Annotated in this window: 108 protein-coding genes, 1 tRNA gene and 1 pseudogene (2 of these 110 cut by a window edge); 51 read left to right on the top strand and 59 right to left on the bottom strand. The window is 63.3% G+C overall.

Annotated elements, in window-relative coordinates; translation table 11 throughout:
• The 6 genes from odhB to mdh form a co-directional block, all read right to left on the bottom strand.
• Positions 1-894, bottom strand: the 5' portion of a protein-coding gene (odhB, locus tag EJ075_RS10780) for a 2-oxoglutarate dehydrogenase complex dihydrolipoyllysine-residue succinyltransferase (protein WP_126104342.1). It extends 408 nt beyond the left edge of the window; the window shows 894 of its 1,302 coding nt (coding positions 1-894); the start codon lies at positions 892-894; the stop codon falls past the left edge of the window.
• A gap of 50 nt (positions 895-944) precedes the next feature.
• A complete protein-coding gene (locus EJ075_RS10775; RefSeq protein ID WP_126104341.1) occupies positions 945-3,932 on the bottom strand; it encodes a 2-oxoglutarate dehydrogenase E1 component in 2,988 nt (995 codons plus the stop codon).
• A gap of 123 nt (positions 3,933-4,055) precedes the next feature.
• On the bottom strand, positions 4,056-4,958 hold the full coding sequence (gene sucD / locus EJ075_RS10770; RefSeq protein ID WP_095484892.1) for a succinate--CoA ligase subunit alpha: 903 nt from the start codon (positions 4,956-4,958) through the stop codon (positions 4,056-4,058).
• 64 nt (positions 4,959-5,022) lie between these two features.
• The gene (locus tag EJ075_RS10765; RefSeq protein ID WP_095484891.1) at positions 5,023-5,394 is read right to left on the bottom strand and encodes a cupin domain-containing protein; all 372 of its coding nucleotides are present in this window, start codon (positions 5,392-5,394) and stop codon (positions 5,023-5,025) included.
• A 4-nt stretch (positions 5,395-5,398) separates the two neighbouring features.
• Positions 5,399-6,592, bottom strand: coding sequence for an ADP-forming succinate--CoA ligase subunit beta (gene sucC / locus EJ075_RS10760; RefSeq protein ID WP_126104340.1), 1,194 nt, complete (start codon positions 6,590-6,592; stop codon positions 5,399-5,401).
• Positions 6,593-6,623: 31 nt separating this feature from the next.
• Positions 6,624-7,592, bottom strand: a complete 969-nt coding sequence (gene mdh / locus EJ075_RS10755; protein ID WP_095484889.1) for a malate dehydrogenase — start codon at positions 7,590-7,592, stop codon at positions 6,624-6,626.
• 239 nt (positions 7,593-7,831) lie between these two features.
• Between mdh and EJ075_RS10750 the strand changes: the two genes are divergently transcribed.
• The gene (locus EJ075_RS10750) at positions 7,832-8,260 is read left to right on the top strand and encodes a GNAT family N-acetyltransferase (RefSeq protein WP_095484888.1); all 429 of its coding nucleotides are present in this window, start codon (positions 7,832-7,834) and stop codon (positions 8,258-8,260) included.
• Here the strand turns inward: EJ075_RS10750 and zapE are convergent.
• Positions 8,257-9,459 (bottom strand): cell division protein ZapE, encoded by a 1,203-nt coding sequence (zapE, locus tag EJ075_RS10745; RefSeq protein WP_126104339.1) that lies wholly within the window; start codon positions 9,457-9,459, stop codon positions 8,257-8,259. The two genes, EJ075_RS10750 and zapE, sit on opposite strands and share 4 nt — an antisense overlap.
• Before the next feature lie 183 nt (positions 9,460-9,642).
• Entirely contained in the window at positions 9,643-10,194 is a 552-nt protein-coding gene (locus tag EJ075_RS10740; protein ID WP_095484886.1) for an AprI/Inh family metalloprotease inhibitor, read from the bottom strand.
• Between the two features lie 295 nt (positions 10,195-10,489).
• Between EJ075_RS10740 and EJ075_RS10735 the strand changes: the two genes are divergently transcribed.
• From EJ075_RS10735 to EJ075_RS10705, 7 genes are all read left to right on the top strand, one after another.
• Positions 10,490-11,500 (top strand): MBL fold metallo-hydrolase, encoded by a 1,011-nt coding sequence (locus EJ075_RS10735; RefSeq protein WP_095484885.1) that lies wholly within the window; start codon positions 10,490-10,492, stop codon positions 11,498-11,500.
• Between the two features lie 120 nt (positions 11,501-11,620).
• Positions 11,621-11,782, top strand: a complete 162-nt coding sequence (locus EJ075_RS10730; RefSeq protein ID WP_095484884.1) for a DUF1328 family protein — start codon at positions 11,621-11,623, stop codon at positions 11,780-11,782.
• A 122-nt stretch (positions 11,783-11,904) separates the two neighbouring features.
• Positions 11,905-12,789, top strand: coding sequence for a diaminopimelate epimerase (dapF, locus tag EJ075_RS10725; RefSeq protein ID WP_095484883.1), 885 nt, complete (start codon positions 11,905-11,907; stop codon positions 12,787-12,789).
• A complete protein-coding gene (mtaB, locus tag EJ075_RS10720) occupies positions 12,789-14,090 on the top strand; it encodes a tRNA (N(6)-L-threonylcarbamoyladenosine(37)-C(2))-methylthiotransferase MtaB (RefSeq protein ID WP_126104338.1) in 1,302 nt (433 codons plus the stop codon). The genes dapF and mtaB overlap by 1 nt, the downstream gene beginning before the upstream one ends.
• An 11-nt stretch (positions 14,091-14,101) precedes the next feature.
• Positions 14,102-15,802, top strand: a complete 1,701-nt coding sequence (gene ftsY / locus EJ075_RS10715) for a signal recognition particle-docking protein FtsY (RefSeq protein ID WP_126104337.1) — start codon at positions 14,102-14,104, stop codon at positions 15,800-15,802.
• Positions 15,803-15,863: 61 nt separating this feature from the next.
• Positions 15,864-16,538: a septation protein A gene (locus EJ075_RS10710; protein ID WP_095484881.1), complete on the top strand. Its 675-nt coding sequence runs from the start codon at positions 15,864-15,866 to the stop codon at positions 16,536-16,538.
• Positions 16,539-16,554: 16 nt separating this feature from the next.
• Entirely contained in the window at positions 16,555-17,175 is a 621-nt protein-coding gene (locus tag EJ075_RS10705) for a pyridoxamine 5'-phosphate oxidase family protein (protein WP_095484880.1), read from the top strand.
• Between the two features lie 95 nt (positions 17,176-17,270).
• Here EJ075_RS10705 and EJ075_RS10700 read toward each other — a convergent pair whose 3' ends face one another.
• A complete protein-coding gene (locus EJ075_RS10700; RefSeq protein ID WP_126104336.1) occupies positions 17,271-17,480 on the bottom strand; it encodes a tautomerase family protein in 210 nt (69 codons plus the stop codon).
• Positions 17,481-17,514: 34 nt separating this feature from the next.
• Entirely contained in the window at positions 17,515-18,435 is a 921-nt protein-coding gene (locus EJ075_RS10695; RefSeq protein ID WP_126107303.1) for an SMP-30/gluconolactonase/LRE family protein, read from the bottom strand.
• Positions 18,436-18,725: 290 nt separating this feature from the next.
• On the opposite strand from EJ075_RS10695, the gene EJ075_RS10690 reads away from it, so the two are divergent.
• Entirely contained in the window at positions 18,726-18,893 is a 168-nt protein-coding gene (locus EJ075_RS10690; RefSeq protein ID WP_095485113.1) for a hypothetical protein, read from the top strand.
• Between the two features lie 94 nt (positions 18,894-18,987).
• Here EJ075_RS10690 and EJ075_RS10685 read toward each other — a convergent pair whose 3' ends face one another.
• The 5 genes from EJ075_RS10685 to ccmA all read right to left on the bottom strand — a co-directional run bounded on the left by EJ075_RS10685 (position 18,988) and on the right by ccmA (position 22,436).
• Positions 18,988-20,031, bottom strand: coding sequence for a DUF2332 family protein (locus EJ075_RS10685; protein WP_126104335.1), 1,044 nt, complete (start codon positions 20,029-20,031; stop codon positions 18,988-18,990).
• 15 nt (positions 20,032-20,046) lie between these two features.
• Positions 20,047-20,625: a DsbE family thiol:disulfide interchange protein gene (locus tag EJ075_RS10680; protein WP_095484878.1), complete on the bottom strand. Its 579-nt coding sequence runs from the start codon at positions 20,623-20,625 to the stop codon at positions 20,047-20,049.
• Entirely contained in the window at positions 20,622-20,795 is a 174-nt protein-coding gene (gene ccmD / locus EJ075_RS10675; RefSeq protein WP_095484877.1) for a heme exporter protein CcmD, read from the bottom strand. The genes EJ075_RS10680 and ccmD overlap by 4 nt, the downstream gene beginning before the upstream one ends.
• A gap of 137 nt (positions 20,796-20,932) precedes the next feature.
• Positions 20,933-21,598: a heme exporter protein CcmB gene (gene ccmB / locus EJ075_RS10670; protein WP_095484876.1), complete on the bottom strand. Its 666-nt coding sequence runs from the start codon at positions 21,596-21,598 to the stop codon at positions 20,933-20,935.
• A gap of 229 nt (positions 21,599-21,827) precedes the next feature.
• On the bottom strand, positions 21,828-22,436 hold the full coding sequence (gene ccmA / locus EJ075_RS10665; RefSeq protein WP_095484874.1) for a heme ABC exporter ATP-binding protein CcmA: 609 nt from the start codon (positions 22,434-22,436) through the stop codon (positions 21,828-21,830).
• A 284-nt stretch (positions 22,437-22,720) separates the two neighbouring features.
• Here ccmA and acnA point away from each other — a divergent pair, with 284 nt between their 5' ends.
• A complete protein-coding gene (gene acnA / locus EJ075_RS10660; RefSeq protein ID WP_126104334.1) occupies positions 22,721-25,411 on the top strand; it encodes an aconitate hydratase AcnA in 2,691 nt (896 codons plus the stop codon).
• Between the two features lie 81 nt (positions 25,412-25,492).
• On the opposite strand, the gene EJ075_RS10655 is transcribed toward acnA, so the two are convergent.
• A complete protein-coding gene (locus EJ075_RS10655) occupies positions 25,493-26,155 on the bottom strand; it encodes a ceramidase domain-containing protein (RefSeq protein ID WP_126104333.1) in 663 nt (220 codons plus the stop codon).
• A gap of 176 nt (positions 26,156-26,331) precedes the next feature.
• Between EJ075_RS10655 and EJ075_RS10650 the strand changes: the two genes are divergently transcribed.
• The 3 genes from EJ075_RS10650 to EJ075_RS10640 all read left to right on the top strand — a co-directional run bounded on the left by EJ075_RS10650 (position 26,332) and on the right by EJ075_RS10640 (position 29,316).
• The gene (locus EJ075_RS10650; RefSeq protein WP_126104332.1) at positions 26,332-27,126 is read left to right on the top strand and encodes a thioredoxin family protein; all 795 of its coding nucleotides are present in this window, start codon (positions 26,332-26,334) and stop codon (positions 27,124-27,126) included.
• Between the two features lie 251 nt (positions 27,127-27,377).
• Positions 27,378-28,364 (top strand): IS5 family transposase, encoded by a 987-nt coding sequence (locus tag EJ075_RS10645; RefSeq protein WP_126103272.1) that lies wholly within the window; start codon positions 27,378-27,380, stop codon positions 28,362-28,364.
• Positions 28,365-28,929: 565 nt separating this feature from the next.
• The gene (locus EJ075_RS10640) at positions 28,930-29,316 is read left to right on the top strand and encodes a DUF2794 domain-containing protein (RefSeq protein ID WP_095484870.1); all 387 of its coding nucleotides are present in this window, start codon (positions 28,930-28,932) and stop codon (positions 29,314-29,316) included.
• Here EJ075_RS10640 and EJ075_RS10635 read toward each other — a convergent pair whose 3' ends face one another.
• From EJ075_RS10635 to EJ075_RS10620, 4 genes are all read right to left on the bottom strand, one after another.
• Entirely contained in the window at positions 29,317-29,889 is a 573-nt protein-coding gene (locus tag EJ075_RS10635; protein ID WP_126104331.1) for a GNAT family N-acetyltransferase, read from the bottom strand.
• Positions 29,890-30,013: 124 nt separating this feature from the next.
• On the bottom strand, positions 30,014-30,793 hold the full coding sequence (locus EJ075_RS10630) for a Bax inhibitor-1/YccA family protein (protein ID WP_126104330.1): 780 nt from the start codon (positions 30,791-30,793) through the stop codon (positions 30,014-30,016).
• Between the two features lie 229 nt (positions 30,794-31,022).
• The gene (locus tag EJ075_RS10625) at positions 31,023-33,521 is read right to left on the bottom strand and encodes an ABC transporter permease (protein WP_126107302.1); all 2,499 of its coding nucleotides are present in this window, start codon (positions 33,519-33,521) and stop codon (positions 31,023-31,025) included.
• 142 nt (positions 33,522-33,663) lie between these two features.
• On the bottom strand, positions 33,664-34,359 hold the full coding sequence (locus EJ075_RS10620) for an ABC transporter ATP-binding protein (protein ID WP_126104329.1): 696 nt from the start codon (positions 34,357-34,359) through the stop codon (positions 33,664-33,666).
• An 85-nt stretch (positions 34,360-34,444) separates the two neighbouring features.
• Here EJ075_RS10620 and EJ075_RS10615 point away from each other — a divergent pair, with 85 nt between their 5' ends.
• The gene (locus tag EJ075_RS10615) at positions 34,445-35,089 is read left to right on the top strand and encodes an arylesterase (protein WP_126104328.1); all 645 of its coding nucleotides are present in this window, start codon (positions 34,445-34,447) and stop codon (positions 35,087-35,089) included.
• Between the two features lie 138 nt (positions 35,090-35,227).
• Positions 35,228-35,824, top strand: a complete 597-nt coding sequence (thpR, locus tag EJ075_RS10610; protein ID WP_126104327.1) for an RNA 2',3'-cyclic phosphodiesterase — start codon at positions 35,228-35,230, stop codon at positions 35,822-35,824.
• Here thpR and EJ075_RS10605 read toward each other — a convergent pair.
• Complete coding sequence (locus tag EJ075_RS10605; protein WP_126104326.1) at positions 35,728-36,246, bottom strand: low molecular weight protein-tyrosine-phosphatase; 519 nt, start codon at positions 36,244-36,246, stop codon at positions 35,728-35,730. The genes thpR and EJ075_RS10605 overlap by 97 nt on opposite strands.
• Positions 36,247-36,298: 52 nt before the next feature.
• On the opposite strand from EJ075_RS10605, the gene EJ075_RS10600 reads away from it, so the two are divergent.
• The 6 genes from EJ075_RS10600 (at position 36,299) to EJ075_RS10575 (ending at position 40,301) form a co-directional block, all read left to right on the top strand.
• A complete protein-coding gene (locus tag EJ075_RS10600) occupies positions 36,299-36,592 on the top strand; it encodes a 4a-hydroxytetrahydrobiopterin dehydratase (protein WP_095484863.1) in 294 nt (97 codons plus the stop codon).
• A 230-nt stretch (positions 36,593-36,822) separates the two neighbouring features.
• Positions 36,823-37,185 carry a YkvA family protein gene (locus EJ075_RS10595; protein ID WP_095484862.1) on the top strand — a complete coding sequence of 121 codons (363 nt, stop codon included), beginning with the start codon at positions 36,823-36,825 and terminating at the stop codon, positions 37,183-37,185.
• A 240-nt stretch (positions 37,186-37,425) separates the two neighbouring features.
• Positions 37,426-37,929, top strand: a complete 504-nt coding sequence (locus tag EJ075_RS10590) for an invasion associated locus B family protein (RefSeq protein WP_095484861.1) — start codon at positions 37,426-37,428, stop codon at positions 37,927-37,929.
• 193 nt (positions 37,930-38,122) lie between these two features.
• Positions 38,123-39,358 (top strand): 23S rRNA (adenine(2503)-C(2))-methyltransferase RlmN, encoded by a 1,236-nt coding sequence (gene rlmN, locus EJ075_RS10585; protein WP_126104325.1) that lies wholly within the window; start codon positions 38,123-38,125, stop codon positions 39,356-39,358.
• Entirely contained in the window at positions 39,355-39,819 is a 465-nt protein-coding gene (locus EJ075_RS10580) for a hypothetical protein (RefSeq protein WP_126104324.1), read from the top strand. The genes rlmN and EJ075_RS10580 overlap by 4 nt, the downstream gene beginning before the upstream one ends.
• Positions 39,816-40,301, top strand: a complete 486-nt coding sequence (locus tag EJ075_RS10575) for a hypothetical protein (RefSeq protein ID WP_126104323.1) — start codon at positions 39,816-39,818, stop codon at positions 40,299-40,301. Before EJ075_RS10580 ends, EJ075_RS10575 begins: the two co-directional genes overlap by 4 nt.
• On the opposite strand, the gene EJ075_RS10570 is transcribed toward EJ075_RS10575, so the two are convergent.
• A complete protein-coding gene (locus EJ075_RS10570; RefSeq protein ID WP_126104322.1) occupies positions 40,273-40,914 on the bottom strand; it encodes a LysE family translocator in 642 nt (213 codons plus the stop codon). The two genes, EJ075_RS10575 and EJ075_RS10570, sit on opposite strands and share 29 nt — an antisense overlap.
• 272 nt (positions 40,915-41,186) lie before the next feature.
• Here EJ075_RS10570 and EJ075_RS10565 point away from each other — a divergent pair, with 272 nt between their 5' ends.
• The 4 genes from EJ075_RS10565 (at position 41,187) to EJ075_RS33515 (ending at position 44,724) form a co-directional block, all read left to right on the top strand.
• Positions 41,187-42,410 (top strand): argininosuccinate synthase, encoded by a 1,224-nt coding sequence (locus EJ075_RS10565; RefSeq protein WP_126104321.1) that lies wholly within the window; start codon positions 41,187-41,189, stop codon positions 42,408-42,410.
• A 124-nt stretch (positions 42,411-42,534) separates the two neighbouring features.
• Positions 42,535-42,918: a RidA family protein gene (locus EJ075_RS10560; RefSeq protein WP_126107301.1), complete on the top strand. Its 384-nt coding sequence runs from the start codon at positions 42,535-42,537 to the stop codon at positions 42,916-42,918.
• Between the two features lie 214 nt (positions 42,919-43,132).
• Positions 43,133-44,236: a 3-isopropylmalate dehydrogenase gene (leuB, locus tag EJ075_RS10555; protein WP_126104320.1), complete on the top strand. Its 1,104-nt coding sequence runs from the start codon at positions 43,133-43,135 to the stop codon at positions 44,234-44,236.
• A gap of 266 nt (positions 44,237-44,502) precedes the next feature.
• Positions 44,503-44,724, top strand: a complete 222-nt coding sequence (locus tag EJ075_RS33515) for a GNAT family N-acetyltransferase (RefSeq protein WP_245458135.1) — start codon at positions 44,503-44,505, stop codon at positions 44,722-44,724.
• Here the strand turns inward: EJ075_RS33515 and EJ075_RS10545 are convergent.
• The 3 genes from EJ075_RS10545 to EJ075_RS10535 all read right to left on the bottom strand — a co-directional run bounded on the left by EJ075_RS10545 (position 44,714) and on the right by EJ075_RS10535 (position 48,262).
• The gene (locus EJ075_RS10545; protein ID WP_126104319.1) at positions 44,714-45,361 is read right to left on the bottom strand and encodes a DUF805 domain-containing protein; all 648 of its coding nucleotides are present in this window, start codon (positions 45,359-45,361) and stop codon (positions 44,714-44,716) included. The two genes, EJ075_RS33515 and EJ075_RS10545, sit on opposite strands and share 11 nt — an antisense overlap.
• A 72-nt stretch (positions 45,362-45,433) precedes the next feature.
• On the bottom strand, positions 45,434-46,123 hold the full coding sequence (locus EJ075_RS10540) for a DUF805 domain-containing protein (RefSeq protein WP_126104318.1): 690 nt from the start codon (positions 46,121-46,123) through the stop codon (positions 45,434-45,436).
• A gap of 297 nt (positions 46,124-46,420) precedes the next feature.
• Positions 46,421-48,262 (bottom strand): DEAD/DEAH box helicase, encoded by a 1,842-nt coding sequence (locus EJ075_RS10535; RefSeq protein ID WP_126104317.1) that lies wholly within the window; start codon positions 48,260-48,262, stop codon positions 46,421-46,423.
• Between the two features lie 627 nt (positions 48,263-48,889).
• Between EJ075_RS10535 and EJ075_RS10530 the strand changes: the two genes are divergently transcribed.
• On the top strand, positions 48,890-49,924 hold the full coding sequence (locus EJ075_RS10530; RefSeq protein ID WP_095484850.1) for an aspartate-semialdehyde dehydrogenase: 1,035 nt from the start codon (positions 48,890-48,892) through the stop codon (positions 49,922-49,924).
• A gap of 117 nt (positions 49,925-50,041) precedes the next feature.
• Here EJ075_RS10530 and EJ075_RS10525 read toward each other — a convergent pair whose 3' ends face one another.
• A complete protein-coding gene (locus tag EJ075_RS10525; RefSeq protein WP_095484849.1) occupies positions 50,042-50,467 on the bottom strand; it encodes an ACT domain-containing protein in 426 nt (141 codons plus the stop codon).
• A gap of 158 nt (positions 50,468-50,625) precedes the next feature.
• On the opposite strand from EJ075_RS10525, the gene EJ075_RS10520 reads away from it, so the two are divergent.
• The 3 genes from EJ075_RS10520 to EJ075_RS10510 all read left to right on the top strand — a co-directional run bounded on the left by EJ075_RS10520 (position 50,626) and on the right by EJ075_RS10510 (position 52,496).
• Complete coding sequence (locus tag EJ075_RS10520) at positions 50,626-51,531, top strand: bestrophin family ion channel (protein ID WP_095484848.1); 906 nt, start codon at positions 50,626-50,628, stop codon at positions 51,529-51,531.
• Positions 51,532-51,665: 134 nt separating this feature from the next.
• Positions 51,666-52,076, top strand: a complete 411-nt coding sequence (locus EJ075_RS10515) for a DoxX family protein (protein ID WP_095484847.1) — start codon at positions 51,666-51,668, stop codon at positions 52,074-52,076.
• 156 nt (positions 52,077-52,232) lie between these two features.
• A complete protein-coding gene (locus EJ075_RS10510) occupies positions 52,233-52,496 on the top strand; it encodes a glycine zipper domain-containing protein (RefSeq protein ID WP_095484846.1) in 264 nt (87 codons plus the stop codon).
• An 80-nt stretch (positions 52,497-52,576) separates the two neighbouring features.
• On the opposite strand, the gene rpsP is transcribed toward EJ075_RS10510, so the two are convergent.
• The 9 genes from rpsP to EJ075_RS10465 all read right to left on the bottom strand — a co-directional run bounded on the left by rpsP (position 52,577) and on the right by EJ075_RS10465 (position 61,879).
• Positions 52,577-52,978 (bottom strand): 30S ribosomal protein S16, encoded by a 402-nt coding sequence (rpsP, locus tag EJ075_RS10505; RefSeq protein WP_095484845.1) that lies wholly within the window; start codon positions 52,976-52,978, stop codon positions 52,577-52,579.
• A 51-nt stretch (positions 52,979-53,029) separates the two neighbouring features.
• On the bottom strand, positions 53,030-53,356 hold the full coding sequence (locus EJ075_RS10500; RefSeq protein WP_095484844.1) for a chorismate mutase: 327 nt from the start codon (positions 53,354-53,356) through the stop codon (positions 53,030-53,032).
• 7 nt (positions 53,357-53,363) lie between these two features.
• On the bottom strand, positions 53,364-54,971 hold the full coding sequence (gene ffh / locus EJ075_RS10495) for a signal recognition particle protein (protein ID WP_126104316.1): 1,608 nt from the start codon (positions 54,969-54,971) through the stop codon (positions 53,364-53,366).
• Positions 54,972-55,414: 443 nt separating this feature from the next.
• Entirely contained in the window at positions 55,415-56,401 is a 987-nt protein-coding gene (locus EJ075_RS10490; protein ID WP_164547077.1) for an IS5 family transposase, read from the bottom strand.
• Positions 56,402-56,615: 214 nt separating this feature from the next.
• Complete coding sequence (locus EJ075_RS10485; RefSeq protein ID WP_126104314.1) at positions 56,616-57,557, bottom strand: glycosyltransferase; 942 nt, start codon at positions 57,555-57,557, stop codon at positions 56,616-56,618.
• Positions 57,558-57,625: 68 nt separating this feature from the next.
• Positions 57,626-58,570, bottom strand: coding sequence for a CPBP family intramembrane glutamic endopeptidase (locus tag EJ075_RS10480; protein WP_126104313.1), 945 nt, complete (start codon positions 58,568-58,570; stop codon positions 57,626-57,628).
• 201 nt (positions 58,571-58,771) lie between these two features.
• Positions 58,772-59,371: a DUF1236 domain-containing protein gene (locus tag EJ075_RS10475; protein WP_126104312.1), complete on the bottom strand. Its 600-nt coding sequence runs from the start codon at positions 59,369-59,371 to the stop codon at positions 58,772-58,774.
• A 63-nt stretch (positions 59,372-59,434) separates the two neighbouring features.
• Entirely contained in the window at positions 59,435-60,532 is a 1,098-nt protein-coding gene (locus tag EJ075_RS10470) for a putative zinc-binding metallopeptidase (protein WP_126104311.1), read from the bottom strand.
• A 99-nt stretch (positions 60,533-60,631) separates the two neighbouring features.
• Complete coding sequence (locus tag EJ075_RS10465; protein WP_126104310.1) at positions 60,632-61,879, bottom strand: NAD(P)/FAD-dependent oxidoreductase; 1,248 nt, start codon at positions 61,877-61,879, stop codon at positions 60,632-60,634.
• 262 nt (positions 61,880-62,141) lie between these two features.
• Between EJ075_RS10465 and EJ075_RS10460 the strand changes: the two genes are divergently transcribed.
• Positions 62,142-62,936: a lytic transglycosylase domain-containing protein gene (locus tag EJ075_RS10460; RefSeq protein WP_095484836.1), complete on the top strand. Its 795-nt coding sequence runs from the start codon at positions 62,142-62,144 to the stop codon at positions 62,934-62,936.
• A 115-nt stretch (positions 62,937-63,051) separates the two neighbouring features.
• On the opposite strand, the gene EJ075_RS10455 is transcribed toward EJ075_RS10460, so the two are convergent.
• Positions 63,052-63,984, bottom strand: coding sequence for a hypothetical protein (locus tag EJ075_RS10455; protein WP_126104309.1), 933 nt, complete (start codon positions 63,982-63,984; stop codon positions 63,052-63,054).
• 61 nt (positions 63,985-64,045) lie between these two features.
• Positions 64,046-64,651, bottom strand: a complete 606-nt coding sequence (leuD, locus tag EJ075_RS10450; RefSeq protein ID WP_126104308.1) for a 3-isopropylmalate dehydratase small subunit — start codon at positions 64,649-64,651, stop codon at positions 64,046-64,048.
• A gap of 161 nt (positions 64,652-64,812) precedes the next feature.
• On the opposite strand from leuD, the gene EJ075_RS10445 reads away from it, so the two are divergent.
• Positions 64,813-65,238, top strand: coding sequence for a GNAT family N-acetyltransferase (locus tag EJ075_RS10445; protein ID WP_126104307.1), 426 nt, complete (start codon positions 64,813-64,815; stop codon positions 65,236-65,238).
• Between the two features lie 88 nt (positions 65,239-65,326).
• Here EJ075_RS10445 and EJ075_RS10440 read toward each other — a convergent pair whose 3' ends face one another.
• From EJ075_RS10440 to EJ075_RS10425, 4 genes are all read right to left on the bottom strand, one after another.
• Positions 65,327-66,493, bottom strand: a complete 1,167-nt coding sequence (locus EJ075_RS10440) for an FAD-binding oxidoreductase (protein ID WP_126104306.1) — start codon at positions 66,491-66,493, stop codon at positions 65,327-65,329.
• A 63-nt stretch (positions 66,494-66,556) separates the two neighbouring features.
• Positions 66,557-68,143: an ATP-binding protein gene (locus EJ075_RS10435; protein WP_126104305.1), complete on the bottom strand. Its 1,587-nt coding sequence runs from the start codon at positions 68,141-68,143 to the stop codon at positions 66,557-66,559.
• A complete protein-coding gene (locus tag EJ075_RS10430) occupies positions 68,131-68,826 on the bottom strand; it encodes a response regulator transcription factor (RefSeq protein ID WP_095484830.1) in 696 nt (231 codons plus the stop codon). The genes EJ075_RS10435 and EJ075_RS10430 overlap by 13 nt, the downstream gene beginning before the upstream one ends.
• A 3-nt stretch (positions 68,827-68,829) precedes the next feature.
• Positions 68,830-70,383, bottom strand: a complete 1,554-nt coding sequence (locus tag EJ075_RS10425; protein WP_126104304.1) for a DUF4173 domain-containing protein — start codon at positions 70,381-70,383, stop codon at positions 68,830-68,832.
• A 298-nt stretch (positions 70,384-70,681) separates the two neighbouring features.
• On the opposite strand from EJ075_RS10425, the gene EJ075_RS10415 reads away from it, so the two are divergent.
• The 3 genes from EJ075_RS10415 (at position 70,682) to EJ075_RS10405 (ending at position 73,518) form a co-directional block, all read left to right on the top strand.
• Positions 70,682-71,575 (top strand): CoA ester lyase, encoded by an 894-nt coding sequence (locus EJ075_RS10415; protein WP_126104302.1) that lies wholly within the window; start codon positions 70,682-70,684, stop codon positions 71,573-71,575.
• Positions 71,576-71,601: 26 nt separating this feature from the next.
• Positions 71,602-71,808 carry a DUF1737 domain-containing protein gene (locus EJ075_RS10410; protein WP_095484827.1) on the top strand — a complete coding sequence of 69 codons (207 nt, stop codon included), beginning with the start codon at positions 71,602-71,604 and terminating at the stop codon, positions 71,806-71,808.
• A 504-nt stretch (positions 71,809-72,312) separates the two neighbouring features.
• The gene (locus EJ075_RS10405) at positions 72,313-73,518 is read left to right on the top strand and encodes a pilus assembly protein TadG-related protein (protein WP_126104301.1); all 1,206 of its coding nucleotides are present in this window, start codon (positions 72,313-72,315) and stop codon (positions 73,516-73,518) included.
• 61 nt (positions 73,519-73,579) lie between these two features.
• Here the strand turns inward: EJ075_RS10405 and EJ075_RS10400 are convergent, their stop codons facing one another.
• Positions 73,580-74,002, bottom strand: coding sequence for a metallopeptidase family protein (locus tag EJ075_RS10400; RefSeq protein WP_126104300.1), 423 nt, complete (start codon positions 74,000-74,002; stop codon positions 73,580-73,582).
• A gap of 174 nt (positions 74,003-74,176) precedes the next feature.
• On the opposite strand from EJ075_RS10400, the gene EJ075_RS33510 reads away from it, so the two are divergent.
• The 3 genes from EJ075_RS33510 to EJ075_RS10385 are packed head-to-tail and all read left to right on the top strand — an operon-like array spanning position 74,177 to position 79,927.
• A complete protein-coding gene (locus tag EJ075_RS33510; protein WP_126104299.1) occupies positions 74,177-75,220 on the top strand; it encodes a hypothetical protein in 1,044 nt (347 codons plus the stop codon).
• On the top strand, positions 75,162-76,643 hold the full coding sequence (locus EJ075_RS10390) for a DUF6504 family protein (RefSeq protein WP_126104298.1): 1,482 nt from the start codon (positions 75,162-75,164) through the stop codon (positions 76,641-76,643). Before EJ075_RS33510 ends, EJ075_RS10390 begins: the two co-directional genes overlap by 59 nt.
• The gene (locus EJ075_RS10385; protein WP_126104297.1) at positions 76,640-79,927 is read left to right on the top strand and encodes an error-prone DNA polymerase; all 3,288 of its coding nucleotides are present in this window, start codon (positions 76,640-76,642) and stop codon (positions 79,925-79,927) included. The genes EJ075_RS10390 and EJ075_RS10385 overlap by 4 nt, the downstream gene beginning before the upstream one ends.
• Before the next feature lie 60 nt (positions 79,928-79,987).
• Here EJ075_RS10385 and EJ075_RS10380 read toward each other — a convergent pair whose 3' ends face one another.
• From EJ075_RS10380 to EJ075_RS10365, 4 genes are all read right to left on the bottom strand, one after another.
• Positions 79,988-80,227: a Trm112 family protein gene (locus tag EJ075_RS10380; protein ID WP_126104296.1), complete on the bottom strand. Its 240-nt coding sequence runs from the start codon at positions 80,225-80,227 to the stop codon at positions 79,988-79,990.
• 198 nt (positions 80,228-80,425) lie between these two features.
• Complete coding sequence (locus EJ075_RS10375; protein ID WP_095495673.1) at positions 80,426-81,097, bottom strand: LON peptidase substrate-binding domain-containing protein; 672 nt, start codon at positions 81,095-81,097, stop codon at positions 80,426-80,428.
• A gap of 165 nt (positions 81,098-81,262) precedes the next feature.
• Positions 81,263-82,261 carry a thioredoxin gene (trxA, locus tag EJ075_RS10370; protein WP_126104295.1) on the bottom strand — a complete coding sequence of 333 codons (999 nt, stop codon included), beginning with the start codon at positions 82,259-82,261 and terminating at the stop codon, positions 81,263-81,265.
• Between the two features lie 95 nt (positions 82,262-82,356).
• A complete protein-coding gene (locus tag EJ075_RS10365; RefSeq protein ID WP_126104294.1) occupies positions 82,357-82,854 on the bottom strand; it encodes a prolyl-tRNA synthetase associated domain-containing protein in 498 nt (165 codons plus the stop codon).
• Positions 82,855-83,084: 230 nt separating this feature from the next.
• Here EJ075_RS10365 and EJ075_RS10360 point away from each other — a divergent pair.
• From EJ075_RS10360 to EJ075_RS10345, 4 genes and pseudogenes are all read left to right on the top strand, one after another.
• Positions 83,085-83,159 (top strand) — tRNA-Gly (locus EJ075_RS10360).
• A 226-nt stretch (positions 83,160-83,385) separates the two neighbouring features.
• A pseudogene (locus EJ075_RS10355) lies at positions 83,386-83,499 on the top strand (type II toxin-antitoxin system RelE/ParE family toxin); the annotation flags it as partial.
• A gap of 39 nt (positions 83,500-83,538) precedes the next feature.
• Positions 83,539-83,847 carry a HigA family addiction module antitoxin gene (locus EJ075_RS10350; protein ID WP_126104293.1) on the top strand — a complete coding sequence of 103 codons (309 nt, stop codon included), beginning with the start codon at positions 83,539-83,541 and terminating at the stop codon, positions 83,845-83,847.
• A 129-nt stretch (positions 83,848-83,976) separates the two neighbouring features.
• The gene (locus tag EJ075_RS10345; protein WP_126104292.1) at positions 83,977-85,110 is read left to right on the top strand and encodes a PQQ-dependent sugar dehydrogenase; all 1,134 of its coding nucleotides are present in this window, start codon (positions 83,977-83,979) and stop codon (positions 85,108-85,110) included.
• A gap of 1,011 nt (positions 85,111-86,121) precedes the next feature.
• Here the strand turns inward: EJ075_RS10345 and EJ075_RS10335 are convergent.
• The 3 genes from EJ075_RS10335 to EJ075_RS10325 form a co-directional block, all read right to left on the bottom strand.
• Positions 86,122-88,077 carry an acyltransferase family protein gene (locus tag EJ075_RS10335; RefSeq protein WP_281033472.1) on the bottom strand — a complete coding sequence of 652 codons (1,956 nt, stop codon included), beginning with the start codon at positions 88,075-88,077 and terminating at the stop codon, positions 86,122-86,124.
• Between the two features lie 162 nt (positions 88,078-88,239).
• Positions 88,240-89,052: an FkbM family methyltransferase gene (locus tag EJ075_RS10330; protein ID WP_164547076.1), complete on the bottom strand. Its 813-nt coding sequence runs from the start codon at positions 89,050-89,052 to the stop codon at positions 88,240-88,242.
• Between the two features lie 43 nt (positions 89,053-89,095).
• Positions 89,096-89,965 (bottom strand): helix-turn-helix domain-containing protein, encoded by an 870-nt coding sequence (locus EJ075_RS10325; protein WP_095484815.1) that lies wholly within the window; start codon positions 89,963-89,965, stop codon positions 89,096-89,098.
• A 106-nt stretch (positions 89,966-90,071) separates the two neighbouring features.
• Between EJ075_RS10325 and EJ075_RS10320 the strand changes: the two genes are divergently transcribed.
• The gene (locus tag EJ075_RS10320) at positions 90,072-91,343 is read left to right on the top strand and encodes an ABC transporter substrate-binding protein (RefSeq protein WP_126104288.1); all 1,272 of its coding nucleotides are present in this window, start codon (positions 90,072-90,074) and stop codon (positions 91,341-91,343) included.
• A 286-nt stretch (positions 91,344-91,629) separates the two neighbouring features.
• On the opposite strand, the gene EJ075_RS10315 is transcribed toward EJ075_RS10320, so the two are convergent.
• A complete protein-coding gene (locus EJ075_RS10315) occupies positions 91,630-92,616 on the bottom strand; it encodes an IS5 family transposase (RefSeq protein ID WP_126103272.1) in 987 nt (328 codons plus the stop codon).
• A 146-nt stretch (positions 92,617-92,762) separates the two neighbouring features.
• On the opposite strand from EJ075_RS10315, the gene EJ075_RS10310 reads away from it, so the two are divergent.
• The 4 genes from EJ075_RS10310 to EJ075_RS10295 are packed head-to-tail and all read left to right on the top strand — an operon-like array spanning position 92,763 to position 97,608.
• Positions 92,763-93,623 carry a sugar ABC transporter permease gene (locus EJ075_RS10310; RefSeq protein ID WP_126104286.1) on the top strand — a complete coding sequence of 287 codons (861 nt, stop codon included), beginning with the start codon at positions 92,763-92,765 and terminating at the stop codon, positions 93,621-93,623.
• Positions 93,620-94,456, top strand: coding sequence for a carbohydrate ABC transporter permease (locus EJ075_RS10305; protein WP_126104285.1), 837 nt, complete (start codon positions 93,620-93,622; stop codon positions 94,454-94,456). The genes EJ075_RS10310 and EJ075_RS10305 overlap by 4 nt, the downstream gene beginning before the upstream one ends.
• Positions 94,457-94,463: 7 nt before the next feature.
• A complete protein-coding gene (gene ugpC, locus EJ075_RS10300) occupies positions 94,464-95,537 on the top strand; it encodes a sn-glycerol-3-phosphate ABC transporter ATP-binding protein UgpC (RefSeq protein ID WP_126104284.1) in 1,074 nt (357 codons plus the stop codon).
• Positions 95,538-95,571: 34 nt separating this feature from the next.
• Positions 95,572-97,608, top strand: coding sequence for an aldo/keto reductase (locus EJ075_RS10295; RefSeq protein ID WP_126104283.1), 2,037 nt, complete (start codon positions 95,572-95,574; stop codon positions 97,606-97,608).
• A gap of 214 nt (positions 97,609-97,822) precedes the next feature.
• Here EJ075_RS10295 and EJ075_RS10290 read toward each other — a convergent pair whose 3' ends face one another.
• The 5 genes from EJ075_RS10290 to EJ075_RS10265 form a co-directional block, all read right to left on the bottom strand.
• A complete protein-coding gene (locus EJ075_RS10290; RefSeq protein WP_095484809.1) occupies positions 97,823-99,265 on the bottom strand; it encodes an amidase in 1,443 nt (480 codons plus the stop codon).
• Between the two features lie 235 nt (positions 99,266-99,500).
• Positions 99,501-100,592 carry a Gfo/Idh/MocA family oxidoreductase gene (locus EJ075_RS10285; RefSeq protein ID WP_095485108.1) on the bottom strand — a complete coding sequence of 364 codons (1,092 nt, stop codon included), beginning with the start codon at positions 100,590-100,592 and terminating at the stop codon, positions 99,501-99,503.
• Positions 100,593-100,945: 353 nt separating this feature from the next.
• Positions 100,946-102,112 carry an ABC transporter substrate-binding protein gene (locus EJ075_RS10275; RefSeq protein ID WP_126104282.1) on the bottom strand — a complete coding sequence of 389 codons (1,167 nt, stop codon included), beginning with the start codon at positions 102,110-102,112 and terminating at the stop codon, positions 100,946-100,948.
• 71 nt (positions 102,113-102,183) lie between these two features.
• On the bottom strand, positions 102,184-103,032 hold the full coding sequence (locus tag EJ075_RS10270; protein ID WP_126104281.1) for an ABC transporter permease: 849 nt from the start codon (positions 103,030-103,032) through the stop codon (positions 102,184-102,186).
• Entirely contained in the window at positions 103,029-103,856 is an 828-nt protein-coding gene (locus EJ075_RS10265; RefSeq protein ID WP_126104280.1) for an ABC transporter ATP-binding protein, read from the bottom strand. The genes EJ075_RS10270 and EJ075_RS10265 overlap by 4 nt, the downstream gene beginning before the upstream one ends.
• A gap of 274 nt (positions 103,857-104,130) precedes the next feature.
• Here EJ075_RS10265 and EJ075_RS10260 point away from each other — a divergent pair, with 274 nt between their 5' ends.
• Positions 104,131-105,075, top strand: coding sequence for a MurR/RpiR family transcriptional regulator (locus EJ075_RS10260; RefSeq protein WP_126104279.1), 945 nt, complete (start codon positions 104,131-104,133; stop codon positions 105,073-105,075).
• Positions 105,076-105,303: 228 nt separating this feature from the next.
• The gene (locus EJ075_RS10255; protein WP_126104278.1) at positions 105,304-107,091 is read left to right on the top strand and encodes an NAD(P)/FAD-dependent oxidoreductase; all 1,788 of its coding nucleotides are present in this window, start codon (positions 105,304-105,306) and stop codon (positions 107,089-107,091) included.
• A 147-nt stretch (positions 107,092-107,238) separates the two neighbouring features.
• On the opposite strand, the gene EJ075_RS10250 is transcribed toward EJ075_RS10255, so the two are convergent.
• From EJ075_RS10250 to EJ075_RS10240, 3 genes are read right to left on the bottom strand one after another with little or no spacing between them, the layout of a single operon-like run.
• A complete protein-coding gene (locus EJ075_RS10250; RefSeq protein WP_126104277.1) occupies positions 107,239-108,468 on the bottom strand; it encodes an amidohydrolase/deacetylase family metallohydrolase in 1,230 nt (409 codons plus the stop codon).
• 21 nt (positions 108,469-108,489) lie between these two features.
• Positions 108,490-108,855: a RidA family protein gene (locus EJ075_RS10245; protein ID WP_126104276.1), complete on the bottom strand. Its 366-nt coding sequence runs from the start codon at positions 108,853-108,855 to the stop codon at positions 108,490-108,492.
• Positions 108,856-108,890: 35 nt separating this feature from the next.
• Positions 108,891-109,130 (bottom strand): hypothetical protein, encoded by a 240-nt coding sequence (locus tag EJ075_RS10240; RefSeq protein ID WP_126104275.1) that lies wholly within the window; start codon positions 109,128-109,130, stop codon positions 108,891-108,893.
• Here EJ075_RS10240 and EJ075_RS10235 point away from each other — a divergent pair.
• Positions 109,129-109,887: an SDR family oxidoreductase gene (locus EJ075_RS10235; protein ID WP_126104274.1), complete on the top strand. Its 759-nt coding sequence runs from the start codon at positions 109,129-109,131 to the stop codon at positions 109,885-109,887. The genes EJ075_RS10240 and EJ075_RS10235 overlap by 2 nt on opposite strands.
• 72 nt (positions 109,888-109,959) lie before the next feature.
• The gene (locus EJ075_RS10230) at positions 109,960-110,445 is read left to right on the top strand and encodes a hypothetical protein (RefSeq protein WP_126104273.1); all 486 of its coding nucleotides are present in this window, start codon (positions 109,960-109,962) and stop codon (positions 110,443-110,445) included.
• Positions 110,446-110,688: 243 nt separating this feature from the next.
• On the opposite strand, the gene EJ075_RS10220 is transcribed toward EJ075_RS10230, so the two are convergent.
• Positions 110,689-111,117: an Lrp/AsnC family transcriptional regulator gene (locus tag EJ075_RS10220; RefSeq protein WP_126104272.1), complete on the bottom strand. Its 429-nt coding sequence runs from the start codon at positions 111,115-111,117 to the stop codon at positions 110,689-110,691.
• Between the two features lie 124 nt (positions 111,118-111,241).
• Here EJ075_RS10220 and EJ075_RS10215 point away from each other — a divergent pair, with 124 nt between their 5' ends.
• A protein-coding gene (locus EJ075_RS10215) for a saccharopine dehydrogenase family protein (RefSeq protein WP_126104271.1) crosses the window boundary here: on the top strand, positions 111,242-112,170 show its 5' portion. It continues 175 nt past the right edge of the window; the window shows 929 of its 1,104 coding nt (coding positions 1-929); it begins with the start codon at positions 111,242-111,244; the stop codon falls past the right edge of the window.

The raw sequence follows: 112,170 nt of genomic DNA, 5'->3' as shown, positions 1-112,170 counted from the left end.
GCCGATATGGGCGTAGTTCTTGAAGATGATGTCGGTGCCGTCGATCTCGGCATTGACCGAAGGGATCTCCTTCAGCGCATGGGTGACGGCCTTGGTGAAGAAGCCCATGAAGCCCAGCTTCACGCCGTGCTTCCTCTCGAACACATCCTTGTATTTGGTCCTGAGCGCCATCACCGCGCTCATGTCCACCTCGTTGAAGGTGGTCAGCATGGCGGCGGTCGACTGCGCTTCCTTGAGGCGGCGCGCGATGGTTTGCCGCAGCTTGGTCATGCGCACACGCTCTTCGCGTGATGCGTCATCGGCCGAGGACGGCGCACGGGCAGCGACCGGTGCAGGCGCCTTCGGCGTCTCAGCCGGTTGCGACGGCGCGCCCCTGGCGATTGCGTCGAGCACGTCGCCCTTCAGCACCTGGCCGCGCTTGCCGGAACCCGAGACCTGGTCGACCGCGAGATTGCTCTCGGCCAGCAGCTTCGCCGCCGCTGGCGCCGGCGGCATCGTGCGCGCCTCGATTGGCCCGGCATCGCCGGCGATCTTGGCGGTTTCGGCCGCGGCTTGCTTGACGGTTGATGCGGCGGTCGGTGCCGAGGCTTGCGATACCGCGTCCTGCCTCGGTTCGGAAGTTGACGCCTTCGCGGGCGCTGCCGCTTTTGCCCCGTCGCCTGCCGAAATCATGCCGAGCAAAGCGCCGACCTCGACCGTCTCGCCTTCCTTGACCGCGATCTCGCTGAGCGTTCCTGCGGCCGCGGCCGGCACTTCCACCGTTACCTTGTCGGTTTCGAGCTCGACCAGCGGCTCGTCGGTGGCGATCGCGTCGCCCACCTTCTTGAACCATTTGCCGATGGTCGCCTCGGTGACGGATTCGCCAAGAGTGGGGACGCGGATTTCGGTAGCCATTGTGCCTGTCCGTTTTTCTGTCGGTTCTGTTCTATTCGCCGAGCTCTGTTCTATTCACCGAGCGCGTCTTCGAGCAAGGCGGCAAGCTGGGCGAGATGCTTCGACATCAATCCGGTCGCCGGCGACGCGGCGGCCGGCCGGCCGGTATAGCGCACCCGCTGATGCTTGGCGTCGATATGCGCCAGCACCCATTCCAGATAGGGATCGATGAACGACCAGGCGCCCATGTTCTTGGGCTCCTCCTGGCACCACACCATCTCGGCGTTGCGGAAGCGTGACAGTTCGGTGATCAGCGCCTTGGCCGGGAACGGATAGAGCTGTTCGACGCGCAGCAGATAAATGTCGTTGATGCCGCGCTTCTCGCGCTCCTCGTAGAGGTCGTAATAGACCTTGCCCGAGCAGAGCACGACGCGGCGGATCTTCGAATCCTTGGTGAGCTTGATCGCCTGGCCGGGGAGCTGCTGGGCATCGTCCCACAACAGCCGGTGGAACGCGCTTTCGCCCGACATCTCCGGCAGCGTCGACACCGCCCGCTTGTGGCGCAGCAGCGACTTCGGCGTCATCAGGATCAGCGGCTTGCGGAAATCCCGCTTCAACTGCCGGCGCAGGATGTGGAAGTAGTTGGCCGGCGTCGTGCAGTAGGCCACCTGCATGTTGTCTTCGGCGCAAAGCTGCAGAAAGCGCTCGAGCCTGGCCGACGAATGCTCCGGCCCTTGGCCTTCATAGCCATGCGGCAGCAGGCAGACGAGCCCCGACATTCTGAGCCACTTGCGCTCGCCCGACGATATGAACTGGTCGAACACCACCTGGGCGCCGTTGGCGAAATCGCCGAACTGTGCTTCCCAAAGCGTCAGCGCCTTCGGCTCGGCCAGGCTGTAGCCATATTCGAAACCGAGCACGGCCTCTTCCGACAGCATCGAGTTGATGACCTCGAAGCCGGCCTGCGCCGCCGACAGATTGTTGAGCGGAATGTAGCGTGTCTCGTCGCGCTGGTCGTAGAGCACGGAATGGCGTTGCGAGAACGTGCCACGCTCCGAATCCTGTCCCGACAGCCGGACCGGATTGCCGTCGAGCAGGATGGCGCCGAAGGCCAACGCCTCGGCCGTCGACCAGTCGATGCCTTCGCCCGACTCGATCGCCTGGCGGCGGTTCTCGAGAAACCGCATGATCGTCTTGTGGGCCGCGAAATCCTTCGGCACCTCGGTCAGCTTCTTGCCGATCTCCTTCAGGGTCTTGACCGGCACGGCGGTCTTGCCGCGCCGCTGTTCGTCCTGGTTGTCGGCCGTGCGCAGGCCAGACCAGGCGCCATCCAGCCAGTCGGCCTTGTTGGGCTTGTAATGCTGGCCGACCTCGAATTCCTGCTCGAGATGTGCCCGCCAGTCGGCCTTGAGCTTGTCGAATTCGGCCTGGGTAAGGTGGCCTTCGGCGATCAGCCGGTCGGCATAGATCTGCACCGTCGTCTTGTGACTGCGGATGCTGCTGTACATGATCGGCTGGGTGAAGGCCGGCTCGTCGCCTTCATTGTGGCCGAAGCGGCGATAGCAGAACATGTCGACCACGACAGGCTTGTGGAACTTCATGCGGAATTCGATCGCCACCTTGGTGGCATGGACCACGGCTTCCGGATCGTCGCCATTGACGTGGAAGATCGGCGCCTCGATCATCTTGGCCACATCCGACGGATAGGGCGACGAGCGCGAGAAGCGCGGATTGGTGGTGAAGCCGATCTGATTGTTGATGATGAAATGCAGCGTGCCGGCGACACGGTGCCCGCGCAGGCCCGACAGGCCGAGGATTTCGGCAATCACGCCCTGGCCGGCAAAGGCGGCGTCGCCATGCAGGAGCAGCGGCAGCACCTTGGCGCGCTCTTCCAGCGGCACGATCTCTTCGCGACTGCGGCCGAACAGAGAGTCCTGCTTGGCCCGCGCCTTGCCCATCACCACCGGATCGACGATTTCCAGGTGCGAGGGATTGGCGGTCAGCGACAGGTGCACCTTGTTGCCATCGAACTCGCGGTCCGACGAAGCGCCGAGATGGTACTTCACGTCGCCCGAGCCCTCGACCTCGTCGGGTGCGGCCGAGCCGCCCTTGAATTCGTGGAAGATGGCGCGGTGCGGCTTGGCCATCACCTGGGAGAGCACGTTCAGCCGGCCGCGATGCGCCATGCCGAGCACGATCTCCTTCATGCCGAGCTGACCGCCGCGCTTGACGATCTGCTCCAGTGCCGGGATCAGCGCCTCTGCGCCGTCGAGGCCAAAGCGCTTGGTGCCCTTGTACTTGACGTCGATGAACTGCTCGAAACCTTCGGCCTCGACCAGCTTCTGCAGGATCGCCTTCTTGCCGGTGGCGGTGAAGGAGATCTCCTTGTCGGTGCCCTCGATGCGCGCCTGGATCCAGGCCTTCTCCTCGGGATCGGAAATATGCATGAACTCGACGCCGAGCGTCGAGCAATAGGTGCGGGTCAGGATGTCGAGCATCTGCCGGATGGTGCCGAATTCGAGCCCGAGCACGTTGTCGAGGAAAATCGGGCGATCGTAATCGGCTGATGTGAAGCCGTAATTTTCCGGCGATAGCTCGTTATAGTCCTCGAGCGGCTTGGCGATGCCGAGCGGATCGAGATTGGCGTGCAAATGGCCCCGCATGCGGTAGGCGCGGATCATCATGATGGCGCGCACGGAATCGCGCGTCGCCTGGTGCACGTCGGCGTCGGAAAGGGCGACGCCGTTCATCACCGCCTTGTCCTGGACCTTCTTCTCGATGTGCTTCTCGACGATGCCCCAATTGCCGTCGAGCGCCGACACCAACTCGCCATTGGCCTGCAACGGCCACGAGGGCTTAGCCCATGAGGCGCCGTTGGCATTCTTGCGAACATCGCCGGCGTCGTCCTTCAGCGCCGCGAAGAAATCCTGCCATTCGGGGTCGACCGAAGAGGGATCGTCCTCATAGGCGGCGTAGAGCGCGTCGATATAATCGGCATTGCCGCCATAGAGGAAAGAGGTAAGCGAAAATTGGTCGTTGGCCTGATCTTGTCTTGCCATTTTTTCAGCGGAGCCTGGCTCCGTCTCCTGTTTTGGAGGGGAGTAGGGCAATAGGGCAGTATGGGAGTAGGGCAATGCCCTCGTCTTGTCCCTACCGCCCTACTGCCCTACTCCCTTACTGCCCTAACCTTTGATCGCCTCGACCAGCGTCGTGCCGAGCCGGGCCGGCGAGGGCGAAACTTTTATCCCGGCCGATTCCATCGCCGCGATCTTGTCCTCGGCGCCGCCCTTGCCGCCGGAGATGACGGCGCCCGCATGGCCCATGGTGCGCCCGGCCGGCGCCGTGCGCCCGGCGATGAAACCGGCCATCGGCTTCTTGCGGCCACGCTTGGCTTCGTCCTTGAGGAACTGCGCGGCGTCTTCCTCGGCCGAGCCGCCGATCTCGCCGATCATGATGATCGATCGGGTCTCGTCGTCGGCGAGGAACATCTCCAGCACGTCGATGAACTCCGTGCCTTTGACAGGGTCGCCACCGATGCCGACGGCGGTGGTCTGGCCGAGGCCGACATTGGTGGTCTGGAACACTGCCTCATAGGTAAGCGTTCCCGAGCGGGAAACAACGCCGACGGAGCCCTTGCGGAAGATGTTGCCGGGCATGATGCCGATCTTGCATTCGTTGGGGGTCAGCACGCCCGGACAGTTGGGACCGATCAGCCGCGATGTCGAGCGGTCGAGCCGCGCCTTGACCTTGATCATGTCGATCACCGGGATGCCCTCGGTGATGCAGATGATCAGCGGGATCTCGGCTTCGATCGCTTCCAGGATCGCCTCGGCGGCGCCCGCCGGCGGCACATAGACGACAGAAGCGTTTGCGCCGGTCTTCGCCTTGCCTTCAGCGACGGTGGAAAAGATCGGCAGGCTCTCGCCCTTGGCGCCGGTCCACGTCTCGCCGCCCTTCTTGGGGTGGATGCCGCCGACCATTTTCGTCCCGTGATAGGCCAGCGCCTGCTCCGTATGGAACGTGCCGGTCTTGCCGGTCAGGCCCTGCACGAGCACCTTGGTGTTCTTGTCGACGAGAATGGACATGGTGGTCCTTTTTACAAACCGTTGATCGAGGAAGGCTGCGTGGTCATCGTCAGAGATGCCATGGTCAGAGCCGCTTGAGATCGGCGACGGTGAGGTCGCTCTTGGCGTTGCCGGTGTTGAGTGTCGTCGCCGGCTCGAACATCAGCACCACCGGCTCCTCGCTCAGCGAGCGCGGGCGGTGCTCGACGGACCGCGGCACGACGATGAACTCGCCGCTGCCAAGCTCCACCGTGCCGTCGCGGAAATCGATGGCGATGCGGCCGCGCAGCACGAGGAACGCTTCGTCCTCGTTGTCATGCGCATGCCAGTCGAAGACATCGCCGAACTTGGCGATCTTGACTTGGGCATCGTTGACGTCGCCGGCGATATGCGGATCGAAGACCTTTTTGATCTTCGCATCCGCCGCCTCGACCAGGTTTATCTTGTGCGGAGGCACCAGATCAGCCCTTCACCGCCGCCACGATTTTCTTCGCGGCATCGTCGAGGTCGTCGGCCGAGACGACATTGAGGCCACTGTCATTGATGATCTTCTTGCCGAGTTCGGCATTGGTGCCTTCCAGCCGCACCACCAGCGGCACCTGCAGCCCAACTTCCTTGACTGCTGCGATGACACCTTCGGCGATGATATCGCACTTCATGATGCCGCCAAAAATGTTGATCAGGATGCCTTTGACCGCCGGATCCTTGGTGATGATCTTGAACGCCGCCGTCACCTTCTCCTTCGACGCGCCGCCGCCGACATCGAGGAAGTTGGCCGGCTCGGCGCCATAGAGCTTGATGATGTCCATCGTCGCCATGGCAAGGCCGGCACCATTGACCATGCAGCCGATATTGCCGTCGAGCGCGACATAGGCGAGGTCGTATTTCGACGCCTCGATCTCCTTTTCGTCCTCTTCGGTGATGTCGCGCAGCTCCATCACGTCGGGATGGCGGAACAGCGCGTTGTTGTCGAACGACACCTTGGCGTCGAGCACGCGCAGCCGGCCGTTCTTCATGACGATCAGCGGGTTGACCTCGAGCAGGCTCATGTCCTTCTCCAGGAAGGCCTTGTAGAGTATCGGGAACAGCGTCTCGCTGTCCTTGGCGGCGTCGCCGTCGAGCCTCAGCGCACCGTTGAGTTCTTTCAAATCATTCGCCGTCACGCCCTTTTCCGGGTCGATGGCGACGGTGATGATCTTTTCCGGCGTGTCGTGGGCGACTGCCTCGATGTCCATGCCGCCCTCGGTCGAAACGACGAAGGCGATGCGGCCGACCGAGCGATCGACCAGCAGCGACAGATAGAGCTCGCGGTCGATGTCGGCGCCGTCCTCGATATAGAGGCGGTTGACCTGCTTGCCCGCCGGGCCGGTCTGCTTGGTGACCAGCGTGTGGCCGAGCATCTCGTTGGCGTTGGCGACGACATCGGCGACCGACTTCGCCAGCCTGACGCCACCCTTGGCGTCGGGGCCGAGCTCCTTGAACTTGCCCTTGCCGCGGCCGCCGGCATGGATCTGGCTCTTCACCACATAGAGCGGGCCGGGCAGCGCCTTGGCGGCGGCTTCCGCCTCGCTTGCCTCGAACACCGGCACGCCCTCGGCCACCGGTGCGCCAAAGCCCTTCAGCAGCGCCTTGCCCTGATATTCATGGATGTTCATGCGCGTTGTCTCCGGGTCACTTGGCGGCGGGTCACTTGGCTGCGAGATGCGGAGCGATCTTGACGCAGGCCTCGCACAGGCCCTGCACCGCCGCCACCGAACTGTCGAACATCTTCTGCTCGGGCTTGCTGAGCTCGATCTCGATGATGCGCTCGACGCCGCCGGCGCCGATCACCACCGGCACGCCGACATAGGTGTTCTTGACACCATACTGGCCGGAGAGATGCGCAGCACACGGCAGCACGCGCTTCTTGTCCTTGAGATAGGCTTCGGCCATGGCGATCGCCGAGGCGGCCGGTGCGTAGAAGGCCGAGCCGGTCTTGAGCAGGCCGACGATCTCGGCGCCGCCGTCGCGGGTGCGCTGCACGATCTGGTCGAGCTTTTCCTTCGAGGTCCAGCCCATCTTGATGAGGTCGGGCAGCGGGATGCCGGCGACCGTCGAATAGCGGATCATCGGCACCATGGAATCGCCATGGCCGCCGAGCACGAAGGCGGTGACATCCTCGACCGACACCTTGAATTCCTCGGCCAGGAAATAGCGGAAGCGCGAGCTGTCCAGCACGCCAGCCATGCCGACGACATGGCTCTTCGGCAATCCTGAGAACTTCTGCAACGCCCAGACCATGGCGTCGAGCGGGTTGGTGATGCAGATGACGAAGGCTTTCGGCGCGTATTTCTTGAGACCCGCGCCAACCTGCTCCATGACCTTCAGGTTGATGCCGAGAAGGTCGTCGCGGCTCATGCCCGGCTTGCGCGGCACGCCGGCGGTGACGATGCAGACGTCGGCGCCCTCGATGCCGGCATAATCGTTGACGCCGGTCAGCCTGGAGTCGAACCCATCGACCGGCGATGACTGCGCGATATCCAGCCCCTTGCCTTGCGGGATGCCCTCGGCGATATCAAACAGCACAACGTCGCCGAGATCCTTGAGGCCGATCATATGGGCGAGCGTGCCGCCGATCATGCCCGAGCCGATGAGCGCTATCTTGTTGCGTGCCATGTCAGGATGTTTTCCCTTTAGACTGTGACGGCGCCCCAATCTTTAACGACTTGGGATGACGACGTCGAGGAAGGAGGCCGGAATGCTGCGGGGAAGCCGCGGGATTTCGCCGCACCCAATAGCCCCGGTGCAAAAAAAATTCAAACGATTATTTCGGAGTGAATAATTTCAATCGGTTAGAAACAACGGGAATTACGTAAGCGTCAAAAGAATTAAGCCGACTTTGGGATATTTACACAATGAAGATGGAAATAAGAAGGCTGCTTCCCGGCGATGACGCCCTTGTGATGCGGGTCGCCGAAGACGTGTTCGACGAGCCGGTGAGGCCTGATCGCCTTGCCGCCTACCTCGCCTCACCAGGACATTTCATGATTGTGGCGCTCGCCGACGGCGTGGTCGTCGGCCAGTGCGCTGCCGTCATCCACCGCCATCCGGACAAGGTGAGCGAACTCTACATCGACGAAGTCGGCGTGGCGCCGGCCTTCCAGCGCCAGGGCACAGCGACAAGAATGCTCGACGCCATGTTTGCGCTCGGCCGCGAGCATGGCTGCGAGGAGGCCTGGGTCGGCACCGAGCCGGACAATGTTGCCGCTCGCGCACTGTATGAGGCGCGAAGGGAGCCGCATGGCGAGGCGGAAGGCTTTGTCATGTATGTTTATCGACTCTAGGCCTGAGCCTGTTGCGCTTCCGGCGACGGCGGCGGCGCACTCTGCCGTTTCGCCCAGTCCTCCAGCCATTCGTGGCTCTGCATCTCGATCAGCCGTGACGCCGTGCGCTCGAACTCGAAGACCTCGGTGCCGCGCTTGGCCGTGTAAAGCTGCGGTGGCGGTGCAGCGGCGCTCACCACCAGCCGCACATGATGATCGTAGAGCGTGTCGATCAGCAGGATGAAGCGCTTGGCCTCGTTGCGGCTGCCTTCGCCGAGCACCGGCACATGATCGATGAAGATGGTCGAGAAGCGGCTGGTAATCGCCAGGAAATCGCGGGCGCCGTGCGGTTTCTCGCAGAGATCGGCAAAAGAAAACCGCGCCGCATCGCCGGCAGCACGCGGCACCACGATCTGCCTGCCCTTTACCGTCAGCGCCGCCGCCTCCGTCGGCCTGCCATGCGTCATCACCTCCCAGGCCTCGTCGAGGACAGCATCGGCGGCGGCATCGGCGGGGGTGACATAGACCGGCAGGCGGCTGAGCTTGTCCAGCCGATAATCCTTGTCGGCGTCTAGCGCCAGCACCTGCGCATTCCGCTCCAGGGTGCCGATGAAGGGTAGGAAAAGCTTGCGGTTCAAACCGTCGCGGTAGAGATCCTCCGGCGCGACATTGGACGTGGCGACCAGCACGACGCCGTTGGCAAACAGCGCCGAGAACAGTCGGGACAGGATCATCGCATCGGCGATGTCGGTGACGGAAAACTCGTCGAAGCACAGCACCCAGGCTTCCTCGGCCAGCGAGCGGGCCACCGGCGCGATCGGGTCGTCTTCCCTGACGGTGCCATTCTTGCGCTCCAGCCGATGCTTCTGGATGCGGTCCTGCACATCGGCCATGAAGTCGTTGAAGTGCACACGGCGCTTGCGCCTGACCGGCACCAGCTCGAAGAACATGTCCATCAGCATGGTCTTGCCGCGGCCGACGCCGCCATGGATGTAGAGGCCCTTGACGGCCTCGCGCGTCTCGCGCTTGCGGGCGAACAGCCAGCCCAGCGCGCTCGATTTGTGCGCCAGCCGCTTTGCCGAAATCTCATCGATCAGCCGGTCGAGTGCCGCGACAATCCGCTCCTGTGCCGGATCGCGGTCGATCAGGCCCGTATCGACCAAATGGTCGTAGCGCTGCCGGACGGTCGCATGGGTCTGAAGGCCGTCACGCAGATGCATCGGTCACGTCGTTCTGAAGTATGATCCCGAAAAGTTGCAGACTTTTCGGACAAGATCATACGCAAAAAAAGACTTAGAGCAGGATGACCGACTCAATTTGAATTCATCCTGCTCTAGAGCAATCCCAGGAAAAGTGTGTAGCGGTTTTCCCTAGGAATTGCGTAAAAACAAATAGGAGGCGGGTCAGCCTCTTGTAAGCGAAATCGGCAGGCCGTTGGAAGTCTGGCCGTCGAATTTCTCTCCGCCCGAGGAATAGAGCCGTGCCAGCGTGCCGCCATTCTCATCATACAGCGTCAGCTGCTTGCCGGCGACGTTCCATGATTTGATGCCGTCGATCGGCGCCGGGCAATGCAGCGGTCCGGCCCGATAGCCGGCGCCGAATTTCGTCTGCGGCGTTGCCACCTGGCAGCTCTGGCCGGACACGCTGGCCTTCCACACGCCGGCGACGCTGCCTGCGGTAAGATCCGGAGCTCCGGCCGGTGCCGTTCCGTCCGGCGGCAACGAGGCGACCTGGGGGTTTAGCGTGCCTTGCGGCGCCGTCGGAAATTTCGACGGGTCGGCCGTGCCGGGCGACGCCGGCGGCGGCAGCTGATTTCCGGTTACCTTGCCGGAGGGCGCGGCTTGCAGCGGCGCTGGCTGCTCCTGGTCCATCGATGAGAACCGTGACGTTGAACAGCCGCTCGCAACGAGCGCGGCAAGCGATACGGCCAGCAGACCGGTTTTCGAAAAATCCATTTCAAACCTCCGTCGATCCGGCTGGGGCTGCCGTCCGCACAATGTCTTCCCCCACCAAGATGGAGAAGGTGGCAGAATTTCAACCCGATATGGTTAAAATACCATTTGCGGCAGCATCTGTTGCAACTTTACCACAAAATACGTGCCGCCTAAAAGCCTGCCCTGTGGGTCTGACCCGACCGTGCACAGCGGTTTTGCCTGGAGAGGCGTGCCCTTGGCATTCGGCCCCAGATGCTTGCGCTAGCCGGCTTCGGTCCTATCTCTGGTGAAACGGAACTCTGCCGGAGGCGAAACCTTGGCTGCAAGAAAAAGAGCCGCCAATCGCTACTACAGCGGCCCGCCCAGCGATCATTTCGACGGCACCTTGTTCTTCAATCCCAACGGCAAGCTGCCTGCGCGTTTTTCCGATCTTTTGAAGTGGCAGCTGGGCGGCGAGCGCTCGAAATGGCCAGCGGCGAATCCGAGCCCGTTTCATCAGGCCACGCCGGCCGAGCGGATCGAAGGCCCCGGGCTGAGGCTGACCATGGTCGGCCATTCCACGCTGCTTATCCAGACAGCCGGCCTGAATATCCTCACCGACCCGGTCTGGTCGCGGCGCGTCTCGCCGCTCTCCTTTGCCGGGCCGAAACGGGTCAACCTGCCGGGCATCGCGTTTTCCAGCCTGCCGCCGATCGACCTCGTATTGGTCAGCCACAATCACTACGACCATCTCGACCTCGCCACGCTGAAGCGGCTGAAGACAAAGCATGACCCGCTGGTGCTGACGCCACTCGGCAACGACGTCATTATCGAAGATGGCGTTCCCGGCATGCGGCTCTCCGTGCATGACTGGGGCGAGCGGGTCGACATCGGCAAGGACGTGGCCGTCCATGTCGAGCCGGTGCACCACTGGTCGGCGCGTGGCACCCGCGACCGGCGCATGGCGCTGTGGGCGGGTTTTGTGGTCAAGACGCCGGGCGGAAAGATCTATTTCGCCGGCGACACCGGTTTCCACGATGGCATCAACTATCGGCTGATGGCCGAAAGGCACGGCGGCTTCCGCCTCGCCATCCTGCCGATCGGCGCTTACGAGCCGCGCTGGTTCATGGCGCCACACCACCAGAACCCTGAGGAGGCGGTGCAAGGCATGCTTTTGTGCAACGCCGCCTATGCTGCCGGCTGCCATTGGGGCACGTTCCGGCTCACCAACGAGCCGATCGACGAGCCGGCAAGAAAGCTTGGTGAGGCCCTGGATGACCAGAGCGTCCCGCGCGAACGCTTTCGCGCCTTGCGTCCCGGCGAGGTCTGGGACGTGCCGACGGCCTAGGCAGGCGACCGGCTTCGCGGCGCAGGGAATTTCCAGGCAAATCCAAGGAATCGGAACCCAAGCCATCGCAGACGCGTTTGTAGGTAGTTTCCACAACCGTCGGCCGCGAGGTTTTTTCTCATGATCAAATGGATCATCATTCTTCTGATCATCGCGGCCGCGGCAAGCCTGCTCGGCATGCCGGCCTTGGCCGGAGCTGCCGCCACCGGTGCCCGTATCCTCATCGGCATCGTGCTGATCATCTTCCTGCTGGTCATGCTCGGCGTCTTCGCGGTGACGTAGCGCATCGGCCCGAAAATCGATTTTTGGAAAGCACGATGCGCGGATTCAAAATGTCCGCGCACTGGTAATTTCGGCCGGTATCCGCCATATAGGCGCCAAACCGGCATGAGACCTTTCGATCCATGGCAAGCACTGTCCCCTTCGCCAAGATGAACGGCATCGGCAACGAGATCATCGTTGCCGACATGCACGGTCGCGCCGATCGGGTGACGCCGGCTGCCGCCCTTGCGCTCAACGCCGATGCCGCGACGAAATTCGATCAGATCATGGCGATCCACGATGCCAGGACGCCGGGCACCGCCTTTTTCATCGACATATTGAATTCCGACGGAACCGGCGCGCAGGCCTGCGGCAACGGCATGCGCTGTGTGGTGCAAGCGCTTGCTGCCGAGACCGGCCAGAAGACATTCGCCTTCGAGACGGTCGCCGGCATCCTCAACGCCGAGGAACATGCCGACGGGCTGATCTCGGTCGACATGGGCAGACCGCGTTTCGGCTGGCAGGATATTCCGCTGGCCGAGGAATTCCGCGACACCCGCATGATCGAGCTGCAGATCGGCCCGATCGACGCGCCTGTGCTGCACTCGCCCTCGGTCGTGTCGATGGGCAATCCGCACGCCATTTTCTGGGTCGACCGCGACGTCTGGTCCTACGAGCTCGACCGCTTCGGTCCGCTGCTCGAAAACCACCCGATCTTCCCCGAACGCGCCAACATCACAATCGCGCAGGTGACCTCGCCCGAGACGATGGTCATCCGCACCTGGGAGCGCGGCGCCGGCCTGACCAAGGCCTGCGGCACGGCGGCTTGTGCCGCCGTCGTCGCTGCCGCCCGCACCAAGCGGACCGGACGCAGCGTCTCCTTGGTGACGCCCGGCGGCGGCTCCTTGCATGTCGAATGGCGCGGCGACGACCACGTCGTCCTCACCGGTGCCGCCGAATGGGAATTTTCCGGCAGCTTCGACCCGTCGACCGGCGTGTGGGCCCGCGACACCGAAAGCGCCGCCTGATGCCCGCTCTTCCCAAGAAGGGCATTGACGTCGTTACCTTCGGCTGCCGGCTGAACACCTACGAATCCGAGGTGATGCGGCGCGAGGCGGAAAGCGCCGGCCTTGGCGCGCTGGCAGGCGGCGCCATCATCTTCAACACCTGCGCCGTCACCGGCGAGGCGGTGCGCCAGGCAAAGCAGTCGATCCGCAAGGCCCGCCGCGAGAACCCGGCCGCCCGCATCATCGTCACCGGCTGCGCCGCGCAGACCGAGCCGCAGAATTTCGTCGCCATGGACGAGGTCGATCTCGTCCTCGGCAATGAGGAGAAGCTGAAGGCGAATTCCTATCGCGCGCTGCCGGATTTCGGCGTCAACGATACCGAGAAGGCTCGCGTCAACGATATCTTTTCGGTACGCGAGACGGCCGCCCACATGGTCGACGCCATCGAAGGCCGGGCGCGAGCCTTCGTCCAGGTGCAGAACGGCTGCGACCACCGCTGCACCTTCTGCATCATCCCCTATGGCCGCGGCAATTCGCGCTCGGTGCCGATGGGCGCCGTAGTCGAGCAGGTCAAGCGGCTGAGCGGCAATGGCTATGCCGAGATCGTGCTGACCGGCGTCGACATGACCAGCTTCGGCGCCGACCTGCCGGGCAGCCCGAAACTCGGCAAATTGGTCAAGACAATCCTCAAGCAGGTGCCTGACGTGAAACGCCTGCGCCTCTCCTCGATCGATTCGATCGAGGCCGACGACGATCTGCTCGACGCGATCGCCACCGAGCCCCGACTGATGCCACATCTGCATCTGTCGCTGCAGGCGGGCGACGACATGATCCTGAAACGGATGAAGCGCCGACACAACCGGGATCAGTCGATCCGTTTTTGCGAGGATTTGCGCAAATTGCGCCCCGGCATCGTCTTCGGCGCCGACATCATCGCCGGCTTCCCGACCGAGACGGACGCCATGTTCGAAAAATCGCTGGAGATCGTCGAGGAATGCGGGCTGACGCATCTCCACGTTTTTCCATTTTCACCGCGCGAAGGCACCCCCGCGGCGCGCATGCCGCAGCTTCGCCGCGAGGTGGTCAAGCAGCGTGCTGCACGGCTGCGCGCCGCCGGTGGCGCCGCCTATGTCAGTCACCTCGCCGCACTCGCCGGAACGCGCCAGTCGATCCTGGTCGAGCGCGACGGGCTCGGCCGCACCGAAGGGTTTACGCTCGCCGCGGTCTCCGCCGGCGCGCCGGGCGAAATCGTTGAGGCTGATATCGCCGGCCATGATGGTATCAGACTGATTGCGGCGCCGCTTGCCGCCAGCGTCGCCTGAGACGCAAAGACATGGCTGGTTTTTTCAAGAAGATATTTTCGTTCGGCAAGAAGGAAGTGGTCGAGGAGCGGATCGACGAGTCGGCACCTCTGCCGCCGATCAAATGGGATGCGCTGGAGGCGCTGAAACCGGCTTCTGAGCAGGCCGTTCCGGAATTTTTGAAACGGGAAGAGCGTCAGCCCGAAACAGAAGCTGCGCCTCCGCCGCCAGTCGAGGCGGAAGCACCGCTCGCGCCGCAGCCGGCGCCTGTTGAAGAGGCCGCGCCCGCTCCTGCACCAACCATTCCGCCCGGGCCAGACATCCAGCCGGAACCCGCTCCGATCGAGGAGCCGGAGGCGCCTGCCGAGGAGCCGGCGCCAGAGCCTGAAATCCAGCCGGTTCCGGTCGAGGAGCTGGAACCGGAGCCGGAAGCGCCTGCTGAACAGGCAGCGCCCGAGGAAATCCCGGCCGTTCCCGTCATCCCTGAGCCGGCTCCTGCACCAGAGCCTCAGCCACCAGAAGTCGCCCCATCCCAGCCGGAAAAACGGCCTGAGCCGGCGCCCGTCGACATGCCGGCGCCGCCCGCCGAGATCCCCTCAACGGCGCCCAAGCCTGAGGCGCCGCCGGCCGAAATCCCGCCCCCCATTCGCCAGCCGGCGCCGGTCGAGGCAAAGCCAATCCTTGCTGAGATCGCACCGGAGCCGGAGGCCGTTCCGCAACCACCGCCGGAGCCAAAGCCAGCCCCCGGCAAGGTGACCGTAACCAAGAAGGTCGAGCAGAAAGCCCAGCCACAGAAGGCGCCGGAACCGGCACCGAAACGCTCGTGGTTCCAGCGTATGAAGGAGGGGCTTGCCCGCTCTTCCCGGGAACTGTCCGGCAACATCGCCGGCGTCTTCACCAAGCGCAAGCTGGACGAGGACACGCTGCAGGATCTCGAGGACGTGCTGATCCGCGCCGATCTCGGCATGGAGACGGCATTGCGCATCACCGATTCGCTGGCCGCCAGCCGCTACGGCAAGGACGTCTCCGAGACGGAAGTCCGCGCCATCATGGCGACGGAGGTGGAGAAGGTGCTGACCCACGTCGCCATGCCGCTGGAGCTTGATCTCAGTCACAAGCCGCATGTCATCCTTGTCGTCGGCGTCAACGGCACCGGCAAGACCACAACCATCGGCAAGCTGGCGGCAAAGCTGACCGATGGCGGCCTGTCGGTGATGCTCGCAGCCGGCGACACGTTCCGCGCCGCCGCGATTGAGCAGTTGAAGATCTGGGGCGAGCGCACCAAATCGCCGGTCATCGCCTCGAAGCTTGGCGCCGACGCCGCCGGCCTCGCTTACGACGCCTTCGAACAGGCCAAGCAAGCCGGCTCCGACGTGCTGATCATCGACACCGCCGGGCGGTTGCAGAACAAGACCGAGCTGATGGCGGAACTGGAAAAGATAGTTCGGGTGCTGGGCAAGCTCGATCCGGAGGCGCCGCACACCGTGCTGCAGACGGTCGACGCCACCACCGGCCAGAACGCGCTCAACCAGGTCGAGATCTTCCGCAATGTCGCCGGCGTCAATGGCCTGGTGATGACCAAGCTGGACGGCACGGCACGCGGCGGTATTCTGGTGGCGATCGCGGCAAAGCACAAATTGCCGGTTTATTTCATCGGCGTCGGCGAACAAGTCGACGACCTCGAACCTTTCTCCGCAAGCGAGTTCGCCAGGGCGATCGCTGGAGTGGCCTAACAAGCATGATCCCAAAAAGTTGCAGACTTTTTGGACAGGATCGTGCGTAAGAAGGAAGCCTATGAACCCGCCCATCCTCGAACGCGACCCGTCCGACCCACAGAAACAGAAGAAGGAAGGCGTCAATCCGCTGCTCAAGCTGGTGCTGGAGCTCGGCCCGCTGATGGTGTTCTTCTTTGCCAACGCGCGTGGCGCGTGGCTGACGCAGAAATTTCCGGCGCTGGCCGAATTCGGCGGGCCGATCTTCGTCGCCACCGGCCTGTTCATGGCGGCCACCGCGATCGCGCTGATCGCCTCCTGGCTGCTCACCCGCACCTTGCCGATCATGCCGATGGTGTCGGGCGTCGTGGTGTTCGTCTTCGGCGCGCTGACGCTCTATCTGCAGGACGACATCTTCATCAAGATGAAGCCGACCATCGTCAACATGCTGTTCGGCGGCGTCCTGCTCGGCGGCCTGTTCTTCGGCAAATCGCTGCTCGGCTACGTCTTCGATTCGGCCTTCAGCCTCGATGCCGAAGGCTGGAAGAAACTCACCTTCCGCTGGGGCCTGTTTTTCCTGTTCCTGGCCCTTGTCAACGAAGTGGTCTGGCGGAATTTTTCCACCGACGCATGGGTTACCTTCAAGGTTTGGGGAATCATGCCGATCACGCTTCTTTTCACCTTCAGCCAGATGCCGCTGATCATGCGCCATTCGCTTGAAGGCAAGCCCGGAAAAGAAGAGAAGGCCGGCAAGTAACAGTTGGGGAGAGGGCATGGAATTCGTCACCACGCGCGAAGAGCTGAGAACGATCTACAAGACGCCTCGGCCGACCGACGGCTCTATCCGCAAGGAATTGAAGGCGCTGGATGGTCACAGCCGTTCTTTCATCGGCAAAAGCCCCTTCGTGCTGATCGGCTCCTCCGACGGCGCCGGCAATGCCGATGTGACGCCGAAGGGCGACAAGCCCGGCTTTGCCGTCGTGCTCGACGAGAGGACCATCGCCATCCCCGACCGGCCCGGCAACAACCGGCTCGACACGCTTGAGAACATTCTTATCAACCCCTCGGTCGGGCTGCTCTTTCTCATTCCAGGCATGAACGAGACGCTGCGCGTCAACGGCGATGCTCGCATCACCGTCGATGCGGGCTTGCGCGAGCGGCTCGCGGTCGACGGCAAGGAACCGCAAAGCGTCGTCCTGGTGACGGTCAAGGCCGCCTACATGCACTGCGCCAAGGCTTTCATGCGCTCCGATTTGTGGAAGCCCGAAAGCTGGTACGACCGCGCGACGCTGCCGACGCTCGGCCAGATCCTGCGCGACCAGTTGGCGCTCGCCGATTCGGCCGAGGCGACCGACCGCTGGCTGGATGACGAATACAAACACACCATGTGGTAGACTGTTTCGGACATGATCCGTCCGAAACACCTCTCGGCCCTCGACGCCTGCTGACCGGCCGCGCTGCAACCATCAAAGGTCGCGGCGAAATTCCTTCAGCGTTTGCGGCGCATCGTCTCGACATCGGTCTCGCCAACGAACCAGTCCCGCGCAGCGACCTCCTCGAAAACCACCCAGACGTCGTTGCTGGTCAGGCCGGTGGCGCCGGTGATGGCCGCGGTCACCTGGGCGGCGATCGCGGCCTTCTTGCCGGCCGGGTCATCGGCAATCACCTCCTTGACCAGGCGGATGTTCACGAATGGCATGGCGCCCTCCCCTGGGATATTGCTTGGCGGCCGCTCAAAATGTCTTTGCGCCGTTGACCATCAGCCGGACCATGTAGAGTGAGGTCGTGCCGGCGATGTAGAGGCAGTTCAGCTTGTTGCCGCCGAACACGCAATTGGCGACGACTTCCGGCACCTTGATCCTGCCGATCAGCGTCCCGTCCGGATCGTAGCAATGGATGCCGTCGGCGGCACTGGTCCAGATCCTATCTTGATCGTCGAGCCTGAAGCCATCGAACAGGCCGGCCGCGCAGTCGGCGAAGACTTTTTCGCCGGACACCTTCTTGCCACCCTTGTCGACATTGAACACCCGCATATGCGCCGGATTCTGCGCGCCGTGCGTGCGGCCGGTATCGACGACATAGAGCTTGCTTTCGTCGAGCGAGAAGGCAAGCCCGTTGGGCCTGACCATATCGGTGATGACAGCGTCGATCTCACCGGTGCCGGGATCGGCCCGGTAGACATGGCAGGCGCCGATCTCGCTCTCGGCCTTGTCGCCCTCATAGTCCGTGTCGATGCCGTAGGTTGGGTCGGTGAACCAGATCGACCCGTCGGACTTGACCACTGCATCGTTGGGCGAGTTCAGCCGCTTGCCGCGCCATTTGTCGGCGATGGTGGTGATTGAGCCGTCATGCTCGGTGCGGCTGACCCGCCGGCCCGAATGCTCGCAAGTGACCAGCCGACCCTGCCGGTCAACGGTGTTGCCATTGGAATTACCCGACGGCTGCCGGAACACGCTGACGCTGCCGTCGGTCTCGTCGTAACGCAGCATGCGGTTGTTGGGGATGTCGGACCACACCACATAACGGCCGGCCGCGAACCAGGCCGGCCCTTCCGCCCAACGGCATCCGGTGAACAGCTTTTCCACCTGCGCATTGCTGTTGAACAGCCGCGCAAAACGTGGATCGAGAATCTCGTAGTCTTCGGCGGCCATGATTTTCCTCCCAGTCATGCAAATCGGTGATGCCGGCGCGATCAAGCCAGCCGGCGATCAATATGGCAAGATCGCTGATATCAGTCTCACCGCATCTTGAGGCATCGAGGCAAGCTGCGGCAGTGCCGCCTGCCCAAATGACGGGGTTCATGCGCCGTTAACCGGCTATGCGTCCGGCGCAATGGTGCATTGCAACATCTTCTTTTTGCAACGCACCATAACTATGTCATGCTCCATACAGATCAAGGGAGGAACAACCTGCCGCAACAATGCGGCGCAAAAGGAACCTCGCTATGATTCTCGACAGCCTCATGAGCCGCGCTCGCGCCACCATCGCCAAGCGCCGGCAATACAACCGCCTCGTCGCCGAAATCGACTCCTTTTCCAGCCGCGATCTGGCCGACATGCGCGCCGACCGCAGCGAAATGCTCTATCAGGTCCACAAGCAGATCTACGGCTGAGGCGAACGCATGATCCCGAACCGAAGGTCAGCGCAGCAAAAAGTTGCAGACTTTTCGGACGAGATCATGCGCAACCAGAACTGTTTGATCGGGCTTAGCCGATCCATTCGATCCAGCGGCCGTGATAATCGCAATGGGCCAAGCGGCGTGTCTCGCCGCCGGGCCATAGAGTGAGGCTGAGTACCGCCCAATTGTTTGTGGGATCGCGCGGCTCCATCCTCAGCCTTGCGATAGGCGCAGCGGCCGTGGCCTGTCTGCCCGCCTGCTCCAGCGCAGCGGTGATGGCATCCTTGGTCGCCCGCGGCAGGTACTGCCACATGATCGAATGGTAGAGCACGAAGGCGCCGCCCCGCTGCCGTGCGGCCAGTGCCTTCTCGACAAAATCCGCCGCGTCCGCTTTGACAAGCAGCGGTGGAAATTTTTCGGCAAGTGACAGCGCGGCGTCGAGCCGGGCCAGCCGCGCTGCCTGATCGGCCCAGACAAAAGACCGAAGCCGTAACCGCGCCGCTGCGTCGGCGACGTCCACCGGCGCGACGTCGCAGCCGGCGCGGTAGCGGACGTCGATCGCCCCACCAAGCGGAACAGCGCGGCCGCGCGCCTCCGGCGCCAACCGGGCGGGGGAGGCCGGGTCGCCCCACTCGGCATCGCGGTAGCTGTAGTGAAAGCTGTCGAACAGGAGATTGAGCCCGGCGCTGGCGCCGATCTCGCATAGATCCAGCGGCAGGCCGGTTTCCCGCGCGACCGTCAGAAATCCAGGCAGCAGCATCGCCGACCGGGCGATTTCATTGGTCTGCGGCGCGCCGGCGAGGCCGGCGACGATCCGCTCGTCGGATCGCGCAATTGCCTCCGGCAGCACCGCCGCGATCTCGGATTCGCTTGTCTGGTTGGGCGGATAGATCAGTGCCAGTCGCTCACTGGCACCCGTCAGGACCAACGCATGCAGCGCGCCGCAGACCCGCAATGCGAGGGCGTCGGCGCGCGCGTCGCCCGGCCAGCCGAGCACCGCCTGCCCGGTCCTGGTGTTTGCGTCGAGAACCTTGGCCAACGCACGGCATAAATTCGCGGTGAAGGGCGAGCCAAGTCCATCGCAGGCTTTCGCCTGAGCCAGAAAATGATCGCGAATGTCCCGTTCGACCATCGCGTTTCCGCCGTCTCAGCCCGGCGCGGCCAGCGCCTTCTCGATCTCCGGCAAAAGCAGCGTCTGCGCCGAGCCTGGCGTCAGCGGGCCGACATGCTTGTAGGCGATATTGCCGTCCTTGCCGACGACGAAGGTTTCCGGCACGCCGTAGACGCCCCAGTCGATCGCCGCGCGCCCTGCCGCGTCGACGCCGATCGCCTGGAACGGATTGCCGAGATCGCCGAGGAACCGGCGGGCGTTTTCCGGCTGGTCCTTGTAGTTGAGCGCTGCGATGACGAAGCGCTTGTCCTGCGACAGCGCCAGCAGCACCGGATGTTCGTCACGGCATGGCCCGCACCAGGACGCGAAGACGTTGACCAGCGTGACCTTGCCGGCGAACTGCTTGGAGTCGAGCCCCGGCAAATTCATGCCCTCCAGCGCCGGCAGATTGGTCTGCGGCGCCGGCAGGCCGATCAGCGCCGATGGCACCTCCGAGGTGTCGCGGCCGGACAGCAGCTGCGTCAGGAACAGCCCAGCCAGCCCGAGGAAAATCAGCAGCGGCAAAAGCACGATCAGGCGCCGCCCGCGCGCCGGCGTTTTGGCCTCCATGCTCATCGCTTCCTTGTCCCCGCCTTGTCGGAGCGACGCCGCACGCCGGACGCTTCCAGCTCGGCGAGATCCCGCTTGCGTGCCCGTTGGTCGAGAAGGATCCAGCCGACCAGCCCGGCCAGAACTACGGCCGTGATGGCATAGGCGGCGGTCACATAGAGCGCATGCGCGCTCATATGGTTCGCTCCGCCGGCGCAAAGCCTTTCCGCCGGACCATTTCGCTTCGTTCGAACATGTCTTTCCTTAACCTTGCGCTATCGGCTTCGCAATCGACAGCAGCGCCGCAGCCCTTGAGGTCAGGCGGCCGTCTAATTTAGTCCGCCCCATGACGCAGCGCCAGCGCCGCTGCAACCGGCCCCAGCACGGCAAGAAACAAGGTCAGCGCGGCGAGAATGAGGAAAGGCTGCAGGAACGGATCGGGGTCCGCCACCGCGCCATAGCTTGCCGAGACGCCAAAGATCAGCACCGGAATGGTCAGCGGCAATACCAGCACCGAGATCAACAGCCCGCCGCGCGGCAGCGCCACCGCCACCGCCGCGCCGGCAGCGCCGATGAAGGTGATCGCCGGCGTGCCGACCAAAAGGGTCAGCGCCGTGGCGCCGATGCCGATCGGTTCCATATTCATGAACAGGCCAAGCAGGGGTGCCGCGATAACCAGCGGCAGCACGCTTCCCGCCCAATGCGCCAGGCATTTCGTCAGCACGGTCAACGCCAGCACGTGCCGGTCGTCGCCGAGCACCAGAAGATCGAGCGAGCCGTCTTCCCGGTCGGCCTGGAACAATCGGTCGAGACCGAGCAGGCAAGCGAGCAAGGCGCCGATCCACAGGATTGCCGGGCCGATGCGGGCGAGCAGATTGAGGTCCGGTCCGACGCCGAAGGGGATCGTGGCGATCACCGCGAGAAAGAAGATCACGCCGGTCAGCGCCCCGCCCCCGGCGCGGATACTGAGGCGGATGTCGCGAAGGAAGAGGGACCACATTACGATGCAGCCCCGATGTATTCGTAATGGCCAGGCAAAGGCCGGAGTTCCTTCACGCCCCCCTCTGTCCTGCCGGACATCTCCCCCACTTGGGGGGAGATTGGCTGTCGGCTCCGCTTTCGCCAATTTTCAACATTGCAAATTGGGCGGCGACGCCGAAGCCGCCGATCTCCCCCCAAGTGGGGGAGATGTCCGGCAGGACAGAGGGGGGCGCCGTGGAGCTCCGACATCAAACGGCCTCCCCCATCCTCAACTCCTTCGCTCCCTCAATTCCCAGCGGCAGATGCGTGGCCGCCACAACGATCCCTCCGCCTTCCAGATGCTTCCGCATCAGCACGGCGAATCGCTCTTCCGATGCCTTGTCCAATCCTGCCGTCGGCTCGTCGAGCAGCCACAGTGGCCGCCGGCTGACCAGCAGTTTTGCGATCGCCGCGCGCCGCCTCTGCCCAGTCGAGAGATAGCCGAACGGCAGATGGCCGATATCACCAAGTCCGACCGTTTCCAGCGCCTCTTCGGCACGCAAGAAATCCGCGCCCGAAAAATCGCGCCAGAAGCGCAGATTTTCCGTCACGGTCAACGCCGTCTTCATCGCGTTCTGGTGGCCGAGATAGTGGCAGGCCGAGGCAACCGACGGAAAATCCTCGCCGCCGCCTTCGATATGCACACGACCGGCCGCCACCGGAAGCAGCCCGGCGACGACCCTGAGCAGCGTCGATTTCCCCGCGCCGTTCGGCCCGGTGACGATAAGCGCCTGGCCTTTCTCAAGGGCAAAGTTGATGCCGGAAAAGACCGCCTCGCCGCCGCGTTCGCCGCCCAGATTTTCGGCGATCAGCCGCATTCGTTCCCCTTCGCCGGAAGTCCTAGCGCGGCTTCGGTGCGCCGCAACAAAAATGGCGATTCCGTGTCTAGAACTATTCCAGGAAATTCTCTATATGCGGGTCATCCGTGCCAGCGGTCGGCACGGGAACAGAATTAGCGCCGAACCAGCGCACGCGCCGCCTTGAACGGCTCGGGTTGGCTGGGAACGGACAGCGGAAATGGCCGTACCCGCACCTTTGCGCGTGATTGCATGCCATCGGCGTCCGTTCCCTTTCAGGCTGAACAGACAAGGACGGACCGCACGTGTCAAAATCCCTCGATAGTTTCAATTGCCGCCGCACGCTGACTGCTGGTGGCGCCGAATATGTCTATTACAACCTCATCGAGGCCGAGAAGAACGGCCTCACCGGCATTGCCCAGTTGCCCTATTCGATGAAGGTGCTGCTGGAGAACCTGCTGCGCAACGAGGACGGCCGTTCCGTCACTAAGGAGAGCATCCAGGCGGTCGCCGGCTGGCTGACCGACCGGGGCACCGCCGGCGTCGAGATTGCCTATCGCCCGGCTCGCGTGCTGATGCAGGATTTCACCGGCGTTCCGGCCGTTGTCGACCTGGCTGCGATGCGCGACGCCATGGCCTCGCTTGGCGGCGACCCGCAAAAGATCAATCCGCTGGTGCCGGTCGATCTGGTCATCGACCACTCGGTCATCGTCGATGAATTCGGCACGCCGCTGGCTTTCGCCCGCAATGTCGAGCTTGAGTACGAGCGCAACGAAGAGCGCTACAAATTCCTGAAATGGGGCCAGCAGGCCTTCCGCAATTTCCGCGTCGTGCCGCCCGGCACCGGCATCTGCCACCAGGTCAATCTCGAATATCTTGGCCAGGTCGTGTGGACCAACACTGAAGATGGCGAAACCACCGCCTACCCCGATACCTGCGTCGGCACCGATTCCCACACCACCATGATCAACGGTCTTGGCGTGCTCGGCTGGGGCGTCGGCGGCATCGAGGCCGAGGCCGCCATGCTCGGCCAGCCCGTCTCCATGCTGTTGCCCGAAGTCATCGGCTTCCGCCTCACCGGCAGGCTCAGGGAAGGTGTCACCGCCACCGACCTCGTGCTCACCGTCACCCAGATGCTGCGCAAGAAGGGCGTCGTCGGCAAATTCGTCGAATTCTTCGGTCCGGGTCTGTCCAACATGACGCTGGCCGACCGCGCTACCATCGGCAACATGGCGCCCGAATATGGCGCCACCTGCGGCTTCTTCCCGGTCGATGGCGAAACCATCCGCTACCTCACCATGTCCGGCCGCGAGGAAAACCGTATCGCGCTGGTCGAGGCGTACGCGAAGGCGCAAGGCATGTGGCGCGATACCGGCTCGGCCGACCCGGTCTTCACCGACCTGCTCGAGCTCGATCTCGGCGATGTGGTGCCGTCGATGGCCGGCCCCAAGCGTCCGGAAGGCCGCGTGGCGCTTGAAGGCATTCCGGACGGCTTTGCCAAGGCGATGGAGACCGAATACCGGAAGGCCGCCGAAATCGACAAGCGCTATGCCGTCGAAGGCACCAACTATGATCTCGGCCATGGCGATGTCGTCATCGCCGCCATCACCTCCTGCACCAACACCTCGAACCCGAGCGTGCTGATCGGCGCCGGGCTGCTGGCGCGCAACGCCAACCGGCTCGGGCTCAAGCAGAAGCCGTGGGTCAAGACATCGCTGGCGCCGGGCAGCCAGGTCGTCGCCGAATATCTGGAGAAATCCGGCCTGCAGAAGGAACTCGACCAAATCGGCTTCAATCTGGTCGGCTTCGGCTGCACCACCTGCATCGGCAATTCCGGCCCGCTGCCGACGCCGATCTCCAAGACCATCAACGATAAGGGCTTGATCGCCGCCGCGGTCTTGTCCGGCAATCGCAATTTCGAGGGCCGCGTCTCGCCCGACGTGCAGGCAAACTACCTTGCTTCGCCGCCGCTGGTCGTCGCCCACGCGCTGGCCGGGACCGTGACCAAGGACCTGACCACCGAGCCGCTCGGCGAAGACCGTGACGGCAACCCGGTCTACCTTAGGGATATCTGGCCGAGCTCGGTCGAGATCCAGGAGTTCATCGAAAAGAACGTGACGCGCGAACTGTTCGCCCGCAAATATGCCGACGTCTTCAAGGGCGACGAATACTGGCAGAACGTCAAGGCGCCGGAAGGCCAGACCTACGCTTGGGACGACAATTCGACCTATGTGCAGAACCCGCCCTATTTCGACGGCATGACCGCTGGTTTCGGCACAATCGGCGACATCAAGGGCGCCCGGGTGCTCGGCCTGCTCGGCGACAAGATCACCACCGATCATATCTCGCCGGCCGGCTCGATCAAGGCGGCCTCGCCTGCCGGCAAATATCTCACCGACCACGGCGTCGGCGTCGCCGACTTCAACCAGTATGGCACGCGGCGCGGCAATCATGAGGTGATGATGCGCGGCACCTTCGCCAACATCCGCATCCGCAACCATATGCTGGGCGAGAACGGCCGCGAGGGCGGCTACACCATCCACTATCCGTCGAAGGAAGAGACCTCGATCTACGACGCCGCCATGGAGTACAAGAAGGAAGGCGTGCCGCTGGTCATCTTCGCCGGTGTCGAATACGGCAACGGCTCGTCGCGCGACTGGGCGGCCAAGGGCACCAACCTCTTGGGCGTCCGCGCCGTCATCGCCCAGTCCTTCGAGCGCATCCACCGCTCGAACCTGGTCGGCATGGGCGTCATTCCCTTCGTCTTCGTAGAGGGCACCTCATGGGCCTCGCTCAACCTTAGGGGTGACGAGCTGGTTGAGATCGACGGCCTGAGCACCATCAAGCCGCGCCAGAAGATGATCGCGAAGATCACCTATGGCGACGGCACGGTGAAGGACGTTCCGATCATCTGCCGCATCGATACGCTGGACGAACTCGACTACTTCAAGAACGGCGGCATCCTGCAATATGTGCTGCGCGATTTGGCAGCTTAGTAGGGCAGTAAGGGAGTAAGGGAGTAAGGGAGACAGCCCCCCTATTCCCCTATTCCCCTATTCCCCTATTCCCCTATTCCCCTATTTTGGCGCTCCGAAGCGCGCCGTCGCCGCCAGCAGCACGCCGAGCATCAGCCCGTTGAGGATGTGCCACAGGAAATGCGTGCCGAGCGGAAAGCTGCCGCAGACCAGCGGATCGATCATCCGGCAGATGACCGACACGACGAAGATCGCCGAGCCCGCCAGATTGTACCAGCCGGCGCGGTTGCCGCTCGCCGCCACCCAGGCGCCGAAGAAGGCTAGCGCCAGGAAAGGCGGCAGATAGCCGGTCGTGCCGTTCGACGCCTGGCGCAGCCAGTCCGGCACGGCCCAGGTCAACAACCCGGTGACGGCATAGAAGGCAACGAAGATGGCGATCGCCTTGCCCCATCTCATGCCGAGGAAACGGCGCAGGTTGAACAGCGTGTAGGCCAGCGTGAACCCGGCGATCGGCAGCACGTCAGCCCAGACCGTGCCGTGGTTGGCAAAGGTATGGAACAGCGCCGAGCCGATGCCGATCGCCACCACCCACCAGGCCAGCGCTTCGGCGAAGATGCCTGTGCCGCGCCGGCGCACCTCCCGGACACCCCACAGCCCGGCGGCAAGAAAAGCCAGATTAGTGAGTGCGTTGGCCGGTTCGGCCCAGAACTCCGGCCCGGTCCGCTCGCAGTAGAGGTCGACCGGCGTCAGGAGGGTTTGCCACATGCTGATTGTTGCCCGAATCGGCTTCTACCGTGAAGTGTGACCCTTCCTATTGCGCCCTTGCAGTTGGTTGCAATGGCAAATTTCACCGCAACGTGACTTCCCGTTGACTGTCGCTTCTGCCACATATTTCAGCAATCAGAACAAGGCCGGCATCACCGGCGGGAGTCCAAACGGCCATGACATCTCGAAGACCATTGCGGCTTGCGGCACTTGCGCTGGCCCTCTCGGTGTTTGCCGGCGCTGGACTTGCCGGCAATGTGCTTGCCGGCGAGGCCGACAAGCCCCAGGCTGACAAATCCTTGACCGATCAACCGTTGGGCGTGGTCGAGCTCTTTACCAGCCAAGGCTGCAATTCCTGCCTGCCGGCCGATGAATTCTTCGCCGAGCTTGCCAACAAGGAGAACATCGTCGCGCTCGCCTACCATGTCGACTACTGGGATTATCTCGGTTGGAAGGACACGCTGAGCCGCAAGGAGAACACCGAGCGGCAATATGAGTATATGCGCGCCTTCGGCAGCCGCTCGGTCTATACGCCGCAGGCCGTCATCAACGGCCGCAGCCATGTCAACGGCGCCAGCCGCATGGAAGTCGACGGCGCGCTCGCCCGCATGGAGAAATCAGGCGACGGCATGCGGGTCAGCATCAAGGTCAGCCGGACCAGCGACCGCGTCATCATCGACGCCGGCGATGCCGGGACCGGCCCCAGCGATGCGCATGTCGTCATCGTCTATTTCGACCCGCCGCAGACGATCAAGATCGGCAAGGGCGAAAACACTGGCCGCAGCATGACCTACTGGAACGCCGTCTCCGGTATCCAGACCGCCGGCATGTGGCACGGCAAGGCGCAGCGCTACGAATTGCCGATGAGCGTAATTTCCAAGAAAGGCGGCTGCGCCGTGCTGTTGCAATCGGTGGGCAAGGACGGCCTGCCCGGCCCCATTCTGGGCGCCGCCTTGATCCACAAGCCTTGACCACAGCGCGCCCTTCTCCCCTTGTGGGAGAAGGTGGGTCGGTGCGCAGCGCCGAGACGGTTGAGGGGTGCTGGAAGAAATGAGGCGTTAAAATATGAAATGATTTTAGGCGCTTACGTCTTCAGCGCAGCGATCCTTCCAACACCCCTCATCCGACCTCGCTTCGCGAGGCCACCTTCTCCCACAAGGAGACCTTTGCACAGAAGCCGAACGGTGATTCTGTGGTGAAGGCTGGAGCAGGGAGATTCGGGATGGCGGATCGTGTTTTGGGTCAGTTGAGTCTGGCGGACGGTCTGGCGGCGTCGGATGAGACGATTTTCGACCTAGTATCGAAGGAACTGGACTGGGCGCCGATCCGAACATTGCTGGGTCAGCGCAGCGGTCCTGGCTCGGGCAACACCAGCTATCCGGCGGAACCGCTGGTGCGCTGTCTTTTGCTGGGCATGTGGCATGGGCTGAGCGATCCGGCGCTTGAGGCGCAGATCCGGGACCGATTGTCGTTCCGCCGCTTTGCCGGTTTCAGCCTTTCGGACCGCACGCCCGACCATTCGACACTGTGGCGCTTCCGCGAGGAGCTGACGCGTGAGCGACTGATCGACAAGGTCTTTGAGGAGATCAACCGTCAGCTGGAGGAGAAGGGCCTGATCGTCAAGCGCGGCACCTTGGTCGATGCCACGTTCCTGCAGGCTCGTGGCCGTCCGCCCAAGCAGCCGAAAAAGGGCCACCAAGGTCCGGTCAAGCCGTCGGCCGACAAGGATGCGCGTTGGGGCAAGAAGGGCAAGAAGAGCACCTTCGGCTACAAGATGCACATCGGCGTCGACCAGGAGCACACCTTGATCCGGCGTGTCGAGGCGAGCGACGCCTCGGTCACCGACACCGAGCCGGCCGACCAGTTGATCTGCGGCGACGAGAAGGCGGCCTATGGCGATCAAGCCTATTACACCCACGCCCGCCATGCCCGGCTCGCCGCCGCCAACATTAAGGACCGGCTGATGCGGCGGCCCAACAAGCATCACCCCGAGTTGCCGCCGCGCCACAAGCTGCGCAACCGGCTGATCGCCAAGGTGCGGGCGGCAGTGGAGCGGCCTTTCGCCGTGTTCAAGGAGCGTTACGGCATGCGACGCCTGCGCTTCTTCAACCTCGCCACCAACCGCACGCAGTGCATACTGGCCGCCTGCGCTTACAATCTGCGCACCATGATTGGCGTCCTCTATCCACCCGATGAGAGGCGGACATGAGGGAGGAGTGCGTCCACAATCCGGCAGGATGGCTGCCTAAACCGACAAAGGCCTCGCAAGGGCCGCGGAAAACCGCTCTGCCGGCCTTCAAAAAGGCCCTCACTGACCACCGAAATCCACTTCGCTCCCCGTGCAAAGCCCTCACAAGGGGAGAAGGGAGAGCCGCGCTACCCGCCATGGTCTCAGCCAATAAAAAACCGGCGTCAGCTTGCTTCTGACGCCGGTCATTTAGGTTTTGGGATCGTCGCACCCGATTTTTCCAAGGAAAAACCGAGGTTGGTTCGATCCGACGCAGACCCGTGGGCGGGGGGCTTGGGGTTTACGAGCCAGTGCCGGACCGAACCGTCTCAGGCAACACCCGTAAATTCGTCGGACATTGGGGCATGAGCGCGGATAAAAGAAGGCAGAATTGTGGCGAAGCATCACCAATTCCAACGGGCGTTTTATAAACGTGACTGGACACTGCGGAAACGGTGCGCCGCCGCCTTTGCTCGGTCGGGCTTGCAATTCTACGGCGAAAGCGCCAACTTTGGTTGGCATAAGATTCATTCGAAGGGATCGAGGCATGACTGATCATGGCAGTGGGACGGAGGATGGGGACGCATCCGCAATACTGATCCCGCTGCATGAGGCAAGACGCGAACGCCTCGACCAGCCGGTGCGGTTCGACCGGCGCGAACTGGACCAGATCCTGAGGCTTTACGGGCGCATGGTCGCCGCCAATGAGTGGCGCGACTACGCCATCGACCATCTCACCGATCGCGCCGTCTTTTCCGTGTTCCGCCGCACCAGCGAGGTGCCGCTGTTCCAGATCGTCAAGGATCCGAAGCTGGCGCGCCGGCAAGGCGCATTCGCCGTCATCGCCGCCGGCGGCCGCATCCTCAAGCGCGGCCAGGAACTTGGCCGCGTGCTTGGCGTCTTCGACCGCACGCTGAAGCTGGTCGAGGCCTAACTACTTATTCTGGCTGCGGAATTTCTGTTCCGGCAACGAGTTGATATCGGGCGGAATTAGAGCCCCGTCATTGATCGGCAGTTGCATGAACACCGTGTCCAGCCAGCGTCCGTGCTTATAGCCGGAGCCTTCGAGGCGGCCCGAATGGCGAAAGCCGAGTTTTTCATGTAGCCGCACCGAGGCACTGTCCGGTCGGCCGTCGCCGATCACCGCGATGACCTGGCGGAAGCCCGCCGCCGCGGCGGCCTCGATCAGCCCTTGCATCAGCTTGAGCCCGACGCCTTGGCCCTTGGCCTCGGGCGCGACATAGACGGAATCCTCGACGACAAAGCGATACGCGGGGCGTGGCCGGAAGGCGCCGGCATAGGCATAGCCGAGCACGATGCCGTCTTTTTCCGCCACCAGATAGGGAAAGCCGCCCGCTATCAAACTGTCGAATCGCTGGCCCATCTCGGCGCGGCTTGGCGGCTCCAGCTCGTAGCTCGCCGTCCCGTTTGTCACCGCGTCGGCATAGATATCGGTGATCTGGTCGAGGTCCGCCGATGTAGCGGCCCGTATGGTGACGTTGCTCATAATTTATGCAAATCGTTCATCTGCCTTCTATCACAGCAGAGGCCGGAACAAAAGAAAAGGGCGGCCGTTGGGCCGCCCTTACAAAACTCGCTGGTCCAGTCAGACCAGTCCAAACAAAAGCCTGTTAGCGGCGGTCGCCCATGAACTGCAGCAGGAACATGAACAGGTTGATGAAGTCGAGATAGAGCGTCAGCGCGCCCATGATCGCCTTGCGGCCGGCAACGTCGGTGGCGTCGCCCTCGAAATACATCTCCTTGATCTTCTGCGTGTCATAGGCGGTGAGGCCCGAAAAGATCAGCACGCCGAGCGCCGAAACGGCGAAGGACAATGCCGACGACTGCAGGAAGATGTTGATCACCATCGCGATGATCAGGCCGAGCACACCCATCACCAGGAACGAGCCAAACGCGGTCAGATCGCGCTTGGTCGTGTAGCCGTAAAGCGACAGCGCGCCGAAAGCCGCCGCGGTGGCGAAGAAGGTCTGCGAGATGCTGGCGGTGGTGTAGACCAGGAAGATCGACGACAGCGACAGGCCGACCAAGCCGGCATAGACCCAGAACGTCGTCTGCGCGGCAGAAACGCTCATCGACTGGACGCGGAACGACAGGAACAGCACAGCGGCCAGCGGAGCCAGCATCACCACCCAGCGCAACGGCGACCCGAAGATCGCGTAGCCGAAGGAGGTCAGCATCTCGCCGCTCGGCAGCGTTGCAACCGCCGAAGCCGGATCGGTGGTGGTGGCCAGCATGATCGTGCCGACTGCGGCAAGGCCAGTGATGAGGAGGCCAAGCCCCATCAGATTGTAGACCTTGATCATGTAGGCGCGCAGGCCCTGGTCGATGGCAGCATCGACGCCGGCGCCGGGCACGGCGCGCGTCTGATAATTGCGAACGGGTTCAGCCATGGAAATCCTCATATTGCTTCTGCCCCGTCCGGTGTCAGGTCCATTTAGACCCAGGCGCCGCTGGCGGGGCTCCAGCATGCCTGCGGCGAAATATGATGGTTATTGGCGTCAAGAACAAGACCGTAACGGAGCGTAATGCTTCGTGAAGTCCCTGAAATCCGGTTTTTCGGCTTTTGAAGCCGCAACATTACGCAGAATTAATCAAAAACGGCCTCGTCAAGCCTTGCGATCAGAGATTGCGCAGCACCGGCGCTGCCTTGTGGCCAAGCACCCGCCAAGTGCCGGCGAGACCGATGCCGACCGTGACCACCAGCGCAAAGGCGATGGTTGCCACCGCCACGTCGGGCATGAAATGCGATGGCAGCGTCATGATGCGCGCGACAACGAACCACGCGGCAACCCCGCCTGCCGCCAGCGCGAAGATCGCAGTGGCGAGGCCGATCAGCATATATTCCAGTGAAAAGGCCGCGATCAGCGTTTTCCTGGTGGCGCCCAGCGTCTTCAGCACCACTGCGTCGTGGATGCGGGCCCGGTTGCCGGCGGCCAGCGCGCCGGCCAGCACCAGCACCGACGCGATCAGCGCCACGCCAGCCGCGGCCCTGATTGCCGTGCCGAGTTGCGCCACCAGCCGGTTGACGATGTCGAGCGCGTCCTTGACCCTGACTGTCGTCACCGCGGGAAAGGCCCGGGTGACCGCGTTGAGGAGACGGGCATCGTCGGCCCCCGACGCGCCCTTTTCGGTCAGCGTCGCCAGCCAGCTATGCGGCGCGCCGGCAAATGTGCTGGGCGAGAACACCATGACGAAGTTGATGCCCATCGTCTCCCACTCGACCTGGCGAAAATTGGCGATCTTCGCCGTCACGTTGCGGCCAAGCACGTTGACGGTGACCGTGTCGCCGAGTTTCAGCCCGATCTCTTTGCCTTCCTCGGCCGAAAACGACACCAGCGGCTCACCGGCATAATTGTCCGGCCACCATGTGCCTTCGGTCAGCGTCGCATTCTTCGGCAATCTGGCCTCGTAGGTCAGCCCGCGATCGCCGCGCAGCACCCAGGCCCCTTCCGCCGGGACCTTGACCTTGTCGACGTCGACGCCGTTCAGCGCCATCACCCGGCCGCGCAGCATCGGCACCTTGACCAGCGTGCCCTGCGGCGCCTCTTTGCCGACCAGCGCGGAGAACGCGTCGACATCGCTGCTCTGGATGTCGACGAAGAAGAAGTTCGGCGCCCGTTCCGGAAGGCTGCCGGAAATCTGCCGCCTGAGATTGCCATCGATCAGCGCCAGCGTCACCAGAAGCGTCAGCCCCAGCCCCAGCGACAGCACCACCGACGGCGTCAAGGCTCCCGGCCGGTGGATGTTGCCGATGGCAAGCCTGAGCACCGTCGAGCCAACGCGCGGGCTCTTTTTGGCGGCCCATTGCACCAGCGCGCCGACGACGCGCAGCACCAGGAAGGCAAGAATGGTGGCGCCGACAAAGATCGAGGCGATGCGGCGATCGTCGGAAAACAGAATGGCCAGCGCCGCCAGCAGCAGCGCGATGCCGAGCGCCGCCGCCACGTAGAGCGGGCGCGGAAAACCGCGGCCCTCAAAACCCATTTCGCGAAACAGCGCCGTCGCCGGAACGTCGCGCGCACGGCCAAGCGGCAGCAAGGCGAATGCCAGCGTCACCAGCAGCCCGAACAGCGCCGCCATGCCGAGCGCGCCGGGATAGAACCCGCCTTCCGCCGGCACCGGAATGACCGACTGGAGTGCCGCGCTCGCGGCGAACGGCATCAGCGCGCCAAGCACGAGGCCAAGCGCGATGCCGAGGGTGGCGATCATCAGGATCTGCACGAGGTAGACGGTGAAGACGAAACCGCCCGATGCGCCCAGGCTCTTGAGGGTGGCGATGACGCCGCGCTTGCCGTCGAGATAGGCGCGCACCGCATTGGCCACGCCGACGCCGCCGACCACCAGCGCCGTCAGCCCGACCAGCGTCAGGAACTGGGAGAACCGTTCGATGTTAGACGACAACGCAGGTGCTGCGTTGCTGCGCGTGCGGATGGTCCAGCCGGCCTCGGGAAAGTTCTCCCCGGCCTGCTCCTGGATCGCCTTGATACCCGCTTCGCTGGTGCCGACGGGCAGGCGGATCTTATAGGCATTTTCGACAAGGCTGCCGGGCTGAATCAGGCCGGAAGCGGCAAGCCCGTCCGTCGAGACCATCAGCCGCGGCGCAAAGCCGAAACCGTCGGATACCGCGTCCGGCTCGCTGACGAGCCTGGCGCGCAGTTCGAATGTGGCGCTGCCGAGCTTCAGCCGGTCGCCGATCCCAAGGTTCAGCCGCTCGAACAAAAGATCGGGGGCAGCGGCGCCGAAAATACCGGATCTTTCGCCGAACAATTCCTGCTTCGACAGCGCCGACTCGGTCTCCAGCGCGCCGTAGAGCGGATAGGCTCCGTCGACCGCCTTGGCCTCGACCAGTGCCTGGTCGGAACCGTCCTCGAGCCGCGCCATCGAGCGCATGTTGGCGCTGTGCGAGACCGTGCCCAGCCCGTCGAGAAAGACGTGCTCGGCTTGCGTCGCTGCGCGCTGGTTAAGCTGGAAACGAAGATCGCCGCCGAGCAGCGACTGGCCTTCGTTGGCGACACCGGCAGTAATCGCCCGGGCCACCGAATTGACGCCGCCGATCGCCGCGACGCCAAGCGCGATGCAGGCAAGGAAAATCAGGAAGCCGGACAGTCCCCCGCGCATCTCGCGCAGCGAGAAGCGGAAGGCGAGCTTCAGCGTGCGTGACCAGGCAACCCCCTCATCCGGCCGCTTCGCGGCCACCTTCTCCCCGCCGGGGAGAAGGTGGCCCGAAGGGCCGGATGAGGGGGCCTTGTCAGCCATGGCGCTACGCCGTCACTTTGAGCAACGGTGCGTCCTCGATCCGGCCCGACCGCATCGACACCTGCCGGGAGCAGCGTGCGGCGAGCGCCGGATCATGGGTGACCAGCACCAGCGTCATGCCGCGCTCGGCCGCCTTGGCGAACAGAAGATCGGCAACCTGCCGCCCGGTTGTCTGGTCGAGATTGCCGGTCGGCTCGTCGGCGATCAGGATGCGCGGCGAAGGCGCCAGCGACCGGGCGATCGCCACACGCTGCTGTTCGCCGCCGGACAATTCGCCGGGATAATGAGTGACGCGATCGCTCAACCCCACTGCCTCCAGCTCCCGCGCCGCCACCCCGAACGGATCTGCATGGCCGGCAAGTTCCAGCGGCACTGCGACATTTTCAAGCGCCGTCATGTTGGGAATGAGGTGGAAGGACTGGAAAACGATGCCAATGTTTCGCCCCCGAAACGATGCGATCTGATCTTCGCTCTTGCCGTTCAGCAATTCGCCGGCAATTCGTACCGTGCCCGAATCGACCCTTTCCAACCCAGCCAGAACCATCAGTAGCGTCGACTTTCCCGAGCCCGACGGCCCGACGATGCCGGTCGCCTCGCCACTTGCCACATCGAGGCTGACACCTCTCAGCACATGAACGGAAGACGCTCCTTCGCCGAGCGTCAGCGATACGTCTTTCAGCGCGATGACGGCTTCTGTCAAAATAAAATCGTCCTATATGGGAGAGTGGAGGCCAGAATTCGGCCTGCCGCCAACGTAATGTTCTTGGTCATATGGGGCCTGCCACATGGCTTTCAAACACCCTCTTGCCGCAGTCTTCATCCTTTTCCTCGGAATTTGCGGCGCCATTTCGTCGGCGCGCGCCGAACCCCTGGAGATTGTCGGCTTCGGCGACAGCCTGATGGCGGGTTTTGGCCTCGGACCGGACGAAGGCTTCACCCAAAAACTCGAGGCAACACTGCGCGCCAAGGGCCACGATGTGACGATCGCCAATGCCGGTGTCTCCGGCGATACGTCGAGCGGCGGCCTGTCGCGGCTCGACTGGTCAGTGCCGGACGGCACCCAGCTTGTCATCCTCGAGCTCGGCGCCAACGACATGCTGCGCGGCGTTTCTCCCGATATCACGCAAAAGAATCTGGACGCCATGCTGGCGAAGTTGAAGCAGCGCAAGATCGCCGTGCTGCTGGCCGGCATGCGTGCCGCACCCAACCTCGGCGCCGACTACCAGAACGGCTTTGACGCGATCTTTCCGAAACTGGCGGAAAAATACGGCGTCCCGCTCTATCCGTTCTTTCTCGACGGCGTCGCCGGCGAGCCCGCTTTGCAGCTCGAGGACGGCCTGCACCCGAATGCCAAGGGCATCGACCGCATGGTCGAGCGCATACTGCCGGATGTCGAAAAGGCCATTGCCGTGATTCAGGGCAACTCTTGAAGAACTGGACTTCGAGGAGGCTTCGCCTTCCCCAGGGGAAGATTTTAGGCGGGCCTGCGACCAACAAACCACTTGCCCCGCTCGATTATCGATGATTCGCTAGGGACAAGAGTTCGATTCGAGGACAGGAGGCTTGCCATGCCGCGTCTTTTCACCGCCCTCGAAATACCGCGTGATGCCGCCCTTTCGCTGTCCCTGCTCCGGGGCGGCCTGCCCGGGGCCCGCTGGATCGACGTCGAGAACTACCACATGACGCTGCGCTTCATCGGCGATGTCGAGGGCCATGTCGCCGACGAGATCGCCAACGCGCTCGATCGTGTCCACCGCCCGTCCTTCCCGCTGACGCTGTCCGGCGTCGGCGCCTTCGGCCAGAAGAAACCGCACGCGGTGTGGGCCGGCGTTTCCGCCTCGCCCGATCTTTCGGCCCTGCAAGGCGAAATCGAGCGCATCTGCCAGCGCCTCGGCATCCCTGCCGATCCGCGCAAGTTCATGCCGCATGTAACGCTGGCCCGCTTACGCAATTCGAGCCCGCTCGACGTCGCCCAGTATCTGTCGGCACGCGGCAACTTTTCGACGCTGCCCTTCCGCGTCGGCCGCTTCGTCCTGATGTCGTCGCGCGATTCGGTCGGCGGCGGACCCTACATCGTCGAGGAGGCCTGGCCGCTGTCGGGCGCCGACAGCCGCGCCTCGAGCCGCGTCGCCAGCGCCTCCGACGCTTCGCGGATCATGCGGTAGACCGAGGCGAACGCCTCCGGCCCCTCGCGATAAGGGTCCGGCACGTCGCTCAACCTTCCCTGCGCAAACTCCAGGAACAGATGGACACGGTCGCGCATGGCGGCAGGCACCAGCGCTTTCAAATCCCGGAGATTTGACCGGTCCATCGCGAGAATGAGGTCGAACTGCAAAAAATCGTCCGGCGTCAGCTTGCGCGCCCTCTGTGTGGAAATATCGATGCCGTGCCGCTCTGCAATCGACACCGAGCGCGGGTCGGGTGCCGAGCCGGCTTCCCAGTCGCTGGTTCCGGCCGAATCGAGCAGGATATCGCGATCGAGGCCACGCTCCGCCAGGACGGCGCGCAACACGCCCTCCGCCAGTGGCGATCGGCAAATATTGCCGAGACAGACGAAAAGAATGGATTTTATCGGCTTTGCACTCATCGATCCGGCACTATGCTGAAGACTGCAAATCCAGATAGCACGGGAAACGAACATGGCGAGAGAGAAACTGAGCAAGGCGGCGGTCGCCGAGGCGCTGGCCGGTCTCGATGGCTGGTCGCTGGCCAAGGACGGCGGCTCGATCGCGCGCAGCTTCACCTTCAACAACTTCTCCGAAGCCTTCGCCTTCATGACCCGCGTCGCCCTGGCGGCGGAGAAGATGGACCACCACCCCGACTGGTCGAACGTCTACAAGACCGTGAACGTGACGCTCAACACCCATGATGCCGGCGGCCTGACCGCGCTCGATTTCGAACTGGCCAAGACGATGAACCGCTATTTCGATTAGGTCGTTGGAGATCTGACGACGCCGTAGCCCCTAGCTCCGCCCAGGATGACGACGGGAGGGGCGTTTCCGCTAACCTCCAAAGCGGGCGATTGCCAGCCACTTGCAGGCCAGCATCACCTGATTTTCAGGCCGGGAACGGCCGAGCTCTTGTAGTGGACGGGCGCTTTCACCACATTCCCCGCTGGCAGGCGCGCGTGGAACGACGAGCGCAGCCTCGTTAGGAGAGGTTGATGGCGCAAAAATCCAGTTTTGATTTCTTCGGCTTTGGCGGCAAGCCGGGCGACGCGCGCGAAGTGCGCGAGAACTTCTGGCGCACGGCCAAGAAGGCTGCCCGGCAAATCCCGTTCATGGAAGAGCTGGTCGCCGCCTATTACTGCGCCATGGACAAGAACACGCCGCTGCGCGCCAAGGGCATCTTGCTGGCGGCCCTCGGCTATTTCGTGCTGCCGACGGACGTCATCCCCGACTTCGTCTTCGGGCTGGGCTTTACCGACGACATCGCCGTGCTGACCGCCGCGATCACTGCCGTCAAAGCCCACATCACCCCCGCGCACCGGCTCGCCGCCAGGCAGGCGATAGCCGACAACAGCTGAGCCGGCGATAAGGCAGAAAAGTCAAACTCTTGCCGCTTTCGTGGCCTCCAAGTCGCGACAGGGACGTTGCAACTGCCGCTTTTCGAGCGACGGGCGCAAGGATGGCGGCGGTTTCCTGGGGTGGAAGTCCTTTTCCCAAGGAAAGTTCACCGTTTGGTAACCCAGATTAAATCAAAATGAAGCGACGGGCAGGACGCCGAGCCGGCCTGCGTCCGCACCATTTGGAATACGGGAAAAGCGATGCGCGGATTGATTGCTACAATTTCGAGCCTGGCACTGGTGGCCATGACAGCGCCGGTGTTGGCGCAGTCGGCGACCAAGATCGGCCAGCACAATGCCTGGGGCACTTACAGCTACCAGGCGTCGGGCGGCAAGGTTTGCTATGTGCTGACCGTGCCGACCGACAAGCAGCCGCCGACGCTTGATCACGGCGACATGTTCTTCTTCGTCAGCCAGCGGCCGGGACAGCAGGTGTCCTATGAGCCGCAATTCATCGCCGGCTACAATTTCCAGGAAAACTCCAAGGCCACCGTCACCATCGACGGCAAGAGCTTTTCCATGTTCACCCGCGGCAAGTCGGCCTGGGTCGAGAACGCCGCCGAGGAGCCGGTGCTGATCGCCGCGATGAAGTCCGGCAGCGACATGAAGGTGCAGGCGAAGTCCGGCCGCGGCAACACCACCACCTATGTGTTTTCGCTGAAAGGCATCTCGGCGGCGCTGTCGTCTATCGCCAAGTGCAAATAGCCATAGGCCGAGTTTGAGTAAGGGCCGGGCCGCAAGCCCGGCTTTTTGCTTTTGAAGCGCCGCCGGCCGGCACATTGCGGCGAGCCTTGCACCGCCGCCACCCATGACTCCGCCACCAACCTGTGCTATGCGCCGCGCTTCATTTCGGGCACGATGCTGTAATCGGCCGCAAATCGCTTATATTGGCGCAACAATGACCCTTTCATTTGATCTCACCACTGACGGCGCTCGTGACGCGTTGCGCGCCCGCGCCATGCCGGCCGAAAAGCCGTCGCTGATCGGCCTGACCCGCGGCGAGCTCGGCGCTGCCCTCGTTGCATCCGGCACCGTGCCGGAGCGCCAGGCCAAGATGCGCGCCCAGCAGCTCTGGCACTGGATGTATGTGCGCGGCGTCTCCGACTTCGCCGGCATGTTCAACATCTCCAAGGATTTGCGCGCCGAGCTCGATAAGCACTTCACCGTCGCCAGGCCCGAGATCGTCGAGGAGCAGATTTCCTCCGACGGCACGCGCAAATGGCTGTTTCGCTTTCCGCCGCGCGGCGCCGGCCGGCCGGTCGAGATCGAGACCGTCTACATTCCCGAAGAAGGCCGCGGCACGCTGTGCATCTCCTCGCAGGTCGGTTGCACGCTGACCTGCTCCTTCTGCCACACCGGCACGCAAAAGCTGGTGCGCAACCTGACAGCGGAAGAAATCCTCGCTCAGCTTCTGACCGCCCGCGACCGGCTCGGCGATTTCCCGGACCGCGACACGCCCGACGGCGCCATCGTGCCGGCCGAGGGCCGGAAAGTGTCCAACGTCGTCATGATGGGCATGGGCGAGCCGCTCTACAATTTTGAGGCGGTGAAGAAGGCGCTGCTGATCGCGTCCGACGGCGACGGGCTGTCGCTGTCGAAGCGCCGCATCACGCTGTCGACCTCCGGCGTCGTGCCGGAGATCTTCCGCACCGGCGAGGAGATCGGCGTCATGCTGGCGATCTCGCTGCATGCCACCAATGACGATCTGCGCGACCTGTTGGTGCCGATCAACAAGAAGTATCCGTTGAAAGAGCTGATCGCCGCCTGCCGCGCCTATCCCGGCCTGTCGAACGCCCGCCGCATCACCTTCGAATATGTGATGCTGAAGGACGTCAACGATTCGATCGAGGATGCCAAAGGATTGATCAAGCTGCTCAAGGGCATTCCGGCCAAGATCAACCTGATCCCGTTCAACCCGTGGCCGGGCACCAACTACCAGTGCTCGGACTGGGAGACGATCGAGAAGTTCGCCGACTACATCAACAATGCCGGCTATGCCTCGCCGATCCGCACGCCGCGCGGCCGCGATATCCTCGCCGCCTGCGGCCAGCTCAAGTCGGACTCGGAGCGCATGCGCAAGGTCGACCGGCTGGCGCTGGAAGCGATGATGATCGCGGGGCACGGCGAGGCGTGAATCGTCTTGTTGCCTGGTTCGGCCGCGTCGCATTCATATCTTTGGGTTATGTCATTGCCGTCCTGGTTGCGGTCGCCGCCACCTTCTTCGTGTTGCTGCTCCCGACCGCCCTGCCGGATGGCGGCGCCTGGGGATCGTTTTACCGCAGCGTCCGCGGTGTGGGCTTTGTTTACCAATCCGTGCTCATGACTACTTTCCTGACGGCGCTGCCCGGTTTTCTGCTCACGCTGCTTGTCGCCCGTGGACAAGGCTGGAACCGCTGGCTGCCATTTGCGTGCGCTGGCGCCCTGAACGCCATCCTCGCGCTTCTGGTCTTAAGCGCCTGGACACAAACGACCCCGTTGAACATATCCGCTGCGCTACTCCCGCCCTGTCTACCCGGTGGATTCTCCGGCGGTTATGCCTACTGGGCAGTTACCGGGCGTTTCCTTATCAAACAAAGGGGAGCAGTTTCGGCATGAACCGTCTCTTTGCCTACCTCATCCGCTTCGCCGTCATCCTGATCGGCTATGTCGTCGCCTCGCTGGCTGCCAGCGCCTTCCTCAACGTCATGTTTCTGGCGTCGCTTGGGCTGATGACGGAGCAGACGCAGCCAGCGGCGCAGGCCTCGCTGTGGTTTTCCATCCCCTTCGTCGCGCTGTTCATCGCCTATTTCGCCTTCATGCCGGCGGCGGTCGCCATCCTCGTCTCCGAAATCCTGGGACGGCGTGATTGGCTGTTCTACGCGCTGGCAGGCGCGGTGGTCGCGGCGGTCTTCCTCGGCTTCGCTTACCAGACCGCCGATGCCAATTTCGAGATCACCGATCCGCGCGTCGCCGCTGCCGTGATCGGCTGCGGCATGGTCGGCGGCATTTTCTACTGGCTGAGCGCCGGGCGCTCGGCCGGGAGCTGGCGGCAAGCCGGAAGGTCCGCGCCTACTTCGCCTGGGCGGTCAGGATCTTGAGCGCGAAGGCCGAGAACACCCCGGCGAACAGATAGTCGACGACGCGTGTGACGCGCGGGCTGGTCTTCATCGCCGCCGAGAATTTTTCCGCTGCAAACACCATCGGCGCCGTTACTGGGATCGACAGCACGACGAACATCGCGCCGAGGAAGAACAGTTTTCCAGGCGCGTTCGGCTCGTGTGCGGAGACGAACTGCGGCAGGAAAGTCATAAAGAACAGGATGATCTTCGGGTTGAGCAGATTGACGCCAAGCCCCGCCGCCCAGGCGCGGAACAGCGAAATCTCAGGCCCGCTCTTCCTCTCGGGCGAAAACGCCGATCCCTTGGTGATCGCCTGCCACGCCAGGAAGACGAGATAGCCAGCGCCGAACATCTTGAGCGCGAGAAAGGCCGCCGGCGAGGCGACGATCAGCGCCGAGACGCCGACCACCACCAGCGTGGTGTGGATCAGCGTGCCGCACAGCGCGCCGGCCATCGAGGCAAAGCCCGTGGCGCGGCCATGGCTCAGCGTGCGCGAGACGAACAGCGTCATGTCAGGCCCGGGCGTGATCGCCAGGATCACGGTGGCGATGGCGAACTGGATCAGCGTCGTGGTGTCGGGAACGAAGGACATGGGCGGGCCCCTGGACAAGGAAGGCGCAGCCTATAGCGCAGGTGTCAAGTCGGCGCCAGCTTCTGGCCGGCGCAGGGTCTGGTCCAGCCGGGCCGAAACATCGATGTCGGCACCGTTGGTAGTTCACGAAAGCCCAGGCGACATCCGATCTCCCCCCTTGCGGGGGAGATCGGCAGCTTCACCGACGGCCTGAACACCGTTCGTCTCTTGCGCAGCCTGGAAAGCCCGTGATACCTCGCCCGCCGAGAACTCCTGTCGCGGAACCGCCCAAAATGTCAAAAGCAAAAGCCGTCAAGAAAGTCGTGCTCGCCTATTCCGGCGGCCTCGACACCTCGATCATCCTGAAATGGCTACAGACCGAGCTCGGCGCCGAAGTCGTCACCTTCACCGCCGACCTCGGCCAGGGCGGCGAGCTGGAGCCGGCGCGGCGCAAGGCCGAGATGATGGGCATCAAGGACATCCGTATCATGGATGTTCGCGAGGAGTTCGTTTCCGACTTCGTTTTCCCGATGTTCCGCGCCAATGCCGTCTATGAAGGCACCTATTTGCTCGGCACCTCGATCGCCCGCCCGCTGATCTCCAAGCACCTCGTCGAGATCGCCAACGAGACCGGCGCTGATGCGATCGCCCACGGCGCCACCGGCAAGGGCAACGATCAGGTCCGCTTCGAGCTCGCGGCCTATGCGCTCAACCCTGACATCAAGGTCATCGCGCCATGGCGCGATTGGTCGTTCAAATCGCGCACCGACCTGATCAACTTCGCCGAGCAGCACCAGATTCCGGTGCCGAAGGACAAGAAGGGCGATGCGCCGTTTTCGGTCGACGCCAACCTGCTGCACTCGTCTTCCGAGGGCAAGGTGCTGGAAGACCCGTGGACCGAGCCGCCGGAATTCGTCCACCAGCGCACCATCTCGCCGATGGACGCGCCGGACGAGGTCACCGAGATCGAAATCGAATTCCTGAAGGGCGATCCGATCGCGCTCAACGGCAAGAAACTGTCGCCGGCGACGATGCTGGCGGCGCTCAACGATCTCGGCCGCGACAACGGCATCGGCCGGCTCGACCTGGTCGAGAACCGTTTCGTCGGCATGAAATCGCGCGGCGTCTACGAGACCCCCGGCGGCACCATCCTTATCGCCGCCCACCGGGCGATCGAATCGATCACGCTCGACCGCGGCGCCGCCCACCTCAAGGACGAGTTCATGCCGCGCTATGCCGAGCTGATCTACAATGGCTTCTGGTTTGCGCCTGAGCGCCTGATGCTGCAGGCGATGATCGACAAGAGCCAGGAAGATGTCGAAGGCACGGTGCGGCTGAAGCTCTACAAGGGCAACGTCATCGTCACCGGCCGCAAGTCGAAGAAGACGCTCTATTCCGATGCGCTGGTCACCTTCGAGGACGATCGTGGCGCCTACGACCAGAAGGACGCCGAAGGGTTCATCCGCCTCAACGCGCTGAGGCTAAGGACGCTGGCGGCGCGTAGTCGAAAAAGCTAGCCAGTTCCTCTGTACAGAGGGATTTGGCTCTCTGACTGAGCCTTAAAGGGACTGTGGCGGCCGGCCTGCAGCCGAAAGGCACATCTTCAGCTCAACATTGCCTGAGGAATATGCGATGGAAACCATGCGAAAACTGATCTCCACCGGCTCGCCCTTCGAGAAGGCCGCCGGTTATTCGCGCGCCGTGGTGCAGGGCGACTGGTGTTTCGTTTCCGGAACGACCGGCTACGACTATGCGACCATGTCGATACCCGAGACGGTCGAGGCGCAGACGCGCAATTGCCTGGCGACGATCGCCAAGGCGTTGCAGGACGGCGGCTTCGAGATGGCCGATGTGGTGCGGGCGCATTACTACGTCACCGATGCGGCTTTCGTGGACATCGTCTTTCCGATCCTCGGCGAAGCCTTTGGCGACATCAGGCCGGCGGCGACGATGATCGTCTGCCAGCTCAACAAGCCGGAAATGAAGATCGAGATCGAGGTGACGGCACTCAAGCGCACGGCCTGAGCGCGGCGGTGCGGGGCGCCAAGGATCGCCAAAGATGCTCTGAACCAAAAGCTTGCGCATAGGCCGCTTGGCGTTTAGCAAGGCCGCGGCTCACGACAGCGCCGCGCGTCCTTTTGGACGCGCAAAGGACGCTGTAGAATTTTGTTTCTGCGCATGATCCTTTCCGAAATCGATTTCGATTTCGGGGTCATGCGCCACAATTAGGACGGTTCTGATGGCTTCGAAAAATCTTCTCCTGCTCGCCGGCGACGGCATCGGCCCCGAGGCCATGGCCGAGGTGAAGAAGCTGATATCAGCCATGAACGACAAGCTCGGCAGTGGTTTCGTCACCGATGAGGGGCTCGTCGGCGGCTGCGCCTATGACGCGCATGGGGCGGCGATTTCCGATGCCGACATGGCCAAGGCGAAGGCCGCCGACGCGGTGCTGTTCGGCGCCGTCGGCGGGCCGAAATGGGATGCGGTGCCCTATGAAGTGCGCCCGGAAGCCGGGTTGCTGCGGCTGCGCAAGGATATGGAGCTGTTCGCCAATCTCAGGCCGGCCATCTGCTATCCAGCGCTGGCGGCGTCCTCCTCGCTCAAGCAGGACGTGGTCGAGGGTCTCGACATTCTAATCGTGCGCGAGCTCACCGGCGGCGTCTATTTCGGCGAGCCGAAGCAGATCATCGATCTCGGCAACGGCCAGAAGCGCGGCATCGACACGCAGGTCTACGACACGTTCGAGATCGAGCGCATTTCCGGCGTCGCCTTCGAGCTGGCGCGGACACGCAAGAACCACGTCACCTCGATGGAAAAGCGCAATGTGATGAAATCAGGCGTTTTGTGGAACGAGGTCGTCACCCAGACCCACAAGGCGCGCTATGCAGACGTCAAGCTCGATCACATGCTGGCCGACGCCGGCGGCATGCAGCTGGTGCGCTGGCCCAAGCAGTTCGACGTCATCGTCACCGACAATCTGTTCGGCGACATGCTGTCCGACATCGCCGCCATGCTGACCGGCTCGATCGGCATGCTGCCTTCGGCGTCGCTCGGCGCGCCGGATGCCAAGACGAAAAAGCGCAAGGCGCTCTACGAGCCGGTGCATGGCTCGGCGCCCGACATATCAGGCAAGGGCATCGCCAATCCGATCGCCATGATCGCCTCCTTCGCCATGTGCATGCGCTATTCCTTCGGCATGGTAACCGAAGCAGACCGTCTGGAAAGCGCCATCGCCGCCGTGCTCGACGACGGCCTGCGCACCAGGGATATTCATTCGCCAGGCATGACCGAGGTCGGCACCACCGAGATGGGCGACGCGATCATCGCAAAGTTCCTGGGCTGATCTATGGCGGTCGGCGTCCGCTGGCGACGGCCGGGGATGCGGCGACACTCGCCACCATGCTGTGCGAGATGGCGGTGCATTACCGGCAGCGCCGATCGATGCCGACCGGGCTCTGTCTGCCTCGCAGAAATGGCTTGACCAGGAAAGCCCGCCTATCCGCATTTCGCACTCGCCTTCGCCGAGGGCGAGATTTGCGGGCTTGCGTCGGTTGCGATCGCACATCCCGGCATCGATCTCGACGGCTGCTGTTCCTCAAGGATCTGTTCGTGCGGGAAAACGTCCGCAATGCCGGTGTCGGTCGGGCGCTGATTGCGTTCCTCGCCGGCCATTGTCTGCGTGAAGGCATCGGCCGCATCGACCTGACCACCGAGGACTGGAACGAAGGTGCGCTGCGCTTCTGTGACGGGCTGGGTGCCGAGCGGCACGGCCAGAAAGTATTTCTCAGGCTGTCGGGCGAAACGCTGAAGGCGATCGCGATTAAATCCTGACGCCCGCCGGCACCGGCCCCCAAGGGTTTTCGCCGACCTTGGATGGGATAAGCCCAAGGGCCAACACACCCAGCGTGTTGAAGCCGGGAACGAAGTACAGCAAAACGAACCAGCCGCTCAGGCCGATGTCGTGCAGGCGTCGTACCATAAGGGCAAACCACGGCAAGACAGTCAGAAGCAGGAACACGAAGGCTGGCGCATAACCCAAAGCTCCAAATTCCAGGTCGCCTACGATAGCTGTGATCGCTGCATCGATGAGAACGCCGAACGCAAAAAGCGCGAAGAACACGATCAGCGTGAACAGAAAAAAGCCCCAAAATTCCTTGCGGCGGGCACGGCCGGTGAAGCTGACAAGTCTCACTTTGAATGCGCGCCAGAAATACGTCCATAATCCGGTGGTGGATTGGGCAGGTTCAACGCCACGGGGAATGAGGTTGCGGGATTCGGCAGCGCTTGGCCTTCCTGCAATGACGGCGCGCGCAGTCCCATCGTCCGGCTGAAACTCGACGGGCGCGCCTCTGACCAACGCCACGCCGGGACTCAGATCCTCATGCCCGACGATGTAACGCTTGCCGTCGGCTCCATTGATGTATCCAAAACCCTGATCCTGGTCATAATGATACACCGTGCCGCGCATTGCCTTGCCCCAAATGCTGTGCCGTTTTGCACTATCAGTAGTTGTATGTAATTGCAAGATGCACGTTTTAGGTTAGACGCCGGCCGGCGCCGGGCCCCACTGGTTTTCACGGGCCTGCGACGGGATCAGCGCGAAGACCAGGACGATCAGCCCGCCGATGGTCGGGATGAGCACCACGAGAAAAAGCCAGCCGGTCAAGCCGATGTCATGCAGGCGCCGCACATTCAGTCCGATCCATGGCGGGATTGTCGCCAGCACAAACGCGCCGCAAAGGCCGACCGTCACTGCCGGCAAGTCGTCAATATTGCCCATGGCGTCGTCGATGAAGAGGCCGATGCCGACGACCACGGTCAGCGCGATCGTCCAGAACAGGAAATAACCCCAATATTCCTTGCGGCGGGCACGTCCGGCGAAATTGAAGTAATTTTCAGTCAGACCTCGCCAGAAGTAGCTCCACAGGCCGGTGGCGGGACCATTTTCAGCGAAACGGCCGAAATGTTGCGGCTTAGGCGCTTCAGGCGCGTTGCCGGTCCGAGAGGGCGCGGCCGCAGCAGCAGGAGCACCGGCCGCAGCCGTCAGGGCGTTAATCGAAAAGACATCGCGCGCATGCCCGCCACCCGGCTGGAACTCAACGAGCGCGCCCTTGGCCACCGACGTCTCGCGGCGCAGACTCTCGCGCGCGAAGCTGTAGCGGTTGCCGTCCGCTCCGGTGATGAAACCGAAGCCTTGGGTCTCGTCATAGTGAAGAACCTCGCCGCGCATGCTTGCCCACCCCCATTCGCGTCTCGCCCAGACTGTCTAGAGTTGCGGCGGATCGCAAGGGGTGTCTGCGAAATGCAGTGCATCGACCTGTGTCACGACAATGCGGTGGTGGAGAACTTTGCGGGAGGCGTCGGCGGGACAGCGCCCCCTCTGTCCTGCCGGACAGAGGGGGGCGCGAAGGATCGCCGACGCTACGGTCTTCTTCCTGTTACCGCATAGATCCCAGGGTCTCTGCTATAGAAAGGAACTGTCGACGTTCGCGTCGTATCGGCCTGACGGAATCACCGTGTCGAGGACCTAACCCGGCCGCTTCTTCGCTTTCTTGTGTTTCGGCGATCCGCTGGTCTCGAACTTCGGCTTGCCCGGCTTCTTCGCCCAGGGTTTTGCCTCGAGCGCGGCATCGCGCTGTCCGGCCGGCGCCGCGCGCTTCTCGAATTTGGGCGCGTTCTGGTCGAATGCCCGCTTGCCACGATGCGGTTTCTTGTCCGGCCGTGGTTCCTGATAGCCGGCCCGCGACAGGTCGGGCATGCCGTCCAGCCGCTTCACCGCGATGTTGTTCTGCAGCTTGCGATCCGGGCCGATCGCCTGGAGAAACCGGTCGGCCCAGTCGGCCGCGATCTGCACGAAGGTTTCCTCCGGTTGCATCTTGATGGCGCCGATCTCGCGCTTGCTGATGCCGCCTGTCCGGCACAGCATCGGGATCAGCCAGCGCGGCTCGGCATTCTGCCGGCGCCCCACCGACAGCGAGAACCAGACGCTGTCGCCGAAATCGTCGCGGCGGCTTGGCGCCTCGTCCCTGCGCGCAAACTTGTCACCCGACGGCGTGAACGGAGCGACGTCCAAAAGATCCTCGGGCGCCGAGCGGCTGGAGCGGCAGAGACGCACGAAGGCCGCCGCCACCAGTTCGGCGCCACGTTGGTCGAGAAGCGCATTGACGAAGCCGCGCTCGTCGTCCGACACGGGCTCGGTGAAAACCGGGTCGGCGAGGATGCGCTCGTCGTCGCGGCGCAGGACGTCGTCGGCTGAAGGCGGGCTTGCCCATGTCGCCGCAAGGCCGGCACTTTGCAGCAGGCGTTCGGTGCGCCTGCGGGCACTGTTGGGCACGATCAGCGCGCTGACGCCTTTGCGTCCCGCCCGCCCCGTCCGCCCGCTTCGGTGCAGCAGCGTCTCCGGGTTGGTCGGCAGGTCGGCGTGGATCACCAGTTCGAGGTTGGGCAGATCGATGCCGCGCGCCGCCACGTCGGTGGCGATGCAGACTTTTGCGCGGCCGTCGCGCATCGCCTGCAGCGCGTGGCTGCGCTCGTTCTGGCTCAGCTCGCCCGAAAGCGCCACGACGGAAAAGTTGCGGTTGTTGAAGCGCGCGGTCAGGTGATTGACGGCAGCGCGCGTGTTGCAGAACACCAGTGCGTTCTTCGCCTCGTAATAGCGCAGCACGTTGATGATGGCGTTTTCCCGGTCGGCCTGGGCCACGCTCAGCGCCCGGTATTCGATGTCGAGATGCTGCTTCTCCTCGCCGGAGGCCGAGATGCGCACCGCATCGCGCTGGTAGCCCTTGGCCAGCGTGGCGATGGAGCGCGGCACGGTGGCCGAAAACATCAGCGTGCGGCGCTCGGCTGGGGCAGCGTCGAGAATGAATTCGAGATCCTCGCGAAAGCCGAGATCGAGCATCTCGTCGGCTTCGTCGAGCACCACTGCCTTCAGCGCCGACATGTCGAGCGAATGCCGAGTGATGTGGTCGCGCAGTCGGCCAGGCGTGCCGACGACGATGTGGGCACCGCGTTCCAGCGTGCGCCGCTCGGTGCGCATGTCCATGCCGCCAACGCAGGACGCTATCGCTGCGCCGGTCAGTTCGTAGAGCCATTCCAGCTCGCGCGTCACCTGCAGGGCCAGTTCCCGCGTCGGCGCGACAGCCAGCGCCAGCGGCGCCGCGGCATGCGAAAAGCGTTCGGCGCCATCCAGAAGGGTCGGCGCCAGAGCCAGCCCGAAGGCGACGGTCTTGCCGGAGCCGGTCTGCGCCGAAACCAGCGCATCGGCCTGCCCGAGATCGAGAACCGCCTCCTGCACCGGCGTCAGCTCGACATAGCCGCGGTTTTCCAGCGCCTTTGCCAGCGCGGGGACAATAGCTTCGAAATTGGACATATGCTTCTTTCGGAATTCAAGGTCTGTGCTCATCGGAGCGCATGCCGGGGCCGGCGCAGCGCCAGCCAAACAATCTTGGCCGTTCGTACTTCGCGCGACCATCATTGTACAGGGTGCGCAAAAAACCGCGATCAATTGTCAATGTCGGCGCTGCCCCTCATCTGCCTGCCGGCATCTTCTCCCCGAGAAGAACGGGGAGAAAGGGCTTAGCCGCAACGCCGGCGACCCCTCTCCCCGTTTTTCACGGGGAGAGGGTAAGGGTGAGGGGCAGCGCAAACGCCCAAAAAGGGGCAGGCTATTCAACCTCGCGATTGCGTTGCCGCCTCGCTCGTCGCGATTGACTCTTTACGCAAACCGCGTAAAAGCCGGCACCGAACGGGATAGTTTCGATGCGCGGCCTTTTGATGGCGCTTCTTGCATTCGACCTCCCCGGCCGCAATGCAAACCATTGGGCCGGGCGCGTCGGCGCGTCTCCTCGTTCCAGCAAAACTACGGCTAAAACGACCACTAAAACGGTCTGAGTTCCCTTGGCCTAACCACCCTCTCCCGGGTCCGGCCCGGGGGTTGAAACCCGCATCGGCCGGCGGGTTTTCTCCAAAAACCGAGCGGAGAGGACAGGAGATTTCGATGAGTTTCAAGGTTGCAATCGTCGGCGCCACGGGCAATGTGGGCCGGGAAATGCTCAACATACTGGAAGAGCGCGGCTTTCCGGTGAGCGAGGTGGTGGCGCTGGCCTCGCGGCGCAGCCAGGGCACGGAAGTGTCGTTCGGCGACCGCACGCTGAAGGTCAGGACGCTCGACCAATATGATTTTTCCGACACCGACATCTGCATCATGTCGGCCGGCGGCAATGTCTCGAAGGAATGGTCGCCAAAGATCGGCAAGCAGGGCTGCGTCGTCATCGATAATTCGTCGGCCTTCCGCTATGACCAGGACGTGCCGCTGATCGTGCCGGAAGTGAACCCGGACGCGATTTCGCTGTTCACGCGCAAGAACATCATCGCGAACCCGAATTGCTCGACGGCGCAGCTCGTCGTGGCGCTGAAGCCGCTGCACGACTTCGCCACCATCAAGCGCGTCGTCGTCGCCACCTATCAATCGGTATCCGGCGCCGGCAAGGAAGGCATGGACGAGCTGTTCACGCAGACACGCGCGGTTTTCGTCGCCGACCAGGTCGACGTCAAGAAGTTCACCAAGCGCATCGCCTTCAACGTCATCCCGCACATCGACGTCTTCCTCGACGACGGCTTCACCAAGGAAGAGTGGAAGATGGTGGCCGAAACCAAAAAGATGCTCGACCCCAAGATCAAGCTGACGGCGACCTGCGTGCGCGTGCCGGTGTTCATCGGCCATTCGGAAGCGGTCAACATCGAGTTCGAAAAGCCGATAACCGCAGACGAGGCACGTGAGATTCTGCGCGAGGCGCCAGGCTGTCAGGTTCTCGACAAGCGCGAGGACGGCGGCTACATCACGCCGCTGGATTCGGCCGGCGAGGATGCCACCTTCATCTCGCGCATTCGCGAAGATTCGACCATCGACAATGGCCTGTCGATGTGGATCGTCTCCGACAATCTGCGCAAGGGCGCCGCACTCAACGCGGTGCAGATCGCCGAATTGCTGATCGAGCGCGGACTGATCCAGCCGAAGAAGAAGGCGGCTTAGTTTTCGCTCACGGGCCGTATCGCCGCTGCCGCGGCGGGCCCTCCGCGGGGGCGCCGGACAGCCGGCGGCCCGCGGACGCGGGCTCGGCCTTCGGCCGGATAGCTCCCTTCTCCCAGCTCACGGGGGAAAGGTAGTCACCCCCCGATTCTCCTCCGCCAGCCTCCGCAGCACATCTATCGCCTCCTCCGCCCGGTCGGCCGGGACGAACAAATGGTCGTGATAGAAGGCCGAGACCGGATTGACGCCGATTTCGGCGGCGGCCAGACGCGTGGTGATGGCGGCGAGGAAGCCTACCGCCTCCAGCGACGAATGGATGTTCAGCGTCACCATCCGGCAGCGGAAGACGGTTTCCAGGCCAGCGGCCTTGGCTTTCTCTTCAAGCGCGATCACCGTCGTGCCCTCGCGCTCGCGAAACAGCATCACCGGCTCGAGGCTGTCTGGCATGGGCGCATCGGGCGGCAGTTTGGCGAAGACATGGATGCCGGGTCGCAATTCCGGCGCCATCGTCGCCAGCAGTTTTTTCAGATCGGTCTCGCCGGCCATCGATTTGCTCCCGAGTGTCTTGCGGATTTTCGATAATTTACTTTGCCCCAAACCGGCAAGACGACATCGCCATGTCGCTGGCGGCCGGGCTTGTTCGTGTACTGCATCGCACAATGTAACCGATTCAGGACCATTGTCGGTCCGTGAAAGGGGTTTCGATGATCGTTCGCCCGCGGCCGGGATTCTTGCATCTGTTCTTCATCATGCGCGGCTCGGTGGTGCCGCGCATCCTGCCGCAAATCTTCGGCTTCGGCGTCTATGGCGCGCTGGTGGTGCTGGCGGTCAGGGCGCTGAAGCTCGATTTCGGCAATGCCGGCCCCGCGCCGTTCGCCTTGCTCGGTGTGGCGCTGTCGATCTATCTCGGCTTCCGCAACAATGCCGCCTATGACCGCTGGTGGGAGGCGCGCAAGCTGTGGGGCCAGCTTGTCTTCGACATCCGCAATCTGGCACGTGCCAGTACCGGGCTGATCGAAAACCGGGCGGAACTGCGTGGCTTCTTGATGGAGGCGATCGCCTTCTGCCACTTCCTGCGCGGCCTGCTCAGGCGGGTGGACGCCACGTCGGATGCACGCGCGTTCATCGGCGACGAAGCCGAAAAAGCCGCCAGCGCGGCCAACCCGCCCGACGCCATGGTGCGGCGGATGGGCGAGCGAGCCGCCGCGCTGTACAAGTCCGGGGCGATCGACGTCATGGGCTATCGCATCCTCGACGAGCGCCTGGCTGAAATCGCCGCAGCGCAGGCCGGCTGCGAGCGCATCATGGGAACACCGCTTCCGTTTGCCTACACGCTGCTCCTGCAGCGCACCGCCTATATCTTCTGCCTGCTGCTGCCGTTTGGGCTCGCTTCGACGGCCGGCTGGGCGACGCCGCTGTTCACCGCGCTGATCGCCTACACCTTCTTCGGCCTCGACGCGCTTTCGGAAGAACTGGAGGACCCGTTCGGCACCGAGGCCAACGATCTCGCCCTCGACGGCCTTTGCCGCGTCTGTGAAATCTCGGTGTTCGAGGCGCTCGGCGAGGCGCCGCCGAAAATGATCCCCGCCGAAAAGTTCTATTTTTCCTAGGGTTTGTTCCCGCGCCCATCGCAGCACCGCGCGCCCAAAAACCAGAGGCGTGTCGGATCGCCATCTCACGCCGCGTCCTTGGTTCGGGTCCTGGCTAAGAGGATCAGTGCTCAAAACAGCCGAAGGGAACATCAATGACCATTTCTCCAACAGCATCCGTCACGCCGCGCGCGCTGTGGACCGGCCGCGGGCTCAGCGCCCTCATCGTGCTGTTCATGATCTTCGACGGCGTCATCAAGCTGCCGCCGCTCGATATCGTCACCCAGACCATGGTTGAGCTCGGCTGGCCGGCCGATCCCAACGTCTCGCGCATGCTCGGCGTCATCGGGCTGGTCTCGACCGCGCTCTATGCGGTGCCGCGCACCTCGGTGCTCGGCGCCATCCTGCTCACCGCCTATCTCGGCGGCGCGATCGCGACCCATATACGTATCGGCAGCCCGCTATTCTCGCACACACTGTTCGGCGTCTATCTCGGCGTCATCCTGTGGGGCGGCCTTTTCCTGCGCGATCCCAGGGTGCGCGCGCTGATCCCTTTCACGCGTTAAGCGGCGGTCTCGAAAGCCGTTCTATGGCGGTCGCGCCACCAGAGAGGGCGCTTTCTGCCGCTGCCCTTCTTCGTTGCCTTTGGATCAAATCGCCCGGTTGCGAGTTAGGAGATGTGGCGGTGAGGACGGAAAAACCCCGTTTTGGGAGGAACGACAATGAAGAAACTGGTAGTCCTGATGGTATTGGCAACCTCGCTCGCAGCCTGCTCCCGGACAGAACAGGGCGCTGCGGTCGGTGGCCTGGGCGGCGCTGCGGTCGGTGCTGCAGTGGCCGATGACGCAGTTGGAGGTGCGCTGGTCGGTGGTGCTGTCGGCGCCGTCGCCGGCGCACTGATCGGTCGTGCCACGGAAAGCGGCCAGTGCCGCTATCGCGGTCGCAATGGGCGTGTCTACATCGCCCGCTGCCCGGAAGGCTATTGATCGGGCCACGTCATAAATCGGACGAAACAGCAAAACGGCGGACAAAAGCGCCCGCCGTTTCGTAGGGGATAGAAAGCGAATTATTCGGCGGTCGCGGCTTCCGCCTCGGCCGGCGCGGCTGCCGCGGCGGCAACAGCGGCGGCTGCGTCTTCCTGAGCCTTCTTCAGAAGTGCGGCGCGTTCCTGCGCCTTCTTGCCGGGCTCGGCCTTCTTCGGGTTGGAGCGGGCCTCTCGCTTGGCAATGCCGGCCTCGTCGAGGAAGCGCAGCACGCGGTCAGTCGGCTGGGCGCCGTGCTCGAGCCAATGCTTGACGCGGTCGGCGTCGACCTTGACGCGCTCGCCGTCCTTGGGGAGCAGCGGGTTCCACGAGCCGAGCGACTCAATGAAACGGCCGTCGCGCGGCGAACGGGCGTCGGCGACGACGACGTGGTAATAGGGACGCTTCTTCGAGCCCGCACGGGCCAGTCGGATTTTCAGTGGCATTTCTTTTCTCCTAAAACTCTTATTTTCGTTGATCGGGGTTTATGATTGTTGTCAGCCGGTTTTCGTAACGCCGTTTGATGCGGCGATCTGCTCGTGATGCCGGATCACTTCGCGGACGACGAAGTTCAGGAACTTCTCCGCGAAATCCGGGTCGAGATGGGCGTCCTTCGCCAGTTGGCGAAGGCGGGCGATCTGCTGCTGCTCCCGCGCCGGATCGGCCGGCGGCAGGCCATGCGACGCCTTCAGCACGCCGACCGCCTTGGTGCAGCGGAAACGCTCGGCCAGCATGTGGATGAGCGCCGCGTCGATGTTGTCGATCGAGGCGCGGTAGTCGACCAGCGCCGCACGTGCGTCGGCCATGTCCTTTTCTTCGTTCATGGCGCCCTCACTTCTTCTTGCCGAGTCCGGGCAGCCCGCCACCGCCCAAACCAGGAAGCTTCATGCCGCCGGGCAGCCCGGGCAGGCCGCCACCACTGGGAAGGCCGCCGGGAAGGCCCTTCATGCCGCCGAGACCGGCTGCCTGCGCCTGCTTCTGCAAGGCTTCGAGCTGCTTGGGATCCATCTTGGACAGGTCCGGCATGCCGCCGCCCATCATGCCGCCCGGGCCGCCCATACCCCCTGGCATCATGCCGCCGAGGCCCATCTTCTGCGCCAGGCCGCCCATCATGCCGCGCATCAGGCCACCACCTTTGCCCTTGCCGCCCATCGCCTTCATCATGTCGGCCATGCCGCGGTGCATCTTCAGGAGCTTGTTGATTTCGGCCGCATCGGTGCCGGAGCCGGCGGCGATGCGCTTCTTGCGCGAGTGCTTCAGAATGTCGGGGTTGGCGCGCTCGGCCTTGGTCATCGACGAGATGATGGCGAGCTGGCGGCCGAACATCTTGTCGTCGAGACCGGCGGCGGCCATCTGGTCCTTCATCTTGCCCATGCCCGGCATCATGCCCATGATGCCGCCCATGCCACCCATCTTCGACATCTGCTGAAGCTGGCCGGCAAGGTCGTTCAGGTCGAACTTGCCCGACTGCATCTTCTTGGCCATCGCCGCCGCCTGTTCGGCGTCGATGTTTTCGGCAGCCTTTTCGACGAGGCTGATGATGTCGCCCATGCCGAGGATGCGGTCGGCGATGCGCTTGGGATGGAATTCCTCCAGCCCGTCCATTTTCTCGCCGGTGCCGATCAGCTTGATCGGCTTGCCGGTGACGGCGCGCATGGAAAGTGCTGCACCACCACGGCCGTCGCCATCCATGCGGGTCAGCACCAGTCCGGTGATGCCGACGCGCTCATCGAAGCTTTTCGCCAGATTGACGGCGTCTTGGCCGGTCAGCGAATCGGCGACCAAAAGGATTTCGTGCGGCGACGACACCTTCTTGATGTCGGCCATCTCGACCATCAGCGGCTCATCGATATGGGTGCGGCCGGCGGTGTCGAGGATCACGATGTCATGGCCGCCGAGCTTTGCCGCCTGCACGGCGCGGCGGGCGATGTCGACCGGCGTCTGGCCCTCGACGATCGGCAGCGTGGCGACCTTGACCTGCTCGCCGAGCTGACGGAGCTGCTCCTGCGCGGCGGGACGCCGCGTGTCGAGCGAGGCCATCAGGACCTTCTTGTTCTGACGCTCGTTGAGGCGCTTGGCGATCTTGGCCGATGTCGTCGTCTTGCCGGAGCCCTGCAGGCCAACCATCATGATGACGACCGGAGCCGGTGCGTTGAGGTCGATGGCGACGCCCTCGGCGCCCAGCATCTCGACCAGCTCGTCATGAACGATCTTGACGACCATCTGGCCGGGCTTGATCGACTTCACCACGGCGGCGCCGACGGCCTTCTCGCGCACTTTGTCGGTGAAGGAACGCACTACTTCCAGTGCCACGTCTGCCTCGAGCAGCGCACGGCGCACCTCGCGCAGCGCCGCCGAGACATCGGCCTCGGACAGGGCACCGCGGCCGGTGAGGCCGTTCAGGATCGAGCCAAGACGTTCCTGTAGCGATTCAAACATTCTTTTTCCTTTTCCCTGGCACCCCGATGATGCCCGAGAGGTAATGCGTTCGCGCCCAGTGTCCAAACAGTCCGAGCAAAAGTCCAAAGCCAAAAAGCACCCGGGGGCGCACAGCGCTGCCGGATGTTGGCCTCCAGGATCGATTTACAGCACGTCACCTCAACGAGGTTTCGGCGTCCCGGTCGGCTTGCTCGGAGGGATACTCGTCGCGGAATTCGCGGCGTGTAGACAGGAAATCGGCCGCGGAGTCAAGGTACGGACGTGATATGGCCAGGTCAGGCCCTTCCCTTCTCCCCTTGTGAGGGCTTTGCACGGGGAGCGAAGTGGATTTCGGTGGTCAGTGAGGGCCTTTTTGAAGGCCGGCAGAGCGGTTTTCCGCGGCCCTTGCGAGGCCTTTGTCGGTTTAGGCAGCCATCCTGCCGGATTGTGGACGCACTCCTCCCTCATGTCCGCCTCTCATCGGGTGGATAGAGGACGCCAATCATGGTGCGCAGATTGTAAGCGCAGGCGGCCAGTATGCACTGCGTGCGGTTGGTGGTGAGGTTGAAGAAGCGCAGGCGTCGCATGCCGTAACGCTCCTTGAACACGGCGAAAGGCCGCTCCACTGCCGCCCGCACCTTGGCGATCAGCCGGTTGCGCAGCTTGTGGCGCGGCGGCAACTCGGGGTGATGCTTGTTGGGCCGCCGCATCAGCCGGTCCTTAATGTTGGCGGCGGCGAGCCGGGCATGGCGGGCGTGGGTGTAATAGGCTTGATCGCCATAGGCCGCCTTCTCGTCGCCGCAGATCAACTGGTCGGCCGGCTCGGTGTCGGTGACCGAGGCGTCGCTCGCCTCGACACGCCGGATCAAGGTGTGCTCCTGGTCGACGCCGATGTGCATCTTGTAGCCGAAGGTGCTCTTCTTGCCCTTCTTGCCCCAACGCGCATCCTTGTCGGCCGACGGCTTGACCGGACCTTGGTGGCCCTTTTTCGGCTGCTTGGGCGGACGGCCACGAGCCTGCAGGAACGTGGCATCGACCAAGGTGCCGCGCTTGACGATCAGGCCCTTCTCCTCCAGCTGACGGTTGATCTCCTCAAAGACCTTGTCGATCAGTCGCTCACGCGTCAGCTCCTCGCGGAAGCGCCACAGTGTCGAATGGTCGGGCGTGCGGTCCGAAAGGCTGAAACCGGCAAAGCGGCGGAACGACAATCGGTCCCGGATCTGCGCCTCAAGCGCCGGATCGCTCAGCCCATGCCACATGCCCAGCAAAAGACAGCGCACCAGCGGTTCCGCCGGATAGCTGGTGTTGCCCGAGCCAGGACCGCTGCGCTGACCCAGCAATGTTCGGATCGGCGCCCAGTCCAGTTCCTTCGATACTAGGTCGAAAATCGTCTCATCCGACGCCGCCAGACCGTCCGCCAGACTCAACTGACCCAAAACACGATCCGCCATCCCGAATCTCCCTGCTCCAACCTTCACCACAGAATCACCGTTCGGCTTCTGTGCAAAGGTCTCCTTGTGGGAGAAGGTGGCCGAGCGAAAGCTCGGTCGGATGAGGGGTGTTCCAGCTTGGCATGGAAGGCGCTCCGTCCAGCACCCCTCTTCCGTCTTGGCGCTGCGCGCCAATCCACCTTCTCCCACAAGGGGAGAAGGAAAAAAGGGGCGGTCATGGCAGCGTTTCGCCGTCGAGGATCCGGGCATAGAGATCGAGATAGCCCTTTGCGGTGCGGGAGATTGGAAATCGGTCGACGGCAGAGTCCCGGCAGCGCTGCGGGGAAAGGCCGGCGATCGCGTCGAGGGCCGCAGCAAATTCCTCATCGCTGTCGAAGAACCGTCCGGTGTCGTCGTCGACGATCTCGGGCATGGCGCCGCGCCGCGTCGTCAGCACCGGCGTTCCGCACAGCATGGCCTCGACCGGCGCCATTCCGAACGGCTCTTCCCAGGCGATCGGGTTGAGAAAGGCCTTTGCCGCGCCCAGCAGGCGAAGCTTTTCCTCACCATCAACGACGCCATGGAAGCGAAAGCGGCTGCCCAGGCTCTTGAAGAAGACGCCATCGCGCCGGACCTGGCTGCGCGTCAAAAGCTTCCAGCGCGAGCCGCCGGCGATATCGAGGGGGAAATCGAATTTTTTCGCGAGATCGACCGCGCGATTCAGATTCTTGCTGGCGCGCGCGATGCCGGCGAGAAACAGAAGGTGGTCGTTCTTCGAACCGGCCAGGCGGTAGGTGTCAGTCGGAAAGCCGTTGTAGACGAAGGTCTTCCTGCCGTGGTTGCGCGCGTGGCTGGCGCTGACGAAACTCCAGTTTGCCTGCGGCCTGGGCTTTTCCGGGGAAAAGCCATGCGCGGTGTTGAGGGTCGGGAAGGGAACGTCGAGAAACCAGCTGTGAAAGTGGACGATATCGGCGTCCGCGGGGATGGCGGCCCGGCATTGCGCTTCCGAAGATGCATGCCGCACCTCGCAAAGCGGGTGGCTTGAGCCGGGATCGACAATCAGCACGACGCGATGGCCAAGCCGGGCAAATTCCCCAGCCAACCAGTCGACCTGGCGCTGGGTGCCGCCATAGCCCCTGGAGGGGATGGTTCCGGTCACCGCCAGTGCGATGCGCATCAGCTTGGCCCGCCAGGTTTTTGCTTGACCATGATCTTACCCAAAAAACCGGTTTCCACTTTTTGGGATCATGGTCTGTCCAGCTCGACCTTCAGCGGCGAGCGCGGATGCAGCAGCAGCAGGATCGTCAACAGGCTGCAGACGATGCCGATCGCCGCGATGAGGACGGCATCAAGCGTCGTCCAGCCGGCGCCTTCGAGCGGCTTGGCGTTGAACAGGGCGAAGGAATTATAGCTTTGCTGGTGCGAAATAAGCAGGAAGCCGGTCAGATTGTTGCCGAGATGAGCGCCGAAGGCCGCGCCGAGATTGCCGGTGACATAGACCACAAGCGTCAGGAGCAGCGCAAAAGCGGCGATCGAGGCCAGAACGCAGGCGTTGATGGCGGCGCTCGAGCTTGGGCTCCAATGCATCGAGGTGAACAGAAGTCCTGGCAGCAATGCCCAGATAAAGGGGTTTTTAAACCGGTTGGCCAGGCCCCTGAGGAGATAGCCGCGGAACAGCACTTCCTCGGACGAGGTCTGCAGCAGGGTCAGCGCAGCGATCGGGATCAGGAACAGCAGCCAGGACGACAGGCCGATCGCACCGCGCGCAATCTCGGGCTGCAAGAGATAGAGCAGGATTTCGGAGAGCAGCGATGTGATCAGCACCGCGGCCAATCCCTTGAGGAATCCCGAGCGCGACACGCGGCGGCTGGTGCCGATCAGCGCCATCAGCGGCTCGCGATGGACCCAGCGCATGGCAACCCACAGGCCGAGCCAGATTCCGGCAAAAGAGGCGAGCGCAGCGAGGATTCCGGTGGGCGAAGCCATGAAATTCTGCACCGCCCCTCCTTCTATCAGGGCCGATGATGCCTGCCAGATAACAAAAAGATAGGTGCCGCCGAACAGCACGGCGACGGTTGTCGCGACCCAGAACAGGATGACGATCGCCGTTCCAAGCAGCAGGCGCGGCAGGGTCGTCTTGGCGTTGGGAGTATGCCGGTAACGCTCGAAAGCGGTTGGATCGATCGTCACGCGGGTTCCTTGCCTGATGCATCGGGTCGCATGATCTAGAGCATCGGACCCAAAAGTGGAACCGTTTTTGGGAAAATCCGGTGCTCAAAAAGCTGGAGCGGCGGCACGCCGCTCCAGCGCGAAGCTCTGGATGAAACGATATCGAACCGAAGCGGCCGCCGTTGCTCTTGCCCCAGCGGCCGGCCTGGTTGCTTGGTTATGTCAGCGCTCGACGTACATGATGCGTCGGGTGCCCGGATCGACCAGTGCCGGCTGGCCGTTCACATAGACATAGCGGTAGTCATAGTCCGGAATCTCGCGCAGCTCGACGGTATCGGGCAAGGTCGCGCCCGTAACCACCTCGCCCTCGAGATAGACCGGGTCGAGCCGGTTCGTGTCGATATAGGTGCGGACTCCGGCCGGCGGCCGCCTGATCGGCTCGATCGGCTCGCCAGCGACGATCGCTCCGGTATAGGTATCGTCATAGTCCATGTCGGCGGGCGCTTCGACGATGGCGATGCCTGCGTCGGCCGGGCGCCGGGTCAGGACAACGTCGTTGCCGCCGAAATCGGCCGTCACGTAGTCGGAATAGATCCAGCCCTGGCCATTGGCCTCCGCAATGGTGCACCATTTGCTGTTTTGGATGCAGCCCTCGAGCGTTGCCGACTGACCGGCAGCGAGCGTGCCGATGACCGGGTATTGCGGGCCGGGGCCGGCGCGCACGTTGAGATCGGCGACAGCCGAGACGGCGGTATCGGCCAAGGCTGCGCCCGACATGGCGACAAGCGCTCCAGCGACGGCAGGAAGCAGTATGCGTTTCATGATTTCGCTCCGTTTTCGTAATCCCTCGCGAACGAAAACGAAACAACACCTCATGCGTTCCGGCTAAAATGCCTCGGCCGGCTCACGTTTTGTTCCAGTTTCTTTCGCCACACCGGTCAGGAGTTCATGGACGAAAGCCAGTTTTTGCGCGGTCACCTCGGAGATGACGAACGGATAGAGGTCCGGCAGGCCCATGCAGCGGTTGATCGAGTTGGACGCTTCCGACAGCACCAGCCAGCGGGCCAGGATCTTTTCGAACGGTTCGGGAACGGCGGCAGGTTCCGACGGCGCCGGTTGCAGCTCGCCGCCGGTGTCGCCCCGCGACAGGTCGTTGGCCTCCACGGTTTCCAGCCGGCCGAGCGGGAAATTCAGCGCATGCACCATCTCCAGCGTGTCGGTGATGTGCAGATGGTGCGCCCATGTCTCGGCCCAGTCCTCCCAGGGATGGGACGTGGCATAGGCCGAAATGTGGCCCTGCTGCCAGTCGGGCACAGCACCATTGGCATGGTAGGCCTTCAGCGCCTGCTCGTAATCGACGCGGTCGTCGCCGAACAATGCGCGGAAGGCGGTGAGCCGTTGCGGGTCGTCGCGGATCAGGCGGTCCCAGTAGTAGTGGCCAAGCTCATGGCGGAAATGGCCGAGCAAAGTGCGGTAGTTCTCGCCCATCTCGACGCGCCGTCTTTCGCGCTCGGCCGAGTCCGCCTCGGCGACATTGAGCGTGATCAGGCCGTTGCCATGGCCGGTCAGGATACGTCCGCCACCCGGACCGCCGCCGATCGGATCGGCGAGGAAGTCGAAGGCGAGGCCGACCTCGTCGTCGGCGTTCCGCTTGGGTGCGACCGGCAGTCCGGCAGCGAGCAGCGAATAGATTGCCCGCTTCTTTGCCGCTTCGACGCGGATCCAGCGACGGCGGTTGCCATCGACCGAAAGGTCCGGGATCAACTGGTTCAGCATGCAGGCGCGACAGAAGGCATGACCCGGTTCCGCCATCCAGTTGCAAGCGCACTCGTCGGCATTGGTGCACTGGAAAACGCCGCCGGCGCCGGACAAGACGAAGCGCGCATGCCTGGGATCGTACAGCACGGAGCTGGCGCAGTTCAGGCACTGGGCGTTCTCGAAGTAGAGGCGGTGCCCGCAATGCGGACAATCGAACAGCTTCATCCCAATCTCAATCATCAGGTCTTAAATCGTCAGGCCCGGATATAGTGCGGAGCGGCATTTCGCCCAAACGCCCGTCAGCGGCCGGCGTTCCTGCCGATGCTATTTTGCCGCAAGCTGGGCGGCGACCATTCTCGCCACCGCCTCGCCCGATAGCCTGGCGCCGCCGCAGGTCTGCATCAGCGGGCCGGCCAGATGCTCGCCGGCGAAGAAGATTTTTTCGGCCACCGGCTGCATCAGCGTGGCGCGCGCCCGCGAACGGCCGGGCCGGGCCGCCGCATAGGCGCCGCGCACGAACCGCTCGCCGCCCCAATTGGTCATCATGGCGCGCCCGACATGTTTTCTGACGTCGCCGCCGAAGATGGCGCACAGCCGGTCGACGACGAAGTCGACGCCTGCCGCCTCGCCCGCCGCCGACATCTCCCAGGCGAAATCGCCGCCGACGAAGCCGACCATCAGGTCGAGGTCGAAGGGAAAGCAAAGGAAGTAGATGTCGTGCCGGGCCAGCCGCTCGATCAGCAGGTCATCGAACGGCTCAAGCCCGAGCCTTGTGCCCCTGATCTCCACAGGCAGCTTGGTCAGCATGCCCATCGGCAGGTCGAAGAAGGCAGCGAAATGCGTGTCGGGCAGCGCCGGCGCGAATTCGATCTCCTCGAAGGCGAGCACCGCCGGCGAGGCGGTGACGATGGCCGCCTTGGCGCGAATGGTGCCGCGATCGGTGACGCAGGCGACGCCAGGCACGTCCCAGAGGATTTTCCGCACCGGCGTCGACAGCTCGACCGGCACGTCGGCACCGAAACGGGCGACCAATGCGCCGAACCCCTCCTTGGTGAAATAGTTCGGCTCGAGATCGGCGGCGGCCTGAAAGTCGCGGATCGATATCTCGTCCTCGTCGGCGCCGAAATCCATTGGCCCGGCGAAGGTGGCGGCGGCGCGCGGCGCATGGCCCCTGGCGAGCAACGCCGAAAGACGGTCGTCGTCGCCATCCTTGACCTCATGCGCCGCCAGCAGCTCGAACAGCCTGATATCGGCCGCCTTCATTGCGGCCTCTTCGTCCTCGCTGGCCTTTCGGTCGCGATAATAGAGATGATCGATATTCATGTCGTGATGGTGGAGCGTCCAGCGAGCGGCTTGTGCCTCGGGAAAGTAGGGATTGCGGTCGGCCGCGTGCAGCCAGGCGCAGCCGATGTCGAAAGGAACGCCAAAATGCTGATCGCTGGTCCAGGCGCGGCCGCCGATCCGGTTCATCGCTTCGAACAGCTTGAAGGAAAGGCCGGCTGCACGCAGGGTCTTGGCGGCGGAAAGTCCGGCCGAGCCAGCGCCGATGACCACGACGTCAACGTCTTCCATGAATATTCAAGCCCCCGCCACAATAATTACTTGATCGTAAGCAAGTTCTCCGGCATTCGCCAGCGCTGCGGCGGGGATACGTAAACGACTTCTTAGCGCATCGGCCCGAAAATCGGTTCCGATTCTCGGAAGCACGATGCGCAGATTAGAGTGTCAGAGCGTACTGCGTCCAAGTGGACGAACGCCGCTGCAACAGTGACAAGCGAGCGTTTCGCTGGCAAATTCGTATTTGGGACGTGATCCAGGCAACCAGGAGAGCAACATGGCATTTCTTGCCAAGGGAAAGATTTACGCAGCGGCAGCATTGATGATGCTTGCGGCGGCAACAGGTGCGCAGGCCGCCCAATGCGGCAAGACGAGTGCGGGCTTCGAAGCGTGGAAGGCAGATTTCGCCGCGGAGGCTAGGGCCAACGGTGTAGGCTCGAAGGGTCTAGCCGCTCTGGCTCGCGCGACCTACGCAACAAAGACGATCGCCGTCGACCGCGCCCTTCATAAGGCTTTCAGCGGCTCGGTGGAAAGTTTCATGAAGCGCCGTGGCGGATCTGCGATCATTGCCAAGGGCCGTGCGCTGAAGAAGTCGAACGCGGCGCTGTTCGACAAGATCGAACGGACCTACGGCGTACCGCCGGGTGTGTTGCTCGCCATCTGGGGTATGGAAACTGGCTTCGGCGCCTCCATGGGCAAACAGAATACGGTCTCTGCCATTTTAACGCTTACCTATGATTGCCGCCGTCCGGAGTTCTTTTACCCGCATGGCGTTGCAGCCCTGAAGCTGGTTGATCGCGGAGCGTTGAGCGCCTCGTCGGTCGGTGCCGCTCATGGCGAGATTGGCCACACGCAGTTCCTCCCCGGAAACGTTTTGAAGTATGGAGTCGGCAACAAAAATCTGCGCGACAAGAGCACTGCGTTGGCTTCCACTGCCAACTTCCTCAAGGGTCATGGTTGGCAGGCCGGCGCGGGTTATCAGGCGAATATGGGCGCAATTGCTGGCTGGAATTCCGCGAGCGTCTATCAACAGGCCATCGCCCGCATGGCCACGGCGATCGATGGCGATTGATAGAAATCTCTATTCGACGGAAAGCCCGGCCATGGCCGGGCTTTTTTGTTGATGTTCTAAGGTTACGACTGCCGCCGCTCGGCGGCACCCGGGATGACGGCGCGAAGCAGAGGAGCTAATTCGGCGAGCCGAGCGCCTTGTCCATCGCTTCCATGACCTCGGCCGGCCACGTGGTCCGCGCCGGCCATGCGTCCGGCTCGGGCTTGTCGCCGCGGCGGGCGAAATAGAGCTTTTGGTTGGCCGGATCGACCGCCATGAAGCCGTCATTGCCGCCGCAATCGTGCGGCACGCAGCCGCTGGCATAAAAGGCGCCGCCCGAGGCGGTCTTCTCGGTGCCGCCGCCGACCAGCAGGCTGGTCGCCATGTCGGGCATGTCCTTGCCGAGCAGCTTTTCAGCCGCCTTGTAGACGGCCTCATTGCGGAAGGCGTCGATGATGTTGTCGTATTTCGCCGGATCGATATCCTTCCAGCCGGTGCCCGGTTCCGGCATGTAGGTGAGATTGCCCGAGGTCGACAATCCGCCCGTAGGCGACCATTGCAGCGTCGGTTTCGAAGCTCCCGGCAAGAGATAAGGCACGAAATAGATGGCGCTGTCGGACACCGCGGCCGGCGGCGCGCCGCATTCGTCCTGCTCGACCGTGATGCTCTGGATCATGCCGCCTTCCGGCTTCCACACGATCACCTTGGCCGGGCCGCATTGATTGCCGCCGTCGCCGACATCGACCAGCGCCACCTTGACGCCGCCGACCTCGACTATTCTGTCGAAGAAGACGTCGTAATTGCTGGCCAGCTGCTTGCCGTCATAGGCCAGCACCTTCTCGCCATACTCTTCCTGCTGGGTGATGGTCAGCTGGCCGCCCTCGAACGGGACCGGTGCTTGGCTGTCATCTTCGGCTAGGGCCGCATTGCTCGACGCGCCCTGGTCGGCGGCCCCGCCTGACGCATCGTCAGCCGGCACGAGCACCATGTCGGTCTGTGCATGCGCGCCAGCCACCGACGTTAGAATCCACGCCAGCGCGCACGCGCCGGCAAGAAGCGAACGTGTCATGACTGTCCCTCCCTTCAGCCGCCACGAACCCGGCCTGTCGCAGCCGGGGTCATCGCACCGTTCAGGCCCAGGGGCGCAGCTCGGCGTTCTTCTTCTCGAACGAGGCGATGGCGCCGGCCTTTTCCATGGTCAGGCCAATGTCGTCGAGCCCGTTGAGCAGGCAGTGCCGCTTGAAGTCGTCGAGGTCGAACTTGACCACGCCGCCGTCCGGTCCGCGGATTTCCTTGGCTTCCAAGTCGACCGACACCGTAGCGTTGGAGCCGCGCGAAGCGTCGTCCATCAGCTTCTCCAGATCCTCCGGGCTGACGGTGATCGGCAGGATGCCGTTCTTGAAGCAGTTGTTGTAGAAAATGTCGGCGAACGAGGTCGAGATGACGCAGCGTATGCCGAAATCGAGCAGCGCCCACGGCGCATGCTCGCGCGAGGAGCCGCAGCCGAAATTGTCGCCGGCGACCAGGATCTGCGCCTTGCGATAGGCCGGCTTGTTGAGCACGAAGTCCGGGTTTTCCGAACCGTCGTCCTTGTAGCGCATTTCGGCGAACAGTCCGCTGCCGAGCCCGGTGCGCTTGATCGTCTTGAGATAATCCTTGGGGATGATCATGTCGGTGTCGACATTGACGATCGGCATCGGCGCGGCGACGCCGGTGAGCTTGGTGAATTTTTCCATGGTCTTTGCCCGTCTTCTTTTCGCTGCGGGGGATGTGTTGGCGCCCGGTTTACACAAAGAGGCGGGCAAATAAAAGGCGGCTGTCTTCGCTCGTGGTCCGGAACACAAGATCGGCACCAAACAGCTTCAAAACCGCCGCCCTATGGTGCACTTTCACCGGCATGACAACGCGATCCAAAATCCTCTACGCCAGCGAACCAGCCCTCGACGCTGCCGAGTTCCGCCGCGTGCTGGTGGAATCCGGCCTCGGCGCCACCCGGCCCATCGATGACGAAGCCCGTTTGAAGACGATGCTTGCCAGCGCGGATATGGTGTTGACGGCGCGCCTCGATGCGCCTGGCAAGCCGCTGATTGGCCTCGCCCGCGGCATCACCGACTTTTCCTGGGTGTGCTACATTTCCGAGCTCGCCGTTTGCAAATCGGCGCAAGGGCTCGGCATCGGCAAGGGCCTGCTCGACGAAGTGCGGCGGCAGCTCGGGCCGTCCGTCGCCATCTCGCTGATTTCCGTGCCCGACGCCGTCGGCTTCTACGAGCGGATCGGCATGACGCGGATGGCCGACGCCTTCTGGTTCGGCCGCGAGGGTTGACGGCCTGGCCTGCGGTGCGGAACCTTTTGATGCCAGAGGGGGGTGGGCGGGAACTCGACAGAACGGTTTATTCTGCACGGCCGTTCCGTCAAATCACGTTCAATTCCCTGAACGCCCGCCCTTCGGCGACACGGCTGTACCCAAACGCCGTGCAATCCACCGTGCGGTAGCCGCCATGCACGATCAGCTCGGCCAGCGCCTTGCCGACGGCCGGCGCCTGCTGCAGGCCGTGACCCGAAAACCCGTTGGCGAACAGGAAATTCTTCACCTCAGGATGCGGGCCGATCACCGCGTTCTGGTCGAGCGTGTTGTAATCGTAATGGCCGGCCCAGGCGCGTGTCGGCTTGATCGCCTCGAAGGCGGGAATGCGGGTCGCCAGCACCGGCCAGATCACCTCTTCGAACAGCGGCCAGTCGGGCTCGAAATCGCCGGGGTCGGCGGGGCCGTCGCCCTCTTCCGGCTCGGCACCGCCGGTGATGTAGACCGAGCCTTCCGGCCTGACATAGATGCCTGAGGGATCGACCAGCAGCGGCATGTCGGCGTATTTTTCGCGCGCCTCGAAGACGAAGACATTGCGCTTGCGCGGCTCCACCGGCAGCGCCAGCCCGGCCATATCAGCCACCTTGCCGGCATTCGGCCCGGCGGCGTTGATGACTATGCCGGCCTCGAGCCGCTCGCCATTGCCGAGGCTGACGCTGGTGACACGATCGCCCTGGCGCTCGATGCCGGTCACATCAGCGGTGATGAAATCGATGTTTTTGCCCCGCAGCGCCTTGCGGAACAGCATCAGCATGGCATGCGCGTCGAACCAGCCTTCGCCGCTGCGGCCATAGGCGCCGGCGGTGATGCCCTCGGCCGACAGCCATGGGAAGCGACGCACCAACGCATCCGCATCCTCAAGCACGATGTCGGCGCCCTCGGCCATCTGCGCCTCGTGGTTGGCCCGCAGAATCGGCAGCCCGTTCTCGCCGGCAAGGATGAGATAGCCGCCCTCGCGAAAGCCGATATCGGCGTCGGCGCCGAACTCTTCCGTCAGCCGCCGAAACAGTTTTAGCGTGAACTGAGACAGGCGGATGTTCTCGGGAATCGAAAACTGCTGGCGAATGGAAGCGCAGGACAGCGTCGTTGCCGCATGGGCGAATTGCGGGTCGCGCTCGACCAGCGCAATCGAGCCCGAAAATCCTTCCCCGCGCAGATAATAGGCAATCGAGGAGCCGACGATGGCTCCGCCGATGATCACGACGTCGTAGCGCACTTTTTCGCTTCTCCAGTTCTAGAGCATGATCCCGAAAGCCGGTTTTCGGAATCAGGCTCCAATTCATACAACCGGCAGGATGATCTCGAAGCGCGTGCCGCGCTCGGAGTCAACCAGCCGGATCGTGCCATCATGCGCTTTCAGGAGGGCCAGCACGATGCCGAGGCCCATGCCGGTGCCGCCTGAATCGCGGCGTGTGGTGAAGAATGGCTCGAAGATGCGGGCCCGGTTGCTGGGCGAGATGCCGGCGCCGTCGTCGCTCACCAGGATCGTTGCCTTGCCGTCGACGCTCGCCGCCGTGATCGAAACCAGCGTTGCGCCATGCCGCGCCGAATTGTCGATGAGATTGGCCAGCACGATTGCCGCGTTCTCGGCCGAGATGCGCAGGCCGATATAACCGCCCGCCTCGATACGAACCGCCAGCCTGTCTTCGGCCGGCAGCAGCGCCAGTGCGCCGCCGAGCGACGTGCTTTCGCCGCTGGGGGCAAGATTTTCGGCGCGCGCCAGGTCGAGCAGACGACGCACCAGCAAATTGAGCCGCCCGGCGTCGGTGACGATGTTATTCGAGAACCGCCGCCGCTCGGCCTCATCCATCGCGCTGCCCGAATCGCGCAGCAGTTCGGCCGCCCCCTGGATCGCCGTCAGCGGCGATTTGAGCTCGTGCGAGACATGCGTGGCGAAGGTCTGGATGCTGTCCGAGCGCGCATGCAGCTTTTCGGCCATGTCGAGAAAGGCGGCGGACAGCGCTGCCATCTCGCTCGTGCCGTGGTGTTCGAGCGGCCTGATCGCTTCGCGGTCGCCGGCGGCGATGCGCTTCGTGCGTTCCATCAGCGCGTAGATCGGCCGGCTGACGGTGCGCAGGAAGACGAGCGCGATGAGCAGCGTGCCGCCGAGGATGGCGATCGCCGCCAGCACCACCTTGCCGCGCTCGCCATAGAGGTGCTTGACGATGTTGTTCGGCGTTCGCGACAGGTAGACCACGCCGGCGACCTTGCCGGCGACCGCGACCGGCAGGGCGACGAAAACGCGGACTCTCGTGCCGCGGCTCACCGAGTAGAGCGATGGTGGCGGCTCGTCGGAGATCCTCTGCCTGAGCGCGCTGGCGTAGCGGCCGGCAAGTGCTGCGCGAACCTCCTCGACGGCGCTGAGCGACAGGCCGACCTCTTCGCGTCCGGCGATGACGACGCCTTTTGCGTCGAGCAGCCGGAAGCCGGCAAGCGTGGTTTTCTGCGTCTCAACAAGAATGCCCGACAACCGCGCGCCGATCGCCGCGAAGGCGGGATCGACGGCAGCGGCGGTGGCCGCGGGTCGGGTCGGCAGAACGGAGTCGGAGGCAAGATCGAGGTGCGGCTCGATCGGCCGGTAGGGAGAGTTCGGATCGCTGGCACTGGCGGCAGGCACGGCCGCGCCGAGCTTCTCGGTCGGGATGCCGGCGTCACGCACCTCTCGCGCATAGATGGCGGCAAGGGCGGCACCTTGCGCGATCAGCTCGGCCTCGGTCTGACGGATCAGCTGGTTCTCGTAGAGCCGGAAGAAGAACAGGCCGACCAGCGGCAGCGCCATCACCATGACCAGGATGGCAACAACGATTGTGGCGAGGCGCGGCCGCCACTTGCTGCCAATCCATTTTTGGGCGCTCACGCGCCGCACCGGCCCAGCCGGAAGCCGACGCCATGCACGGTCTCGATCGCGTCCGTGCAGCCGGCCGCCGCCAGCTTGGCGCGGATGTTGCGGATATGGCTGTCGACGGTGCGATCGGCGACATGGATGTTGGCTGCATAGGCATTGGCCATCACCATGTCGCGGCCGAGCACATGCGCCGGTCGCGCCAGAAACCCTTTCAGGATCGCGAATTCGATTCCCGTCAGCACCAGCGGCCTGCCATCGAAGCTGGCGGCGTGGCTGGCCGGCACCAAAGCCAGCCTGCCATGCGAGAACTGCCTGTCGTCGGTCTGTTCCGCCTTTGTCGGACGGGCGCGTCGCAGGATGACATTGACGCGGGCGACCAGCTCGCGCGGGCTGAACGGCTTGGTGACATAGTCGTCGCCACCCATTTCGAGGCCGAGGATGCGGTCGATCTCTTCATCGCGCGCTGACAGGAACAGCACCGGCACGTCCGATGTGTGCCGCAGCCGCCGGCAGACCTCCAGCCCGTCCATCTCCGGCATGCCGATATCGAGCACGACAAGATCGGGGGCGCGGCGCTCGATTGCCAGCAGGGCGGCAGCGCCGTCGGACACGGCAACCGTCTTCATCCCGGCCTTTTCGAGCGCAAAGCAGATGATCTCGCGGATGTGCGGATCATCGTCGGCGACCAGGATGTGATGCGGCATGAATCAGCGGCCCGGCACGAAGGGTTCGGAGCCCTGAGGAACCACGAACGGGATACGTGTGTCGAGAGTGCGAAGCAGCCGCCAGTCGCGAAAGCTCCAGGCGCGCCAGTTTTCTTGGCGCGCGCGATAGTGGGCCTCGTCCTGCCCAAGCAAACGGGCGAGCTCGCGGTACGAGGAAACGCTGGCCGCATTCGTCTTGCCCTGATGCTCAAGGAAGCGATCGAGCGCCGGCCAGGCGTCAGGACCGAGCGAACGCAGATACCAGAAATCGAGCTCGGTGCCCTGGCCGGTCATTTCGAAGGAGTGCTCGACATTGTAGTTGGCGATCAGCGCCGCGAAGTTGATGAAGCAGCAGGCATAGAGCGTCATCGAAAGCGTCAGAAGATTGGCGGAAAGCAGCCATTCATTGGATTTTTCGAGTGCGATGCGGGCGATGATCAGGGCAAGGCCCGCCGCCACCAGCCCCATCCAGACGAAGGCGGCGATGCGCCAGTAGGTCAGCGCATAGATGCCGATATAGAGGTCGAGCCGCAGGATCGACGAGACGACCAGCATGATGTTCTGCGCCACCCAGATATAGACCAGCCGGCGGATGAGCGGATCGCCGGAGGTCGTGCTGCCTGGCCGCAGCGCTGCCAGGACGAAGCCAGCGGCGAGCAGCGCCGTGACGATCAAGGGATAGGCGCCGCGATGCGCATAGGCGGCGTAGGTCAGCCCGTCGGGCAGGGCGATGCCGCCCCACAGATAGGTGACGTCGAGCGCGGTCTGCATCGCAAACAGGATGTTGAAGACGACCAGCGCGCGAAGAATGGCGGCCTTGCCGAAGATGATGTCCTCGATTGCCGTGGCGGGTTTTGTCGTCGTCACCTGGCCGACAGGCATAGACGATACCACACGCGGAATGGAGCGAAGAGAGCGCGGCAGGCGCGGGCGCAGAAAGGCCCAGACGCCGGCAAGCACGAACAGCCAGAAGGCTAGCCGCGGCAGCTGGATGAGCTTGAGCCACGCGAGCAGATCGATCAGCGACAGCCAGTATTCGATGACCGGATTAGCGGCGCCGAACAGCGTGAGAAACACCGCTCCCAACGTCAGCGGCATGACCCAAACGGCGATCGCCGCGAAGCGGATGCGCCGCCGGCCAAGCCGCCGCGCCGCCTTGCGCCAGCGGAAGAAATCGTGGACGAGCCGGAATGGTGCCGCGAGCAGGAAGAGCGCGACCAGGCCGGCAATGCGGGCAAGCCCGCGCCGCAGCCGGCCGACCAGCGAAAGCGTGAAGACGGCCATCGCCGCCAGCCCGATCGCGACGGACAGCGCGCTGACATTTTCAATGAGCGGCAGCAGCGCCACAAGCAAGGCGGCAAGTCCGAGCCACAGGCCGCGGGCGCTGAGCGCCGAAGGCTGGATGGCCGCGGCTGCGGTGGCAAGCGTAATGCCAAACAGGAAAAGCGTTATGCCGACGGGCTGGCCGTAGAAGAAGAAATCGGCCAGCGCGGCAAGCAGGACCGCAACGCCGAAGCGCGCGCAATAGCTCGGCGCGGCCGTAAGCAACGATGTCATGATCGGACTTTCTCAGCGGCTTTGATCCGGCCGGCATATCTGGGCAGAGATTTGGGGATGAAGGGGAAGAGGGTCGCCGAACGAGGCGTCCGGGGTGGATCGACGAGCCACCAATCTTCGCTACGGAGCCGGTAAGGCAGCGACCAACGGGGTTTTTCTCTCTCTTGCATGCCGCCCTTGTCGCCGATCGACATGCGGGCAGCGAGGCGGATCCGAGGAGATTTTCGGGAGTTTTGTGCAGTTTTTATGCAGGTGAAGACGGCTTGCCTCGACCGGCCGCAGGCGGCATAGATCGGGCATGACTGAAACCTACCGCCCGCGCCGCTCGGTGCTTTACGTCCCGGCTTCGAACGACAAGGCGCTGGCCAAGCTTCCGTCGCTGGCCTGCGATGCCGTCATCATCGACCTCGAAGATGCCGTCGCCCCCGCCGACAAGGTTTCCGCGCGCGAAAAACTGGCCGGCATCTTCGCCGATCGCCCAGTTGCCAACGACTATGGCCGGCGCTGCGAGATGATCGTGCGCATCAACGCGCTTTCCAGCGAATGGGGCGCCGACGATTTGCTGGCTGCGGCACGCTGCGAGCCCGACGCCATCCTGCTGCCCAAGGTCGACACACCGCGCGATGTCCTCGAACCCGGCGACGTCCTCGACGACAATTTCGCACCGGACGCGGTGAAACTATGGGCGATGATCGAAACGCCCAAGGCACTGCTCAACATCGGACCGATTGCCGAGCTTGGCCGCGATCCGGCCTCGCGGCTGGTCTGTTTCGTTGCCGGAACGAACGATCTGGTCAAGGAAACCGGCATTCTCGCCACGCCCGACCGGCGCTATCTCACACCGTGGCTGATGCAGATGGTGCTCGCCGCGCGCGCCGGTGGCCTTGACCTGCTCGATGGTGTCTTCAATGATTTTCGCGACCTGGACGCTTTTGCGCGCGAATGCGGGGAGGCAGCCGCCATGGGGTTTGACGGCAAGTCGCTGATCCACCCGGCTCAGATCGAGGCGGCGAACCGGGCCTTTGCGCCATCTGCCGAGGCGGTGGCCGAGGCGCGCTCGGTGAAAGAGGCCTTCGCGCTTGCCGAAAATGCCGGCAGCCAAGTGATTGCGCTGAATGGAAAGATGGTCGAGCGGCTGCATCTGACACAGGCCGAAAAACTGCTGGCGAAGGCGGCCGCCATCGGGGCATGATTGGCAACTCACGACAGGAATGAAAAATGAAACTCTACCGCTTTCTGTCCGCTCCGGACGATTCCAGCTTCTGCCACAAGGTAACCGCGGCGCTGAACAAGGGCTGGCACCTGTTCGGCTCACCGACCTATTCCTACGACCAGGAGGCCAAGGCCATGCGCTGCGGCCAGGCCGTGGTGAAGGATATCGAGGGCCAGGAATACGGGCCCGACACCAAGCTCAGCGACTGGTAGGGCGCTGACATCGCTCGTCCTTCGTCATCCTGGTAAAACAAGCTATCCTGCTGTCCGAGTGAGCAGTTCTTGGCGGAAGCCGGAACGGCAGCCAACGGCGGCGCGCACGACCCGATCAGCGCCAAAAATGCAAGTCTGGCGCACTTTCCAATGCTAGTCGTCGCATCGCTGTCGGCCGCGAAAGGCGAAGCAAGCTCTATGACGGGCCGGCGTAGCTGTCCATTGTTTCCCTCGCGGTGCTATTAGTCGTGTTGCCGAGGGCGACCAATCACCGAAAGGCGTCTCCGACAGAAGCTGATCCCATGTCAGCTTGCTAAGTGAACAGTTTTAAAACTGTCCCGGGTTTCCCTGACGGCGGAAGGCCCGGCATCAAATGCTACGATTCCGAAACCGAATCGAAATCATTTCGCGGCTATGAACGCCGATGGGCGCGCATTTGAGGGGTGGATCGCCATGAGGTTGAGGTTCGAATTGCGGTCGGCATTGGCCCGGATCGTCAGCGCCATGGTGACATCCTGCTATGGTCGTTTTGTCCATTCCCGCGCCGCGAACCTTTCCATCGTCATGGCGCTGAGCCTTCTGCCGTTGGTCGGGGCGATCGGGTTTGCGATCGACTATACCAACGTCCTCCGCGAAAAGAATGAGTTGCAGGCCCTTCTCGACGCCGCCCTGCTGGGGGGCGCGGCGCAGGGCGCTACCTCCGCCGAGGCCACGGCGACTTCCCTGTTCAGCGGGTTCATCGCCGGCAACCCGGATTTCGCGGCCGACCCGGACCTGAAGGCCAACATGTCCATCAAGCTGGACAACAGTACGCTCTCGGGCAGCGCGACCTACAGCTACCCGCGCTTGTTCCCGTTTGTCTTGGGCGACCCGACCGTCAACGTTCGCGTCACGTCCGCCGTCAAGATGGCCACGTCGGCCGTCCCTTGCATCATCGTCCTTGCGAATAACCCGCAGGCGCTGCTGCTCAATAGTGGCGCCAACGTGGATGCCGAGTCCTGCGTGATCGACGTTCATTCTACCAGGGACCCGGCCTTCATCATGAATGCCGGCGTCACCATGAACATCAGCAAGCTCTGCGTGAAGGGCACGAAATACATCAAGAACGGCGGTACGCTGTCCAAGCTGGAGACGGCATGCGCCGTCACGGCGGATCCCTATGCCGGCGCCATTCCTGAGCCCGCCGTTCCCTCGGCCTGCACCACATCCGGCGCGCGTGACGGACAGACGCAGACCTTGAACCCGGGACTGCACTGCTGGGTGAACTTCAATGGCAGCCCTACCATCACGTTCAATCCGGGCCTTCATATCATCAAGGGACCGATGATCATCAATTCCGGCGCCAAGGTCATCGCCGAAGGCGTCACCTTCTACTTCCCGGATACCGACAGCATGATCCAGGCCAACGGCGCCCTCACAATCACGGCCTCGGCCCCGAGCAGCGGTGCCTACAAGGATATCCTGATGTTAGAAAAGACGAGCGATCCCGCCAACAACGCCAACAAGCGCCAGTATGTGTTCAACGGCTCGAACGGCGAGTCTCTGATTGGGATCATCTATCTGCCCAACCGGGACGTCACCTACAACTCGACCACGAACATCACCTCCAGCAAGATCTCGATGGTCGTGAACACCATGATCATCAACTCCGCCAACTGGAAACTCAGCGGCATCGCCGGCCAGTCGGCGAAGATCTATCTCTCACAGTGATGCGCGCCGGCGCAAATGACGCCGAACCGGAGCAGGATAGCGGCGACGAAGCGTAGGGCCGTTACTCCGCTGCCTCTTCGATCCGCTCCATATCATCGTCTGACAGGCCGAAATGGTGGCCGATCTCGTGGATCAGCACATGGGTGACGATATCGCCCAGCGTCTCTTCGTTCTCGGCCCAGTAGTCGAGGATGGCGCGGCGGTAGAGCGTGACGCGGTTCGGCCCCTCGCCGGTCTGCGGATTCCAGCGCTCGGCGACTCCGCGCCCCTCGAACAGGCCGAGCAGGTCGAACGGCGTTTCCAGCGACAGATCGTCCATGATCTCGTCGGTCGGGAATTCGGCGATCTGGATGACGATCTCGCCGGTCAGCTTGCGAAATTCCTCCGGCAGATGGGCGTAAGCCTCCAGCGCCAGGAACTCCATTTCCTCCATCGATGGCGAAAGCTGGTCGTGCCAGACACGGGTCTTGTAGATGCGGGCCATGCTTTGTCCTTCTGATCCCGGCATATAGGCTTTCGAGCCGAAATCGGCAAATGGCCGGGTTGCCGTCCACACGCGGACAGGAATAAATTCCCCATGACTCCGCTTGACTCTTCGGATGCCCTCTGGAATCTATAAGAACATAACAGGAACAATTGTGAGTGGAAGCTGACCGTCATGGCGACAAGCGCCGTGGCGCGGGAGACTGTTTTTGCCCTGCGCCGCCAGATCGCGAAGATCGAGGGAACGCTGCCCGAGCGCCTGGAGGCGCCGGCTGGCGCAACCCCCGTCGATGCGGATGTCACCCCCCAGAATCCAACAGCGGATGTCATACCCCAGGGTCTAACAATCGTCCGCCGCGGCCTCGCCGTGGCGCCGCCCGATGCGTTTCTGCGCACCGGCGCCGAGGGTCTCGATACCGCGCTCAGCGGTGGCCTGCCGAAGGCGGCGCTGAGCGAGATCCATGGCGCCGCGACCCGTGATGCCGGGGCCGTCGCCGGCTTCGCCCTGTCGCTCGTCAGCCTGATCCTCAAACAGGGGCCGCGACTGCCGGTCCTGTGGATCGGCACCGCGGAAATCTTCCGGGAAGCCGGCTTTCCCTATGCCAGAGGGCTTCACGCCGTTTTCGGCATCGAGCCGGAGCAATTGCTGTTTTCCGAGGCGCCAAGGCTCCTCGATGCGCTGTGGATCGCCGAGGAGGCCGCCCGGATGACGGCGCTCGCCGCCGTCATCCTCGAAATCCGCGGCAGCCCGCAGCGGCTGGATCTTACCGCGACGCGGCGGCTGCACGCCCGGGCGCAGAATGCCGGCCGGCCGGTCTTCCTGCTGCGCCAGGCCGGCGAGGCAGAGCCTACGGCGGCACCCGTTCGCCTCATCCTGTCGGCGGCGCCGTCGGCATCCCGCGAAACGATCGCCGGGCCACTTGCCGGCTCGATCGGCCGTCCCGCCTTCACCGTCAGCATCGGCAAGAGCCGCACGGCCTTGCCAGGACAATTCACACTGGAGTGGAACCCCGATGAACACAGTTTCGAAGAAAGAAGGGGCGAGGAAAGAAGGGCAGCGAATTCTGTCCCTGTGGTTCCCGCATCTCGCCGCGGAAAGGGTCCTGCGGCAGCGTCTGGGGCGGTCCTGGCGTTCCCGGCCGTCGGATCACCTGCCGCTGGTGATCAGCCATCGCCAAGCGAACGCGCAGCGCATCGCCGCCCTCGACGAGCGGGCTGAGGCGCTTCATCTGAAGCGCGGCATGGGCATAGCCGACGCGCGCGCCATGCATCCGTCGGTCGACGTCGTGGAAGCCGATCCCGAGGCCGACCGCCGCCTGCTCGAAAGCCTTGCCGACTGGTGCGACCGCTACACCCCGCTGGTGGCGCTCGACGCAGCCGATGGCCTGTTCCTCGACGTCACCGGCTGCACCCATCTTTTCGGCGGCGAACGCTCGATGCTGGACGACATCCTGTCGCGCTTTTTCCATCAAGGCTTCGATGTCCGCGCCGGCCTTGCCGCCACACCAGGTGCTGCCTGGGCGGCAGCGCGGTTTGCCAGTGACCGCATCGTCCCCGGTGGCGAGGAGGAAGCGCTTCTCGCACCCTTGCCACTGGCGGCGCTGCGCATCGAGCCTGATATCCGCGCCAGCCTGGAAAGCGTCGGTCTGCGCACGGCGGGCGCCGTCATGGCAGCCCCCCGCGCGCCGCTCGCCCGCCGCTTCGGCGTATCCCTGCTTTTGCGTCTCGACCAGGCGCTCGGCCGCCTCGACGAGGCGGTGTCGCCGCGCCTGCCGGTCGCGCCGCTTTCGGTCGAACGCCACCTCTCGGAGCCCATCATGCTGACCGACGAAATAGAGCGGCTGGTGAAAATGCTAGCGACGACTCTGAAGGTGGATCTCGAGCGCCGCGGTGAGGGCGCAAGAAGGCTGGCGCTGCTGCTCTTCCGCGTCGACGGCGCCGTCAGCCGCATCGCCGTCGGCACGTCGCGGCCGTTGCGCGAGCCGCTGCTGATCCAAAAATTGTTTCATGAAAGGCTTGCCGCGCTCGAGCAGGACATCGATGCCGGCTATGGCTTCGATCTCGTGCGCCTCTCGGTCCTGTCGGCCGCGGCCTTCGACATGCAGCAGGCGGATCTCGCCGGCGAGACGCGCGATGACGGCGCCGATATCGCCCTTTTCGCCGACCGCATCCGCGCCCGGCTCGGCGACAGCGCGGTTTTGAAGCCGGTTGCCGTCGAGAGTCATCTGCCCGAGCGCGCCGTCGCCACGCTTCCCTTCGCGGAAGCGCCGCAAAGGGTCTCTCCGCCGAAGAAGCCGGGCAAGATACAAGACACGCCATCCAGGCCTGTCTTTCGGCCGGAACGGCCGATCCGGCTGTTCCGTTCGCCCGAGCCGATCGAGGTGCCGGCCACCGAAATGCCTGAGGGACCGCCGATGAATTTCCGCTGGCGGCGGGCTCTCTACCGGGTCGCACGCGCCGAAGGGCCCGAACGCATCGCCCCGGAATGGTGGCGGGAGGCGGCGGGGCAGGAAGACGCGCCGACCCGGGATTATTTCCGCATCGAGGATAGCGACGGCCGCCGTTACTGGCTCTACCGCCAGGGCCTCTACGGCGCCTCTCAAGTCCCGCCGCGCTGGTTCATGCATGGGGTCTTCGCATGAACGCGCTGGCGGCCGTTCCCTATGCCGAATTCGGCATCCAATCGAATTTCTCGTTCCTGCGCGGCGCCTCGAAACCGGAGGAGCTGGTGGTCGCGGCGAAGTTTTTGGGATTCTCGTCGCTCGGGCTTGCCGACCGCAACACGGTGGCCGGTGTCGTGCGCGCCTGGCAGCAGGCCAAGGTGGAAGGACTATCCTATCATCCCGGCTGCCGTCTGGTTTTTTGCGACGGCACGCCTGATGTTCTCGCCTATCCGCAGAACCGCAAGGGCTGGGGCCATCTGTGCCGCATGCTGACGCAAGCCAATATGCGCGACGAAAGCGAAAAGGGCGCACCGCTTCTCTATCGCGACGACCTTTTCGAATGGGGCGATCTCATGTCGCTGGCGATCCTGCCGGACCTGTCGGCGCCGGCGGAGGATGATCTCAGGCTGATTAGCCGGCTCAAGGATCGCTTCGGCAAGAACCTGCGGCTTGCCGTTTCGCCGGACTATCACGGCAACGACCGCTTCCGCATCGAGCAGGCAGTTGCCATGGCTGAGGCATCGGGCATTCCGCTGATGGCGACCAACGACGTTCTTTACCATACGTCCGAACGGCGCCGGTTGCAGGACGTGCTGACGGCGATCCGCCTCAACGTGCCTATTGCCGAAGCGGGGCTGGAACTGGCGGCCAATGCCGAGCGCCATTTGAAGCCGCCAATGGAGATGGCGCGGCTTTTCCGCAGGCATCCGCAGGCACTGGCGGAAACGCTGCGCTTTGCCGGCGAATTGAGCTTCTCTCTCAGTGACCTCCAATACAATTATCCCGACGAACCGACGGAATCCGGCCTCGGGCCACAGGCCGAGCTGGAAAGGCTGGCTCGAGAGGGAGCCGCGATACGCTATCCCTCAGGCGTTCCCGCCTATGTGACAAAGCGCATCCGGGAAGAGCTCGCTTTGATCGAGCGCCTGAATTACGCGCGCTACTTCCTGACTGTCTACGACATCGTCAAATTCGCCCGCAGCCAAGGCATACTCTGCCAGGGACGCGGCTCCGCGGCCAACTCGGTGGTCTGCTATTGCATCGGCATCACCGAAGTGGGGCCTGAGCGGATCGACTCGCTTTTCGAGCGCTTCATTTCCGAGGAAAGAAACGAGCCACCCGACATCGATGTCGATTTCGAGCATGAAAAGCGCGAAGAGGTCATCCAGTACATCTATTCCAAATACAGCGCCAAGCGCACCGCGCTTGCCGCGGCCGTCGTCAGCTACCGGGGCCGGTCGGCGATGCGCGAAGTGGCCAAGGCGATGGGCCTGTCGGATGATGTCCGGAGCGCTTTGTCCAGCTCGATCTGGGGTTGGTCGACCTCGGAGCTCGGCGAAAAGGAGACCAGGGCCGGCGGGCTCGATCAGACCAATCCATCGACAAGGCATGTGATCGAATGCGCCAACGAGATCATGGGCTTTCCCCGTCATCTGTCGCAGCATGTCGGCGGCTTCGTCATCACCAGGGACCGGCTCGACGAGATCGTGCCCATCATCAAGACGGCGATGGACGAGCGCAAGATGGTTGAGTGGGACAAGGACGATCTCGACGCGGTGAAGATCCTCAAAGTCGACGTGCTGGCGCTCGGCATGCTGACCTGCCTGCAGCGCGCCTTCACCCTACTCCAGGATTATTATCCTGATGAGCGGGACGAGTATGGCCAACCCTATGTGTTGGCCACCCTCCCTGCCGAGGACAAACATGTCTACGACATGATCTGCCGTGCCGACACGATCGGCGTCTTCCAGATCGAATCCCGCGCCCAGATGTCGATGCTGCCGCGCCTCAAGCCGAAAACATTCTATGACCTCGTCATCGAAGTGGCGATCGTGCGGCCAGGCCCTATCCAGGGCGACATGGTCCACCCCTACCTACGCCGCCGGCAGGGCAAGGAAAAACCCGAATATCCCAAGCCGGAACTGGAAGAGATACTCGGCAGGACGCTGGGCGTGCCGCTGTTTCAGGAACAGGCGATGAAGATTGCCATCGTCGCCGGCGGCTTCAGACCGGGCGAGGCCGATGAACTGCGCCGCGCCATGGCCACTTTCAAGCGCACCGGCACGATCGGCAATTATCGCAAGCGGATGGTCGATGGCATGGTTTTGCGGGGTTACGAAAAGGACTTCGCCGAGCGTTGCTTCAAGCAGATCGAGGGGTTTGGCGAGTATGGCTTTCCTGAAAGCCATGCCGCCTCCTTCGCCCTGCTGGTCTATGCCTCCTGCTGGTTCAAGACCTTCTATCCCGACGTGTTCTGTGCCGCGATCCTGAATTCCCAGCCGATGGGGTTTTATCAGCCGGCTCAGCTTGTCCGTGATGCGCGCGACCATGGCGTCGAAATCCGCGAGGTCGACGTCAATTTTTCCGGTTGGGATTGCGCGCTGGAGGAAGAGCCTTTCGATCCGGCCCGCATCCTTGAACGCCATACCCAGATGCGCGGTGTTATCCGGACCAATCATGCCGTCCGGCTGGGTTTCCGCCAGGTCAAGGGCCTATCGAAGGAGCGCATGGAGGTGTTTGTCGCCAGACGTGGTGACGGTTACGCAACCGTTCGCGATGTCTGGCTGCGCTCGGGCCTCTATGTCGATGAGATCGAGAAGCTGGCGCAAGCCGACGCGTTCCGTTCGCTCGGCCTCGACCGCCGCGACGCCCTGTGGGCCGTCCGCGCGCTCGACGGCAAGAGTGCCGCCGAGACCTTGCCGCTGTTCGACCGGCCGGCGATCCGTTTGCGCGACCTCGAGCCCGAAACCCGGCTCCCGACAATGCCGCTCGGCGAGCATGTCGTCCACGACTACCGTTCGCTCGGCCTGTCGCTGAAGGCGCATCCGCTTGCCTTTCTGCGCCAGCGGCTGGATCGCTCCGGCGTCACGCCCAATGCGCGCCTCCCCTCCGTGCCGGATGGCAGGCGGGTCTCCGTCGCCGGCCTGGTGCTCGTGCGGCAGCGCCCAGGCACTGGCAAAGCGATTTTCCTGACACTGGAAGATGAGCATGCCGTCGCCAACGTCATTTTTTGGGAAAGAACCTTCAATCGCTACCGACCCATTGTCATGGGGGCGCGGTTCGTTCGTGTCACCGGCAAACTGCAGTCGGAATCGAACGTCATCCATATCGTCGCCGAGAAGATCGAGGATTTGACGCCCTGGCTGTCCGTGCTTTTGGAGGAGAAGCCCGATGTACCTGTCGTGCAAAGCGACCGGCAGGATATCGCAACGCTATCGGGGAAGGCAGAAAGGGTCATGCCCAAGGGGCGCAATTTTCAATAGAGGATACCGGTGCGGCGGTGCACAATCTTGCGAAATGTCGGCGCGAAAGATCACTACAGTTCAGGACGGTCCGCCCAGGCGCGGCGGCGGCAATCCGTCGTCGAAGGGGAGCGAGCGCGCCTCCGAAGGCAGCATGATCGGGATGCCGTCACGCACCGGATAGGCAAGCCGTGCGATCCTCGAGATGAGCTCGCCGCGCTCCGGATCCCAGGTAAGCGGGCCCTTGGTCAGCGGGCAGGCCAGCAATTCCAGCAGCTTGGGATCGACATTGGCCTTCTTTCCGTCACGCCCATCCACCATTCGGCCCGTCCTCTCACCAGCATTTAAGCTTCGCGCGGCTCTTCCTTCTCCCCTTGTGGGAGAAGGTGGCCGAGCGAAGCTCGGTCGGATGAGGGGTGTTCCGGCTTGGCACCCGCCGCAATCCGTCCAGCACCCCTCAACCGTCTTGGCGCTGCGCGCCAATCCACCTTCTCCCACAGGGGGAGAAGGAAGAGCCACCTATTGCAAGCTCGACCCGAAATCCTCGTTTTCGCGGGCCAGCGCCATTTCGGTGATGGCGATCAGCGTTTCGGCGCGTGTCTTCAGGTCCGCCGCTTCGAGCAACGCCTGTTTCTCGGCCGGCCCGTAGGGAGCCATCATCGACAGCGCATTGACCAGCATGGCATTTTCGGCACGGCTGACACTTTCCCAGTCGGCTTCAAGATCGTTGGCCTGCAAATAGGCGCGAAACGCCTTGAGCAGCGCCGGCCGGTCGATCCCGGCCTCTGCCTGATCTTCATCGAGATCGGTGAGAAAGGGCGCAAACCGACACTGGCGGAAGGGCGTCTTGACCGCGAGCTCCTGCACGATACGGAACCGGCACACACCTTGCAGCGAAATCAGGTAACGGCCGTCGCCGCTCTCGGAAAGCGCGATGATGCGTCCGGCGCAGCCGACATTGCAAAGCTCCGGCTCGCCATCGGCACGCCGCGCACCGTCGAGGCTGGGCTGTATGACACCGATCAGCCGCGATCCGGCGATCGCCTCATCCACCATTTCCAGATAACGCGGCTCGAAGATGTTGAGCGGCATGCGGCCTCCCGGCAGCAGCAATGCGCCTTCAAGCGGAAAGATCGGCACCGTCGACGGCAAATCCGTATCGAGCCGGTAATGCGCGTTTCCCGCCTGCACTTCAGTCCTCCGCTCGCTTCATTGAGAAGCGCATCAAATCCGTCCACCCCATCGCAACTTGACGCGTAAATCGTCAGGAAGCGAAAAACGGATCGGTCTGGCCCCTAATCTGGCGCAGCCGCAGCCGACAGCAAGGCCATCAGGCAAAAACAGTCCATGCCGCGCTCAGGCAAACAGCAGCGATGACAATTTGCGCCGCGCCGCCAGCGTTGCTTCGTCGGTCATGCCCCATGCCTCGAAGAATTGTAGCAATTGCGTCTTGGCGCCGTCGTCGTTCCACGAGCGATCGGCCTTGACGATCGCCAGCAGATTGTCGGCCGCCGCCATGCGGTCGCCGTTGGCGTTCTGGATCATGGCAAGATCGAACCGTGCCTGGTGGTCCCCGGGGTTCTCAGCCAGGCGCCGCTCGAACTCCGCCGGATTGCCAAGAGCTGCCGCCTGCGCGGCAAGCGCCATCTTGGCGCGCACCGCGGCGAGCGGCGGCGCATCCTTCTTTGCTTCCGGCGCCCGGGCCAGCACGGCTTCGGCGCCCTCGGCATCGCCGGCCTCGAACAGCAAATCGCCAAGCCCGGCAATCGCCTCGATCGTCTCCGGCGCCTGTTCCAGGATCGCGTCATAGATATCTGCCGCGGTCTGCACATCGCCGGCGTCGCGCGCCTCCGCGGCCGCGGCAAGCGCCTCGGCCACCTGCGGCGCACCATTGTTCTTGCCGCCGACCTTCTCGATGAACGCGGCGATCTGGCTCTCGGGGATGGCGCCCATGAAGCCGTCGACCGGTTGGCCATCCCTAAAGGCAATGACCGCTGGGATCGACTGGATGCCAAGCTGGCCGGCGATCGAAGGATGGTCGTCGATGTTCATCTTGACCAGCTTGACCTTGCCGCTGGCGGCCGTGACCGCCTTTTCCAGCAGCGGCGTCAGTTGCTTGCAGGGCCCGCACCATGGTGCCCAGAAATCGACCAGCACCGGCTGACGGCGCGACTCCTGGATGACGTCGGCGGCAAATGCGGCGGTCGTCGTGTCCTTGATGAGGTCGACGGCGACAGGCGGCTCGCCAAGCGCGACTTTCGCGGGAGTGGCCTCGGTGCCGCCATACTGCACCGTGGTGGCATACTGCCCGCCATTGCTGCCAAATGGGCCGCCAAATTGATTGTTGTCGCTCATCTCGTCACCCTTTCGGTCGCGCCGCCGGCCACCGGCCCGGCGCGACGTCTAGATTCCTCACTTAGAAGTCGGTTTTGTCGTCATCCATGTGGCGATCATCCCGTGACTTTCAAGATAACAGCATCATGCCCGGTTGCCTCGACGAATTTGACGAGGTCGGCGGCGGCGATCGACGTCGTTGCCTCGTTGGTCAGCGGATGCGCGTTGATGATGGCATGGCCCATCAGCTCCTGGTCGAGAACGACCTTGACCCGCCGCTCGGTATCGTTGATCACGCCGAACACCGTGACCGCGCCCGGAAGGACGCCGAGAAGCTCCATCAGCATCTCCGGCTTGCCGAAAGACACGCGCCCGGCAGCCCCGATCACGTGGTGGATCTGCTTGAGATCGACCACCGCCTCCTCGCCGACGCTGACCAGGAAGAAATTGTCCTTCCTATCCCTAAGGAACAGGTTCTTGGTGTGCCCACCGGCGATTTCTCCCCGCAGCGCCTGCGAATCGGCGACCGTGAACAGCGGCGGATGACGCAGGGTCGAGACCTCGATCCCAAGATCGGCGAGAAAGGCAAAGAGCTCGGCTTCGGTTTTCGGCATGTTATTTCTTGTGGGGCTGCTTGTTGTCGCGGTTGGATCATGCCGTTTACGGCCAATGACGCGGCCGAGACAAGACCGTTGCGCAGCGAGGCTGCCGATTCCGTTGCTATCCACGCTACCGAAGGCTCGTTCACGTCGCCGGGTGCGGCCAAAAAACCTGCGATTTCCCTGTTGCAATCGCCGCGCCCTTCAGCCATATAGGCGCGGCTTGCGGCCAAAAAGCCGCGCGAGCGGGTGTAGCTCAGGGGTAGAGCACAACCTTGCCAAGGTTGGGGTCGAGCGTTCGAATCGCTTCACCCGCTCCAGTTTCTCTCAGGGAATCAAGCGATTAAATCGGCCGCCTTCGGGCGGCCGATTTGCTTTGTGGCCCTGTGTCGCGACCATGTCGCCACGGTGAGCTTTTCGTGCCAAAATCGGCGACGTATCGTCATCCATCTTTTCGCCTGGACCAGTTCAATCATAGATTGCCTTCATCTGAAGATGGGCCGTCAGTCTCACGCGGTGGTACTTTTTCGTTGACAGCCCGGAACGCTGAAAGGCGACCGCACCGGACAGCACTCGATCCGCATTAATAACCAATTCCGTGTCTGCTTTCGGTGGGTAGACGGCAACGCCGAGGACGTTGAAATCGCCGATTGCCATTGACGACCAAGAGTGGGGACGACCAAGAGTTGGAGATCTGCAATGCTACACTTTACTTCGCCGATCCACCCTGGCGAAATCTTGCGGGAGGAGTTTCTTGCCCCTCTGGGTCTGAAGCCTTACACGCTCGCCAAAAAGCTCCATGTGCCACGGACCAGGATTGAGCGCCTTGTGGCCGAAGTGACGCCCGTCACTCCCGACACTGCGCTTCGCCTTGCCAAGTTCTTCAATACGACGCCTCAGTTCTGGATGAACATGCAGGCCGCGTTTGACCTCACTATGGAAGCTGACGCGAAAAAGGAAGAGATCGCAGCGATTGACAGCTACGCCGAAGCGCCGCCTGCAGCTTAGCAGCAGGCGGACATCTTCGGCCGCCATATACGCCATTGATGAGAACCCGCTCGCCAGCTTGGGAACCGCATCGGTAGTCGGTCATTATATCGAGGAGCCGGCGGCTCCCCCCGTTCGGATGGAGAAATCATGCTGCGGATACCGATTGCTTTGTCTTTTCTTCTTGCCTTCAGCGCGCCCTCGACCACCTTCGCGCAGGACCCTTCCAAGAGCATAGAGAGTCAAACAGGCCGCATTGCTGTCGAGACCTTTGCCGAAGGGCTCGAACATCCCTGGGGCGCGACCTACCTGCCCGACGGCACGCTGCTGGTCACCGAGCGTCCGGGGCGCCTGCGGCTCGTCTCGACCGACGGGGCCGTTTCCGATCCGATCGACGGTGTGCCGGACGTCCTCGCCGACGGACAAGGCGGCCTGCTGGATGTGGCGCTCGATCCGGACTTCGCCAACAACCGGACGGTTTATCTCTCCTATTCGGAGCAGCGGAGCGGCGGCGCGGCCACGTCCGTCGGCCGTGGACGCCTGAACGAGAACGGGAGCGCGCTTTCGGGCTTCGAAGTGATCTTCCGGCAGGAACCAGCCGTCTCGAGCCGGCACCATTTCGGTTCCCGCCTGGTGTTCGCGCCGGACGGCAAGCTCTTCGTTACGCTCGGCGAGCGCGGCAAGGCGCAACAGGCGCAGGACGCGAGCAATCATCTCGGGACGGTCGTCCGCATCAATCCCGATGGTTCTGTGCCTGACGACAATCCCTTCGTCGGCAAGGACGGCGCCGACGAGATATGGTCCTACGGCCATCGCAATGTGCAAAGCGCAGCGATCCATCCCGAAACCGGCGTGCTCTGGACGGCGGAAATGGGGCCGCGCGGCGGCGATGAGCTAAACATTCCGGAAGCCGGCAGGAATTACGGCTGGCCCGTGGTCAGCTGGGGGCGGCACTATTCGGGCAAACGCATCCCCGATCCATCGACACGGCCGGAGTTTGCCGGCTCCATCCATAGCTGGACACCGGTCATCTCGCCTTCCGGCATGACCTTCTACACCGGCGACATGTTTGCCGATTGGCGAGGCGACCTCCTGATTGGCGGACTGTCCGCGGCAGGCATCGTTCGTGTCAGAATTGACGGCGAGCAGTTCGCCGGCGAGGAAGTCCTCGCTCTCGGCAGCCGCGTCCGAGACGTGGTGCAGGCTCCCGACGGCGCGGTAATGGCGTTGACCGACGAGCCAGCGGGAAGGATATTACGACTGGCGCCGGCAGCGTCGCAGTGATCCCATGCGGCGCGACAGGAGCGGCACTTCGCGCGCCCGGCGTTGGCGGTCCTTTTGCAGAGATCGTCGGGGTTAAAACGCAATAGGCGGCAAGAACCGCCAGTGGTTCCTACCCTCGCACCGCAGCCAGCCGCGATGTGTATCGCGTGATCGCGGAGGATTGCGTCTACGCGCTCCCATCGATTTCGCTATCTCGCTTTGCTGGCTTGTGACCAGCAAGCGTTTGTTCGCCGCGCAATACGCCCCGGATAGAGTTAGGACTTTTGCTTTTCAATCTCGGACCAAGGTCCCTTGCGGACGGCTGTATTTAAACGAAACTGGCTAAATAGTGGACCTTCATATTAGAGAGTCCTCACATTTATGATCCAGAACCAACCTGGCGGGACGGCGATTCGTAAGGAGAAACCATGAAAACTCGAACCAGTCTGTTCGCAACGGTCGCCGCTCTCGCCCTTGTCGCGTCTCCGGTCTTCGCCGGACCCGGCGGCAATGGCGGCGGGCACGGTAACGGCGGAAGCAACGGCAACGGCGGAAACTCTGGCGGGGCCGGATCGCAGGGACACGGAGCCGCAACTTCTGCGGCGGCTAAGGATAAGACGACGAGCGGAATTGCTCATGCGATGGCTGTCGTTTCGACGACGCCGGCCTCACCGCAGGCCACCCTATCCTTGCAGGCAGCCTTGGACAAGTTCCTGGCAAGAGAGGCCGACCCGGCAGAGTCTTCCGACGACACATCCGGCGAAATTCCTGACGCAGCCGAATAAAATTGCAATTCGTGCGTCCGCGGCGGCGCACCGCAACTATCGAAAATTCTTGCCCGGCTGGCGGGCCTTCATCCGTTTGGCCGATGCCATGGATCAAGGAAGAGCCCACATTGAGCCCAGATCCTCGGGGATCGCTGGACGGTCCTGCCCCTACAGACTGTCCAGAGAGCACCACCGGCTCCGGCCGGTGGTGCGTTTTTGCGTGGGCGCTCAACTGCGCCAGCGGGGACTGGCACGGCATCGACTTTCAAAGGCCGGCCCTCGATGCCAGATAGGGGGCCAGGGCAAGCGAATAGCTGGCCGTCAAATGGTGAAGGTCGCGCCAGACGATGATGTTGCCGGCGACTGCGGGACATAGGAGCGGGCCGCATATGGCATCGGTCATATCCACGAAGACCACATTCTTCTGCGACTTTGCTGCCAAGGCAAACGTGCTGTTCGATTCGACTTCACTGCGCTTGGTGAAGCATTTGGCCGGCGTGGTGCTCAAGCAATCGCCGGGATCGAATTTGATATAGGGTGTGTTGCGAATCGCGACGATTTGCGAGCCTGTTTCCACCAGCTCGCTCCAGACGCTCCGCAGGCCCTCGAGCATCTGTTCTTGTGGCACTGTGCCGTAGCCGGATTGACTGGTAAATATCAGATCCGGCTTCAGTTTGATGATCTCGGCGAGCACGTTCTCCCGCCATTCGGCACAAGACACGTAGGGTTTGCCATAGGCGACGATCGGGACACGGCTGAATGGACAGGCGGACTTTGTAAACGTGACCAGCTTGAGCTTGCGGCCCATGGCAATCCTGTCCAGCGCCGGGATCCATTGGGCGGCGTGAGAATCCCCCACAAGCACGATGGCCCTCGCACCGGCCGGATCGCCGAGAGAGCATCTCAATGGTTCTGCGCCTTCCTCCTGGTGGCACTTCGATAGATACGCAATCGGCAAATCCCGCTTCAACCGGGCAAGGGGAGGAAGGAGATCCACGCCGTCGGGAACGGGAGCGTCGATGAGCAGCGCAGCCGGACCAGGATAGGAAGGCGTCCCGATCAAGGCCGTGTCGATGCTTTCGGTGCGCAGCGAATAGAGCAGGCCGCCGGACACCGCCACACAAGCAAGTATCGCAAAAGTGCCGTATCCCAGCGGTTTCCATTCGACACGGGCGCGAGCCTCTCGATATCGTTGTTCCACATATCGATAAGACAAGTCCGATAGTGCGGTGGTCAGCACAATCAGCCCAAGACCGTTGACCAGCGACACGGAGTAGCCCTGCGCCAGAAAGAAAATGATCAGTGGCCAGTGCCACAGATAGATCGAGTACGACCGGTCGCCGATGAAGCGAAGCATTTTCGAATCAAGCCCGCGAAACCGACCGCGTTCAACCTCGCCGGCCAGGATGACAAGAACGGTAGCGAGGGTCGGCAGCAAGGCGCTTGCGCCTGGGAAAGGCGTTGACGCGGAGAACAACAGGGCGGATGCGAGGATGCCTGCCACGCCCGCCGCCGCCAATGACTGTCGTGCGAACGCTCCCAGTCGAAACCCGTGTCCGGTGAGGGCCAACAGCCCTCCCAGCGCCAATTCCCATATGCGCGTTTGGGTCACGAAATAAGCCTGGGCAGGGTCCATCTCGGTCAAGATCACCGACGCGATCAGCGACCCGGCGAAAACGAGCGACAATGCCCCGATCAATGAAAGTCTCAGCGGGAATCCCTGGCGACGCGCCAGCCAGATCGCCGCAACCATGAGGAGCGGCCAGACGATGTAGAACTGCTCTTCTATCGAGAGCGACCAGTAATGCTGTACCGGGCTCGGCAGGCTGTCGGCATCGAGATAGCTGACGGCGATCGAGGCCAGCCGCCAGTTCTGGACATAAAGGGCGCTGGCACCGATCTGGTTGGCTGTTTCCTCCCAGCGCGCCTTCGAGAGGAAAAACAACGTTCCGCACAGCGTCACAAGCAGCACCAGGGTTGCTGCTGGCAGAAGCCGCCGGATTCGCCGGGAATAGAATTCGATCAGCGAGATCCGGCCGTCGCGCACTGCTGTTCGCGCAAGCAAGCCTGTGATGAGATAGCCCGAAATAACGAAAAAGACGTCGACGCCGACATATCCGCCGGGAAGAACATCCGGCCACAGATGAAAAACCACGACCAGAGCGACCGCGAGACCACGCAGCCCCTGTATATCCGGCCGAAACCGAGGTCCCTCGCGCACTGGCTGAAAACTGTCCCGCAATTCCGAACGGCCTGTCTCAAGAGAAATGTCGGACCGCAAACGTCAGACCACATCACGGGTCATTAGACGATATCAAAACCCGCTGGCGGCCACCATACCGCCGCACGCACCAAACGCGACGCACTGGAAGGGCCAGCGGCGTCAGTTCCGGGGAACCGCGAACATGTCGAAATTCTTCTTCCTGCCGAGATCGTTTTCGGTGAGTTTCGGACCGAACAGCGTCGTCGGCCCCACCAAGTGGACATCGTAGCCCTTGTCGGCAAAGAACCGGCGCATCCGCACCCGCTCGTCCATCGAAAGATTGTGATTGACCTCGGACTTGATGTAGGGCCGGCATTCGTCGATCAGCGCGCCGATCGAGATCAAAACCGACAGATCATGCTGCTCCACATCGGTCTTGATGTAGCGCAGGCGCTTGATGCGCTGGCCGAGCCGGGCACGGATCAACGGCTCAATTCGCCGTCCCTCGACCGGGATACTGAAAGCGCTCCCGTGCTTCCACCGCGACACGCCGGTGTGGTCGCCGCCGTTCTCAAATCCCGGGTTGCCGTAGTCGAAGACGAACGACCCATCTTCCGGCGTCGCCGCGTAAGGAATCGGAAAAATATTCAGTCTGCAAGGGTTGAGCGCGGCATTGGCGCCGAGGATCGTGAAGGCAAAAGGGTTCGGCTCGAAAGCGAGGACCAGGCCCTGCGGCCCGCAGGCGAGGGCGATCGGTATCGTGCTGTCGCCAACCTGGGCACCAACGTCGATCGCCACGTCGCCATCGCTCAGGAACGTCCGCAGGTCATCGACTTCGCCCTGGGTGAGATCGAGGTCTGCCCCGCGCGGGTTCTTCCAGCGAGCGAATTCAATCTTCCCGTCTTTCGGGAGATCGATGACTTGTATCGAGTGGCCGTAAACGCGTGTTCTTGGCTTCAATCCAAGCAGATAGAAATATTCTTTTAGTCTCACCCCTTGCTGATAACGCAAACCAGGACGGCATTTCAACCCGGGACTATCTGACGCCAGCGCCTCTGCGAAAATCCGACGGCGACATGCCGGCCAGCTTGCGGAACGACTTGTTGAAGGCGCTGAGCGAGCCGAAGCCGGAGTCCATCGCGACGCGCAGCACGTTGGCATCCTGGTGCATCAGCAGCGCCTGGGCGTAGCTGAGCCGCAACAGGTTGACATATTCGTTGAGCGTCATGCCGGTCGATTTTTTGAAGATGCTCATGGCGTATTTGGGATGGATATCGGCCGTCGCCGCGATGTCCACACAGTCGATCTCGTAGAGGAAATTCTCCGCTATGAAGTCGCACATGCGCCCGACATTGCGCAGGGATTGCTGATCGAACGGATTGCCTGCTTCCTGCTCGATCGAGGTTTCGGGTGCGAGCCGGTAGGGCTCGAACCGCACCCGCTCCAGCCGCAGCAACAGCTCGTTCACGGCGTGCTCGGCCTTGGCTGGATCGCCTGACCGGACATAGCGGTTCCAGCGCTCGAAATTGTCGCTGTCGGACCGGTCGGTGGCATTGGTCACCAATGTCGCGCCCGTCATCAGCCGGTTGCGAATATCAGCGGGCAAATGCAGCCGGAAGAAATGCACCAGTGGCAGATGCGCGCCGGCGAAGACGGCATCGTCCGATGCATCGATCATCTGATGCGGCAGGCCGCCCCAGAACAGGCACATGTCGCCGGCCGAAAGCGAGATTTCGTGATCGTTCATGCGGTAGTGGACAGTGCCGCACATGATGAAGTTCACCTCGACCTGGGCATGCCAATGCGGCTTGAGCATCACCAGGGGATGATTGTGAAACGTCTGCAGGAGCAGCGGCAGGCCCTCCACGCTGCTGGCGCCAGGCTGGTAAAACGGTCTTTCCGGCATCTTACTTTCCGCCAATTCTTTATTCCCTTTGTCGCGGACAAGCCTTCGCCAGTGCCTAGTCTAGCCATGCTCGCGAAGAGAGAGCAAATGAAATGGGAGGATTTCGATGCGCACCACATTGACCTGCGCCGCGCTCGCGCTTGCCCTGGGCTCAGCCCCGGCCTTTGCGCAGTCCGGCGAAATCACGATCTGGAGCTGGAACGTCGCCGCTTCATCGCTGAAGGCCACTATAGAAGGCTTCAACAAGCAGTTCCCCGACGTCAAGGTCACGGTCCAGGATCTCGGCAACCAGCCGACCTACGACAAGTCGATAGCCGGCTGCGCCGCCGGCGGCGAGGGACTGCCTGATATAGTGACGATCGAGAACGGCGAGGCCGAGAACTACTGGAGCCAGTTCCCTGACTGCTTCGTCGACCTTCACACGCTGGGCTACACGGCCGAAGACCAGGCAAAATTCCCAGATTTCAAACGCACCGAGCTCGAAGTGGAAGACAAGGCCTATGCGATGCCATGGGATTCGGGCCCGGTGGCGATGTACTATCGCCGCGACTTCTACGAGAAGGCCGGCGTCGATCCCGCGTCGATCAAGACCTGGGACGATTTCATTGCCGCCGGCAAGAAGATCCAGGACGCCAATCCCGGCGTGACGATGACCAACGCCGATTTCAACGGCGACTCCGAATTCTTCCGCATGATCGCCAACGAGCAGGGCTGCGCCTATTTCGCCGCCGATGGGCAGTCGATCACCGTCAATCAACCGGCCTGTGTGGCGTCGATGACCAAGATCAAGGAGATGAAGGACGCCGGCATCATCACCTCGGCCGACTGGAGCACCAAGATCACCAACAACACCGCCGGCACTGTCGCCACCCAGATGTATGGCGGCTGGTATGAGGGCACCATACGCACCGAATCGCCCGACGGCAGCGGCAAATGGGGCGTCTACCTGATGCCGAGCCTCACCGCCGACGGCCCGCGCGCCGCCAATCTCGGCGGTTCGTCGCTTGCCATCACATCGGTGTCCAACAACAAGGAGGCAGCCTACGCCTACCTGAAATACTCGCTTGCGACCAATGAGGGCCAGATAGCGATGCTGAAGGGTTTTGGCCTCGTGCCGTCTCTGATCTCGGCCCTCGATGACCCCTATGTCTCCGAAGGCCAGCCCTATTGGGGCGGCCAGCCGGTGTGGAAGGATATCCTCGGCACCTTGCCCAAGGTCGTCCCGAGCCGCGGCACGCCGTTCCAGAGCGACGCGGAGATCATCGTCCGCGCGGTGCAGACCAAATATCTGGGCGGCGGCTATCCCGATGCCAAGGCAGCGCTCGACGATGCCGCAAGCCAGATCGCCTCGGCGACCGGCCTGCCGGTCGAAGAGTGATCTTCACGCGGCTCTTCCTTCTCCCCTTGTGGGAGAAGTGTCGCCGAAGGCGACGGAGTGTTGGACGGATCGCCGACGCTGAGTTTCTTCCGGCACCCCTCAACCGTCTTGGCGCTGCGCGCCAATCCACCTTCTCCCACAAGGAGGGCTTTGCACGGGGAGCGAAGTGGATTTCGGTGGTCAGTGAGGGCCTTTTTGAAGGCCGGCAGAGCGGTTTTCCGCGGCCCTTGCGGGGCCTTTGTCGGTTTAGGCAGCCATCCTGCCGGATTGTGGACGCACTCCTCCCTCATGTCCGCCTCTCATCGGGTGGATAGAGGACGCCAATCATGGTGCGCAGATTGTAAGCGCAGGCGGCCAGTATGCACTGCGTGCGGTTGGTGGCGAGGTTGAAGAAGCGCAGGCGTCGCATGCCGTAACGCTCCTTGAACACGGCGAAAGGCCGCTCCACTGCCGCCCGCACCTTGGCGATCAGCCGGTTGCGCAGCTTGTGGCGCGGCGGCAACTCGGGGTGATGCTTGTTGGGCCGCCGCATCAGCCGGTCCTTAATGTTGGCGGCGGCGAGCCGGGCATGGCGGGCGTGGGTGTAATAGGCTTGATCGCCATAGGCCGCCTTCTCGTCGCCGCAGATCAACTGGTCGGCCGGCTCGGTGTCGGTGACCGAGGCGTCGCTCGCCTCGACACGCCGGATCAAGGTGTGCTCCTGGTCGACGCCGATGTGCATCTTGTAGCCGAAGGTGCTCTTCTTGCCCTTCTTGCCCCAACGCGCATCCTTGTCGGCCGACGGCTTGACCGGACCTTGGTGGCCCTTTTTCGGCTGCTTGGGCGGACGGCCACGAGCCTGCAGGAACGTGGCATCGACCAAGGTGCCGCGCTTGACGATCAGGCCCTTCTCCTCCAGCTGACGGTTGATCTCCTCAAAGACCTTGTCGATCAGTCGCTCACGCGTCAGCTCCTCGCGGAAGCGCCACAGTGTCGAATGGTCGGGCGTGCGGTCCGAAAGGCTGAAACCGGCAAAGCGGCGGAACGACAATCGGTCCCGGATCTGCGCCTCAAGCGCCGGATCGCTCAGCCCATGCCACATGCCCAGCAAAAGACAGCGCACCAGCGGTTCCGCCGGATAGCTGGTGTTGCCCGAGCCAGGACCGCTGCGCTGACCCAGCAATGTTCGGATCGGCGCCCAGTCCAGTTCCTTCGATACTAGGTCGAAAATCGTCTCATCCGACGCCGCCAGACCGTCCGCCAGACTCAACTGACCCAAAACACGATCCGCCATCCCGAATCTCCCTGCTCCAACCTTCACCACAGAATCACCGTTCGGCTTCTGTGCAAAGGTCTCACAAGGGGAGAAGGGAAGAGAAAGCGGCGCCGGCTTCGACAGTAGGCCGGTAAACCTAGAAACGGGAGGCGAAGGAGGCAACGATGCGCTATCAGAACGCCACGGCATATCGCTTCCTCGCGCCCTACCTGCTGATCTTCTCGATCTTCTGGCTGTGGCCGATCATCAGCTCGTTCCTGATCTCCTTCCAGGCGACGCGCACCGTGCCGTGGCGGTTCGCCCCCACCTTCAACTGGGGCCGGCTGATCGGCGACCCTGCGTTTTTCAATGCGCTGAAGAACACGCTGCTCATCCTCGTCATCCAGGTGCCGGTGATGATCACTTTGGCGATCATCATGGCTGTGCTTTTGAATTCGCCGCTGCTGAAAGCCCGTGGCCTGTTCCGCTTCGCCTTCTTCGCCCCGGTGGTGGTCGGCGAAGTCGCCTATTCGGCGGTGTTCCGGCTGATGTTCAACCTCGATTACGGCATCATCAACAAGCTGCTGAACAGTGTCGGCCTGCCCCGTATCGACTGGTTTTCCAACGTCACGCCGGCGATGGCGGTCATCATGATCGCGGTGACCTGGCGCTGGGCCGGCTACAACGCCATCATCCTGCTCGCCGGCCTGCAGTCTATCCCCCAGGATGTCTACGAGGCGGCGACGTTGGACCGCGTCAGCAAGCTCAAGCAGTTCTTCTACATCACCCTGCCGCTGCTCAAGCCGATCATCGTGTTCTGCGCCGTGCTGTCGATCATCGGCACCATGCAGCTGTTCACCGAGCCGTTCCTGATCACCGAACGCGGCGGACCGGGCGGCGGCACCGAAACGCTCGGGCTGCTGCTTTACCGCCATGGCTTCAGGTCGCTCAACTTCGGCTACGCCTCGGCCATCGCCTACACCATGGCCGGACTGGCGATCGCCATCTCGCTGGTGCAACTGTGGCTGACGAGGGACCCGAAATGAGCTCGCGTTCCTCTTCAAAACTGGGGCGCAGCATCGCGCTGCATCTCTTCCTGACGCCGCTGGCGCTGATCTGGCTGTTTCCTCTGTGGATGATGGCGATTTTCTCGACCATGCCCGACAGAGGCATCTTCAGCCCCAGCATCGAGCTTTTGCCGCACGGCAGTTTCCTCGACAATGTCAACAATCTGCAGCGCGACACCAATTTCATCGGCGCCATCGGCATCTCCGTCTCGGTGGCGGTGACCTATACGTTCCTGTCGGTGCTGCTCACCTCGATGGCCGGCTGGGCGCTGGCGCGCTACCAGTTCTTCGGCAAGGGCGTGGTCGTCGCCATCATCCTCGGCACCATCACGCTACCCTATGCTGTCGTGCTGATCCCGCAATTCATCATGGTGGCGCGCGACTTCAAGCTCGCCAACACCTGGGTGGCGCTGATCGTGCCGCCGCTCTTCAATTCGCTCGGCGTGCTGTTCATGCGGCAGAGCTTCTCGATGATGCCGGGCGATCTATTCGACGCCGCTCGGGTCGAGGGGGTCAAGGAGTGGCGGATCTTCCTGTTCGTAGCGCTGCCGCTGGCGCGGCCGATGCTGGCGGCGCTCGCCATCATCCTGTTCCTTGCCTCCTGGAACAACTATCTCTGGCCGCTGCTGATCAATTCCAAGCCCGGCGCGATGACGGCGCCGGTGGCGCTCGGCACGCTGATCGGTCTCACCAAAGTGTCGTGGGGCGGCATCATGGCGGGCGCCGTGATGCTCACCGTGCCGATGCTCGTCGTGTTCGTGCTCTTGCAGCGCCATTTCGTCGCCGGCATTGCCGCCGGCGCCATCAAATAGGATCAGCATGGCAGCGGTCACACTCAAAAATGTCGTCAAGCGCTTCGGCGGCTTTCAGATCATTCACGGCGCTGACATCGACGTCAATGACGGCGAATTCGTCGTCTTTGTCGGCCCCTCCGGCTGCGGCAAGTCCACGCTGCTGAGGATGATCGCCGGGCTCGAGGACATCAGCGGCGGCGAGATCGCCATCGGCGGCAAGGTGGTGAACGACGTCGAGCCGGCCGATCGCGGCATCGCCATGGTGTTCCAGTCCTACGCGCTCTACCCGCATATGAGTGTCGAGCAGAATCTGAGCTTCGGGCTGAGGATGAACGGCAACCCGAAGGCCGACACCGAGCGGCGGGTGAAGCGGGCCTCCGAGATCCTGCGCATCGCCGAGCTGATGAAGCGCCGCCCGCGGCAATTGTCGGGCGGCCAGCGCCAGCGCGTCGCCATCGGCCGCGCCATCGTGCGCGAGCCGCAAGTGTTCCTGTTCGACGAGCCGCTGAGCAACCTCGATGCCGAGCTCAGGGTGCAGATGCGGGTCGAGATCTCGCGCCTGCACAAGGAGCTCGGCGTCACCATGATCTATGTGACGCACGACCAGACCGAAGCGATGACGCTGGCCGACAGGATCGTGGTGCTGCGCGACGGCTATGTCGAGCAGATCGGCAGGCCGCTCGATCTTTACAGTGACCCCGACAATCAGTTCGTCGCAGGCTTTGTCGGCTCGCCGAAGATGAACTTCATCAAAGCTCGGGTCCTGGGGCAAAGCGCTTCCGGCGTGACGGTCGAATTGGCAGGCGGGACGCGTCTTACACAGCCGCTGAATGGCCCGGTGCCCGAACCGGGAAGCAAGGTAGTGGTGGGCGTTCGCCCAGAACATTTCGGTCATGCCGGAAAGGGCGATGCCGACCTTTCTGTAACCATCGACGTGGTCGAGCATCTGGGTGGCACGAGCTTTCTCTACACCCGTACTGCGGCTGGCGACGATATCGTCATCCAGCGCGACGCGGCCGAGGTGCCAGAGGCCCCTGAGATCACCGTTTCCATCCGCAAATCTTACTTATTCGACGACAACGGACGGCGGCTGCGCTGACGGCCAGCTCGTCTCAAATCCCAGGAGAATGACAATGACTTCAATCGCGCCCATCCGCTGGGGCATTCTCGGGCCCGGCGCCATCGCCAAGGCCTTTGCCGGCGGCGTGGCACATTCGCGCACCGGCACATTGGTTGCCATTGCCGCGCGCAATCCCGGCAAATCAGGCCTCGCTGAAAACTTCCCCGGCGCCCGCATCCTCGACGGCTACGAGGCTTTGCTCGCGGACCCGAACGTCGATGCGATCTACATTTCGACGCCGCATCCCAGCCACGCCGAATGGGCGATCAAGGCGGCCGAGGCCGGGAAGCATGTGCTTTGCGAAAAGCCGATGGGGCTGACCGCCTTCGAGGCCGATGCGATGATCCATGCGGCGCGCAAGGCCGGTACCTTTCTCGGCGAAGCCTTCATGTATCGGCTGCATCCGCAGACGGCAAAACTGGTCGAGCTGATCAGGTCCGGCGCGATCGGCGAGGTGCGCATGGTGAAGTCGAGCTTCGGCTTCGCCATGCCTGATTTCATGCCGGAGCACCGGCTCTACGCCAACGACCTCGCTGGCGGCGGCGTTCTGGACGTCGGCGGCTACCCCGTTTCGATGGCGCGGCTGATTGCCGGGGCGGCGGTCGGAACGCCCTTCGCCGAGCCGGACAAGGTGGTCGGCGCTGCGCATCTCGGCCAGTCCGGCGTCGACGAATGGGCCTCGGCGCTCCTGCATTTTCCCAGTGGCATCGTCGCCGAAGTTTCCTGCGGCATTTCGCTGGCGCAGGACAATGTCCTGCGCATCCTCGGCACCAAGGGTCGCATCGAGGTCGCGGATTTCTGGTATGCGAGCGGCAGGGAAGGCGGCACCGGCGAAATCCGCATCATCCGGCCGGGCGGGGAGGAGGTGGTCGAGGTCAGGGAAGACCGCCGGCTCTACGCTTTCGAGGTCGACGCCGCCGGCGAGGCCATCCTGGCCGGGAAGCAGGAGTTTGCCTGGCCGGGCATGGGCTGGGCCGACAGTCTCGGCAATCTGCGCGTGCTCGACAAATGGCGCGCCGCGATTGGCCTCGAATACGAGATCGAGAAGCCCGAAAAACGCCTCAACACCATCTCCGGTCGGCGGCTGCGCGCCGGCGGCACCGCGATCCCGAAGCGCGAAATTCCGGGCCTGCCGCGGCCGGCCTCGTGCCTGGCGCTCGGCTTCGAGGATTTCCGCACGTTCTCCTCGGGCATGATCCTGCTCGATGCCTATTTCGAAGACGGCGGCAACGTCTTCGACACCGCCTATATCTATGGCAGCGGCTACACCGAAACGCTGCTCGGCCAGTGGCTGACGAACCGCGGCGTGCGTGAGCAAGCGGTGGTCATCGGCAAGGGCGCGCACACCCCGCTCTGCTATCCCGATGTGATCGGCAAGCAGCTCACCCAGTCGCTCGACCGGCTGCAGACCGATCATGTCGATGTCTATTTCATGCACCGCGACGATCCGGACGTGCCGGTCGACGAATTCGTCGACGCGATGGACAGGGAGGTCAGGGCTGGCCGCATTCGCGGTCCGTTCGGCGGCTCGAACTGGACAAGGGAACGCATGGACGAGGCTATTGCCTATGCCGAGCGGACCGGTAAGCAAAAGCCTGGCGCGCTTTCGAACAATTTTTCGCTGGCCGAAATGCTGGTGCCGATCTGGCCAGGTTGCGTCACATCGTCGAGCGATGAATGGAAGGCCTGGCTGACCGACCGGCAGATGCCGAACTTTGCCTGGTCGAGCCAAGGGCGGGGTTTCTTCACCGGCCGCGCCGGGCGCGACCAGCGTGACAATGAAGAGCTGGTCCGGGTCTGGTACTCGGAGAAGAATTTCGGCCGCCGCGACCGGGCGATCGAGCTCGCCAACAGACTGGGCAAGAGCCCGATCCATGTCGCGCTCGCCTATGTCCTGGCCCAGCCGTTCCCGTCCGTCCCGCTGATCGGACCGCGCACGCTCGACGAGTTGGAGGACAGTCTGCGGGCGCTCGACATTGCGCTTTCGCCGGACGACATCGCATGGCTGGATGGCGGTTCGGATCGGCAGCGCGCGCGAGGCACGGGCTGACCTACCTCGCCTTCTCCCCTTGTGGGAGAAGGTGGATTGGCGCGCAGCGCCAAGACGGATGAGGGGTGCTGGACGGAGTGCCGTCGGTGCCAAGCTGGAGCACCCCTCATCCGTCGCCTTCGGCGACACCTTCTCCCACAAGGGGAGAAGGGGAGCCGCGCGAGGCGCAACGCCACCGCTCCCCGGAACAGGTGATGGCGAGGGCGAACGAGACCTACCCCCTCACCTTCGGCCGCCGATCCTTCCACGGCATCTCCCGTTCCAGCTGCGCGGAAACGGCCAGCACCGTTGCTTCGTCGCCATAACGACCGATCAGTTGCACGCCGATCGGTACGCCGCCGGCTGACCAGCCAAGCGGCAGCGAGATCGCCGGCTGTCCGGAGATGTTGAAGGGGAAGGCGAAGACGGCGTCCGTCCACTTCGCATTGTAGCGGTCGATGTCCGGTTCCGACATGTCGTAATAGCCCAACGGCCTCGGCAGTTGCGTCAAGGTCGGGGTGATGAAGAGATCGTAGGACGCGAGATCGCCGACGATGTCGCGGCCGATTTGCCGGATCGTCTCGACGTCGGAGATGTGGCGGATGCCGCTCGTTGCGCGGCCGCGCTCGATGATCGCCCAGGTTACCGGCTCGACGTCGCTTGGCGTCACCGGCCTGCCGATCACCGTTTCATGATAGCCGAAGGTTGCCGCCGTCTGCACGCAGGTCATGTTGGTGTAGGTTTTCCACACCGCATTGGCGTCGAGCGGCATGTCGTGCTCCTCGACATCGTGCCCGAGGTGCTCGAGCGCGGCGACCGTCGCCAGCACCGTGGCCTTGACCTCTGGGTCGATGGCCGTGCCGTATGGCGGCGTGACGGTGAAGCCGACGCGCAGTTTCTTCGGTGCACGCGACGAGAGGCTGAGCCAGCTGCCGCCCGGCACCGGCGGCGTATAGGGATCGCCCGGCAGCGCGCCGGCCACGGCATCGAGATAGGCCGCCGTGTCGCGCACCGTCCTGGAGCAGCACAGGAAATAGGCGCCGCCATACCAATAGTCGCCGAAGGGCGCCAGGCTGACGCGTCCGCGCGACGGTTTCAGGCCGACGATGCCGCAGCAGGAGGCCGGGATGCGGATCGAGCCGGCGCCATCGCTGGCCTCGGCGATCGGCACCATGCGCGAGGCGATGGCTGCGGCCGCGCCGCCGCTCGAGCCGCCCGGCGTGATGCCGTGCTTCCAAGGGTTTTTCGTCGCGCCGTAAAGCTTGGGTTCTGTGCTGATCGACCAGCCATTCTCGGGCGCATTGGATTTGCCGACGAGCACCAGGCCCGCCGCCTTCATGCGGCGCACCACTTCGGTGTCGAAATCGGCGACGACATCTCTCAGGAAAGAACAGGAGTTGGTGTTGGGCGCTCCGGTCCAGGACGAGCCCAGTTCCTTGAGCAGGAATGGCACGCCGGCAAAGGGCGTGCTTCTATCGACCGTCTCAGCCGAAGCCCGCGCCATCTCGTACAGGCGGTGGATCACCGCGTTCAGCGCCGGGTTGAGTCGCTCGATCATGGTGATCGCCGCCTCGACAAGCTCGGCCGGTGAGACTTCGCCGCGCTTCACCAGCTCGGCCAGATCCAGCGCGTCGGATTCGGCGTAGGTTTCCAGGAAGCTGTCGGTGATTTCGGCCATGTCTCTCTCCCTCGTTCTGCCGTGCCCGAACGGGCGCTCCTTCTTCCTTCTCCCCTTGTGGCAGAAGGTGGATTGGCGCGTAGCGCCAAGACGGTTGAGGGGTGCTGGACGGAGTGCAGTCGGTGCCAAGCTGGAACACCCCTCATCCGGCCGCGGAGCCTGTCCTCGGGCTTGCCGGACGCAAGACCCGTGGGCGGCCACCTTCTCCCACAAGGGGAGAAGGCGGAGCTAGGCCTCAGGCCAGCTCGACGGTCCGCCCTTCCGCGATGCTTTGCTCGGCGGCAAGCACGATGCGCAGGCTGTTGACCGCGGCATCCATTTGCTCGGTCAGATCGAGATCCTCGCGGATGGCGCGCAGGAAGAATGCCTGCTCGCGGTCGCAAAGCTCCTGGTGGCCGGGTTCGTCCTCCATGCTGACGATCTCGTCCGGCTTGCTGAAATTCTTGTCGCCGTCGACCTGTGCGTAGTGGATCTTGAGCGCATCGGTCTTGGTGTGGCGATCGATGTCGGCGGAGTTCGATACCTCAGCCAGTTCGGCCGCACTGCTCGCCTGCTGGCCGGCGACTATGGAGACCGCGCCCTTGGGGCCGACCACATCCTTCACGAAATAGGCGGTCTCGCTCATCATCGGCCCCCAGCCCGCCTCGTACCAGCCGACCGAGCCGTCATCGAAAGTAACGTGCAGATGGCCGTAATTCTGCTTGGCGGCGTCGGCCCACAGTTTGACGCCGATGCCGTGGACGCGCACCGGCTTGGCGCCGGTCAGCTGGCACATGACGTCGACATAGTGGACACCGCAATCGACGATCGGGATCAGCGAATCGATCAGGTTCTTGTGCCAGTGCCAGGCGCTGCCGCTGCTCTGCTGGTTGAGGTTGAGGCGCATGACCAGCGGCTTGCCGAGCGTCTTGCCGACCTCGATGAACTTGATCCAGGACGGGTGGACGCGCAGGATATAGCCGAGCACCAGCTTGCGGTTCTTGGCGCGGGCCGCAGCGACGACCTTTTCGGCATCCTCGATATTGGTGGCGAGCGGCTTTTCCATGAACACGTGGCAGCCCGCGTCGATTGCCTTCAGCGCATATTCGGCATGGGTGTTGGGCCAGCTGTTGATGGAAACGGCATCCGGCCTGGTCTCTTTCAGCGCCTGATCGAAATCCTCGTAGAGCGGATAGCCGGCTAATTCCGCCGGGATCTTTGTGTTGCTCTTGATCGTGCGGCTCATGATGCCGACGATCTCGAAGCCGTCCAGCCGGTGGTAGGCGCTGGCATGCGACGCGCCCATATTGCCCAGCCCAATCACCAGCACTTTCACCTTGTCGGTCATCTCAGCCTCCCAATTCTTCATTGAATTGTGCGCGGCGATCGGTTGCCGCTCGTATGTTTATCTGGGACAATCATCTCAGATCAGTCGCCGCCGCTCATTGCCCGGCCCTTTCCTCTCCCCCGTCGATCGGGGGAGAGGTGTCGAGCGAAGCTCGACGGAGTGGGGGTCGACCTTCGCGCCCGCCTGAGGTTACTTGCTCGCCACATTGTGCCTGTCTTGCGGCGACTGCGCGTTTGGCGAACGCCTTCCCCCACTCCGTCGCCGCTTCGCGGCGCCACCTCTCCCTCCTCCGGAGGGAGAGGAAAGGAGCCAAGGCAGGCCAAGGGCAGCGCCGGCATCGACAATTGCAGTCTTTACTTGACCGCCGAGTCGAACAGATGCGCCTTGATGTTATCGACATCGAGCGCGGCAAAGCCCTCTGACAGCTTGTAGCCATCGGCATCGGCCTTGACCTTGGCCTTGTCGAAGCTGTTGGCGGGGCCGATCAGCTCGTTGGTGCAGACGTCCTCGGCTTTCACCGGGCTGGTGATCTGGCCGATCTTGTGGATCTCGTCGAAGAAGCCCTGCCAGCTCGCCATGTCGTGCGAGCCCCAGCCTTCGCGCTTGTCCATGTCGCCGCGGAAGACGTTGATCTGCTGCAGGATCGAGGTGGTGCCGAGTTCCGGCCCGAGATTCTTGGCCAGCGTCGGGAACTGCTCGAACACCGCTTCGACGGCCGCGCGCGGATTCTGGTAGCCGAATTCGAGGCCCATCGCCCAGCCGCGCAGGTACTTTTCCAGGAACGCCTTGCGGTCGGGATCCTCGAGATCTGCTGCGCGCACGACGAAAGTGTTGGCCGGCAGCTTCGAATTCTGCACGCCGAGCCAGTATTCGAAGTCGAGGTTCTTGGCGATCCATTCGGCCCGCAGCCCTTCCCATGACAGGGCGGCGTCGCCCTGGCCGCCGGCAAGTGCGGTGCCCCAGGTCGGCCAGCCGGCCTCGACATACTTCACCTTCTTGATGTCGACGCCTTGCGCCGCCAGCAGCGGGTCAGTGATCGACTGCCAGGCGGCGGAGCCGAGCAGAATGGTCTTTCCTTCTAGCTGCTTCAGGTCGTTTGTTCCCTCGCCCTTGCGGAAAGCGAAGCTGAACGTGTCGCGCGCGCCCATGTGGAACACGGATTTGAGCTTCATGCCGTTCTGGATGGCGAAGGAGAAAACGCCGGGCGAAGGGAAGCCCATGTCGGCCTGGCCGACATCGACGAACTTCACCGTTGCGGTGCCGTCCGACGGACCCGGCTGCATGTCGGTTTCGAGGTCGCCGAAATAGCCGGCCTTCTTGGCCGCCCAATAGGGATAATCGTCCAGCACTTCGAGCGTGCCGCGCGGCGAGATCCACGTGAATTTTTCATAGGCCTCGGCCTTGGCCCTGAGGCTGGAAGCGCCGAGCGCAGTCGCCGTTACCAGGCCGGCACCGGTCACCTGCAGGAAATAACGGCGGCTGATCCTCGCACTATGGCTGATTGAACTTTCTTTGGTCATGGCATTCCCCTTTTTTGTTGATTTTCAGTCTCTTGCCGCCCGCCTCCCGGGACCTTTCGTCATTTCTGCGCTCACGCCTCCCAGCTCGCCCACTTCTTGCCGATCAGGAAGAACAGCACGTAGATCAGGATGCCGAGGGTCGAGAGGATCAGAACCACGGCGAAGAACTGCGGCATCTGGATCATCGACGAATAAGTGGTCAGCCGGTTGCCAAGGCCGAAGCCGCCACCGACCATCTCGGCGCCGACCGCGGTCAAAAGCCCGAAGATCGCGCCGATCATCAGGCCGACCAGGATCATCGGCAGCGCCATCGGCGCACGGATCTTCCAGAATATCTGCAAGGTGCTGGCGCCATAGGAACGCGCCAGCGCGATCTTGGCGCTGTCGACGCGGCGAAAGCCGGTCGCCGCATTGATCATCACCATTGGGCCGGCGGCGAGCGCCACCGCGATGATGCGCGGCGTGTAGCCAAAGCCGAAACGCAGGATCAGAAGCGGCACCAGCGCCAGCATCGGCGTGGTGACCAAGAGCAGGATGTAAGGCGCCACAATCTTCTCGGCGAAAGGGAATTGCGTGATCACCGCCGCCATCACCAGGCCAATGATGGCGCCGATCGAGAAGCCGGAAACAAGCTCCACCAGCGTGTATCCGAGATGCGGCGCAATCAGTGGGAATTCGTCGAACAGCGCGTAGGCGATCGCGCTTGGCGCCGGCATGATGTAGTGCGGCACATTGAAGAGCCGCAGCGCCAGCTCGATGCCGCCGATGATGATCACCGCGACCGCGATGATGGCGGCGACCTCGGCACCCGACCTGATGCCGGGGCCGCTGGCGAAGGCCGAAAGATTGGTCAGGCTGACGTCGTGCCCGTCGCCCGACTTTGTCTTCGAGAATTCCGGTATGGCGTCGCCTCCGCTCACGGCCTGATCCTCACAATTTCGGCGGTGCCGCGCTCCCGCGCCTTCGGCCGCACGCGTTCGCCGACAATGTCCATCTTGATCGTGTTGGTGAGATCGAAGACCTCCTTCGTCGCCATGATCTCCAGCGAGCGCGGGCGTGGGAATGGCACGCGATATTCCTTGGCGACGCGCCCCGGCCGCGCGCTCAGCACCACCACCCTGTCGGAAAGGAAGATCGCCTCCTCGATGCTATGGGTGATGAAGACGATGGTGGTTTTGGTATCGAGCCAGATCTCCTCGACGAGACGGTTCATCTCCTCGCGGGTAAAACTGTCGAGCGCGCCGAAGGGCTCATCCATGAGCAGGACGGAGGGCTTCAGCGCCAGCGCCCGCACGATCGCCGCGCGCTGCTGCATGCCGCCCGAAAGCTCGCGCGGAAACTTGCCGCCGAAGCCGTCTAGCCCGACGCGATTGACGAGGTGGGCAATCCAGGCGCGATCCGGTTTCTCGCCCTTGATCTCGAAGGGAAAATGGATGTTGGCGTCGAGATTGCGCCAGGGCAGCAGGTTCGCCTCCTGGAAGACGATGCCGATATCCGGATGCGGCCCGGTGATCTCTCTGCCGTCGAGCCGGATCGTCCCGCTGGACAGGCGATGCAGCCCGGACATCGACCACAAAAGGGTGGTCTTGCCGCAGCCGGACGGACCGACGATCGAGACGATCTCATTGCCGTGGACGTCGAGGCTGCAGCGGTCCAGCGCCAGAAGGTCGCCGGAAGCCGTGTGGTAGATCTTGGTCGCGTCCTGCACGCCAAGCTTCGGGGTTTTTGCACTGCCCGGGTTCATGCGCCCCTCGGTGATTGCGCGATGATCCAGTGGGTCATACGGTCGCAGAAATCAGTCTGTAACTATCCTACTTTACTGTCAAGCGCCGACCGCTGCTCTAGTCAGAGGGATCGTTTGTACCACGGCCACGTCCTTGTTTTAGCTAGCTTTTCTATTTCTTGAAAAGCTTGTTGCTTTCCTACATACTTCGGAAACCGGCCGCTTGAAGCGGAGCAGGCAAGCGGTGCGCAAACATGGTAGAGGTCGAGTTCCACGAACGTCAGGGGAATGATTCATGACCGAAGCTGAAGGCCATGTACGACTGACCTCGGGCGACGAACCCGATGGGCGCGATCATGTCAGGCGCATCCCCGACATCATCTCGCTGGTCAAGGACTCCTACGGTGAACTGCGCCCGGCGGAACGCCGCGTCGCCGATGCCGTGCTCGACGATGTCAGATTCGCGGTCGACGCTTCCAATGCCGCACTCGCTCAGCGCGCCGGGGTCAGCGAACCGACCGTGACCCGGTTCTGCCGCGCCATCGGCTGCGAGGGCGTGCGCGATTTCAAGCTGAAGCTGGCGCAGAGCCTCGTCGTCGGCGCGCTCTATCTGAGCAAGCCGCCGCCCACCAGCAGCGACAACGGCATGCCGTTCTGGAATGCCGTGTTCGGCGAGGCGCGCCGGGCGCTCCAGGAAGCCGAACGGCAGCTCGATCCGGCGCAGCTGGTGAAGGCGGCCGAGCTCATCGCCAAGGCGCGCCAGGTCACCGTGTTCGGCCTCGGCGGCAGCTCCTCGGCACTGGCGCAGGAAACCCAGTACCGGTTGTTTCGCTACGGCATCACCGTCAGCGCCCAGTGCGACCCGTATCTGATGCGCATGACTGCCTCGACCTTGAAGCCAAGCGATCTGGTGATCGCCATCTCGGCGACCGGACGCACGCGCGAAGTGATCGAGGCGGTGGAACTCGCCAAGCACTACCGCGCAAATGCGATCGGCGTGACCGCGCCCGACACCGACCTGGCGCGCGCCTGCGACGTCAGGCTGACGGTCGCGGTGCCCGAATATCCCGACACGCTGAAGCCGACCGCCTCGCGGTTCGCCTTCCTGGCCGCGATCGATCTGATGGCCGTGGCGGCCGCCTACAAGCTCGACGGCTCCGCCCGCGAGACGGTTCGCCGCATCAAATACAACGCCCAGATCCACAGGACGGGCAAGGAAATGGAACCGCTCGGGGATTGAGGAGCGCGGCTTCTTCTTCTCCCCTTGCGGGAGAAGGTGGATTGGCGCGTAGCGCCAAGACGGTTGAGGGGTGCTGGACGGAGTGAGACGTTGGTGTTCCTCTGGAACACCCCTCATCCGTCGCCTTCGCGACACCTTCTCCCACAAGGGGAGAAGGGAAGACCAGGCGGCGCCGGCCTCGGCAAGAAATTTCGCGCCATCTTTCGGCGGCTTGGAGAAGGAAAACAGATGCTCGACATGGCACCATCGAAACAGGCGGCCACCTGGCTTTCCTCCCTCGCCCGCGCGCTCGAGGCGGGCGACGCCGAGGCCGCGACCAACCTGTTCGTCGAGGACTGCTACTGGCGCGACCTGCTGACCTTCACCTGGAACATCAAGACGATGGAAGGCCGCGCGACGATCCGCGACATGCTGGATGCCACGCTGGCGACGACAAGGCCGACTGCCTGGCAGCTCAGTGGCGAAGCAAGCGCGGACGAAGGCATCGTCGAAGCCTGGTTCACCTTCGAGACGTCATCGGCATGGGGCCAGGGCATCATGCGCCTGCAGGACGGCCGGTGCCGGACGCTGTTCACGGCGATGACCGACCTCAAGGGCTTTGAGGAGCGCAAGGGGCCGGCGCGGCCTCTGGGTGTTCGCCACAAGGCCGATCCGGACCGCGAGACCTGGTCGGAGGCGAGAGCGCGCGAGACGCGTGAGCTCGGCGCCGGCCAGCAGCCTTATTGCCTGGTCATCGGCGGCGGCCAGGGCGGCATCATGTTGGGCGCGCGGCTGCGGCAGCTCGGCGTGCCGGCCATCATCATCGAGAAAAACGTTCAAGCCGGTGATTCCTGGCGCAATCGCTATCGCTCGCTCGTGCTGCACGACCCGGTCTGGTACGACCATCTGCCCTACATCCCGTTTCCGGAAAACTGGCCGGTGTTCACGCCCAAGGACAAGATGGGCGACTGGCTGGAAATGTACACGCGCGTCATGGAGCTCAACTACTGGACCTCCACGAGATGCGTCAGCGCCAGCTATGACGAGGCCGAAAAAATCTGGACGGTCGAGGTCGATCGCGCCGGCGAACGCATCACGCTGAAGCCTAAGCACATCGTCTTTGCGACCGGCGCCTATGGCCCGCCCCGGCGGATCGACCTGCCCGGCGCCGATGTTTTCCAGGGCGAAATCCTGCACTCCAGCCAATATTCCAGCGGCGAGAAATTCCGCGGCAGACGCGTCGCGGTCATCGGCGCGGCAAGTTCGGGGCACGACGTCAGCGTCGACCTCTGGGAGAGCGGCGCTGAGGTGACCATGATCCAGCGCTCGCCGACGACGGTGGTCAAGTCCGACACGCTGATGGAAGTCGGCTTCGAGATCTTTTCGGAAAAAGCGCTGGCCCGCGGCATCACCACCGAGAAGGCCGACATGATCGTCGCCTCGACGCCGTTCGCGCTGCTGCCGCAAAGCCAGCGGGCGCTCTACGACATCATCAAGGCGCGTGACGCGGCGTTCTACGACCGCTTGCGCGGCGCTGGCTTCGCCATCGATTTCGGTGACGACGAGACCGGACTGCTGATGAAGGCCTACCGCACCGGCTCGGGCTACTACATCGACGTCGGCGCTTCGGATCTGATCATCAACGGCGAGATCGGCGTCCGCAGCGGCGTCGGAATCAAGTCGCTGACGCCGACAGGGATACTCTTCGACGACGGCACCGAGCTTGCGGCCGACGTGGTCATCTCCTGCACCGGCTATCAGTCGATGAACGAGACGGTGGCGGCGATCGTCTCGCGTGAGGTCGCCGACAAGGTCGGCCCGTGCTGGGGGATTGGCTCGGGCGTGAGAGGCGACCCCGGACCATGGCAAGGCGAATTGCGCAACATGTGGAAGCCGACCGCGCAGGAGGCGCTATGGTTCCACGGCGGCAACCTGGCGCTGTCGCGTTTTTACTCGAAATTCGTGGCGCTGCAGATCAAGGCGAGGATGGAAGGGGTTGCGACCCCGGTTTATGGAGCGCCGGGGGTGAAGCCGTAATCTCCCTCCTTGAGGGGGAGATGGCCGGCAGGCCAGAGGGGGGTCGCCGCGGTCGAGCGCCAACCTCCATCCGTTGCAGGAAGGCGAGCCCGGTCGAACCGCCCCCCTCTGTCGCCTTCGGCGACATCTCCCCCTCAAGGGGGGAGATCACCCACGCCCGAAATGCCTAGCCACGACATCGATATGCGTGTCATGCGCATGCGCTTCGAAGCGCTCGGTATCGCCGAGATCGTTAGCCGCCTCGTTCGGCCACCAGGTGCCGCCGATCACGATGCCGTCCGAGATCAGCCTTTGCTCGGCGACCAGCGAGGCGCCGACCGCATCGACAAAGGTGAAACTGCCCGGGCGCAGCCGCAGCACGGCGATATCGCCGACGGCGCCGACCGTAAGCGCGCCAAGATCGGTCCGCCCGATCGCCTCGGCCGGGCGCTGTGTCGCCGCGTGCAGCACATCGACGAGCGGCATGCCGAGCGCGAGCAGCTTCGACATGCAGACCAGGATGTCGAAGGCCGGCCCGTCGACACAGTAGAGATGCACGTCGCTGCTGATCACGTCAGGCGCCAGCCCTTCGCTGAGCATCGCCTTGGCGACCTCGAAGTCGAACGAACCCATGCCGTGGCCGATGTCGAAAATGACGCCGCGTTCGCGCGCCAGCCGCATGTCGGGCCGCACCGCGCCCGAGGCGAAGATCGGTGCGTTGGGAAACGGCCGGAAGCAGTGGGTGAGAATGTCGCCCTTGCGCAGCCGCGGCAGCACTTCCGAGCGACCGGGCGGCGGCTCGTCGATATGCGCCATCAGCGGCAGGCCCGCCTGGTCGGCGGCCTCGAGCGCCAGATCGACCGGGGCAATGCCGCTGGTGCCGCCGGCATGGCGACCCGAGCGGACTTTCACGCCGACAACCACGTCTGCGTGCTCGCGCATCGCCGCCACCGTCTCGCGCGGTTCGCAGAGCCGGAGATCGCTGCACTCGCCGACCGAAACGGTCTGCGAGAAGCCGAAAATGCCGGCAAAGGAAATGTTGACATAGGCCAGGATGCGGACTTTCGAGCGCTCGATGACATGGCGGCGAAAGCCGAGGAAGTTGCCGGCGCCAGCACTTCCCGCGTCGATGAACGTGGTGGTGCCGCTTTTGGCGGCGAGGCGGTCGGCGTCGACGCCGAGCGAGGTGCCGCCCCAATAGACGTGGCTGTGCAGGTCGATGAGGCCGGGCGCGACGATGGAGCCCGTCGCATCGATGACGCGCGCGGCACGCTCGAACGGAATGTCGGCATCGATCGCCGCGATGCGGCCATCGGCAATGGCCAGATCGCGTTGCGCGTCGAGGCCGGACGCCGGGTCGATGACGCGGCCACCCTTCAGGAGGAGATCAAATTGCATCGGCGTCCGCCTCCGTTCTGTCTAGACCGGCCTGTAGGCGACGGCCTCGACCTCGATCTTGATGTCGATCATCAGCCGCGATTCGACGGTGGTGCGCGCCGGCGGATCCTTTGGAAAATGCCTGGCATAGATGGCGTTGAAGGCGCCGAAGTCGCTGGCGTTCTCGAGCCAGACCGTCGTCTTGACCACGTCCTCCATGGTGCAGCCGGCCAGCGCCAGCGCTGCCCTCAAATTCACAAGCACCTGCTCGGTCTGCTCGGCGATGCCGCCATTGACCACCACGCCGTCGCTGCCGACCGGAACCTGGCCCGAGACATAGACCATGTCGCCGGCCCGGACCGCCGGCGACAGCGGCACATGGGATGTTCCAAAACACTGCTTGGGCAAGGAATGGCCTCCTATTCAAAAATATCGGCGCTTTGTTATCCGGCAATCGCCGCAGAGCCGCGCGGTTCGGGCTCTTTCGCTGCGCCGGTTTGCCCGTTTCCTGCTGGAAGGTCTACGCCTGTCCCGGCGATTCTCATACAGGCTGTGTTGGAAAGCAACATTTTTTGGAATTCATGTTGCTTTATTACAAGAGCATCAGCATCCTGCTCGATCAGCGATTGCTTCGATGCATCCGGCAGGCGAGGATTGGGCGAAGGAAAAGCGAGGAGCCGCATGATCGATTTCGGTGGTGGCAGCGTGGTCGTGACGGGCGCGGCCGGCGGCGTCGGCAGCGCGCTGGTCGCCGTCCTGTCCGCCTGCGCGGCAAGGGTGGTCGCCTGCGATCGCGAGGGCACCGACTTGACCAGCGCCGGAATAGAAGAAGCGCATCATTTCGACCTGCTCGATGACGCCGCCGTGGCGGCGTTTGCCAAGCGCATCGGTAAAGGGGCGGCCCCAATGGCGGTCATCTCCAACGCCGGCTGGACGCGGGCAGAAACGCTCGCCGAGGTCTCGACGGCCGCCCTCGATCACGAAATGGATCTGAATTTTCGCAGCGCCGCACTGCTGTCGCAGGCATTGCTCCCCGTCATGCGCAACCAGCCGCAAGGCGCCGCCTTCGTGTTCATCTCCTCGGTCAACGCGCAAGCCCATTTCGGCAACCCCGCCTACGCCGCCGCCAAGGCAGCGCTCAACGCCTGGATGCGCGCCATCGCCACCGAGGAAGGCCGCAACGGCATCCGCGCCAACGCCGTCATTCCCGGCTCGATCCGGACCGGGGCCTGGGAGCATCGCCTTGCGCACAAGCCGGAGATCCTCGCCGCCGTCGGCAAGCTCTATCCGCTAGGAAGACTGGTCGAGCCGGTCGAGGTCGCCCGCGCCGCGGTGTTCCTGGCGTCGCCCTTTGCCAGCGGCATCACCGGCACGACCCTGAATGTCGATGCCGGCCTGATGGCAAGCAATCTGCCGTTTCTGGACCAGATCGGCGACTGATCGGATCAAGTCGAGCCTTCAATCGAGCGAAACATCGCAACACCCAAAACATCGCAACATAGGGGAGCAGAAGTGACCTTCGACAAGAATCCGTTTCCGCCCGGCGACGCCGACCGCCATGCGCTCTGGGAGATGCTGGTGCGGCGCGACATCGACGCCTTCCTCGGCCAGGACTGGACGATGGTCGAGGATGATTTCGTGGCCTCGAGCTTCTTCGGCATGCACGCCCATTTCCTCAGCGATGCGGATGCCTGGCGGCTGCAATTCCCGACGCTCGCCTCCTATCGCGACGAGTGGCTGCGCCAGGCCGGGGAAACCGCGGCGACCAAATTCGCCGAGCCGTTGCGCGAGGCGCTGTTCCGCATCACCAACATGCGCGACATCGATGTCGACGGCGACCGCGCCGTGCTGCACAAGAAGTTCAACGGCTCGGTCACCAAGCCCGACGGCAGCGCCGAGAGGTTGAAATGGCAAACCCTGTATTTTTGCGCCAAAGTCGAGGGTCGCTGGAAGATATCGGGCTTCGTCGGCTACATGCCGCACCCGCTCGGCAGCTAGAGGCCGGCCATCACGACGATGCCGGAACCTTTTGATGCCAGCGGGACAGCGCCCCCCTCTGTCCTGCCGGACATCTCCCCCACATGGGGGGAGATCGGCCGTCATCCCGGCTTTCGCCAATCTCCATCGTTGCAGAAGTGGGCGGGCGCTGAAGCTGCCAATCTCCCCCCTCGTGGGGGAGATGCCCGGCAGGGCAGAGGGGGGCGCGAAGGATCGCTACAGAACGGCTTTAGTTCTGCCCGCTCAGCGGTCGATCCGCGTCGACAGGATGATCGAAGACGACGTCCGCTCGACCCCGTCCATCGCGCCGATCTGGTCGAGAAGCGTGTCGAGATCCTTGATCGACGGCGCGTCGACGATGACGATCATGTCGAAGTTGCCGCTTACAGAATGCAGTGTCCGCACCGGTGGCAGCGCCTGTAGGCTGCGCACCACCTTGTCGGCAAGCTTGGGCGTGACGGTGAGCAGGACATGCGCCCGCACCAGTCCCTGTTCGTAGTCGGGTGAAAGCCTGACGCCATAGCCGGTGATGATGCCGCGCTGCTCCAGCCGCTCGATCCGGCTTTGCACGGTTGTCCGCGACACGCCGAGCCGCCGCGCCAACTCGGCCGTCGAGGCGCGCGCATTCGTCCGCAGCAGGGAGAGCAGGGCCTGTTCGGCGTTGCTAAGCACTTTCGACGAACCTCATCGGCATATTAATCAAGAAGCCACTTCGTTTCGAACAATTCCACGCTTCCTTTCGACAGGCAAGCTGCGATTCTATCGTCTTGAGAGAAGGTAAGGCGAGGGAACTGTCATGAAGAAAATCATCGTTGTCGGCGCCGGCAAGATCGGCTCGACCATCGCCGAGATGCTGGCTTCCACCGGCGACTATCACGTCACCCTCGTCGACCGCTCGGCCGCACAGCTCGGCGCGGCCGAACTGCCTGACACGGTCGAGACGCTCGAGCTCGACATCGAAGCCGCCGGCACGCTTGAAGCGGCCTTGGCCGGCAAGTTCGCGGTGCTCAGTGCTGCACCCTTCCACCTGACCACGCGCATCGCCGAGGCGGCGGCCAGTGCCGGCGTCCACTATCTCGACCTGACCGAGGATGTCGTCGCGACCCGGCGCGTCAAGGAATTGGCGCGCTCGGCCAACAGCGCCTTCATTCCGCAATGCGGGCTGGCGCCGGGCTTTATCTCGATCGTCGCCAACGATCTCGCCAGCCGCTTCGACACGCTGGAGAGCGTGCGCATGCGGGTCGGCGCGCTGCCGCAATACCCGTCGAATGCGCTGAACTACAACCTGACCTGGAGCACCGACGGCGTCATCAACGAATATTGCGAGCCTTGCGAGGCGATCGTCGAAGGCGAGCTGATCGAGGTGCCGCCGCTGGAGGAGCGCGAGGAATTCTCGCTCGACGGCGTCACCTACGAAGCGTTCAACACCTCCGGTGGGCTCGGCACGCTGGCCGAGACGCTGAAGGGCAAGGTGCGCACGCTGAACTATCGCACCATCCGCTATCCCGGCCACGCCGCGATCATGAAGGCGCTGCTCAACGATCTCGGCCTGCGCCACCGTCGCGACGTGCTGAAGGACATTTTTGAGAGCGCCCTGCCGGCGACGCTGCAGGACGTGGTCATCGTCTTCGTCACCGTCAGCGGCCGCAAGAACGGCCGCCTGCTCCAGGAGACCTACGCCAACAAGATCTACGCCAAGCGCGTCTGCGAAATAGTGCGCAGCGC

Source organism: Mesorhizobium sp. M6A.T.Cr.TU.016.01.1.1 (assembly GCF_003952585.1).
Classification (GTDB): Bacteria; Pseudomonadota; Alphaproteobacteria; order Rhizobiales; family Rhizobiaceae; genus Mesorhizobium; species Mesorhizobium mediterraneum.
Note: the sequence above shows the minus strand (reverse complement) of the source record. Positions and strands in the feature narration are given on the sequence as shown.

Coding starts and splice junctions, on each gene's coding strand:
- EJ075_RS10655 (WP_126104333.1), bottom strand. CDS start 26,155: ATGTGGCAAACCCTCCTGACGCCGGTCGACCTCTACTGCGAGCGGACC.
- EJ075_RS10380 (WP_126104296.1), bottom strand. CDS start 80,227: ATGGTGGATGGGCGTGACGGAAAGAAGGCCAATGTCGATCCCAAGCTG.
- EJ075_RS10400 (WP_126104300.1), bottom strand. CDS start 74,002: ATGGCCCGCATCTACAAGACCCGTGTCTGGCACGACCAGCTTTCGCCA.
- EJ075_RS10295 (WP_126104283.1), top strand. CDS start 95,572: ATGACTTCAATCGCGCCCATCCGCTGGGGCATTCTCGGGCCCGGCGCC.
- EJ075_RS10740 (WP_095484886.1), bottom strand. CDS start 10,194: ATGGATTTTTCGAAAACCGGTCTGCTGGCCGTATCGCTTGCCGCGCTC.
- EJ075_RS10445 (WP_126104307.1), top strand. CDS start 64,813: ATGACAACGCGATCCAAAATCCTCTACGCCAGCGAACCAGCCCTCGAC.
- zapE (WP_126104339.1), bottom strand. CDS start 9,459: ATGCATCTGCGTGACGGCCTTCAGACCCATGCGACCGTCCGGCAGCGC.
- EJ075_RS10500 (WP_095484844.1), bottom strand. CDS start 53,356: ATGAACGAAGAAAAGGACATGGCCGACGCACGTGCGGCGCTGGTCGAC.
- EJ075_RS10290 (WP_095484809.1), bottom strand. CDS start 99,265: ATGGCCGAAATCACCGACAGCTTCCTGGAAACCTACGCCGAATCCGAC.
- EJ075_RS10685 (WP_126104335.1), bottom strand. CDS start 20,031: ATGGTCGAACGGGACATTCGCGATCATTTTCTGGCTCAGGCGAAAGCC.
- EJ075_RS10690 (WP_095485113.1), top strand. CDS start 18,726: ATGATTCTCGACAGCCTCATGAGCCGCGCTCGCGCCACCATCGCCAAG.
- ccmD (WP_095484877.1), bottom strand. CDS start 20,795: ATGAGCGCGCATGCGCTCTATGTGACCGCCGCCTATGCCATCACGGCC.
- EJ075_RS10265 (WP_126104280.1), bottom strand. CDS start 103,856: ATGAACCCGGGCAGTGCAAAAACCCCGAAGCTTGGCGTGCAGGACGCG.
- EJ075_RS10730 (WP_095484884.1), top strand. CDS start 11,621: ATGATCAAATGGATCATCATTCTTCTGATCATCGCGGCCGCGGCAAGC.
- EJ075_RS10680 (WP_095484878.1), bottom strand. CDS start 20,625: ATGAGCATGGAGGCCAAAACGCCGGCGCGCGGGCGGCGCCTGATCGTG.
- EJ075_RS10350 (WP_126104293.1), top strand. CDS start 83,539: ATGCTACACTTTACTTCGCCGATCCACCCTGGCGAAATCTTGCGGGAG.
- EJ075_RS10250 (WP_126104277.1), bottom strand. CDS start 108,468: ATGCAATTTGATCTCCTCCTGAAGGGTGGCCGCGTCATCGACCCGGCG.
- EJ075_RS10615 (WP_126104328.1), top strand. CDS start 34,445: ATGGCTTTCAAACACCCTCTTGCCGCAGTCTTCATCCTTTTCCTCGGA.
- EJ075_RS10535 (WP_126104317.1), bottom strand. CDS start 48,262: ATGTCCAATTTCGAAGCTATTGTCCCCGCGCTGGCAAAGGCGCTGGAA.
- EJ075_RS10520 (WP_095484848.1), top strand. CDS start 50,626: ATGATCGTTCGCCCGCGGCCGGGATTCTTGCATCTGTTCTTCATCATG.
- sucC (WP_126104340.1), bottom strand. CDS start 6,592: ATGAACATCCATGAATATCAGGGCAAGGCGCTGCTGAAGGGCTTTGGC.
- EJ075_RS10410 (WP_095484827.1), top strand. CDS start 71,602: ATGAAACTCTACCGCTTTCTGTCCGCTCCGGACGATTCCAGCTTCTGC.
- ccmA (WP_095484874.1), bottom strand. CDS start 22,436: ATGCGGCTGATCGCCGAAAATCTGGGCGGCGAACGCGGCGGCGAGGCG.
- EJ075_RS10235 (WP_126104274.1), top strand. CDS start 109,129: ATGATCGATTTCGGTGGTGGCAGCGTGGTCGTGACGGGCGCGGCCGGC.
- EJ075_RS10595 (WP_095484862.1), top strand. CDS start 36,823: ATGGCGCAAAAATCCAGTTTTGATTTCTTCGGCTTTGGCGGCAAGCCG.
- EJ075_RS10545 (WP_126104319.1), bottom strand. CDS start 45,361: ATGCGCGGCACGGTGTATCATTATGACCAGGATCAGGGTTTTGGATAC.
- EJ075_RS10635 (WP_126104331.1), bottom strand. CDS start 29,889: ATGAGCAACGTCACCATACGGGCCGCTACATCGGCGGACCTCGACCAG.
- EJ075_RS10605 (WP_126104326.1), bottom strand. CDS start 36,246: ATGAGTGCAAAGCCGATAAAATCCATTCTTTTCGTCTGTCTCGGCAAT.
- EJ075_RS10540 (WP_126104318.1), bottom strand. CDS start 46,123: ATGCGCGGCGAGGTTCTTCACTATGACGAGACCCAAGGCTTCGGTTTC.
- EJ075_RS10365 (WP_126104294.1), bottom strand. CDS start 82,854: ATGCCGAAAACCGAAGCCGAGCTCTTTGCCTTTCTCGCCGATCTTGGG.
- EJ075_RS10315 (WP_126103272.1), bottom strand. CDS start 92,616: ATGGCGGATCGTGTTTTGGGTCAGTTGAGTCTGGCGGACGGTCTGGCG.
- ftsY (WP_126104337.1), top strand. CDS start 14,102: ATGGCTGGTTTTTTCAAGAAGATATTTTCGTTCGGCAAGAAGGAAGTG.
- trxA (WP_126104295.1), bottom strand. CDS start 82,261: ATGAGCGACAACAATCAATTTGGCGGCCCATTTGGCAGCAATGGCGGG.
- EJ075_RS10525 (WP_095484849.1), bottom strand. CDS start 50,467: ATGGCCGGCGAGACCGATCTGAAAAAACTGCTGGCGACGATGGCGCCG.
- EJ075_RS10510 (WP_095484846.1), top strand. CDS start 52,233: ATGAAGAAACTGGTAGTCCTGATGGTATTGGCAACCTCGCTCGCAGCC.
- EJ075_RS10310 (WP_126104286.1), top strand. CDS start 92,763: ATGCGCTATCAGAACGCCACGGCATATCGCTTCCTCGCGCCCTACCTG.
- rlmN (WP_126104325.1), top strand. CDS start 38,123: ATGACCCTTTCATTTGATCTCACCACTGACGGCGCTCGTGACGCGTTG.
- EJ075_RS10560 (WP_126107301.1), top strand. CDS start 42,535: ATGCGAAAACTGATCTCCACCGGCTCGCCCTTCGAGAAGGCCGCCGGT.
- EJ075_RS10750 (WP_095484888.1), top strand. CDS start 7,832: ATGAAGATGGAAATAAGAAGGCTGCTTCCCGGCGATGACGCCCTTGTG.
- EJ075_RS10385 (WP_126104297.1), top strand. CDS start 76,640: ATGAACGCGCTGGCGGCCGTTCCCTATGCCGAATTCGGCATCCAATCG.
- EJ075_RS10490 (WP_164547077.1), bottom strand. CDS start 56,401: ATGGCGGATCGTGTTTTGGGTCAGTTGAGTCTGGCGGACGGTCTGGCG.
- ugpC (WP_126104284.1), top strand. CDS start 94,464: ATGGCAGCGGTCACACTCAAAAATGTCGTCAAGCGCTTCGGCGGCTTT.
- EJ075_RS10470 (WP_126104311.1), bottom strand. CDS start 60,532: ATGAAGCTGTTCGATTGTCCGCATTGCGGGCACCGCCTCTACTTCGAG.
- EJ075_RS10775 (WP_126104341.1), bottom strand. CDS start 3,932: ATGGCAAGACAAGATCAGGCCAACGACCAATTTTCGCTTACCTCTTTC.
- ccmB (WP_095484876.1), bottom strand. CDS start 21,598: ATGTGGTCCCTCTTCCTTCGCGACATCCGCCTCAGTATCCGCGCCGGG.
- EJ075_RS10640 (WP_095484870.1), top strand. CDS start 28,930: ATGACTGATCATGGCAGTGGGACGGAGGATGGGGACGCATCCGCAATA.
- EJ075_RS10320 (WP_126104288.1), top strand. CDS start 90,072: ATGCGCACCACATTGACCTGCGCCGCGCTCGCGCTTGCCCTGGGCTCA.
- EJ075_RS10405 (WP_126104301.1), top strand. CDS start 72,313: ATGGTGACATCCTGCTATGGTCGTTTTGTCCATTCCCGCGCCGCGAAC.
- leuB (WP_126104320.1), top strand. CDS start 43,133: ATGGCTTCGAAAAATCTTCTCCTGCTCGCCGGCGACGGCATCGGCCCC.
- EJ075_RS10705 (WP_095484880.1), top strand. CDS start 16,555: ATGGAATTCGTCACCACGCGCGAAGAGCTGAGAACGATCTACAAGACG.
- EJ075_RS10575 (WP_126104323.1), top strand. CDS start 39,816: ATGAACCGTCTCTTTGCCTACCTCATCCGCTTCGCCGTCATCCTGATC.
- EJ075_RS10415 (WP_126104302.1), top strand. CDS start 70,682: ATGACTGAAACCTACCGCCCGCGCCGCTCGGTGCTTTACGTCCCGGCT.
- EJ075_RS10460 (WP_095484836.1), top strand. CDS start 62,142: ATGGCATTTCTTGCCAAGGGAAAGATTTACGCAGCGGCAGCATTGATG.
- EJ075_RS10565 (WP_126104321.1), top strand. CDS start 41,187: ATGTCAAAAGCAAAAGCCGTCAAGAAAGTCGTGCTCGCCTATTCCGGC.
- EJ075_RS10645 (WP_126103272.1), top strand. CDS start 27,378: ATGGCGGATCGTGTTTTGGGTCAGTTGAGTCTGGCGGACGGTCTGGCG.
- rpsP (WP_095484845.1), bottom strand. CDS start 52,978: ATGCCACTGAAAATCCGACTGGCCCGTGCGGGCTCGAAGAAGCGTCCC.
- EJ075_RS10710 (WP_095484881.1), top strand. CDS start 15,864: ATGAACCCGCCCATCCTCGAACGCGACCCGTCCGACCCACAGAAACAG.
- EJ075_RS10590 (WP_095484861.1), top strand. CDS start 37,426: ATGCGCGGATTGATTGCTACAATTTCGAGCCTGGCACTGGTGGCCATG.
- EJ075_RS10455 (WP_126104309.1), bottom strand. CDS start 63,984: ATGACACGTTCGCTTCTTGCCGGCGCGTGCGCGCTGGCGTGGATTCTA.
- EJ075_RS10255 (WP_126104278.1), top strand. CDS start 105,304: ATGCTCGACATGGCACCATCGAAACAGGCGGCCACCTGGCTTTCCTCC.
- EJ075_RS10630 (WP_126104330.1), bottom strand. CDS start 30,793: ATGGCTGAACCCGTTCGCAATTATCAGACGCGCGCCGTGCCCGGCGCC.
- EJ075_RS10650 (WP_126104332.1), top strand. CDS start 26,332: ATGACATCTCGAAGACCATTGCGGCTTGCGGCACTTGCGCTGGCCCTC.
- EJ075_RS10600 (WP_095484863.1), top strand. CDS start 36,299: ATGGCGAGAGAGAAACTGAGCAAGGCGGCGGTCGCCGAGGCGCTGGCC.
- ffh (WP_126104316.1), bottom strand. CDS start 54,971: ATGTTTGAATCGCTACAGGAACGTCTTGGCTCGATCCTGAACGGCCTC.
- EJ075_RS10305 (WP_126104285.1), top strand. CDS start 93,620: ATGAGCTCGCGTTCCTCTTCAAAACTGGGGCGCAGCATCGCGCTGCAT.
- EJ075_RS10485 (WP_126104314.1), bottom strand. CDS start 57,557: ATGCGCATCGCACTGGCGGTGACCGGAACCATCCCCTCCAGGGGCTAT.
- EJ075_RS10465 (WP_126104310.1), bottom strand. CDS start 61,879: ATGGAAGACGTTGACGTCGTGGTCATCGGCGCTGGCTCGGCCGGACTT.
- EJ075_RS10325 (WP_095484815.1), bottom strand. CDS start 89,965: ATGCCGGAAAGACCGTTTTACCAGCCTGGCGCCAGCAGCGTGGAGGGC.
- thpR (WP_126104327.1), top strand. CDS start 35,228: ATGCCGCGTCTTTTCACCGCCCTCGAAATACCGCGTGATGCCGCCCTT.
- EJ075_RS10530 (WP_095484850.1), top strand. CDS start 48,890: ATGAGTTTCAAGGTTGCAATCGTCGGCGCCACGGGCAATGTGGGCCGG.
- EJ075_RS10345 (WP_126104292.1), top strand. CDS start 83,977: ATGCTGCGGATACCGATTGCTTTGTCTTTTCTTCTTGCCTTCAGCGCG.
- mtaB (WP_126104338.1), top strand. CDS start 12,789: ATGCCCGCTCTTCCCAAGAAGGGCATTGACGTCGTTACCTTCGGCTGC.
- EJ075_RS10240 (WP_126104275.1), bottom strand. CDS start 109,130: ATGCGGCTCCTCGCTTTTCCTTCGCCCAATCCTCGCCTGCCGGATGCA.
- EJ075_RS10430 (WP_095484830.1), bottom strand. CDS start 68,826: ATGCCGCATCACATCCTGGTCGCCGACGATGATCCGCACATCCGCGAG.
- EJ075_RS33510 (WP_126104299.1), top strand. CDS start 74,177: ATGGCGACAAGCGCCGTGGCGCGGGAGACTGTTTTTGCCCTGCGCCGC.
- EJ075_RS10625 (WP_126107302.1), bottom strand. CDS start 33,521: ATGCGCGGGGGACTGTCCGGCTTCCTGATTTTCCTTGCCTGCATCGCG.
- EJ075_RS10515 (WP_095484847.1), top strand. CDS start 51,666: ATGACCATTTCTCCAACAGCATCCGTCACGCCGCGCGCGCTGTGGACC.
- sucD (WP_095484892.1), bottom strand. CDS start 4,958: ATGTCCATTCTCGTCGACAAGAACACCAAGGTGCTCGTGCAGGGCCTG.
- EJ075_RS10425 (WP_126104304.1), bottom strand. CDS start 70,383: ATGACATCGTTGCTTACGGCCGCGCCGAGCTATTGCGCGCGCTTCGGC.
- dapF (WP_095484883.1), top strand. CDS start 11,905: ATGGCAAGCACTGTCCCCTTCGCCAAGATGAACGGCATCGGCAACGAG.
- EJ075_RS10260 (WP_126104279.1), top strand. CDS start 104,131: ATGACCGAAGCTGAAGGCCATGTACGACTGACCTCGGGCGACGAACCC.
- mdh (WP_095484889.1), bottom strand. CDS start 7,592: ATGGCACGCAACAAGATAGCGCTCATCGGCTCGGGCATGATCGGCGGC.
- EJ075_RS10700 (WP_126104336.1), bottom strand. CDS start 17,480: ATGCCATTCGTGAACATCCGCCTGGTCAAGGAGGTGATTGCCGATGAC.
- EJ075_RS10475 (WP_126104312.1), bottom strand. CDS start 59,371: ATGAAACGCATACTGCTTCCTGCCGTCGCTGGAGCGCTTGTCGCCATG.
- EJ075_RS10275 (WP_126104282.1), bottom strand. CDS start 102,112: ATGACCAAAGAAAGTTCAATCAGCCATAGTGCGAGGATCAGCCGCCGT.
- EJ075_RS10570 (WP_126104322.1), bottom strand. CDS start 40,914: ATGTCCTTCGTTCCCGACACCACGACGCTGATCCAGTTCGCCATCGCC.
- leuD (WP_126104308.1), bottom strand. CDS start 64,651: ATGGAAAAATTCACCAAGCTCACCGGCGTCGCCGCGCCGATGCCGATC.
- EJ075_RS10285 (WP_095485108.1), bottom strand. CDS start 100,592: ATGACCGACAAGGTGAAAGTGCTGGTGATTGGGCTGGGCAATATGGGC.